Genomic DNA, 96,844 nt, shown 5'->3' with positions numbered 1-96,844 from the left:
CTACCGGGCCCAGCCAGCCGGCCACGATCGCTGGCGCCAATCAATTTGAATCGGGTTGCTATTCCGCAACCCGCAAGGATGCGCAATGGCAGGAATTCTCTTGACGGACAGGTGGCGATTAGACAACGTCACCTATGTCTCAGGTCGGGCATTCTGGACCGCCACCTAAGTGCGGATTAGCTACTACTAAACGAGGACTGTGCCACCATAAGTGCGGACTGGGGACGCCTACGTACTTCTATGGCAACTCCTGAGGTCCCGCCATAAAGAGCTCGCGCTTCTTTCCGGAACAGGACTCGAAGTCGTGCCGGGGGCTTGTTCACGCGCTCTGAAGACCGCCCTCAGTCATCGAAATCGCTCGATCTTCGCCGGAATCCGCAGACCCAAGGATTCGATGTCGATTATGGTTGGCGAACAGTTAATGCCTTCATTTTTGGCTACCCAAGGCTCACCGACAACAGAACAGCAGTCAAAATGATGCGCATGATGTACTTTAGCGTCTTCAAACGCCGAAGTATCTTCGCGTAGATCGACGCTTTTTACAGAATTGTTTGAAGTGCTCTTGGTTAATACTTCACAAGTCCTTCGTCATCCTTCTTCTCGCCTTCGACCCGCCAGGAACGTCGCTTGCTTGTCGTTGCGCGGGGGTCGTAAATCAAGGATTCAATCTTGTCGTGATGCCCAGGAGCTTCGGAAGGAAGTCCTTCTCGCCCGCGACGCGTCGAGAACATCGTAGTCAACCTGCACCGATCCCGACGGTATGTCATGCCGGATCAGCTTCATCGTTCGGGCAGCCAAGCGCGCACGAGCTTAGGGTTAATTCGGACTGCTCTTCAGCGCCTTAAAGATCCAGTCGAAATCGTTCGTGTGGATCGCTCGGATCCTGAACTCCCTGCCCTCACGGCGAAGATCGACTGGTCCGGCGGATGCTTCTCTGGGGCTGCGGAAGCAGCTCACCATCCGGCCCGGTGGTGACATCGCCGAACGTATCCAGGCCGAATTCAAGAAGTATGGTCATGATATATTTCGATCGAATGCATGGGGATGATATCAGCGCACATCAGGCAGCGAGGATGACGGCGAGCGGGAGTGTGCTGGCTGGGTCGAGTTCTTCGTCCACGGCCACTGGCCGTCGATCTCGGCTTCCAGGGAGAAGCTGAGAAACGTCCGGATAAGCACGATCAGGCCAAGAAGACCGACACTTCCCCACGTAAGGGGAGCGATTATCGTGGCGATGATGTCCGCACCGATCAGGATTTCGAGCCCCAGCAATATTCCGCGACCGAGATTGGCGCGATAGCGTTCGTAAGCCTCGCGTTGCTCGGTAGAGAAGACATCACGCACGTAGCCGACGGTTGCGATCAGAACACCGACCAAGATCACGCCAACGCCAAAGAATTCCAGCCCGGTCGCAAGCGGTTTCAGAATAGGGGCGATCAGGCTGGCGACACCGCCTGCTTCACTACCGATGTCCATAGTCGTGTCCTTTTAGATTCGACGGATCAATATCGAAGGGGCTATAGGGTTTCAGGACTCGGCACCTGCGCTGCTTGCAAAGAGCGCGACCGTGGCAAGTACCGCAGGCAAGCTGAACGCCGCTGCAGGAGCGTACATGTAACCGACAGCGCCGACACCGCAGCCGAGGGCGAAGGTCGCGACGGCTGCTGCCATCTTTTTAACCCGTGCTTTCGCTGTCACGACTTCGTCGGCTTTCGGATCGGCCAGAATGTCCGCGAGATCGAGCATGATCTGCGTGGTCGTGCCGGTCATCAGCGTGGAAGGCGGCGCTTTCGACAGATGCGCCTTGTGAAGCCCGTTCTGAATAGCCATCGCCGAAACCAGGGCCATGCCGACCGCCAGCGTGACGGCGCCTTCGTCAGCCCGAAACGGGCCATGATAGAGTGCGTAGGCAGCAACTCCCACAAACAGCAGCAGCTTGACGACCAGCATTGGCCGGATGGGTGAGCGATCCCGACTTTGAAGTGTCAGGCAGACCAGACGTGATACAAAAACGACCAGACAGAACATCGGTAGTGCCAGGAGTTTTGACAATGCTCCGTCCCGACCGTGCGCCAACGTGGCACCCAGTGTCACGAAGTTTCCAGTGACATGGGCGGTGAACAGCCCGGAAAGCGACAGGAAGCCGAGTGTGTCGACATAGCCGCCATTAAAGCTCAGGAGTGTGGGAAGGGAAGGAATTTTCATGATCGTGACCTTGATTGATGCTGTTGCCGCGACGTCGTGTTTCGCGAGGTAGGCAAGTTTTGCCACCGAGCGTCTGCTCTCACAATCGCATCAATTGTTTCGAATTCATTGCGCCAGGCGACATAATGGAAAGGGCGGCCGAAGCCGCCCTGCCCTTTACGTTTTCGTTATGCGGCACCAGGCCGATTGATCGTCAGGAAGTGACGGACAACAGGTTTCTCGGGACCGACATGGTAGGCCAGCACCTTGCCCTGCAGGTCGGCGTCGGCATTGGAGACCCGCTTGTGCTGGCGAAGATGTTCAGCCCAGGATTCCACCATGAACCATTCGACGATCTTCTCCGGGTCAGCCGAGTCCTCGGTGACACCCCATCCGTAGGCACCGTCGCGGCGACGCTCGTTGGAAAGATGATCGATGGCATGCAGGAACGCGCTGCGGTGCTGCTTCTCGACCTTGTACTCGATCAGGATCAGAACCGGACCACGATCATGGGCGACGGGTTCTGCCACCAGCGGCTCGGGCCAGTGGTTGGACGGCACCATGTCGGCATCGCCCGCCGGGAGCTTGACGCGGTGCATGATGAACCCAGCCACAAGCAGTCCGGCGGCTCCGATGAGGAGGGTCGATTGGATGCCGACAGCCTCGGCGACCGCGCCCCAACCAAGGCTCCCGGCAGTCATCGCACCATTGAAGACAGTGAGGTAGACGGCAAGACCACGACCACGCACCCAGTTCGGAAGAACAGCCTGGGCCGCGCCGTTGAGCGTGGTCAGAGCAGTGATCCATGCGCCCCCGAGGAACATAAGAACGATGATGGCGACGATCTTCGGCGGGGCAAGCGACAGGACACCCAAGACGACTGCGGTGATCAGTGCTGCGCCAAGAAGCAGACCGTCCGAGCTCAGGCGTTCGCGAAGCCTCGGCATGACCAAGGCTCCACCGATCGCACCAGCTCCGACGGCACCAAGCAGGATGCCGTAGAAGCTGGCATCACCGCCGAGCAGTTGCCGGGCGACGAGCGGGAGGAGCGCCCAGACGGCGCTGGCGAAGGCGAAGAAGATGGCGGCCCGCAGAAGGACGACATGCAGCGGAATGCTGGAGCGAGTGTAGCGAAGCCCGGCACGGAAGGCACCGAAGAAGTTCTCCTGAAGCGCGTCGTTTGCATTCTTCGCCCGTGGCCACCAGACCAGAGCTGCGATCACCACAGCGTAGCTTGCGACATCCGCGCCGTAGGTGATCCCGGCTCCAAAGGCCGCGAGAAGCAGGCCGCCCGCGGCAGGCCCGATGGAGCGGGCGATGTTGATGCCGAGCGAGTTGAGCGCCACGGCGCTCTTGACATCCTCGCGTTTGACCAGTTCGGGAACAATCGCCTGCCATGTCGGTCCCATCAGAGCAGCGCCAATGCCGCCGAGGAAGGTCAGACCGATCAGCGCGCTGACCGACAGCATGCCCGTCTGGGACAGGACCATAAGCGAGATGCTGACGGATGCCAGCAGGAGCTGGACGGCGATCAGGAACTTGCGGCGATCAAGGATGTCGGTGAGAACACCCGCCGGGATGGCAAGCAGGAAGATCGGCAGGGTTCCGGCCGCCTGGACCATGGCGACCGCGGCGGGCGATGCGGACAGATCCGTCATAAGCCAGGAGCTGGCGACGTCGCGCATGAAGCTTCCGGTATTGCCAAGGACGGTGGCGATCCAGAGAACCGCAAACACAGGCTGTGCGAGTGGCGCGAAGGTTCCGCCGGATGATTTTGCAGCGCTCATTTGCCTGCTCCCCTGGCGAGGTCGGATGCAGCGACGAAGAGGAATGCGCCAGCGAGGCCAACATGTTCAAAGAAGGCGTTGGTCGCCATCATGCGGTCCATGCCGGGAGCCATCTCCCAGAAACGGAGGGCGATGAACGTTGCCATGAGCGTGAAGCCAGCGAGCGCCAGCGCTCCGATCCAGCGAAACAAGCCCGAGACCACCATGGCAGAAGCCGTCAGCTCGAACACGATGACTGCGACCGCGAAGAACGCGGCAGGATGAAGACCGAAATGATCCATCTCAGCCACCGCGCCGTTGAAGTCGAAGATCTTGGTAAGCGGACCCTGTATGTAGGCGGCGCACAGCGCAAGCAGCGAAACGGTTCGCGTGACCGGAGAAGCGACGATGCGTGCCAGACTGCTCCGGACTGGATTCGACATATGGGATTGGTGGGTCATATCTGCTCCTGCATGTTCGCCGATCTGATCGAGCGGCTGCGTTTGATGGAGCGATATTGGCTGGTTACCGTCTTGCCAACAATTGCAGCAATCGTTTCGATTTCATTGCGGTTTTTGAAATTATCCGGCGTGTCGCTCGGGCGGTGGCGTAGCCGCCCGAGCGCAAAGCTGAATTTAGACCGCCCAGCAGGAGCAGCCGAGAGCGCCGAAGAATCCCTTGAGGTCGGCGATCGGAAGTTTGGATGACCAAGCTCCGGCATGGTCATGGCCATGCACGCCGCAATCGCTGGCACATCCGCATGTGGAGATCGCCGTACGGCGCAATGAACGAGCGCCCGCCCCTTCCGGTTCGCCCCAGGCGGCATAACCGCCGAACTTGCGGACAGGAGACCAGTCTGGCATCGCAGGCGGTATGTCGTTCTCGTCGAGCGTCTTGAAGTCGCCCGCGCCGTAGACGATCTTGCCACCGACCATGGTCAGTTCCGACACGAGGAAGGAGATCTCATCCTCGGCGCAGGAGAAGAAGTCCTTGTTGGGAACCACGAGGTCGGCGAACTGGCCTTTCTCGATACGGCCCTTCTTGCCCTCTTCGTTCGAGAACCATGTGACCTTTTCGGTCCACATGCGCAGCGCCGTCTCGCGATCGAGGCAGTTTGCACGCGGGTAGAGCTGCATTCCGCCGACTGTCTTGCCGGTCACCATCCAGGAGAGCGAGACCCACGGATTGTAGGAGGCGACGCGGGTGGCATCCGTACCTGCCGAGACATTCACGCCCTTGTCGAGCATGCGCTTGATCGGCGGCGTGGCTTCCGCCACTCCATGGCCGTAGCGCTCAACGAAATATTCGCCCTGATAGGCCATGCGGTGCTGAGTGGCGATGCCTCCACCGAGTGCGGCGATGCGGTCGATCGAGCGATCCGAGATGGTTTCGGCATGGTCGAAGAACCAGTTCAGTCCTTCGAGCGGAATGTCCTTGTTGACCTTCTCGAATACATCGAGGGCGCGGGAGATGGTCTCGTCATAGGTGGCGTGGAGACGCCAGGGCCAGCGGTTTTCTGCCAGTACGCGGACGACCTCTTCCAGCTCGCCTTCCATTTCCGGAGCCATTTCTGGACGGGGCTGGCGGAAATCCTCGAAGTCGGCAGCCGAGAAGACCAGCATCTCACCGGCACCGTTGTGACGGAAGTAGTCGTTGCCCTGCTTGTATTTGACCGACTGCGTCCAGTTCAGGAAGTCCTGCTTCTCTTCCTTGGGCTTCTGGGTGAAGAGGTTGTAGGCCAGACGCACCGTCATCTGGTTCTCATCGGAGAGCTTCTGGATGACCGCGTAGTCGTCCGGATAGTTCTGGAAGCCCCCGCCCGCATCGATCACGCCTGTCACGCCGAGGCGGTTCAGTTCGCGCATGAAGTGACGGGTCGAGTTGACCTGGTAGTCCAGAGGAAGCTTCGGCCCCTTGGCGAGCGTCGAGTACAGAATGCCCGCATTCGGCTTCGCGAGCAGCATGCCTGTCGGGTTGCCGTTGGCATCGCGCGTGATTTCGCCGCCGGGTGGGTTCGGCGTGTCCCGGGTGTAGCCGACTGCGCGGAGAGCCGCACCGTTGAGTAGCGCCCGATCATAGAGATGCAGAAGGAAGACGGGTGTGTCGGGCGCGACAGCATTGATCTCCTCGATCGTCGGGAGGCGCTTTTCCGCGAACTGGTGTTCGGTGAAGCCGCCGACGACGCGAACCCATTGCGGCGCGGGCGTGATCGCCACCTGGCGCTTCAGCATGTCCATCGCATCGGCGAGCGACCGAACGCCGTCCCAGCGCAGCTCCATGTTGTAGTTCAGGCCACCGCGAACGACGTGAGTGTGGTTGTCGATCAGACCCGGCAGGACGCGCTTGCCCCCGAGGTCGACGATCTTCGTGTTGGCACCAGCCAGCGCCATAATCTCGCTGTCGGATCCGACTTCGAGAAACAGCCCATCCTTGATGGCGATCGCCGTGGCGTTCGGATTGGTTCGGTCGAGGGTCGTCACGCGGCCGTTGCGGAGGATCAGGTCGGGATGCATGGTGTCTACTCCGGTCTGGTTGGGATCGGCGGCTTTCGCCGGGGAGAAGAGGTTCGAGAAAGCCAGGCTCGACGCGCCCCCAAGAAAGGATCGACGAGTCGTCATCAGCTCCGCTCCCCCGCTTTCGCCTCTGCCTGATGGGCGAGGTCGATAAGATCGCCGCCCTTCGGCAGGTGGCCGAACATGTGCGGCTTGATCTGATGAAGCCATGAAACGGCTGCTGGCTCCCTGCTCCACAAAGTCTTTGCGAAAGGGATGATCTGTTCACCGACGAGAATGCCGAGAAGGCCGACTAAGGCGATGACCGGCGGAGCCGGCGAGCGGACGTTCAGGAGGCTGTAGACGATGCCCACAAGCAGACCTGCACCGAGAGAAAGAAGATAGATTTTCATGGGATGTCCTCCACGGTTAGAGAAAGGCCGCTCCGGCGGGCTTATCGGAGCGGCCTGATCAGGCCGTTACTTGGCTTGGTTCGGGCCGATGCGCTTGCCGTGCTTGACGCGTTCCTCTGCGCCGTGAACCATCGTGTAGGCGTAGTCGATGCCCATGCCGTATGCGCCGGAATGCTCCTTCACGAGGGTGGTGACAGCATCGTAGGTTTCCCTGCGTGCCCAGTCGCGCTGCCACTCGAGCAGGACCTGCTGCCAGGTGACCGGGATCACGCCTGCCTGAACCATCCGGTCCATCGCGTATTTGTGCGCGTCTGACGACGTACCGCCGGAAGCGTCGGCAACCATGTAGATTTCGTAGTCCGGAACATCGTGGAGAGCCGAGAGCGCGAAGGTGGTGTTGCAGACTTCGGTCCACAGACCGGAGACGACGATCTTCTTGCGGCCGTTGGACGCATTCTTCGCCAGCGCGTCACGGACGTTCTGGTCGTCCCAGGAGTTCATCGAGGTGCGCTCGAGAATATCGTTCTCCGGGTAGACGGCAAGCAATTCCGGAAACGTGTTGCCCGAGAAGGATTGCGTCTCGACCGTGGTGATCGTGGTGGGGACGTTGAAGATCTTGGCGGCCTTCGCCAGGCCGACGACATTGTTCTTCAGTACCTGGCGGTCGATCGACTGGACGCCAAAGGCCATCTGCGGCTGCAGGTCGATGAATATCAACTGACTGTTGGCGGGAGTGAGAACTTCGAGCTTGGACATGAGATTTTCCTCTTCGGTTGTTTGGACCGCGAATGCGGCGGGTTATAAACTGGGCAGGGCCTGTCGGTCGGACACCATGTCCTGGAACACGGCTCGTAAGGCCCTGAGTAGGTCGAAATCAATGCTTCCATTCACTGGTTGCCTCGGCTGCTGAATGGAAACGTAGTGTGATTTGCGCTTGTGCGAAATTGGAATATTAATTCCGAATGAATTGCCTTTATCGCAATAATTACTCTGACGTTCGGTTGACCCGCGGACGTCGCACGAGGCTGCGCTACGCGACCATTCGGTCCAAAATTTGCTCAAGAAAATTTCATTCGGACAGGCGGCCCTGAGGTAGTTCGCAGTGTCACTGTTCACGCTATTCGGCGTGGAGCGATTTGGCTGAATTCGCTTGGGGCGAAACAGCCCGTGGACAACAGGGGAGCGGCATATGAGCCGCGAAATGCTTGGCAGTCTGCCATTGAGCATTGACGCGACTAGATGGTGACTACGCTGTACGCGCAGGGGTTCCATATCGCGATTACTTTGTCTTCTGCTTACTCTCAACAGCCGTTGCCCACTCCGCGCCGTCTGTCCGACGATGAATCAAATCAGCCGGGGGAAATATCTTCAAAGGAGAGATGGGAGAAGCCCGTGATTGTGGAGTAACCATCCATGGATATGGACAAAGCCACTAGGGTGTGCCGGTATCACGGTCGTAGGCAGAAAACACGCCCGCAACCCAGTCTGCAAAGACCTGATACTTAACGCTCGGAAACCGGCCCGCTGGCCTTACTATGTGAACAGGATAACGTGGTGGCGCCCAATCGGTCATGATTGGGACCAGGGCGCCACCTGTCACGGTGACTGAACGTGTCGTGCGTTCGAGCAGTTTGAGGCTCAAGCTTGCCTCGAGATCCTGAACAAGCTTACTCACGGTCGACCGCGGCGCACCCATCGTGTCTGCAGCCTTTGCAAAGGATCCGGCCTCGACGACGCGAACAAAGGCTCTGATCGCTCCCAATTGATCCATTGTCATCTCTCCATCGAGATTTATGTGTGCGGCGTCCGAAATTCGAAATGCCATCAGTTTTGAGGGGTATTGTCAGGCAGCCAATGGCTCGAGATTTGCCTGGATCTGATCGCGGAAAGCTTCATATCGGCCCGGTAGCTTGAGCGCTTCCCCAAGGTGAGCCGTGTCTTCGTCGCGATTGAAGCCCGGCTCGTTCGTGGCAACCTCGAACAGAACGCCACCCGGCGTGCGGAAGTAGATCGCCCAGAAATAGTCGCGGTCGATGACGGGTGTGACCTGATACCCGGTGTCCATCAGAGCTTTGCGCACCTCGAGCTGCTTCTCGCGGTCATCGACGGCGAAGGCGATGTGGTGAACCGATCCCGCCCCCTGACGCGCGAAGGGCGTTTTCGGCAGGGATGCGAGATCGATCGTATCCGCTCCGTTGCCATTGGGGATGATGAAGCGTGTCACGTCGCCCTCCTTCTCGGCGCGCTGGTACCCCATGAAGCCGAGAAGCTCTTCCGTCGCTGCGGTGTCATGCAGGCTGAAGCGAGCGCCGGCGAAACCGCGGATGGCCGCATCGTCGGGAATTCCATCCGCCCGCCATGGCGCGCGGTTGTCGTCGGTGAACTCGATCAGCGCAAGACCGTCGCCATCCGGGCCCATGAAGCGAAGACGGTTGGCGCCGAAGACAGTATCCGTTTCCAGACCGTCGACACCTTGAGCCGCGAAGCGATCCTGCCAGAACTTCAGCGAGCCCTTTGGAACCGAGAACTGCGTCTCACCGACCTCACCCACGCCCGGACGACCGAGCATCATGTTGGGGAATGGGAAGTAGGTCATCACCGTGCCTGCGGAACCATTCTCGTCACCGTAGTACAGGTGGTAGACGCTCGGATCGTCGAAGTTGACCGTCTGCTTGACGCGACGCAGGCCCAGCGTGTCGGTGAAGAAGCGATTGTTCTGCCGCGCGTCCGATGCCATCGAAGTCACGTGGTGAAGTCCCTTGATGTCTTTGATCATGTCAGTGCCTTTCAATCAGCGTTGGCGTTTAAGTGTTGATATGAATGTAGGCCCGTTGATCACCGCGCAGAATTGCAATATTCCTTGTGATTGAATTGCAAAATTTGAAACAATGAGATGAACGATTACAAAGCTCTTCGAACCTTCCTGCTTGCCGCCGAGAAGCGGAACTTCGCCCAGGTAGCCCGCGAACTGGACATGACACCCGCAGCCGTCACGCGTGCCATCGCCGCGCTCGAGGCAGAACTTGGCGTACAGCTCTTTGTGCGCACCACGAGGCAGGTTTCCCTGACGACCGATGGCGCGATCTTTGCCGCGCAGATCCAGCCCGCGGTGAAGACGCTCGAAGACGCGCGGCGCGAGGTGATGAACGCGCACAAGGCCGATGAGGGACGGCTCCGGATCAGTGCGCCAACATGGTTCGGCAAGGCCGTGCTCCCGCCGATCCTTTCAGGATTCAAGGAGCGCTATCCGAAGATGAGCTTCGAGATCTCGCTGTCGGATGGATTGGTGGACATCGTCGACGACGACTACGACCTGGCAATCCGAATCTCCTCGCAGCCCTCCGACAAGTTCACGATCTGGCGCAAGATCAGGGCGGTGCCGCGCATCCTGGTTGCCGCCCCCGGGAGCCGGTTCGTCGACATGCAGCACCCGAACGAACTCACACCTGATGACTGCCTCGCGTATAGCGGCGAAAGCCGGCGTGAGAACTGGGTCCTGTCGGACGGAGGATCGAGTATGACGATTTCGGCTGGCCGGGCCTTCAGTGCTAACAACGGTGAAGTATTGGCAGACATGGCCGCCGATGGCGCAGGCGTTGCCATGCTGCCGGGCTTCCATATCTCCGAGCACCTGCGAACCGGGCGACTGGTCCATGTCTTCAAGGGGTGGGCGCCACCTGACTTGTGGCTGACCCTCTACTATCCGCCATACCAGGCCCTGCCGCCGCGGATTGCATCCTTCTCGAAGTTCTTTGAGGAGCAGGTGCCCGCCCAGATGGTGATGCTGGACTAGGCTGCAAGCGCCTCAGGAGGGCTGAGGCGCTGTGATCTCGGCGGCGACCAATGCCTGTAGATGCCATAGGTTCCGATCCCGGATCCCCTCGGCTTCAAGATCAACGATCGTGTTGCGCAGGTACTGCGCGCAGGATCCACCCTGCCCGCAGGCTTTGGCGATCAGCGCAGCCGTTGTCTCTGTCGGCAATGGCTTCGTCAGGCCGGACCGTCTTGTGCTTGCCCAGAATGTCAGGGCCGTCATGGCCCCTTCAGGTGTGTGGATATGTATCCAGCGGACCATGTCGGCGACCTCGCGGTACTTGATTTCACGAGCGACGAGAGCGCGGAGGTCATTGCGGCGGTTCTCGTTTGACAAACGTAGAACCATGCCGTCACATGTCCCGCCGCGCTCCAGAGCCATCATTAGGCCCGGCTGCTCGCTGGTGGCTCGCCAGTGTTCGATCTTCAGCGAGAACGAGCGATGCCACCCATAGGCCGTTGCTCGCATCCGGCCAGTGACGTTGAACTCCGGATTCCAGATCAGGGACCCGTAGGCGAAGACCCAGATAGGCTCGACACCCGCCTCGCCTTGAATGCGATCAACCAGGCAGTCGAGTTCCGTCTTGGAGAGCGGTGTCCATCCCGGTTCCGGGCCATCGTCCTGAACGTCCCGGAGTGTCAACGCAACGAGTTCGGGGGTGAGCATCATCATCATCTATGTCCGGATCGAGCACGCATCACATGTTGGAGCCCCGGTAGCTTCATGCATCGCGGCTCCAACAACCTGGTCAGGCCTGAACGAAGGCCAGAAGATCGGCGTTCAGCACGTCGGCATTGACTGTCAGCATGCCGTGCGAGAAGCCTGGATAGGTCTTCAGCGAGCCGTTCTTCAGAAGCTTGGCCGACTTCAACGCCGAGTCCGCGATCGGAACGATCTGGTCGTCCTCGCCGTGCAGGACGAGCGCCGGAACCGTGATCGCCTTCAGGTCTTCCGTCTGGTCGGTTTCGGAGAAGGCCTTGATGCCGTCGTAATGGGCCTTGGCACCGCCCATCATGCCCTGACGCCACCAGTTCTGGATCACACCCTCCTGAACCGCCGCGCCGTCGCGGTTGAAGCCGTAGAAAGGACCGGCCGGAACCTCGCGGAAGAACTGCGCGCGGTTGGCGGCGAGCGCCGAACGGAAACCATCGAAGACTTCCATCGGCAGCCCTTCGGGATTCGCTTCGGTCTTGAGCATCAGCGGAGGAACGGCCGAAACGAGAACCGCCTTGGCAACGCGACCGCTCGGCTGGCCGTGCCTGGCGACATAGCGGGCGACCTCGCCACCACCCGTCGAGTGTCCGATGTGGACAGCATTCTTCAGGTCGAGCGCTTCGACGACGGCAAAGGCGTCCGCGGCGTAGTGATCCATGTCATGACCATGGGAGACCTGGGCGGAACGGCCATGTCCACGGCGGTCATGGGCAACGACGCGATATCCTTTCGACAGGAAGAACAGCATCTGTGCGTCCCAGTCGTCCGACGACAGCGGCCAGCCGTGGTGGAAGACGATCGGCTGCGCGTCCTTCGGACCCCAGTCCTTGTAGAAGATTTCGACGCCGTCCTTGGTGGTTACATATGCCATTGTCTTGGTTCCTTCGGTTGAGCTGGATGCTGATGCAGCCTCGGCTGCGAGATCGAGAGATGGTGAGATCGCCATGGCTGCGACGGCGGCGCCTGCGGAAAGAAGTGCGCTCCTGCGTGTCATGGAAGAAAAGGTCTGGGGCATTTTCGTCTGCCTGCGGCTTCCTTGTTGAGAACTTCAGGCGACACTGAGTTCGTCTGACGGACTGATAATGCCGCGAGCGCCTTACTCTCACAATTGCGTCAATAGTTTCGATTTTATTGCGAAATTTGAAACGGTCGCAGCAGATCGACGGTCCGATGGCCCCTCAACATTCGTCACGCTACGGCCCGATCAGCCCAGTCCCTGAGTGTCAAGCGGAGGCAAGCGCCCTCCCCTTCGGCACTCGGCAGGCATATGACAAGCTCGCTTGAGAATTTGACAACAGGTGCTCCTAGACCAATCTATCCCGACCATCGCGACAGCTCTCCTTTATCCTTGGGAATCCAGCGCATCCAGAACCACCTGTCCTGACAGCTCCAGTCGAGAGGCGAGTCCGTCGGCAAGCACCGTGCAAGCCTCCCTGTATCGCAAGAGGATGTTCTTCGCCCTGTCGAACTGCTCCTGCAGAATGCTGTCGACCCGCGCCAGCAGCGCCGGATCAACGTGACCGAGGCCCTCAATGTGTCGACGGCGGAGGTCGCCGTAAGAGGCAAGCTTCTCGCCCATACCGTAGGATCGTTCCAAGGCGATCGCCGTCTTCGTGGCCTCGAAGAGATCGGATCCATCGGCGCCTGCGACACCATCATCGTGACCACCCAGGAAGACCTCCTCCGCAGCCATGCCGGCCATGGTCATGGCAATCAGATCGAGATAGTGCTCCTTCGTTCTCCGAATCCAGGTGCCGCGCGCTATGGTCGCATTCCGAGGAATCTAGGATCGGCTTCTGGCCCCCGCCTTGCGGCCGCTAGCCCCCGGCGACCGCGTGTCGATGAAAGATAGCCAAGCGCAAGAGCCATAGCGGCCACCCTGTCATGACGGAGCGCCGCCCCGCTTCTTTTACTGATGGCGAATGAAATCGAAAGCGTATAGCCGGCGCGTTCCGAAATGGTCGCCAGGCTGCCAAGCAAGGGCAAGGAAATACAGGGTCGACTAAAGGCTTGACTTGCGACATTGTAGTATTGCTGCAGTTCCAGCGGGATGCATTTCATGTCGTACTCGCAAGCACTACCAGTCTACGCGTCCATCCTGGTGACGGGCATAGTTGCGCCGATCTTCGCTTTGTCAGCCGCCGAAACGGCGGCGGTCAAATCCGCGCGGAACCAATCGATATCAATCCTGGTCGCTGCAGACCTCGAACAGGGAAGACTAACGGCGCCCGCCACCTCAATCGACTGGTGGCTGCGGGAGGATATTGTGCATACGTCGCATCTCACCGACAGCACGAAGAGGGTCTTCAATCGAAACTGGTTACAGGACTATCAGCTCCGAGGCTCCCACTGATCCGGCTTGACTGTCGAAGCGGCACGATATCCCACGGATCGGCTATAGCCATCCGCCAGTAAAGCCGGCGCGCCGCAGTCCCCTGACAATCGGTTCGCAATTGCGCATCAGATTCCACAGGAAGCCGGTTCGATAATTCTCGATCATCAGCGCCACCGGCCCCTGATCGATCCCGAAATGGTAAGGGCTGATCCACCACCCGGTCTGGCTGGTTGCATCCTTGAAGGTCTGGTTGAACGACGGCTTGAAACCGTAAAGCCGCGTCATCCCCAGATTCATCTGAGCGAAATTCCGCACCGTTGGGATAACGATCTCCGGCGCAAAAGGCAGGGACGCCACAACAACCCAGGGCGATACGGTCCCGTCATCCGGCCCGAATGGCGCGCCGCGTGCGATGTAGTCGAAGAACTCGCGACTGACCCCGCCGACATCCGCCTTCACCCAGCCCGGGCCATCGCTCGCGGTAAATCCCCAGCAATGCTCGCCGTATCCCTCAAACTGCATCGGATTCCGGATCGCATACTCCTGCTGGACAAAGGTCGCTTGCCGGCTGTTCTCGAAATAGTCGCTGCCATGCTCGCGCATGAATTCATCGTTGATGCCGCGGAAATCGATCCACATATGCGACAGCTGATGCGTGAAGAGCGGACCGGAATAGAGCAGTTCGCGCCCGAAGATATTCCGCCAGTCGTAGCTTTCCGTATAGGCCGCGTAGCTCTCAGGCGGCAAAGGATGACTAGGCGAACCAAGCCCCAGTATGTAGAGAAGCAGGCCCTCGTCATAGCCGCGCCAACGATATGGGATGAAGCCGCTTTCCGGCCGCCAGCCATGTGTGAGCGTCGCCTCGTGGTTGCGCGCCCAGTTCCAGTCCGCTCGCTCATAGAGCGCTGCCGCAAGCTGCCTGACCCTGATCTCGTCGGCTGTGTCCCCATCGAAGAACGTGGCGACCGTCAAAGCCCCGGCAAACAGAAAGGCCGAGTCGATCGTCGACAGCTCGCAGTTCCAGACCCGCCGCCCGGTCTCGATGTCGAGGAAATGATAGAAGAACCCCTTGTAGCCGGACGCGTCGGGTTCCGGCCCCTGGTGACATTGCATCAGGAACTCGAGCCGCCGCCTGGTAATCTTGGCAGCGAACTTGCGAATAATGACGCCGCGCTGCACGACGATGGGAATGGTGGCGAGCGCCATGCCGATCGCCGCGATGCTGGCCGGTGCGCTCTCCTCCGTCTTGTCGCGAACCAACCCGTTGTCAGGGTTCGTACAATGCAGATAGTAGAGTAGCGTCGAGAATTGCAATCGTGCGAAGGCCTGGTCGCTCGGCGCGTCCTCCAGACCCGGGGCGATTGAGGGTACCTCGATCATGGCTTCCTCCCTCCCACACGACGCTATCCCGCCTCGAAATCGCGCCTCGTTGTCCACCGCGATGCGCAGTCATGGCCTGCGCACCGTATCTGCTCCCCTGCCTCAGTCGCGTCTGGACGGCTTAGATGTTGTCGCCTTCCGTCGACGTCTTTTGCGTCCTCGCTGGCCGCCCTTGGACGCCCCACTTCCAACCGGTTATTTCGGGCATGTCATCGCCATGCTTTTCAATATACTGCCGGTGTTCGATCAGCTTCTCGCGGATCGCCTGTTTGAAGTAGGCGGCACGGGCACCGAGCTGCGGCAGCCGATCGATGACGTCTTCGACAAGGTGGAAGCGATCGAGCTGGTTCAAAACGACCATATCGAAAGGCGTCGTCGTCGTGCCCTCCTCCTTGTATCCGCGCACATGCAGATTGCCGTGGTTGGTGCGCCGGTAGGTTAGCCGGTGAATCAGCCAGGGATATCCATGGAAAGCAAAGATAATCGGCTTGTCCTTGGTGAAGAGCGCATCGAAATCACGGTCCGAAAGCCCGTGCGGGTGTTCGCTTGCCGGCTGCAACTTCATGAGGTTGACGACGTTGATGACGCGCACCTTCAATTCCGGCAAATGTTCGCGGATCATTTGAACCGCCGCCAGCGTCTCGAGCGTCGGAACGTCGCCACAGCACGCCATCACGACGTCAGGCTCGCTGCCCTTATCATTGCTGGCCCATTCCCAAATGCCGAGACCCTCAGCGCAATGCTTGATCGCTTCATCCATCGTCAGCCACTGCGGCGCCGGTTGCTTGCCGGCAACGACAACGTTCACGTAGTTGCGGCTACGCAAGCAATGGTCGGTGACGGAAAGCAGGGTGTTGGCGTCCGCTGGCAGATAGACGCGGATCACCTCGGCCTTCTTGTTGACCACATGGTCGATAAACCCCGGATCCTGATGGCTGAAACCGTTATGATCCTGTCGCCAGACATGCGAACTCAGGAAATAGTTGAGCGATCCAATGGGCCGCCTCCAAGGTATGTGATTGCACACCTTCAGCCATTTGGCGTGCTGGTTGAACATCGAGTCGATGATGTGAATGAAGGCCTCGTAGCACGAAAAGAAGCCGTGCCGTCCGGTCAAAAGATAACCTTCTAGCCAGCCTTGGCACTGATGTTCGCTCAACACCTCCATCACCCGGCCATCGGGCGACAGGTGATCGTCCTCGGGGTAGATCTCTGCCATGTAGCAACGGTTGGTAACCTCAAGCACGTCCTGCCAGCGGTTCGAGTTGTTCTCATCAGGGCTGAACAGCCGGAAGTTCTTGCTGTTCATGTTCAGCTTCATGACGTCGCGCAGGAACTTGCCCATCACCCGGGCGGATTCGGTCGTCGTCGCGCCGGGGCTCGGCACCGAGACGGCGTAGTCACGAAAATCCGGCATCTTCAGGTCACGCAGCAGCAAACCACCGTTCGCGTGCGGGTTGTCGCTCATCCGGCGAGTCCCAGCCGGAGCGAGCGCCGCAAATTCGGCGCGCAGCTTGCCGTCGTTGTCGAAAAGCTCTTCAGGCTTGTACGTCTTCATCCACTGCTGAAGGATCGCGATGTGTTCCGGCTTGTCCATTTCGCCCATCGGAACCTGGTGCGATCGCCAATAATCCTCGCATTTCTTGCCGTCGATTTCGCTCGGGCAGGTCCAGCCCTTTGGCGTGCGGAAAACGATCATCGGCCAGGCCGGCCGTTTCAGATTGCCCTTCTCGCGTGCCTCCCCCCAGATCCGCTTGATCTCCGCAACGGCTGTATCCATTGCGGCAGCCAGTTGCTGCTGGACCTTGTCGGGCTCGTGCCCTTCCACGAAGATCGGCGCATAGCCCATCCCCTCGAAGAACTTCCGCAATTCGTCCTTTGGGATGCGGGCGAGGAAGCATGGATTGGCGATCTTGTAGCCGTTGAGATGCAGGATCGGCAGCACGCATCCGTCACGGGCGGGATTGAGAAATTTATTGCCATGCCATCCCGTCGCAAGCGGACCCGTTTCCGCCTCGCCGTCGCCAACGACACAGGCGACGATCAAATCCGGATTGTCGAACGCCGCGCCATAGGCATGGCTCAAGGCATAGCCCAGTTCGCCGCCCTCATGGATGCTTCCCGGCGTTTCGGGAGCGACGTGGCTCGGAATGCCGCCGGGAAAGCTGAACTGCTTGAACAGCGCCTGCATCCCTTCGGCGTCCTGGCCGATATTCGGGTAGACTTCGCTGTAGGTCCCTTCCAGATAGGCGTGCGCGACCAGCGACGGCCCGCCATGGCCCGGTCCGATCACGTAAATCATGTTGAGGTCGTCGCGCTTGATCACGCGGTTCAAATGCACATAAAGCATGTTCAAGCCGGGCGATGTCCCCCAGTGGCCGAGCAGCCTTGGCTTGATGTGCTCCCGCTTGAGCGGTTCCTTCAATAGCGGATTGTCGAGCAGATAAATCTGCCCGACGGAGAGATAGTTCGATGCGCGCCAGTAGGCGTCCATCAACCGGAGTTCCTCTGCTCCAAGTGGAGTGGCCGTTGCCTGATAGTCGTCGGTTGCAAGAGCGGTGTTCGTCATCATCAGCCTCCTATCGACTTTCTCGTCGTCTCTATCTCCGTGCTGCACGCCGCGAAGCGTCCGCACGGTTATCTGGGTTTCCTCCATTGCCATCCGCCACCATCGCCAAGGTCGAGAATGGCATCGTAGGCCGATATGTTAGCGGCGCTCCCGATGTGGACGCAGGCAATGCCGTCATTTGCAAAGCGTGTCATGATCCGGAAAAATGTATCCCAGCCGACCATAACCTCGGTCCTCTCAAGCAAGATGACATACGGCTTCGCAACGCATACGCTCGCCAGCATCAGCAAGTGCTGCTCTCTTTGCGTCAGAAACGTATGCCACTCCACTTCTTGTTGAAATCCCCCTGCCTTAGAAATGCGCTCGAGCTCGAATTCGGCAAGTAGCAACGAAATCCGTTCGTCCGAAATTTCTGAGTTCGCAGCGGGAGGAACAAGCAGCTGTCGAAGTGTACTCGGCGGAAGATAGGGCTGCTGCGGCAGGAAGCGTATCCGTTCTCCAGCCGGGCGAAAAATTCGGCCAGCGCCGGGATAAGCAATGCCTGCTGTGGCCCTGAAAAACGCACTCCCCTGGTCTTCTCGGGCGCACGTCACCAGAACGCGGGCACGAGCCGGAATAACTGCGGTCAGATCCTGCAACAACGGCGAGCCGCCCCGGTCGGACAATATCGTGAGCTTCTCGTAAGACAGCTCGTCCCGGGTGCTATCGATTTGAATCTCTGGTCGACAGCGCTGCGAGTTCTCAATCGCCTCTAGGAGCGTACTGAGCCGCGCCACCACTGCGGCAAAATTAGAGATCGAATTGAATTGGTTGATTATCAGCGAAAAAGCGCCCACCAGCATCGCAAATGCTGCTGCTGACTGCGTAATCACCCCAAATTCGATATCACCGCGGAAGAAGGCCGGTGCGACAATCAAGGCTGGGATGATCTGGATCAGCCAGTTGTAGCCCGTCGTGAAGAAGCCGACATTGCGGTTGACGGATGTTATGTTGCGAAAGTTGGTCACCAAGTCATCAATTCGACCCGCAAGAAAGGACTTCATGCGCGGCTCGCTGCCCGTCAGCATGATCCGCTCCGCGTTCTCCCTCGCTTGAATGAGGCCTGTACGGAAACTCGCCTCTTTATCGAGTTGATCGTAGTTCAGCTTGATGAGCGGGCGCCCCAGCCAGATCGTAAGAAGCGAGCCGCAGGCCGCATAAACGACCGCCACAGCGAACAAGACGGGGTTGATCGACAAGAGCACCCCTGAGAAAGAAAGGATCGTTAGTCCACTGCTGAAGATCATCAGCAGGAAAGACAATGTAGTCACGGTGAATGCGCGGATATCTTCCGAAATTCGCTGATCCGGATACGAGAGTTCTCCCGAAACACCGAGACGGTAAAAGGCTCCGTCAGTAAGATAGAGATTGACGGCGCGACGCGTCAGAAAGTCTCTCCAGGTGAGTGCTAGCCGCTCCTCGGTAAAGCGCGCAAAAACCGATGCGATCGTGGAGCCAGCAAACACGAGAAGATAGAATACGGCTTGCCGGACGAACTCCGCGATCTGCCTGTCGGCGATCGCCGTCATGAAGTTCCGGCCCACGAAGCTGTTCAGCACATTGAGCCCGTTGATCGCGAGGAAGAGCGCGACAAGGCATACGGTCAGAAGCTTTGCCGCGCCGCCGACCTCCGAGGACATGAAAATTCGCACCGAGCGCAGAAAGCGCCCCGCCGTTACCCTGAAAGGAGTTCGCAGTTCTTCCATGCCTTTTCCCCTCGCGTCGCGCCAATGCCTGAGCTTCACTTTATCGGTGAAGCCCGTCTCCGCGACGCCTCCTCGAAGGCTATTCGTGCGACATAAGTTGGGAGCTCAACTTCGAACGATATCTTGGCAACTCTCCACCGCCCACACGAATGCTGGCCCCTGTTCGAGGCCAATGGCCCAGAAATCGCAACGTTGCGGGGCTAAGATTTGAGGTCGTGCGCCTGCCCTGACGCCCGCAGTTCCTTGAGGGTTTTGCCCACGCAACTTCCCCCATCGGATCCGCCCACGGCCTTTGCCTTGCCGTCCAGCGTAATCGTGCCGGCAATCCGATCGGAGGCTGAAAAAGTCGCGGTGCCGTCCTGGGTCACCCTCGACAAATAGAATGCGTGATAAGTGCCCTTGTACTCACAGCTGATAACCAGCGGAAAATCCTTAAAGGGATCTTGTGCGTACGCAGACATGCCGGACAGAAGCGACGCCCCACAAGTGGCGAGCATTGCAATCGATGTTTTGAGAAAAGGCGACAGATATACCATTGATCGAACCCCAACTGCGTGAAGAGTCTCGAGGCATGCATACAAGTGGCTATCAACTGCGCTGAGTATGTCGCAGCAAGCCGCTACTAGGCAAGAAAATTGTGATCGACCACGACACAATTCTACCGGGAAAAGAAACCCTTAGATCGAACGCTCCCCCTCCCCCGAAGTACCGGTCTTCCGCGCCGGGCTAAGGCGAGATACTCCGCGGCGCCAAAGCACGTTGGCCAACGCGATTGGGCTCGCGTCGACCACCGCTTTTAGGACGTGTACGTTCTCTTCGCCCTCACTAGGCGGGCTGGCTCGCTCTGTCGGCGTTCGATGCCGAGCGACCGTCCAGAGCGCCGCTCCATAGCGTCAGAACCAGGGCTCCCGCGACGAGGATTGCTCCAACCCAGGGCGTCGCCCCGAGCCCCAGCGAGGATTCCACCACGAGGCCGCCGATCCATGCGCCCGCGGCAATACCGAGGTTGAATGCCGCGATATTCAGGGCCGATGCCACATCGGCAGCGGCGGGGCGTATCTGCTTTGCCAATTGCACGACATAGATCTGCAGGCCGGGCACGTTAGCGAAAGAGAGAAAGCCGAGCGCAGCCAGCGTCGGAACGGCCAGCCAGGGCGACGGCGCCGTGAAGCTGAAGAGCACCAGCACAATTGCCTGGGCAACGAACAATCCGGTCAAGGCATGTACCGGGCTGCGATTGGCAAACCGGCCGCCGGCGACGTTGCCGATGGCGATCGCGATGCCGTAGACCACGAGAACGAGGCTGACGGTGCCGGCTGCAAAGCCGGTGATCTCCTGCAGGATCGACGCAAGGAATGTGAAGGCAACGAATGTGCCACCGTAGCCGAGCGCGGTCATGGCGAAGACGATAAGCAGACGGCCGCTGCCGAGCACGCGAATCTGGTCGACGATGCTGGCGGCCGGCGCCTTCTTCAGGTTGGACGGCAGCAACACGGCAATCGCAATGAAAGCGATTGCGCCAAGGCCGGCAACGGCAGCGAAGGTCGCCCGCCAGCCGAAGACTTGTCCAATCAGTGTTCCGAGCGGAACGCCGGTGACGATGGCAACGGTCAGGCCCATGAACATCATGGCGATGGCTGAGGCGCGACGGTTTTCAGGAACGAGATCGGCTGCGATGGTCGAGCCGACAGAGAAGAAGACGCCGTGCGCAAAGGCCGAAAGCACGCGCGCGACCAGCAACGGCGCGTAGCTCGGGCTGATAGCCGCCATCCCGTTACCGATGACGAAGAGCGCCATCAGGCCCAGAAGCAGTGGCTTCCGTTCGATACGTCCGGTCAACGCCGTCAGCACCGGTGCGCCGAAGGTGACACCCAAGGCGTAAACGCTCACGATCAGTCCGGCCAACGGCAGGCTGATGTGAAGATCTGAAGCAACAGTCGGCAACAGGCCGACGATGACGAATTCCGTGGTTCCGATCGCATAGGCTGCGATCGTCAAAGCGAAGAGAGCAATTGGCATAATGTGCCTCGAATGATCTGCCGGCCAGCCGGCGTGGTTGACTGGCGAACATATGGAGGCACTGGATTTCAGTGATAAGCGGTCACTTGGTCCAAGGATATATGAACTGAATTCACAAAAGCAAAGGAAGTGCAGCAAGGAGTGTCCCAGGGAGCGGATTGATGGCAGCTAGCGACGGAACAGCGCGCAAGGCTCGTTGCGGTTCGGTAACACTTGCCCAAAACTCGTCGCGGCACGTAGGCATCTGACGCGAATTGCACATAACATCCGCTTGGTTACCGTAATGTACTTTCACTTTCGCCCGGCCACCGTAAGGTGCTTGCGTTTTCAATGAGGGAACCGGAGACGTGATCGCAGCCCGCACTGTTCGGACACTTGTACCGCTGCTCGTCGCCGCACTTCTTGCCGGTTGTGGTCACCCAAGCGGGGTCATGGCACCCGTTGCGGCGACGTCGAACACCTCCAAGGTCAGCATGCTGGTCGCGACCACGCGCGAACCCTCCGGCGACCCTGCAACGCTCTTCACCGGCGAACGCAGCCCGAAGCCCTATCTGACTGCCGTTGACGTCTCCATACCGCCGAAACGGGAGCCCGGCACCGTCCAATGGCCGAAGCGACTGCCGCCCAATCCGGCGACCGACTTTGCAGTGACCAGCGTGAAGGAAATCGACACGATTCCACAGGGGCGCGCCTGGTTCCACCAGAATATCCAGGATGGGCGAGCACTGGTCTTCGTTCACGGCTTCAATAACACATACGAAGATTCGGTTTTCCGGCTCGCCCAGATCGTCCACGATTCCGGCATGCAGGCGACCCCTCTCCTTTTCACGTGGCCTTCGCGCGCGCAGGTCACGGCCTACGAATACGACAAGGAAAGCACCAACTATTCGCGCACGGCGCTCGAACAGGCCTTGCGAACACTGGCCGCTGATCCTGATGTAAAGGACATCACGATCCTTGCACACTCGATGGGTACCTGGCTCACCATGGAGTCGCTGCGACAGATGGGTATCCGCGACGGCCACGTGAACAGCAAGATTCATAACGTCATTCTCGCTTCGCCCGATATCGACATCCAGGTCTTTGCCAAGCAATTCGCGGAGATGGGCACGCCGACGCCAAAGTTCACGATCTTCGTATCTCAGGATGACAAGGCGCTTGCGGTGTCGAGCTTCATCACGGGGAAGGTCTCGCGTTTGGGCGCGATCGACCCGACTGTCGAGCCCTATCGTTCGAAACTCGAAGCCGCCGGTATTACCGCAATCGATCTTACCAAGGTGAAGGGCGAAGGTCTGAACCATGGCAAGTTCGCCGAAAGCCCCGAGATCGTTCAACTGATCGGCCAGCGCATCATCACGGGACAGACGCTGACGGACTCGAACGTCTCGCTCGGTCAAGGTCTCACTGCCGTCGTCGGTGGCACCGTCACCACCATCGGCAATGTCGCCGCCACCGCGGTCGCGGCGCCTGTCACGGTGCTCGAACAGCCAACGCGGGCCAAGAAGCGTCCGGTCGATGAAACGCTTCAAGGCGACTTCAAGGTGCAGCCGCTCACGCAGTAAGCGTGCGCATTCCACTCGTTGTTACGTTTTGACGCTCGTTTGTTACCGTAACGTACTTACCGAGTGACGCTCTTCAGTGGGAACGTAGGCTCGTCGAAAAATGCGACGACCTGCCCACAACCAGGAGAGCGTAAATGTCGGATGACCTGAATAAACAAGGGGGATCGCAATGAGTGCGTCTCTCTCGAAACGGCTTCGGCATGCCGGTGCGGCGCTTGCCCTTTCGCTGGCCTCTACTTCGCTCAGCTACGGCGCTGCTCATGCACAGCAGGCGGCACCGGCTCAGAACACGGCAAAACCGAACATCCTGGTCATCTTCGGAGACGACATCGGCCAGACGAACATCAGCGCCTATACGATGGGGGTCATGGGCTACAAAACGCCCAACATTGACCGGATCGCCAAGGAAGGTATGCTGTTTACCGACTACTACGCCGAAAACAGCTGCACCGCCGGCCGCTCGACATTCATCACAGGCCAGGTTTGCCTCCGCACGGGCCTTTGCAAGGTTGGTATCCCCGGTGCGACCGTAGGCCTGCAGGCGCGTGACATTACCATTGCACAGGCGCTGAAGCCGCTCGGTTATGCGACGGGCCAGTTCGGCAAGAACCATCTTGGCGACCGCGACGAGTTCCTGCCCACGAAGCACGGCTTCGACGAGTTCTTCGGCAACCTCTATCACCTAAATGCAGAGGAGGAGCCCGAGCGTCCCTACTACCCAAAGAATGACCAGGCGTTCGTGAAGAGCAACTCGCCGCGCGGCGTCCTGCATTCGTTTGCCGATGGCAGGGTCGACGACACCGGAGCCCTGAACCGCAAGCGCATGGAAACGATCGACGACGAAACGACAGCAGCAGCGATAGACTTCATCCAGCGGCAGGCCAAGGAAGGAAAGCCCTTCTTCACCTGGATGAACACGACTCGCATGCACGCCTTTACACACGTGCGCGATTCCATGCAGGGCCAAAGCGGAATGCCCGGCAACGAATATGCGGACGGCATGCTCGAGCATGACGGCGATGTCGGCAAGCTCCTGAAAGCGCTGGACGATCTCAACATCGCCGACAACACGATCGTCGTTTACACGACGGACAACGGTCCCAACCAATGGTCATGGCCCGATGCGGCGACGACCTCCTTCCGAAGCGAGAAGGATACCAACTGGGAAGGCGCATTCCGTGTTCCCGCAATGGTTCGTTGGCCCGGCCACATCAAGGCCGGCGACGTGTCTAACGAAATAATGTCCGGGCTCGACTGGTTCCCGACCCTGCTTGCGGCCGCTGGCGATAACGACATCAAGGAGCGGCTTCTCAATGGCACCAGCATCAACGGCAACCAGTTCAAGGTCCATCTGGATGGCTACAACCAGCTTCCCTATCTGACGGGACAGCAGCCGAAGTCGGGACGCGACGAATTTTACTATTTCAACGATGATGGAGAAGTCGTCGCCTATCGCTATGGCAACTGGAAGATCGTGTTCTGCGAACAGAGGGAGCCGGGCGGCTTCGTCGTATGGGCAAACCCTTTCACCTGCCTGCGTGCACCGAAGGTCTTCAATCTGCGCATGGATCCTTACGAGCGCGCCGATGTCGTCTCCGACCAGTATTACGACTGGTTGGCGAAGAATGCCTATCTCATCCAGTACGGCGTCTGGCGGGTCGCTCCATTCCTGCAGACGTTCAAAGACTACCCTCCCAGCCAGCGTTCGGCGAGCTTCAGTATCGACCAGATGGTCGAGGCCCTGATGCGCTCCATGGACCAAGGCGCCGCGACTGGAAAGTAGCAACAGCCATGAGCGGGCCAGCTCGCGCGGCCCGCTCATCTGTTTAGGGGGAACCATGACTGCACGCGACGATATTCTCGACCTCGGCAAAAGGATCGGGCAGTCAATCATCGGCCAGGAGACGATGGTTGAGCGCTTGCTGCTCGGCCTCCTCGCCAACGGCCACCTCCTGGTCGAGGGCTTGCCGGGGCTTGCCAAGACGCGCGCTATCAAGAACCTGGCGAAAAACCTGGATGCAGAGCCTTCCCGCATCCAGTTCACCCCTGACCTGCTCCCCGCCGACATCACCGGCTCGGAGATCTACTTCAGCGAAGGCGGCAAGGGTGAGTTCAAATTCCAGCGGGGACCGATCTTTGCCAGCCTGATCCTTGCCGACGAAGTCAATCGCGCGCCGGCCAAAGTGCAGTCAGCGCTTCTCGAGGCGATGGAGGAACGGCAGGTGACGGTCGGCGGAAAGAGATACGCCTTGCCGCCTCTCTTCATGGTCATGGCAACGCAAAACCCGATCGAGCAGGAAGGTACCTACCCTCTTCCCGAAGCTCAGCTCGACCGCTTCCTCATGCATGTCGAGGTCGGTTATCCCGATGGAAAGTCCGAGGCGGCCATCATGCGTCTGAACCGGGACGAGGAAAACGCAGCACATAGTGGCACGAAGCCCGCCGAAGACCATAAGCTTAACCCCCAGTCCGTTTTCGACGCCCGCAAGGAGATTGGCGCGGTTACCGTTTCGAGTCCGATCGAGGACTACATCGTCGCACTGGTGCTCGCCACCCGCTATCCTGACAGATACGACAAGGATCTGGCGGAGCTTCTGCAGGTTGGCATCAGCCCGCGCGGCGTGATTGGCCTCGACAAGGTCTCCCGGTCCTATGCATGGTTCAAGGGGCGGGATTACGTGACGCCCGATGACGTCAAGGCAGTCGTGAACGATGTCTTCCGCCATCGTCTCATTCTGTCTTACGAAGCACATGCGTCGAATACGACGCCTGATCAGGTGATCAATCGCATCGTCGAGCTCGTGGCTGTCTCTTGAGGATCGCGCAATGCCGACAAATCCCGATGCAGAAGGCATTCACGTCTCAACCAGCCAGCTGGTAGCTCTGGAAGGTCGCGCCCGCGATCTGAGTTTCGTGCAGAAAGCCAAGAGCCATCGCCTGCTTGCCGGTCGCATGCAGTCTTCCATGCGTGGCCGCGGACTGACATTCGAGGAACTGCGGGACTACCTGCCTGGCGACGACATCCGCACGATCGATTGGCGCGTCACCGCGCGCACGACGAAGCCGGCGGTCCGTGTCTACTCCGAAGAAAAGGAAAGGCCGGCACTGGTCGTCGTCGACCAACGCATCAATATGTTCTTCGGCAGTCGCCGCTCGATGAAATCGGTCACGGCGGCGGAAGCGGCCATACTTTGCGCCTGGCGCATTCTCGGCTCCGGCGACCGTGTCGGGGGCTTTGTCTTTAATGACGAAAGGATCGACGAAATACGCCCACATCGCAGCCGCGAAGCGGTGATCGGCTTTGCCGACCGGATCGCGACTCAGAACGCCAAATTGAGCGCGAGCTATTCCGGCGCACCGTCTCTCGATGCACTCGACACCGTCGTCGAACGCGTCGCCAATATCGCGCATCACGATCATCTCGTGATTATCATCAGCGACTTCGACGGCCACACGACGGCGACCCGCGACCGTTTGCTGCGCCTTTCCGCCCATAACGACGTGATCTGCCTGTTGGTCTATGATCCCTTCATGCTGGAACTGCCGCAATCGGGAAACATCGTCGTCAGCGGCGGCAGCCTCCAGGCTGAGCTGGCGCTGAGGCAAGGCAACGTGCGCCAATCGATAGACCGCTTCGCCCGAGAACGCGGCCGGGAACTGCGCGCCTGGCAGCGTGAACTCGGCCTTCCCATGCTGCCCATCTCCACAGCGGAAGAAACGGCGCCACAGCTCCGCAAATTGCTGGAACAGCCCGCCTGGCGCCAGAGGCGGCGGTGACATGGAACCGGCCGGCACCTCGTTGGACCCGATGACTGAAACAGCGCTGCGTTCGCTGAAGGACATCGCCGTGCCGCCGCCGGTTTCGTGGATGCCTCAGACATGGGGCTGGGCCGTCCTAGCCGCGATCCTGACCCTGATCCTTGCTACAGCGTTTCTGCTCTGGCTTCGCCACTATCGCGCCAATGCCTACCGGCGCGAGGCGTTGACGCTGCTTGCTGGCGTGGAAGCGAAGATCCGCAATCCCGAGACACGGCAGTCCGGCGTTCGTGACCTCGCGATACTCCTAAAGCGTGTCGCTCTTGCCGGCTGGCCTCGCGACGATGTTGCTTCCCTCGCCGGCGCGGCCTGGGTGAAGTTTCTCGAGGTCCACGGTGATCGTGCGACCAGCCGTGCGCTACAAGCCGTGCTTGATGATCTCGAATATCACGCCAGCGAAGGGAGCGGCGCGAATACGGAAACCGAATTGATTGCTGGTGCGCGCAACTGGATCGAGCGTCATCGTGTATCAGCTTGATCATCCATGGCTGCTGGTGTTGCTGCCGCTACCCCTCATAGTCTGGTGGTTGTTGCCTGCCCATCATGAAACCTCGGCATCGGTGCGCTTGCCTTTCTTTGACCAGGTCGCAAGCGCGGTCGGCATCACGCCGACATCGGGCTCGGTGATCGCCCGGCGAAGTTGGCCGCAACTGGTTGCCGAAGCCCTTGCTTGGTGCCTCATCGTGGTCGCCCTCGCCCGCCCGCAATTCGTCGAGCCGCCGATCGAGAAAGTCGAACCCCAGCGTGATCTCATGCTGGCACTCGACCTTTCGCAATCAATGGACACTCGTGACTTTCGTGCTCCGGATGGGACCACACGCCCACGCGTCGACGCGGTTCGCACGGTCGTCGCCGATTTCGTTACCAAGAGACCGGGCGATCGCATTGGCTTGATCGCCTTTGGTGACGCTCCCTACCCACTCGTCCCCTTCACGATGGATCACCGTACTGTTCAGACAATGATTGCCGAAACACTGCCCGGAATGGCGGGGCCTCGGACCGCGCTTGGCGATGCGATTGGCCTTGCAATCAAGATGTTCGAGAAGACCACCGTTCCGGAAAAGGTGCTGATCGTGCTCACCGACGGCAACGACACCGCCAGCAAGATGCCGCCAGCTAAAGCGGCCGACATAGCCAAGCAGAAGGGCGTTGTTATCCATGCAGTCGGGATAGGCGACCCGGCGGCAACCGGTGAAGACAAGCTGGACACTGCGGCCTTGCAAAAGATCGCAAGCGACACAGGTGGCCGCTATTTCTTTGGTGGCGACCAGACGCAGCTTGCGGCGATCTATGACGAACTCGACAAGATCACGCCCGAAGATCAGAAAAACCTGTCCTGGCGGCCACGCATAGAGCTCTTTCACTGGCCGCTCGGTGCGGCGATTACGGTGCTCGCGCTATATTACTGCGCAGCCGCACTTGGCGGACTTCTCCGGAGGTCAGCCGCATGATCGAAGACTTCCACTTCCTTCGCCCCTGGTGGCTTCTGGCACTCCTCCTGCCGATCGGAATCGTGTTGCTTGCTTCGCGGTCGAGCAATCTCCGCAATCGCTGGAGGGATATGATCGCCCCTCATCTTTTGGAGAGGCTGATCGTCGAAGCGTCGGGGCGTACGCGCCTGCACCCTTCGCGGCTGCTTGGAGCAGTCCTCGTCCTGGCAGCCATCGGCGCGGCAGGCCCGACCTGGGAGCGCGAGGCTCCACCCTTCGTCGAAGACACGGCACCCTTGGTTCTTGCCGTCGACCTGTCATCGACTATGGACGCGATCGATCTCACGCCTTCGCGGCTCGAACGTGCCAAGCTGAAGATCAAGGACATCGTTGCTCAGCGGCAGGGTGCCAGAACCGCCGTCATCGCCTACGCCGGATCGGCCCACCTCGTCTTGCCACTGACCGACGATGCGGCGCTTGTCGAGACCTACACCGATGCGCTCGCCACGCGCATCATGCCGGTTTCCGGCAAGGACTCAGCGGCCGCGCTCACCGCAGCGGAACAGACCCTCACAGACGGCGACGCCGCCGGCACCATTGTCTTCATCACCGACGGCGTCGAACAGAACGCCTTCGATGCGTTCAAGCGGAAAACAGACAACGGCGTCCTGATCCTCGGCGTCGGAACTGCGGAAGGCGGTCCCGTGAAAACGCCTGACGGTAGCTTTCTGACTGGAGCCGGCGGCCACCGTGTCTTTGCCAAGCTCGATATCGACGCGCTGAAAGACTTGCACGCACTGACGGGCATTGACGTCGCCACGATCACCGACGACGACACGGACGTCCGTTGGATCACACAGCGGGTGGCCACCAACTTTGCCCAGAAGAAATCAGAGGAAGGCAACCGCTGGAAGGACGCCGGCTGGCTGCTGCTCATGCCGACCGCTGTACTCTTCGCGCTGACCTTTCGGAGAGGATGGGTCGTTCGGCTGGGAGCTGTACTTATTCTGGCGCGGCTTATACTTGCGCCGACATCGTCCCATGCGGCGAATTTCGCCGACATATGGCTGACGCCTGATCAGCAAGGCAGGCTCGCCTTCACGCGCGGGAACTATGACGATGCCGCGTCCCATTTTCGCGACCCGATGTGGCGTGGCGTGGCGCTCTACCGCGCCGGGAAACTTGCCGAGTCAATCGATGCATTCGCCACGGTCGACAGCGCCGAAAGCTGGTACAATCAGGGAAATGCGCTGCTTTTTCTCTCGAAGTTCGAAGAAGCTGTCGCCGCTTACCGGAGGGCGCTCGAGAAACGCAAAGACTGGCCGGAAGCGTCCGCCAATCTTGCGATCGCCGAAACCTTGGTGGCCAGCCAGAAGAAAGACGAACAGGATCAGCCACAAGACCCCAACCAAAAGCCGGACCAGGTCAAATTCGACGACAAGGGAAAGAAGGGCAAGGCCGGACAGGTCGATGTCACCGAACAGACGTCGGAGATGTGGATGAAGAACCTCCAGGTGAGCCCAACAGAGCTGATGGCGCGAAAATTCGCGATCGAGGCTGAGGAGAGGAAGCCGTGAGAGCCGCTTGGGCAGCACTGACTACGGCTTTGATGGCAAGCGCTGCCTTGGCCGCGGAACCCTTTGCCCGCGTGACCATCAACGACAGCGATAGCATCGTGCCGGGTCAACAGGTGCAGGTCACGGTCGACGTCTTTGCGCCGAATTTCTTCACATCGCCACCGCAGTTTCCTCTATTTGACCTTCCGAACGCACTCGTCACGCTTCCGGACGAGCGCGCCCAGAACATGACGGAAACGATCGACGGCGTGCAGTATTCCGGCATCCGCCGTAACTATGCGATTGTTCCCGAGACCGCAGGCACGTACACGCTGCCTCCTGCCACGATCGACTTCAAGTACTCCGATGACGGCAAGTTTGTTCAAGGCACCGCGCAGTTGCCACCGACGCAGTTCACGGCTGTTTCTCCAACCGGCAGCGACAAGACTGCTCTTCCTTTCGCGGTCCGCGACGTTAGCCTGACGCAATCGTTCGATCGCGATCCCGCCAAGCTCAAGGCAGGCGAAGCCCTGGTTAGAACCGTCACCATCTTCGCTGGCAATACGCAGGCAATGATGATCCCGCCGCTGGAGATCGGTCAGGCGCAGGGCCTGCAGACATATTCGCAGTCACCGCAGTTGGCCGATGGTGTCAATCGCGATCAGATAGACGGAAGCTCGCGAACGGAGACGATCACCTACGTTGCGGCGGCGCCCGGCACCTTCCAGCTCCCGTCGATCAGCCTCGAATGGTTTGACACCCTCACCAAGACCACGAAGACCGCATCGCTACCCGCAGTCGATCTGACTGTGGCCGAAGCACAGGCACCGACCGAACGCATTGCGCCGAATGTTCAGGCGAGCGAGGCGGCGGCACCTGCTGCGCGTCAGCGAACCATGCGTATGATCGCGGTCGCCACCCTCTTGATCGCCGTGCTGAGCGCAGTGTTTTTAGCGGGCCGCCGTTGGCTGTCGCCGATCCGGCAATGGTTGACGCAACGGCGGCAAATGCGCGCCGAATCCGAGCCGGAGCGCTTCCGCCGGATGCTGCACGCCGTCAAGCATGAGCCACCGCAGGGCATTTACGCTTCGCTCGACGACTGGTGCCATGCCGTTGGTTACCGGACGGCTTCGGCCTGGGCAGCCGCTAGTGGCGACACCGACCTTTGCTGTCACGTCGAGCAACTCGATCGATTGCTCTACGGTTCCGGCTCATCAGAGGCTACGCTCGATCGGGCAGCACTCGCGGCTGCGATCACGCGAAACAGGCATGCGCGGCAACACGCGCCACGCACGACGCGCGGAAATCTGTTGCCCGAGTTGAATCCATAGGGCTGAGCAGCAGATTTACGCCTAATGTAACGTTTTCTGGAAGGCATGTTACCGTAACGTACTTACGGCTGAAGCAACGCGTGGCGATACTCAGGGCAGGCTTTCGGAGGCGACGATGGCACTGGCATTTGACGCAGAACACCGGCCGCAACGTCAGGGCGACGACCATGACGACCTCGTGTGGATACCTGGCCGGACCTTCGTGATGGGTTCCAACGACCACTATCCCGAAGAGGCCCCGGCTCATCCCGTTACCGTCGACGGCTTCTGGATCGAGGCAACGTCGGTCACGAACCGTAAGTTCCAGGAATTCGTCAAGGCAACCGGCCATGTCACACTGGCCGAGAAAGCCCCAGACCCGAGAGATTACCCCGGCGCCTTGCCGAACATGCTACGGGCGGGATCTCTCGTTTTCACCCCACCGAAAACGGTAAGCGGCACCGACATTACCCAGTGGTGGAAATTCAAGTTCGGCGCCAACTGGCGGCGGCCCTATGGCGGCTTGAGCGATCTCCGCGGCAAGCTGGACCATCCGGTTGTCCATGTCGCCTATTCCGATGCGAAGGCGTATGCCGAATGGGCGGGAATGGACCTGCCGACGGAAGCTGAGTGGGAACTCGCAGCCCGCGGCGGGCTTGACGACACCGAGTTTGCCTGGGGCCACGAACTCATGCCCGAAGGCGTCGCGATGGCCAACACCTGGCAAGGCACGTTCCCGACCCACAGCACGAAAGCGGCCGGCAAGGATCGAACGACGCCCGTGCGTTCGTTTCCGCCGAACGGCTACGGCGCCTATGACATGATCGGCAACGTCTGGGAGTGGACATCGGACTACTGGTCGACCCGCCATCCGGAACCAGCTGCGAAAGCCTGCTGCATCCCAGAGAACCCTCGCGGCGGCGGCAAAGAGGCCAGCTATGATCCCAACCAAGCCAACATTCTTATCCCAAGGCGCGTGCTGAAGGGCGGCTCGCACCTTTGCGCCCCGAACTATTGCCGGCGTTATCGCCCGGCAGCCCGCCACGCTGAGCCGGAAGATACCTCGACCAGCCATGTCGGTTTTCGCTGCATCAAGCGCGTTGCAACCTGATCAGGAGTATCCCGATGTCCCGGTGTGTGCGCGTCTTCCTGCTTTTTCTGCTGCCCCCAGTGAGCGCGTTCGGACAGGAACTTCCCTTGTGGAATGAGGGCAAGTCGAAGCAGGCAATCGTCGACTTCGTCAAGAAGGTGACGACAGAGGGCGGTAGTGACTACGTGGCTCCTGAGGACCGTATCGCCGTCTTCGACAATGACGGAACGCTGTGGACGGAGCAGCCATTCTACTTTCAGCTTGGTTTCATGTTGGATCGGGTCAAGACACTCGCCCCGCAACACCCAGAGTGGAAAGAGAAGGAACCCTTCAAATCGATCCTCGCCGGCGACCTCAAAGGCGTCGCAAAGGGCGGCGAGCGGGGCATCGTTGAGCTTGGAATGGAGACCCACGCAGGAATGACGACCGACGATTTCCGCAAGATCGTCACCGACTGGTTCGCGACGGCGAAACACCCCAAGACCGGAAAGCCCTACAATGAGATGACATTCCTGCCGATGCGCGAACTCCTGGACTACCTGCGCGCAAATGGCTTCAAGACCTTCATTGTCTCCGGCGGCGGCGTCGAGTTCATGCGCCCCATCACGGAGAAGGCATACGGCATTCCGCCCGAACAGGTCGTCGGCAGCACGATCACGACGCAATATGCCCTGGTCGGCGATACGCCGGTTCTGAACCGGCTTCCGAAGATCGATTTCGTCGATGATGGTCCCGGCAAACCGGTAGGGATCAACAAGTTCATCGGCAGACGCCCGGTCTTTGCTGCCGGCAATTCGGATGGAGACTACGAAATGCTGCGCTGGGTGATGGCCGGTCAGGGGCCTCATTTCGCAATGATCGTTCATCATACCGATGCAGATCGGGAATACGCATACGATCGCAAATCCGACTTCGGAAGGCTCGACAAGGCACTTGATGAGGCCATTGCGCGCAACTGGCTGCTCGTCGACATGAAAGCTGACTGGAAGAAGATCTACGCGTTCGATCAATAGTCCCGGCTGGCACAGTTCTGCCCGCCGTCATGCTCCATATGCTCGCTGTCAAACGAAAGGAACAGACAATGTCGGAACTCGTTGTTATCGGCTTCGATGCCATGGATGAAGCAGACAAGGTGCTGCTGAAATTGAACAGCCTGAAGAAGGAATACCTCGTCGATCTCGAAGATGCAGTCGTGGTGGTCCGAGACGAGGCCGGCAAGGTCCACCTCAAGCAGAGCCTCAACCTGACAGCAATCGGTGCCACGTCAGGCCTGTTGTCCGGTTCCCTCTGGGGCGGTCTCGTCGGCCTGCTTTTCCTCAATCCGCTCGCGGGATTTGCGATCGGCGGCCTCGTCGGTGCAGGCACCGGCGCGATCTCCGGCTCGCTTGCCGACTACGGCATCGACGACGACTTCATCAAGTCTCTTGGTGGGACGATACCGAATTCCTCCTCCGCTCTCTTCGTCCTCGTGCGCAAGGCGCAACCGGAGAAGGTTCTGGCCGAGCTCCAGGGGCTGCGTGGCCGCGTCCTGAAAACGTCGCTGGCGCCTGATCAGGAAGAGCGGTTGCGCAAGGCGCTCTCGGACAATCCGAGCGAAGCCGCATCCGCATAATTCGACGGGCGGCCCCGCTCGCACCGCTGGTGTGATCCGGGGCCGCCGTTGAAGCGAACGTCCATGTTTCTGATGGTTTGCGGTTCCTGCGAGACCGCGCGGTATTGCCCCTTCCGATTGGCAGGCAGGCGCGTTCGCAAAGGGCGAAACAATGGCAACCATTTTCACTGCGGCGAAGCCTCGGAAGTGGCGAATTCTCGCACTTGTTGCTCGCTTCGTCTTCCGGCTAGCCGTTGTCGCCTTCGCGGGATGGTTTGCGCTCGCCGCATTCTATCAGGCCCCTTCTGCATGGAAATGGCCGACCATCGCTGCCGGCTTTCTCGTCGGACTCATGGCCATTCTGATTGTCAGACGGCGACCGCTGCTTGCCGGTGTACTTCTGTTGGCGGCAATGTTCCCCGTTTCCTACTGGTGGAGCAGCATCAAGCCGAGCAACGATCGGGAATGGGCGGTCGACGTTGCCCACGGTGTCACCGCAACAATAGCGGGCGACCAAATCACCCTCCACAACGTCCGCAACTTTCAATGGCGGACAACTGAGGACTTCGATCCAATTTGGCAAACCGGGCAATATGACCTCGCCTCACTCCAGTCGGTCGATCTGTTGAACTCCGTCTGGAGCAATCCCGCGATTGCCCATACCCTTGTCAGCTTCGGTTTTGCAGATGGTAGACACGTCGTATTCTCGGCCGAGATCCGAAAGGAGCAAGGCGAGGCATTCTCGGAGATCGGCGGCTTCTTCAAAGAGTTCGAACTGGTGCTAATTGCTGCCGAAGAAAGCGACATCGTCCGCCTGCGCACCAACACCCGCCGGGAAAGTGTGTCGCTCTATCCGCTCCGGGTCTCTCCTCAGATCGCACGCGCCCTCTTCCTGTCCTACCTAGAGAAGGCCAACGCGCTTGCGGCTCAGCCGGAATTTTACCAAACGATCACAGCAAACTGCACGACAATCGTCTTCAAGCTCGCTCGGCTGATCAATCCCGGCATCCCGCCAGATTGGCGCATCATCGTATCCGGTTACCTGCCGGACTATCTCTACGACCACGGACTGATCCGTACCGACCTCCCCCTCGACCAGGTCAGGAAACAAGCCGAGATCAGCAGCCGGGCACAAGCCGCCCCAACATCGAACGACTACTCGAAGATAATTCGAACTCCTTAGACGGTCGCTAGGGCGCGTTGCAGCGAAGCCGAAGGGGCTCCGCGCAAAACATCCGCGACGAAGACACCTAAAACGCAGTAGCCTCGCCCTCAACCTTGAAGCGGGCGCCCGCTTTCGCAAGCCCTTCCTCAATCGATGCGGAAAACACCGGCTGATACCGTCGCTGCGCCATTCTCTCGCGGAAGGTCGTCTCGAAATCTGGCGCGAGTTGCCGGAGTTCGGCTAGCCGCGGCGCGGCTCCATCCGACCCAAGCTGTGCCAGTGCTGCCACACGCAGGACGCCGATCAGGAAAGCGCTATCGCTCGTCTGCTCAGCAAGCAGCGAGGCCTCCGACCAATCTCTTCGCCGGTAAGCGTCGAGCGCGAGCACGAGAACCGCGTCGCGCGGGACGACATCAACCGACTTGCCGGCATCCCGAGCCAAAGAAACGCCCGCATCGAAATAGCCAGACGAGAACAGGACAAGGGCAAGCTTTGCTGCCACATCGGGGTTGTTGGGATTGAGCGCCAGCGCGCGGTTGCCTTCGGCGAGTGCCGCGTCAATCCGCCCACTGTAGAATTGTGCCAACATCAATGCGATATGAGCCCGATCGGAGAGCGGCGCTAAAGAAACGGCCCGGCCAGCAAGTTCAAGCGCACGCGCCATCTTGCTGTCGTCGGCAGCTTCCGCCTGTTCCGCCGCCAGCACCGTTGCGAGCGCTGCCGTTGCGTCGGCATCATAACTGTTAGCCGCGATCGTTCGCTCGAGGCAACTGATCGTCTGCCCGATGCCCGATGCCCCGCCGCCGTCGAGCTCGTACTCGGCCCGAAGGACGCATGCGTTGCCAAGCGAGCGCTCGGCCGCATTGTGGGTTTCGATATTGTTGATCACGCCGCGTATCGTAGCAAAGCGGCGTGCAAGCTGCGCAACCAGTTCACCGCGTACCGCCGCAGCCGTTTGCCCGGTGGCATCGACCCTTTCAAGGCCGGATTTCAGAAGGTCGCCCGTCTCGGTGTCGACGATCTGCCACCAAATGCTGCGATCGTGGCCATCACCATAGTACTTCATATCGATCGCATAGGTGTTCGATTTTGCCGGGCGAAGCACCGAGGCAAGCGGTCTTTCGCGCCGCGGAACCTGTGAAACCGTCAAAGTCTGGAATTGCGTCAGGGCGGTCAACAGCATGTCCCGCGTAACAGAGGCCTCACCGCGCAACGCCTCGTCCATGGCGGCCAGGGTGATGACAACGGTCGGCTTGGCGGTCATGATCGGGCGTGACGCGTAGACGGCGACACCGCCCGCCACCGCCGCAATCATCAGCAGCCCCAGGGTTGCCACCGCCAGCCACGACCAGCTTGGGGCAGTGGAAACAACGGTTGGGGAAACCTGAGCAGAAACGACATCTATAGGGTCTACGTCGACCACTGCGGAATGCTCTTCCGCATCGACGTGCGGGAAATTTCCCGGCGGCAGCGTGAAAACGGCGACATAGCGCCCCCTCGGCAGTTGAACCGTGACGCCACCCTCCGTGCCGAAGGCCTCGTAGTACTGGCTAAGCGAAGATCGCAGCCGGCTCAGTTCGATGCGGACGATAGGATCGAGCGAGGGATCGAAATTGCTTTGCCGCCCGAGCACATCGACGGCGATGGAATAGGCTTTCACGCCCTCCGCGCAACCGGCGAATTGCTGTTCCACGATATATCTGAGAATGCTCCGGCTTCGTTCGGTAGCTCTAAACCGCTCGTCGGCGAGCAGACGCTCCAGCTCTGCAAGGGCTTCTGGGCACGGGACTTCTTGACCCACGCCATACTGTTCTTCAGCTCTCATCACTGCCGCCCCGCCCCTGCTACGCAATGCTCAATGCCAAGTAGAACAGATGGGGCTGTTGCGCAGAAAACAAGAGGTTGCAATATGAAATGCTAACAAAACCGAAACGTGATAGGGGCTGGCCTATCCACTGGTCCTAATCCGGCACGCCGCCTCAGTGTTCAAGGCAGTACTTCGTCACATCTGCCTCGATCTCCGCGCAGACGATTTCGTACTCATGGAGCATCGCACGGTTCCCATCTCCGGCAGCACTTCTCAACCGGTCAAGAGTGGAACTCGCATCTTCATAGGCTTCGCAAAGACTGCGAAGGGATTCCGACTTCTCCCCGATCGAGTGAAGTCGTCCACGCACGGCGGGCAGCTTCAGCATTAGGCGACGCAGTCCTCGGCGCTCAGCGTCTGTGGACGTTCTTACCTCGTCGTTTTCCTTGCCCATGAAGACCACCCCGGGTTCGGTCGGCTTCGTCGGAGGCATGTTATCGACGAGGCTGTTCGATGGAAGTACGCAACGGTAACAAACGCGTATCAATCGACGCCGCCGGCTCTTGTTACGTCGGCATTAGCGCGTTGCGCATCCGCACAAATGAGCTGAGGTGCAGAAGGAGCCGCTTGTCCAGTCGAAACGCCAAAACTCGCCGGAAACGAAACACAGATGTTCGCGGCGCAACCGGGCGCGGCTAGATGGCCGGTGTGAAGAGTTCCTGCGCGCGATTGACACCGCGCAGTACGTGGAGACCGATCGAATGCAGGCTGTCCATCTGTGATGGCGGGATGATCGCCGCAAAACTCGCCGACATCAGCAAACGGCTCTGCAGCGACCGGCAGAGGGAGACGATGCGGCTAACCTCGTTGACGGCTGGCCCGATGACCGTGAAATCAAGGCGGTCTTCACTGCCTATGTTGCCGTAGAAGACGTCGCCGAGATGAAGCCCGAGATAGACGTCGGTCACCGGCCCGCCCTCGATGCGCCGTTGCGCATTGAGATCGAGCAGGCGCTTGTCGAGCAGCGACCGCGCCTTCAGCGCCGCAGAACAGGCCTCGCTGGGCCGCCTGCCCTTGAATATCGCCAGCGTGCCGTCGCCCATCAGCTTAAGTACCTCGCCTCCGGCCTGCTGGACCGACGAGATCACTGCATCGGCATAGTCGTTGAGCATCGGAATGATCTCTTCCGGATCGACCGTATCCGATATATGCGTGAAATTGGCGAGGTCGGAAAACCAGAGGGCCGCCGAGATACGGTCGCTTTGACCGCGGCCGATCTTGCCGTGCAATACCTGATTGGCAGCATCCTGCCCCAGGTAGACCTTGGCAATCGTGCCGGCCACACCGCTGATCGTCACGCATTTAACAGCCAGCGCCAGACAGGGAAGCAGATCGCGCAGTACGGCAATGTCACTTTCAGAGAAGCCTCCCGTCGACCGGGTGGCGAAGTGAGAGACGAAGCAGTCGATGTCTCCGATCGTTCCACGGTCTCCGAACCGGTGCGCCATGGCGATGAAGTCCGTGAAATCAGCGGCCTTCAGATCATCGAGCAGATAGAACTCGGTCGGATCGCCCTCGGTCAGATTTCTGCGGACCTCTCCAGACCCCGTTGTTTCCAAGTGATGGAAGGCGGAGCGAAGCCAGTTGTCAGCGATCACGCCAGGATCGGAGAAGCCGTATTCCGAGACCCGTTCGATCGGCTCCCTGCTGTCCCAGCGGAACGCTCGGCGTTCATAGATCGGGTGCAGAGTATCCATGACGGCAACGGAGCGCTCGATCGGAAGTCCGATCGCGCGACACCGTTCGCAAATCCCGGCGAGGAGGTCCGCTTCCGCCACGCCCTTCAGTCCGCTCTGCATCAGCCAGGCGGTGATTTCTATGACGTGGCGGTTGTCCACGGCGGTCTCCTAGAACCGGGGTGTCCATTTGTTTTTCTCGAGCCGAGCACCTTCGCCGTGCCACAGCTCCCTTCACCCGGTCATCGATGGACGCCCAGACCGGTGAACTTACAGTTTGCGAAAGCGGCTCTCGGAGGCGCGCCGATCACTTGACGATGGTGACGCTTGCCGTGCGACCGGCGACCAGCGCCGTATCGTCTGGCAGAGTATCGAGCGCCACCCGCACGGGAACGCGCTGAGCAAGCCGAACCCACGTGAATGTGGGCGTTACGTTGGCGAGCTGTGCGCTGGTATCGCTTCGCTCCCGGTCTTCGATGCCACCAGCAACGCCGTCGACATGCCCCTTCAGAGGTGTCTTGCTCCCCATCAGATAGACGAGCGCGGGATCACCGGCCTTGATGCGGTCCAGCTTGTTCTCTTCGAAATAGCCCGCGACATAATAGGAATCGCTGTCGATCAACGCGGTAACGGCGGTGCCCGCCGTCACATAGTTTCCCGGCTGCATCGAGAAGTTCGTCAGCACGCCGTTGACTGGCGCGCGCACCACTGAGCGGTCCAGATTAAGTTGCGCGGTGTCGCGGCTGATCAGTGCCTGGTTATAGGCGGCTTCGCCCTGTTGAACGGTCGTTTCGGCCTGCTGGATCTTCTGCCGCGTTACCGAGCTCTCGCCGAGTTTGCGATAGAGCTCGACATCACTTCTTGCCATGCCGAGCGCCGCCTTGCTGCTCTCCATTTGGGCTTCGGCTTGGCGCAGGGCAAGTGTGAAGCGCGCCTGATCGATGCGGAAGATCACGTCGCCCTTGTGGACAGCCTGATTGTCCTTGGCATCGACCGCACTGACGATCCCGGAGACATCGGCCGCAAGTCGCACCACGTCGGCGCGGACCTTGCCGTCCCGCGTCCAGGGCTCGTCCATGTAATAGTCCCACAGATGCCAGCCGAGCACTCCCGCCAAGGCAACCATGACGCCGGTGAGCAAGAAGCGACCGGAATGAGCGAGAAGCGATTTCATAATGACACCTTATTCAAAGACAGCGCGATTGCGCCAAGCAGGCAGAAGTACATGGCCGTATCGAAAAGCGGTCGATGCCAGACCAGCCGGTAGAAGCCGACAGACGCCAGCACGCGCCGCAGGATGGCGTTGAGGAGGTAAGCGACGAGCGCGATTGCGCCGAGCGTCGGGATGAAGATCCCGTAAATGTCGATATCAGGCCTCATGCGGCATATTCCTTTGCGGTTCGTCCTCTCGCGCCAGCGGCAGCGACTACAGGGAGGGAGGCTGCATCGGGGTAGAGGGTGTATCTGAGCGCGGTCATGGAGCGGCGCGCGCCTTCGATCGCCGAAGACTTGCCGGCCTCGACCAGTGCCGCGAGCGACTGGTCCAGCGTCTTGAGCAGGTTTTCGTCAGGCTGCGCGTCCCGGCTCCTCTGCTTCTGCTGATAGTGGGCCGCGATACCAGACAGCACGTTCTCGATCGGTTCGCGTTTGTCGCGTGACACCAACTGCTTGTGGCGCTGGAGATCCAGCGTGTTGAGGCCGTTGCGCAGGTCGCGCAGAATGTCGGTCTGTGCGACCGCGGATTCGGCCGGGATCATCGCCAGGCGCGGAGCGACCAAACCAAGCCGGTCGACCATGCGATATAGCAACTTCGTGAAGTCGACCTCCTCAGGTCGGCACGCCGCAGCGACGATATCCGTCCAGCCGGACCGGAGCAGGCGGTAGGCCGTCCACTCAGCCCCAACAGAGCGAACGAGAACTGTCGTTCCGCAGGCAATCACCATTCCGATGATCATGGCCGCATTCGAATTGACGAAAGAGGCGAGATCGAGATTCAGGCGGTCCTGCAGCGTCAGCATGTTCGGCAGGTTCACGCAGAAACCCATTCCATAGAGAGCAAGAGCCGGCCTGGTCATCAGCAACCCGGCCGGCACGAGCATCAACCCGAGTGCGGCGGCGAGTTCGACATAGTTGTGAATCAGCGGCATCAGACCGTATTCGAAGACGAAGGCTGCAATGACGGTCACGATCGCCACATTGACGAACCTGATCATCATCGGTGCGGGATCGTCCATCGACGAAAAGATGCAGCAGAGCACGCCAGCCATCATCGCAGCCGCGCTGCCCTGAGGCCAACCGGTATAGATCCAGAGAGCTGTCGCGATGAATGTCGCCAGCATTACGGACAGGCCGGAGTGAATGGCCATTCCGTAATCCTTGTGGATCGGAGCCCGGTCGAAGGACGTGCCGAAACGGCGCCAACGAAGATCATGATGAGACCCGGATTCTATGTCCTGGCGGAGGCTGAGACAGTCTCCCCAGATTTGCACGAGATCGCGGATGCGCGCTGTGAAGTTATGGGCCAGCAGACCGTTCCACTCCTGTTGCTCGCGCCCCTCCTCCTCGGCCTTCGCCATCAGGGCAAGGAGCTGTTGGCGCTTCTCCTCGGCAAGAGGCGCACCACTTTCGAGCAGCGTTGTGACTTCGCTTGCCAGCGCGGTGATCGCAGGTGTGAGTTTGCCAGCTGTCGCCTTGTCGAGCGCGTGCAGTACGTCGGCTAGGCCGGAAACGATCGGCAGCATCGCAACCATGCGCTGTTGCAATATTCTGGTGCGGCCGACGATGTCGCGCAGCGCCGAGGTATCGTAGGCGACGTGGGTGGTGAAGCTGTGGAGATCGACCGCATCGGCGGCGAGCCGGCGGGCCGCCGCCAGGAGCGAAGGATCGCGTCCCCTGCCCTTCAGCGTGCCAGTCGCAAGCTCGGCGCCATCACCTAGCCACGCATTGATGCGCGCCGCCAGAACCGGCCCGGCGTGTCGAGGAAAGAAGATACGATTGACAATCGCCGCGCAGATAATGCCAAGCGCGATTTCAACGACACGGGCCGTTGCATAGGTAAAAGCCGTATCCGGGTTTGCGACGATCGGGAACCCGGTCAGCGCAGTGGTATATCCGGCCAGCATGAAGCTGTAGCTGCGTGGCGTCCGGTCGAGCAGGCTGACACCAAGGCAAAAGGCCATCCACAGCGCGATCGCAAGCGTCAGCATTTCAGGCGAATTGACGAGGTTGGGGATCAGGATCACCGTAACCGTACCGCCGAGTGCGGTGCCAATTAGTCGGTAGAGCGCCTTCGACGTGCTCGCACCCGATAGCGGATGGGCCACGATGTAAACCGTGCCGACCGCCCAGTATGGGTTTGTCAGGTCGAAGCAAAGCGCAAGACCAAGCGCCAGCATTGCGGCGGCGAAGGTCTTGATGGAAAAAACGACGTCCCCCAGGCTGGGATCGGTCGCATTCTTGCTACTCGTCATTTTCCTGTATTCCGGATAGGGCCGCGGTTTTCGCCGCGATGGCGCGCAGGACCTCCAGGGCGGCCTCGACCTGTTCGGGATCAAGGTCGCCTAGGATCTGTGCTCGCAGCTCCGCCGCACAACTTTCGGCGCGCTCGGCGACCGCTGTGCCTCCTCCGGTGAGTTGCACCAACTTGATGCGCCGGTCCGTTTCATCGGGGACCCGGCAGATCAAGCCGTCATTTTCCAAACTGTCGAGAACCCGCACGAGCGTCGGCCCTTCAACACCGACCCTTTCAGCCAGAACACCCTGCGGTATCCTGTCGCCATGTCGAAGCAGCGCAATCAATGGCGCAGCGCTGGCGTCCGACAGGTTGTGCTCGGTCAGGACGGCATTCAACGCCCGACGCCACCCGCGCCCACAGACCATAAGCAGCGGTGCGAACTCAGCCCAAGTTTGTTTCAGATTCATTGGCATGAAATTAGATAATATCCTATCGATTAGAATGCAATGATGTTTTGCCGGAACGCGGGATTATGGTTTGCTGATCGCTTTCGTGACCGATCACCTCCCCTTCGTTGTCGTAGGCACTTTCCCTTTGGACCACCGTGGAAGCCCATTGAGGAAGCAAAAATTGCCGTAGGTCGTGATAGCTCAGAGAAACGCCGAGCATCCCGTTGAAGACCCCATGCGTCGACACGCACCGGAGCATCAGCAGCGCCCGGACCGCTTGCAAAATAGGGCTGCTCTAGCGGGAGCCACCTACCGAAAATATCTTCGTTGCGCTGGTTGCCGCCGGCCACCGATTTTGCGACGGTGCGAAATCAGCGGCTAAAGGGCTGCTTTAATTGCGGTATTTGCGACAGCATCGAATTGGAAGTTATAATGAGCCGTTTTTGGAGTCCGCTTGTTCATTGTTTGACGCCTTACGTTGCGGGCGAGCAACCGACAATCAGCGGATTGGTCAAACTAAACACCAACGAAAATCCCTACGGCACATCGCCACGCGCCATCGCAGCGATCTCAGAAGCGGCAAACGATACTCTCCGGCTCTATCCGGACCCGACAGGCTTACGGTTGCGCGAGGTGATCGCCGCCCGCTATGACCTCGATCCGAACGAGGTTTTCGTTGGAAACGGCTCCGACGAGGTTCTGGCGCATACTTTCCATGCTCTCCTCAATCATGAACAGCCGCTGCTTTTTCCCGACATAACCTACAGCTTCTATCCAACCTATTGCCGCTTGTACGGAATACGCTCTCGTCGAGTTCCCCTTGATGAGAACATGCAGGTTCGGATTGCGGACTACCAGCAATCCTGCGGAGCAATCATCCTGCCGAATCCCAACGCACCGACAGGCGTGGCGCGGCCGCTCGCTGAAATAGAGACCCTGATCGGAGAGCATCCTGATCAAGTGGTCGTTATCGATGAGGCATATGTGGATTTCGGCGGTGAAAGTGCGATCCCGCTCGTAAGGGAGTATCCGAATCTTCTTGTTGTCCAGACTTTCTCAAAATCGCGGGGTCTCGCCGGACTCCGCGTTGGCTTTGCGACCGGACAACGACCGCTGATCGAAGCACTGGAAAGGGTCAAGGATAGTTTCAACTCCTACCCACTGGACAGGCTCGCCTTGGCGGGAGCAATTGCGTCCTGGGAAGACGAAGACTGGTTTCAGCAGCACCGCGATTTGATTGTGGCGAGCCGGGAGCGTTTGACCATCGCTCTGCGAGCGCTTGGTTTTGACGTTCTCCGATCCTCCGCCAATTTTCTGTTTGCACGGCATCGCGAAAGATCCGGTGCGGAACTGGCGACAAGATTACGGGACAAAGCGATCCTGGTGCGGCATTTTCCGACGGAACGGATAGAAAACTATCTTCGTATAAGCATCGGGACCGATGCTGAGTGCGATAAGCTTTTGGCAGCTTTCCAACAGATACTGAGCTAAGGACAGCCGGGCGAAATTTTGCTCATTCGAGCGCAAAACTCCATTCAGCGTTCTTTAACGAAAACGGCACATATTAGCAGTGCTGGAAGTACCATATTAGTGCATGCGCGGCCGCCATTTCCTTTTTGATGCAACCGCGGCGGCCGCGTCTTAACCGACCTCATGCGCTTAACCATACCAGCTAACCACTAAATTAGCATCCAATTGAAAATACGGCGGATTGTGGCACCTTGCTGCCATGTCGAACATCAATTCTCCGAAATACAGCGCCGAAGACATGGGACGCTCGCGGGAATGCGAAGCCGTCTGCAAAACGGCAATCACCGATGTTGTCCGTCGCGCGGTAGCGGCGGGATGGCGGGAAGAGGAAATCGCTCTTCATCTCGCGGATGCTGCGGAAAACTATGTCATGTATCTGGCCACCAAAGCGAAACGCAAGGTGATGGCGGCCAACAACAACTGAGTAACCTTCGACCGCAGGCGCGATTCACTTCCATCGGCGTTGGCTCAGAACTTGACCATTTTGCGTTATCTGACGACAAAAGCCCCGCGCTAACGGAGCCTCTCTATTGGTTGCGCGATCGGGTGTTCAATTCTGCGGCCTGTTTCTGAAGGCCTCCGCTTCCGCGTAGAACTTCTTTTCCCATTCCTTGTGGTTATCCAACCCTTCACGAATGAATGGTGTAAACACCGCAAGGTTCATCAGCGCCCAGTTGACGATGCGAGCCGGGAACTTCAACGGCTTCACGAAATCGACGAAGAGCACCACGCGCGTCTTAGCGGTGTGGTTCCAGGCCTCGTGCTCGTAAGCATCGTCGAAAATCAGAACCTTACCTTCTTGCCAGTGGCAGATCTGATCCTTGACCCGGATGGCCAGCTTGTCCGCGGGCTCAGGCACGATCATGCCAAGATGGAGGCGAAGCACGCCGTTGTAAGGTCCACGATGAGCCGGCAGGTGCTTGCCGGGCTCGAAAATCGAGAACATGGCGGTTTTCAATCCAGGTATCTTTTGCACCGCCTCCCAGGTTTGCGGGCACGCTTTAATGTTCTGTTCCGATTTCACACCGAAACCGACAAGGAAGAAGGTCTTCCAGCCGCTATCGTTGGAAATTGTCTTCACGTCGGTCGAGATATCCTGGAATGTCGGCAGTTCGCTCTGCCGCACAAGCACACGGTCCAGTTCTGAACGGATCTGCGGCCACGCCTTCTCTATCTCAGAGGCCCATGGGAATGTTGCGTTATCATAAACCGGCGGATTGCCTAGCTTGGCGTACTTGAAATTCAGCCTTTCCGCCCACGCAACGACCCCCATGAAAAAGCGCGTGATCGCGCTCGCTCGATCCATCGGCGCGATGCCGGCGGTGTTGAAGGACTGGCCTCCCGTTGCGGATGGATTTTCAGAAAGGCCTACGTCGGCGGTACCGTCAGTCATGGGTTGTCCAATGCGTAGAATAAGCCGTGAAAAACTCAGGAGGATATGGATATGGCAGCATTTTTTCACAAGCCTGCGCGGAAGCGGTCAAATGTCGCGTCGACATCCGCGGGATCGCAGCGGCTCAAGGTGGTTAGCAAGATGCGCCCCAAATCAATGGGAAATGGATTTCGAGAAAACGTTAACCACCAGCACGCCGGCGATGATCAGCCCGAGCCCGATGATGGCAGGCGCATCAAGCCGCTGCTTGAAATAGACGAGGCCGACGGCAGAAATCAGCACGATCCCGAGCGCGCTCCAGATCGCATAGGCGATGCCCACAGGAATGATCTTTAGCGTCATCGACAGACAATAGAATGCGGCAGCGTAGCAGACAACCACAACAACCGCCGGCCCGACGCGGGTGAACTGCTGCGACAACTGCAGCGCCGTCGTGCCGATTACCTCAAGCGCGATCGCAGCAAAAAGCAGCGCGTAGACGGCGGCGGGAGCCATAGCGGGAGTCCTACTCTACTTGTTGGTCAGTTCGACGAGACGTGCAATCAGCGCAGACCGATCGCCGCCGTTATCATGGCTGCCGAGCATGTCGGCAAGCCAGAGGCCATCGGCCGCAAACCGAACGATCTGCGCATCGACGGACGAATCCGTACCGATATATTCCTCCGTCCGCTCCTGCACCCATGCGCGCCAGCGCTGACGAAGCCGTGGCTCCGCGAGCAGCGCCACGGTGATCTGCGCCCAATGGGCGGCTTCGTCGGGGCTTTCCCTGAGATCGGCGACGGCATGCAGATAGGCGCGGCTGAAGCGACCATGCGGCACGGCGTCTTCACGCATGCGCTCATCGATATCGGCGTCGAAGCGATCCAGGAGGCTTTCGAAAAGGGCATCCAAGAGCGCATTCTTCGTCGGGAAGTGGTGCAACAGTCCACCCTTACTAACCCCTGATGCGCCGGACACGGCATCCAGTGTCACAGCCGCGATACCTTGCTCCATCGTCAGCCGAGCGGCTACGTCCAGCAATTGCTGGCGTACGATGAGAGGCTGCTTACGGCGATGATGAGCGAGTGACATGGCGATAAAAGATACCGTCCAGACGGTTTTGTCAAGGGATTTGTGAGCGGCAGGCAGACGACGGGCGAATTGCCGCGGAGCGTTCCAGGCGGTTGCAGTCCCGTTCCTCGCGGTGCATTAAGAGTTCGATTTCGAGGAATGGAACCGTGACGGAAAAAGTCATTACGCTTTATGAGGCAATTGGCCGCGATGCGGTCGTGCGTGCGCTGACGCGCCGCTTCTATGAGCTGATGGAGACGCTGCCAGAGGCAAGGCACGTTCGCGCCGTCCACCCGCCGACGCTGGAAGACAGCGAGGAGAAATTTTACGAATACTTGACCGGCTATCTCGGCGGCCCGCCGCTTTACACCGACAAGCGCGGCCATCCGCGCCTCAGAAGCCGGCATTTCGTTGCCGAGATCGGCCCTGTGGAGCGCGAGGAGTGGCTGCTCTGTTTCCGTCGGGCACTTGAGGAAACCATCGCCAATCCGAAGCTGCGCGAGATCATTCTCCCGCCCATCGAGCGGCTCGCATATCACATGCAGAACAAGGAATAGAACCAACCATGACGCTGAACGCGCGTATTGCGCCGCTATTCTATCTGGTTGCCGGCCTGTTCGGTTTTGCCGGCGTGGCGCTGGCTGCAGCCGCGGCGCATGGTGGTGGCGACGCGCACCTGGTTGCTTCCGCCTCGGCAATGTGCCTGGCGCACGCCCCCGCCCTGCTTGCTCTTGCCATCGGCGCTGAAAAACTCCGGACCGCATGGCTCGCCGGCATTCTTATAGGCGTCGGCACAATTCTGTTTGCCGGTGATCTCGTCGCCTTGCGCTATGCGGGTTCCGGATTGTTTCCGACGGCCGCGCCCACCGGCGGATTTGCCATAATGTTCGGCTGGCTAGCGATTGCTGCGGGCGCTTTCGTCCGCCCACGCTGATCGACCAGTTGAAGAGTGTGCGTCCAGACCGCTGTAGATTGCCATGCGGGTCATGGACATAGAACTCTTTGCCCTACGGCCGGCCGTCGCTTCAGGGAGGTCAGACGCGCCCAACCGCTTCTCTTGATGTTCTGCGTGGAGCGCGGCAATCCGACCGCCACCAAGATCGAACTCGGCCCCTTCAGATGCCGGGCACGACGTTGAAACCTTCGAAAACTGGCGGCCCTTTGTACATGGCCTTGCGCTCGCCGGCACCGCGGTGCGCGGCGCGGAAGTTTTCAGACTTCGTCCAGTTCAGGAAGTCCTCTTCGCTCTGCCAGAGCGTATGCGAGGAAAACAGGGTGTAGTCCTCCTCCGTATTCGTCTTGCCCCGTAGTAGGCGGAACTCAACGAAGCCGGGAACCTGCGAGAGGCTGGAATCGCGATTGCGCCAGACATTCTCGAAGTCTGCCTCGGACCCGATCGCAACCCTGAAGCGGTTCATCGCGATATACATAAAATGACCCTCAAGCTTTGTTTTTCGCGCCCGCGCGCGCCGCCGCGAAGGCCACGACATTATTGCCGTTAGCAGCCTCCAGTCCAAGCGGCTTCTGCCCGGGCATCCGTGCCTCCCAGAGGGGAAACTCCGATACGTTGGGATAGTCTCTGCGTCGCTCGGCATTCCGGAGCAGCAGTTCGTAAAGTTCCGGCACAAGGCCGTCGCCTCTTTGAGCGGCAAGCTTGTGCAGGCCGATCATCATGACCCCGTCAGGGCGTTCTTCATTCATCGGGAATTGTCTCGCTCGTTCATTGTCTGCAGCGCACGTTCCAGACTCGACTTGCTGCCGTTTCGAAGCGGGATGAAGGCCTTGCCGAACTTCTTGCAGCCGGTCTTCACCCGCAGGCAGGCATCGTGGCTGATACAGTCGATCGGGCAGAAAACGCAGTCGACCGAGGGAAGCACGGTATCGATTCGGGAGACCGCCTCGCGCAAACCGCCGTCGTGATGGATCAATTCTGCCCCGAAGTTGCTGGCAATTTGGCGAAGATGCGCCACCTGGCAGTCTCGTCCGCCGACATACAGGAAACTGCGTCCGTCAAGTTTGGACTGCCCGGACGTTTCCTGAACGGACCCGACAGCGGCGTTGACGCGGATCTCGCGGTTGGAACCCTTCTTCGTCTTTCGAGCCATTTCCCACCCGTTCGCTCGTTGATCGTCACACGATTCCTGCGTGTGCGAGCGGACCTTATTAAACTTGATTTTTAGAGTAAAGTATAAAGTTGATTATAGAAATCATATTTATCAACGCCCCGTCACCTGAACGTCCTGACTGAACGACCAGACTGGTTTCCCCCACTCGGCAGGGAGTGGAGGGAACGGCGCGGCGCGGCGGATACCCTCGACAACAGCTTGATCCAGCTCGGGAATGCCTGAGCTACGCGCGATCGAAACACCGTTCAGATCGCCGCTGGCCCCGATTGTCAGGCGAACGCGAACACTCATGGATGTGCTCATGCGCTTGTATTCCGACGGCACCTTGACGGAACGACGGATCCGGGATTGCACTTTGCCGGGATAATTGGCGACAGCCGCACTTCCCGCACCGCCACTGCTACCAGCCCCACGCGAATTCTGGTTCGATGTTGCCGTCTCGGTCCCGTCGGCGGACCCTCTCTTGGAATCCTGCTTGTTTTCACCGCCGGATCCTGCGGATGGTTGAGCCTTCTTCGGCGGCTCCTTCTTCTCGATCGGCCTTTTGACGGGCTTTTCCACTTTCGGCTTGGGCTCAGGCGTCGGCTTATCCGGCTCGGGAGCAACCGTTGCCGTTTCCACCGGTTGAACCGGCCTGATCTCTTCCGGCGCCGCTTGAGCAACCGGAGGCGTTTCTGCAAGAACCGCGGGTGCTATCTGGGTCGCCATAGGCTGCACGACGGACGTCTCAGCCGATGACAACGAGGTCAGAACCTCCGGTTCAGCGGCAACGATATTCTCCGGTGAGACGCGAGTGACTTCTTGCGCGGGCGCAACGGCCACCGGCTCGGTAGGCGCCGTCTCCGTCGGGGTCGCCGCGGTCGGCTGCACCGTCTGCGTTTGCGCGGTCTCGGCCACGATCTGCTCGGGCTTTGGCTCCTCAGCCTTCTCACCCGCCGCCGCTTGGTCCGCCTCCGAATCGCCAAGGATGATGACACTCACCACTTCGCCGGCCTCTTCGACCGGATCCTGCGGTGTGACGACAAACCCGGCGACTAGGATTGCAATGACCGCCGCGTGACACGCGAAGGAGCTCAGACAAGCCATCACCACGTTGCGCTGACGTGGTCTTGCGCTCTCTTCCTTTTCGACGCTTGCATCCATCGACGGCGCGGCAGCGACGCTGCTGCTCGCGGTTTGCGGGTCCTGTGGGAAGGACTCGATTAAGGCAAGGCGTGCGTAGTGGAGCGTAACCTCGGCGGCTGGCTGGCGCGGCACATTGCGAAGGTCCGACAATTCATGCCCCGGATGCATGCCGGGATTGTTGTCGTTCATTTCGCCGTCAGCGACCGGTTCCTCAACGAGAATGATTCTCGATTCGGATTTTGCTGGAACTGCCATTTGTGCCTGCCTCGGCCCGTTGAAACAGAAAATCGCCGGCTGTCATGCCGCCGAGACAATCAACCCTCGAAGGGAACCGAAACCTGAGAACGGGTCACAAGACCCTTCATGCACTCGCCTGCAGCCGGCCCGTCACAGACCGGCGCATCGTTGATCAGCAGGCGCGTCACGCTCTCGCACTTGACATTCGGCATGTCGAACTGACGGACGCGCTTCTTGGCCTGCGGCAGATCGCGGAAGTCCAACACGGTGACCCGGTCGACCGCATTCTTGTCGTTGAAGAAAGCAAGCTCGAAGGAGATCTTGTTGATCGGCGCGGCGAGATTGTTGAGCGCAACGAAGGTCATCATGCAGCCCTTCTGTGAAGGCGCGAGACCGTTCAACTCAACTTCAAGGCCCTTGGCCGCCGACGCTGCTGCTACATCCTGAGCAAAGACTTGCGAGGCACCCGCAACCACGATCAGACCGCTCGTCAAAAGTGCCGCAACCTTGCTCACTGCCATTCCTCCATCAGTAGGATCTAAAACTTGACTTATAAACTCCGCTATTGCGTCATTAAAAAATGATGACTATGAAAGTCAAGATAATTATGGGTTTTCCCGGCGTTGGGCGCCGCGGATCGAGCGGAAATAACCGACCGAAATGATGGTTGAGAAGCCAGATAGCTTTAGTCACGCGTCGCTGCAGCGCGACCCAACGGCAGAAATGCGCGTTCTGGAAAGTGCAGACATTTTTCGCGGAGCGACCGAGATCATGATCCGTCACGACGGCGTGGTCTACCGCATGAAAATCACCCGTCAGGGCAAACTCATTCTCAATAAGTAGGGCTAGGACATGACTGAAACCACGAAACCGGCTCCCGCCGACATTCGCGCATTCCGTGCAGAGAATCCGAAGATGCGCGAGCGCGATATCGCCGCTCAGCTTCAGATTTCGGAAGCAGCGCTTGTTGCAGCCGAGGTCGGCATCAGCGCAACCCGGATCGACGGCAGCGCCTTGAAGCTCCTGGAACGGGTCGCCGAACTCGGCGAAGTCATGGCTCTTTCCCGCAACGAAAGCGCTGTTCACGAGAAGATCGGCGGTTACGAGAACATCACCGCCGGACCACACGCGTCGATCGTGCTTGGCGAAAACATCGACCTGCGCATTTTCCCAAATCGCTGGGCACATGCTTTCGCCGTCTCCAAGAAGGATGGCGACCAGGAGCGCCTGAGCCTCCAATACTTCGACAAGGCCGGAAACTCCGTTCACAAGATCCATCTCCGCCCGAACTCTGACGTCGAGGCCTATCACGCCATCGTCCGTGATCTGAAGCTTGAAGACCAGTCGCAGGAGTTCGTCGCGGATCTGACGCTCTCGTCCCTGGATGAAAGCGGCGAAGTCACCCGCGATGAACTGCGCGAGCACTGGAGCAAGCTCACCGACACGCATGAATTCTTCGGCATGCTGCGCAAGCTCAAAATTGGCCGCCAGGCTGCCGTTCGCACCGTCGGCGACGACTATGCATGGCAGCTCGGCAACACGGCGACGACAGAGATGATGCACGCTTCGGTGACCGCGGGCCTGCCGATCATGTGCTTTGTCGCTAACAACGGCGTCGTGCAGATCCACTCCGGCCCGATCTTCAACGTGCAGCCGATGGGCCCGTGGATCAACGTTCTCGATCCGACCTTCCACCTGCACCTTCGTCAGGATCACATTGCCGAGACCTGGGCCGTGCGCAAGCCGACGAAGGACGGCCATGTAACCTCGCTCGAGGCCTACAATGCCGAGGGTGAAATGATCATCCAGTTCTTCGGCAAGCGCAAAGAAGGCAACGACGAGCGCGACGATTGGCGCGCCATCATGGAAAACCTGCCGCGCGCAGAAACCAGCGTCGCGGCTTGAGCAAGGGGATGACGATGCGTAAGGAACCGCAGAGCAAGCGGCTTCAGGTGATGGCGTTTTCGGTGGCAGCTATTGTGCTGTCGCTGGCTCCCGTCTCGAATGGTACAGCAGCCGATAAACTGGATACGACGCGTCTCGTAGCCGTCGGCGGCGATGTCACCGAGATCATCTATGCGCTCGATGAGCAGGATCGGCTGATCGCTCGCGACTCGACCAGCATGTATCCGGAAGCGGCCATGAAGCTGCCCGATGTCGGCTACATGCGCGCCCTGTCGCCCGAAGGTATCCTTGCGATGAACCCGACAGCGATCATCGCGATCGAGGGATCAGGACCGCCGGAGGCGCTGAACGTGCTGAAGAACGCGAGCGTCCCATTCGAGACGGTGCCGAACGCCTACACGCGCGAAGGGATACTTGCGAAAATCGATCGGGTCGGCGAGCTGCTCGACCAGCCCGAAAAGGCAAAGGCATTGGAAGGAAAGGTCGGCGCGGACCTGGACGCCGCCATCGCCGACGCCGCCAAACGTCCCGAAGGCGAGCGCAAGCGTATCCTCTTCATCCTCAACATGCAGGGCGGCAAGGTCATGGCCTCCGGAACAGGCACTGCGGCCGACGGCATCATCACGCTGTCGGGCTCCGTCAATGCTGTCGGCAATTTCCCCGGCTACAAGCCGCTGACCGACGAAGCGATCATCGAGGCCAAGCCTGACGTCATTTTGATGATGAACCGTGGCGACGGGTCGGCCATAAAGAATGAAGATCTTCTCAAGCAGCCGGCGCTGGCCCTGACGCCTGCCGCGCAGAACAAGGCGATCATCCGCATGGACGGCCTGTACTTACTCGGTTTCGGCCCCCGCACCGCAAGCGCCGTCCGTCAATTGAACGTGGCGATCTTCGGGGGCGAATAATGGCCCTGCAGGATGCTATGCGACGGAAGCGCGCGATGTTTTCGCTGACAGGTCTCCGGGAGCTTCACCGGGCTGGCGATCGCAGCCGCCTCGCCCTGCTGACAATCCTTCTGCTTGCAGTCGGCTCCGTCCTGTCCTTGCTGTTTTCGGTGACAACGGGTGCTTCCAACGCCTCGTTCCTCGACGTCATCGCCAACGTGGCCGGCTCAGATGATGCGCTGAACGCCAGAGACCGGATCATCATCTTCGATATCCGCATGCCCCGAGCGATCCTGGGTTTGCTGGTCGGTGGCTCGCTTGCCGTCTCGGGTGCGATCATGCAGGGTCTTTTTCGAAATCCGCTTGCGGATCCCGGCCTTGTCGGCGTTTCCTCTGGGGCGAGCCTGGGCGCGGTCGTGATCATCGTGCTCGCCAGCACCTTTGCCGCGCCACTTTACACGCTGCTGGGCATCTATGCGCTTCCGATCGCCGCGTTCGGCGGTGGCCTAGCCAGTACGTGGCTGCTCTACCGGATTGCAACGGGGAACGGCCAGACCTCGGTCGCCACGATGCTGCTTGCCGGTATCGCGCTTGGCTCGCTTGCTGGTGCGCTCACCGGACTGCTGATCTACATGGCCAACGATCAGCAACTCAGAGACCTCACTTTCTGGGGCATGGGATCACTTGCCGGGGCGACATGGGCGAAGATTACGGCCGCCGGGCCGATCATTCTTCTCTCCTTTGCCGCCATACCGTTCATCGCCAGTGGTCTGAATGCCATCACGCTTGGCGAAGCGACGGCCTTTCACATGGGTGTCCCCGTTCAACGGCTGAAGAATATCGCCATCGTCAGCGTCGCCGCAGCGACGGGTGCTTCGGTCGCGGTCAGTGGAGGCATCGGTTTCGTCGGCATCGTGGTTCCGCATGTGCTGCGCATGTCAATCGGCCCTGATCATCGCTTCCTGCTGCCTGCCTCGGCGCTTCTTGGCGGCTCTCTGCTGATTTTCGCCGATGTCCTTGCCAGGACCATCGTCGCGCCGGCCGAATTGCCGATCGGTATCATAACGGCGGCTGTCGGCGGCCCGTTCTTCCTTTGGATTCTGTTGCGCCATCGCGCACGCCTTGCCATTTGAGTATTAAGCAATGATCGAAGTATCCGGTGTTTCCGTGCGCCTTTTCGGCAAGACCATTGTTAGCCAGGTCGGCTTTGCCGCGCAGGCTGGTCAGCTGACGGCGATTGCCGGCCCAAACGGATCAGGCAAGACGACCACGATGAAGGCGGTCTCCGGCGAACTCCCCTACTCCGGCTCCATTCGGCTCAATGAGCAGGAAGTGACCGCGCTGCAGCCATGGCAACTGGCAACGATGCGTGGCGTGCTGCCGCAGGCAAGCACCATCTCTTTCCCGTTCACGGTGCGCGAAGTGGTCCGCATGGGCCTCACGACTGGCGTCAACCGCAATCCCGAGAAAGCGGAGCAGACCGCCGCGGAAGCGCTGAGCGCCGTCGACCTCGGCGGCTTCGAAGGACGCTTCTATCAGGAGCTTTCGGGCGGCGAGCAGCAGCGCGTGCAACTCGCCCGCGTCCTCTGCCAAATTGCCGAGCCGATTGTCGACGGAAAGCCGTGCTGGCTTCTGCTTGACGAGCCGGTATCCAGCCTCGACATCAGCCACCAGCTGACAATCATGACCTTGGCGCGCAAATTCTGCGAGGCTGGCGGCGGCGTCATCGCCGTCATGCACGACCTCAACCTGACCACGCTTTTTGCCGACCAGATCATTCTTATGAAATCCGGCCAAGTGGCTGCCAGCGGCAGCATCCGCGAGGTACTGACGGACGAGACTATGGAGTCCGTCTTTGGCTGTGCTCTGCGGATCAATCAGGTTCCGGAAGATGGCACGCCTTTCGTGCTTGCTCATAGTGCGGTCCAAACGTGATGCAATCCAGCGTAGCGGAACTTTTGACCGGCGCCCGCGTTAAGCAATTGACGATGTAGGTCATTGCCGGGCGACAATCTTCATGCAAACTTCGGCGACGGCCTTGTGTTGAACCAGGCCGCGTCCGAGCGTGCCTTACCGATGGAGAAAATCGTGGCCTCTTCGCTCCTCCACCCCATCCGCAGCCGACGCAATGGCGGCGGCACGCTGCACAACATTGAATCCACCATCGAAGAGCAGATCGAGTCTCTTCGCGAGGAGATCGCAGCACTGACGAAGATTGCTGGGAAGCAGTCGCGGAAATCGAGTGATCGCATCCGCTATCAGGCAGCGGCCAGCTACGACGACCTGCTCGCCCGCAGCGAGGACCTAATCCACGAATTGCAGGAAGGCTACCTTCGCGGCGCGAGCGAAGTGCGCAACACCGTGCGCAGGCACCCGGTCGCAACCGTCGGCGCGGCGGCAGCCTTCGGGCTTGTCCTTGCTCTCCTTGCCCGCCGTTAAGGAGGCTAGATGCTCTTCCCGCTCCTCAGCCTGCTGGTAGGCACGAGTGTTCACCGGACCGTTGCGCGGACCAAGCGCAACGGTATTTTCGTTGCAATTGCCGTCGTACTGTTGTTGACCGCCTACGCGCTCGCCGTCGTGGCTGGCGCGATATGGCTCTCGGGCATTTACGGTCCGATCGGCGCAGCACTCTTCCTTGCTGCCGCGGCGCTGCTGATTGCTGTCGTTGTTCTCATCGCCATGATGGTGATCAATGCGCAGGAGGCGCGTCGCGCCAAGGAACGCAAGCAGGCGCTGGAATCACTTGCCGCAGTCGGCATCGGCCTCGTACGGGCCCAGCCCCTGCTGACGGCCGGGGTCCTCGCGGCGATCGTCATGGCCAATCTCATGGGCTCGAAGCGAGACGACTGACGCTTAGACAGCTCTACCGTGATACACGACACGAGAAAGGCCGGCGCTCGCGGGCGACCGGCCTTTCTCGTGTCGTCTATACAGGTATCAGAAGGCAAAGGCTTTGGAGGTAAGCGGCGATGATGTCGCGTCTGGTCCGAAATCCGCCTCGCCCGAAATCTGAAGGAGCTCCTGCAGACGCTGACGAGCGCGGTTCACGCGGCTCTTGATCGTACCGACTGCGCAACCGCAGATCTCGGCGGCCTCCTCATAGGAGAACCCGGAGGCGCCGACCAGAATGATCGCTTCACGCTGGTCCGGCGGCAATTGATCGAGCGCCTTCTTGAAATCCTGCAGATCGAGCGCCCCATACTGGGCCGGGTGCGTCGCCATGGACTCGGTGAACAGGCCATCGCTGTCCTGAATCTCGCGTCCACTCTTGCGCATCTGGCTATACAGCTCATTGCGCAGGATCGTGAAGAGCCAGGCCTTCATGTTGGTGCCCATCTCGAAATGATCCTGCTTCGCCCAGGCCTTCATGATGGTATCCTGAACGAGATCATCAGCGCGGTCGTGCCGGCCAATCAACGAAATCGCAAAGGCTCGGAGGCTGGGTAGCGACGCGAGAAGCTCGCGCTTGAAGCTTGGTTGCTGCTTTTCCATGGAGCCACCTTACTTCACAGCCTTGGCCGACGCCACGAGTTCGGCCTGGTCAAGCTTCTCGAGCAAATCGAGAAAGCGGTCCGGAATCGCCTCGTCCTGCACGGCAGCATAAAGCGATCGCAACTTCACGCCGATCTGGCTGTTCGGGTCCAGGATATCGCTCGCGCGCATTTCCAGCCGCTGCCGATCCTTTTCATTTTTCCGTGCCGTCATCAATCGTCGTCACTTTACTTTGTTATCCACTCGTTCTGCCACGTCGCCTTAAGTTTGTCATAACTAACTCAGCCGCTTAGACCGGCTGATCAGTGAACATCCCGTCGCGTGTCATGAAACAAATGCGATGAGCCCTCTGTTTGTAGGCACGATAATGCCGCTGAGAAAAAAAAGTTCCTATATGCCAGGAACATTTTTACAGTCCGTCGCGTTTTAACCGCCATTGAGGCCGTTCACCGGCCGCTAGTGGGAGCTTTAAATGACACTTTCGACTCGAATTGCGCCGCACCTTCCTTACTTGCGTCGTTATTCCCGCGCGCTTACTGGAACGCAGACGTCGGGCGACGCCTATGTGGCCGCCGTGCTCGAGGCGATCATTACCGACATATCCATTTTCCCGGATACCGCGGATGACCGCGTCGCATTGTACAAACTTTTCACCACGCTGTTTGGTTCCGTCACGATCCAGATTCCAGAACCTGCCTCACCATACGTGTGGGAACAGCGCGCGACGCTGAACCTTGCCAAGGTTTCGCCCCGTGCCCGTCAGGCTTTTATCCTCGCCTCCGTCGAGAACTTTCGGGTTGCCGAGATCGCCGAAATCCTGGGCGAGGAAGACGACGAAGTCGTCAGCTTGCTCGACAACGCGTCACGCGAGATCTCTCGCCAGGTTGCCACGGACGTCATGATCATCGAGGACGAACCGTTGATCGCAATGGACATCGAACAGATGGTGGAAAGCCTCGGTCACCGCGTCACCGGGATCGCGCGCACGCACGCAGAAGCGGTTGCCCTCTACAACAAGACCCGTCCAGGCATGGTTTTGGCAGATATTCAGCTTGCCGACGGCAGCTCCGGTATCGATGCGGTCAACGACATTCTCAAGACAGCGAGCGTGCCGGTGATCTTCATCACCGCCTTCCCGGAACGATTGCTGACCGGCGAACGCCCGGAGCCGACGTTCCTGGTCACGAAGCCGTTCAACCCCGATATGGTCAAGGCATTGATCAGCCAGGCGCTTTTCTTCAACGAATCCACCAAGGCGGCGGCCTGAAGGAGTTCGCGCCTTGAGGAACAATAGGAACGGAAGGGCGTTTCGGTGAGACTGGGACGCTTTTCCGGCCTTAGGCTTTTTTTCAGCGCCCTCCTCTAGGATGAGCTTCCCGATCAATGGGCATCTCTCTCAGCGGCACCGAGAGAGGATCAATATGGGAAAGGCGACTAGGTGAATAGGAGTGAACCTGTGCCCGGCATGCCCTTCGCGCTGGAGAATAGAGCGGCGCTATTGCAGCGCGCCCTCGGAAGTGCCGGAATATCAGTGATCTACCAGGATCCTGGCCTGTCGATAATCTACGCTGACAACCTTCCTCCGCATTTTCAGCCGGCTGCGATACCAGGTGGTACAGACGCCGATCTATTCGGTGAGGCACATGGGCGCAATCTGGAGAAGATGAAGCGGCAGGTCTTCGAGACCGGCAAATCGGCTACCACCGAGGTCGAAATTTCGGTCGACGGAGAGATGCGCACCTACGAGCTGAAGATCGAGTGTGTTGGCACCGACCGGACCCTCGGGCTGCTTTCCGTCATTTCCGAGGTGACGGACGCGCGGCACCGCGAAAAGGTGCTGAAGTCCCTTCTTCGCGAGCTATCGCACCGCTCGAAGAACCTTCTCGCCATCATTCAGGGCATTGCCACACAAACGGCCCGCAACACCATCTCGCTGGAGGGCTTCCTGGTGAAGTTTCGCGGGCGACTGCAGTCCCTGTCGAATTCACAGGACTTGATTACCGACTCCAGTTGGCGTGGCGCATTCCTGTTCGAACTCGCTGAAAAGCAGTTCGCCCCCTACTGGCCCGAAACGGCCGGACCGGTGCCGATCACAGGGCTCAACGTCCACCTGACGCCCAACGCCGCTGTCCACGTCGGCTTGGCGTTGCACGAATTGATCGTTAACTCCGCCACTTACGGCGCAATCGCCGGCAGCACGCCCGCCGTTACCCTCAGCTGCCACGAAATCGCCTCCGCCGGGCGAAGGGCAATCGAGGTTTCGTGGGCGGAAACGCTCTGCGATGCAACCGAAGTTCACGAGTTCAGCGAAAACAGCTTCGGCAAAACAGTGCTGGAGCGCGTCGTGCCCTCCTCAGTCAACGGCAAGGCCGAGCTGACGCTGGTACCTGGACGCATCGAATATCACCTGACAATCCCCGACGCCGAATTCGAAATTCTTAGGCGCCCCCCTCAAAAAGCGGCAATGCGCTAAACGAAGAACAGCCAGTGCGAGGGCGGCGCACCGGCTGTTCTTTCACTCACCGGGAGGGGACCGTGAGTACGTCCAAACGATGGGTTGGGGGCGCGCATGTTGGGTCGATGCGGTCATCGTTTGGATACCGCAGTAACGGTCAAGTATCCAAATGGTTCCCGGCACAGATCAGAAAAATTTCGATTTCTTTGTTTTTTTATTTGCAGGCGGCAAGCACGAGCAAACAGCCCTCTCCAACGGTAAAAATAGCGGTATTAAAACAATAAGATAGATATTAGTTTCTTTAAAAAATTTACCGTTTGATAAATTTTTGAAGCTGAGTTACGCTTCCCTCACTGGCCGTTTACCAATAATGAGGGAACTTCAATGGAACGACTGGGAACTGGGATTCGTGCTGGCCGGCTTTCGCCCGCCGAGTACGAGTCGAATTTCTCCGATCTTCATCCGCGCCTCGACAAGCACGAGGCGCTGGTCGCAGCTGACCGCTGTTATTTCTGCTACGACGCGCCGTGCATGACGGCCTGTCCCACCTCCATCGACATTCCGCTCTTCATCCGTCAGATCGCCACCGGCAATCCGCTCGGATCGGCAAAGACGATCTTCGACCAGAATATTCTGGGCGGCATGTGCGCCCGCGTCTGTCCCACCGAAGATCTGTGCGAGCAGGCCTGCGTGCGCAACACGGCAGAGGAACGCCCTGTCGAAATCGGTCGTCTTCAGCGCTACGCCACCGATACGGCGATGCAGGCGGACAAGCAGTTCTACAGCCGCGCCGCCTCGACCGGAAAGAAGATCGCCGTGGTCGGCGCCGGGCCTGCCGGCCTTGCCGCTGCCCATCGCCTTGCGGTGAACGGCCATGACGTCGTCATCTATGATGGCAAGGCAAAGTCCGGCGGCCTCAACGAATACGGCATCGCTACCTACAAGGCGGTCGACGACTTCGCCCAGAAGGAAGTCGACTACGTCCTCGCGATCGGCGGCATCGAGGTGCGCCACGATCAGCAACTGGGTCGTGATTTCTCGCTTGCCGATCTCCAGTCGCAGTATGACGCCGTCTTCCTCGGCATCGGCCTTGCCGGCGTCAATGCGCTGCGCGTCGAAGGCGAAAGCCTGCCCGGCGTTGATGACGCTGTCGATTTCATCGCCGGCCTGCGTCAGGCCACCGATAAGGGCGAGGTAGCGATTGGCCGCCGTGTCGTCGTTCTCGGCGGCGGCATGACCGCCATCGACGCCGCCGTGCAGGCAAAGCTCCTCGGCGCCGAGGAGGTAACGATCTGCTATCGCCGCGGCAAGGAGCACATGAACGCCTCCGAATTCGAGCAGGATCTCGCCACCTCCAAGGGCGTCATCATCCGCCATTGGCTGGCGCCGAAATCCATTCTTGCGCAGGACGGCAAAGTCGCCGCGATCGAGGTGGAGTACACCAAGCTGGTCGATGGCCGCCTGTCGACGACGGGCGAAACCGGCGTCATCGCCGCTGATCAAATATTCAAGGCGATCGGTCAGACCTTTGAGGCGTCAGGCCTCGGTGAGCTGCGCATGGAATCCGGCCGCATCGCCATCGATGCGGATGGCAAGACTTCGCTCGACGGCGTCTGGGCCGGCGGCGACTGCGTCGTCGGCGGTGACGACCTGACCGTTTCGGCAGTCGCACAGGGGCGCGACGCCGCTGAATCCATCAACCGTATGCTTGCTGCGGGCGCGCAGCCGGCCGTTGCCGTCGCGTGAAGGGGAGAATGAACAATGGCTGATCTCCGCAATAATTTCGTCGGCATCAAGTCGCCCAACCCGTTCTGGCTCGCCTCCGCGCCGCCGACCGACAAGGCCTACAACGTCGAACGCGCCTTCAAGGCCGGATGGGGCGGTGTCGTCTGGAAGACGCTTGGCGAGGAAGGCCCCCCGGTCGTCAACGTCAACGGCCCGCGCTACGGCGCGATCTGGGGCGCCGACCGCCGCCTGCTCGGTCTCAACAACATCGAGCTCATCACCGACCGCGACCTCTACACCAATCTGCGCGAAATGAAGCAGGTGAAGATGAACTGGCCGGACCGGGCGCTGATCGCCTCGATCATGGTTCCCTGCGAGGAGAACGCCTGGAAGGCGATCCTGCCACTGGTCGAAGAGACCGGCGCCGATGGCATCGAACTCAACTTCGGCTGTCCGCACGGTATGTCGGAACGCGGCATGGGCTCCGCGGTCGGACAGGTGCCTGAGTATATCGAAATGGTCGTGCGCTGGTGCAAGCAATACACGCGCATGCCTGTCATCACCAAGCTGACGCCCAACATCACCGACATCCGCAAGCCGGCCCGTGCCGCGAAAGCCGGTGGCACCGATGCCGTATCGCTGATCAACACGATCAACTCGATCACCTCGGTCAATCTCGACACCTTCTCGCCGGAACCGTCGATCGACGGGCGCGGCAGCCACGGCGGCTATTGCGGCCCGGCGGTCAAGCCGATCGCACTCAACATGGTCGCCGAGATCGCCCGCGACCCGGAAACCTACGGCCTGCCGATATCAGGCATCGGCGGCGTCACGACATGGCGCGATGCGGCCGAGTTCCTGGCGCTCGGCGCCGGCAACGTGCAGGTCTGCACAGCGGCGATGACCTACGGCTTCAAAATCGTCCAGGAGATGATCACGGGTCTCTCCGACTGGATGGACGCCAAAGGCCACCGCAACCTCGACGACATCACTGGCCGCGCAGTGCCGAATGTTTCCGACTGGCAGTATCTCAACCTCAACTACATCGCCAAGGCGAAGATCGACCAGGACGCCTGCATCAAGTGCGGCCGCTGTCACATCGCCTGCGAGGATACCTCGCACCAGGCGATTACCCAGTTCGTCAATGGCGTCAGGCACTTCGAGGTGATGGAAGAGGAATGCGTCGGCTGCAACCTCTGCGTCAACGTCTGTCCGGTCGAGAACTGCATCACCATGGAGCAACTCCCCGTCGGCGACCTCGACAAGCGCACCGGCAAGATCGTCGATCCGAACTATGCAAACTGGACGACACATCCGAACAACCCGATGGCTCGCCAGGCCGCGGAGTAACTGCTTTGCAACGCCGCGGAAGAGTTTCTTTCGCGGCGTTGCCTATGGAAGGCCTTATGCTATCGATGCCTCGCTGCATTGTCGCAGCTCTCTTTCCAGAGGAGGCAGCCATGGCTCGCAAACACCTCACCGACTTCAGCTTTTGAGGTCACGTCCAAGCGGCGTAAATCCTATCCATCCGAAACGCGTGTCAAAACCGGCCGACAGTTTGTCCACGGCGATGTCGAACTGGTCGAGAAGCTGGGCCGAAATGACCCCTGCCCCTGTGGTTCACGGAGGCGCTTTCAAGAACTGTTGCCTGAAATCCGGCAGCTATGACGGCATCCATCGCCACCACTACTTTTAGGGAACGCGACTAAATCCAGGACGGCAAGCGCATGAAAAACCGTGCGCTTGCCTGCGGTCTAGCCGTCCACACCCGCAAACGTCTTCCGATATGCCCCAGGGCTCGTGCCCAGCCGTTTGCGAAAATGGTGCCGCATCGTCGCCAGCGTTCCGAAGCCGCTGGCTTCTGCGATATCGTCGAGGGATGCGCTGCTTGCTCGTTCCAGAAGTTCACGCGCATGGCGAAGCCGCTCTTTGAGCAGCCATTCGCCCACGGTTTGCCCCGTTGTGCTTTCGAACCGGCGTTGAAAGGTTCGCTGGCTCATCCTGGCCTTCGCCGCGAGCAGGCTAATCGGCTGCTCCTCGTCCAGCCGCTGCCGCATCCAGTCGATCAGCGGACCAAGCCGGATGCCTTCGCGCTCCTGCGGCACGGGCGCCTGGATGAACTGAGCCTGTCCGCCTTCGCGGTGCGGCGGCAGAACCAGACGCCGCGCGACGCTGTTGACCGCCTCGGCGCCGAAGTCGCGACGGACCACATGCAAGCAGAGATCGATGCCAGCAGCGCTGCCGGCGGCCGTCAGCAGACTACCTTCGTCCATGTAAAGCACATCGGCATCGAAGTTGATGTCGGGATAACGCTTCGAGATCGAGGCGACATACCGCCAATGCGTCGTGGCACGGCGATGGCGAAGAAGCCCGGTCGCTGCAAGCACTGCAACGCCGGAGCATAGCGACATGATCCGGGCGCCACGCTGATGGGCCGCGCACAACGCATCGATCAGTGCATGCGGAACCTCGGCATCTATGGAGCGCCACCCCGGCACCACGATCAGGTCCGCATCCTCAAGCACCTCCAACCCATGGTCAACGGAAACCGCAAGGCCGCCGCCCGCTCTCAGAGGCCCGGGTTCAACTCCGCATACCGAGTAGCGATACCACTCTTCCCCCATTTCCGGCCGACGCAGGCCGAAGACCTCGTAGGCGATGCCGAATTCGAAGGTGCAGAGCCCGTCGTAGGCAAGCACCACAACATACGGGCCTTTCAGTGCGTTTGGCATGATCTTTACGCTAACCGTCATTATGGCCAATTTCGCAAAGCCATAACATCAGCGATGGTCGACGGCAACTTGAACCGAAAGGAAACGCCATGCCGAGCTTCGTCACCGAAATCCCCGCCGCCTCTCCTGAAGCCACCGCCGCCTATTATGCCCGGAAGCTCGCCTTCGAAACCGACTGCTGGGATGTTCACGCATCGCTCGCCGCAGGCCACCGAGACTTCGTCTTGCTCGATGTTCGCTCCCCGACGCACTACTCCGCTTTGCACATTCCGGGCGCGATCAACCTGCCGCATGGGAAGATGACGGCCCACCGAATGTCGGAATGGCCCGCCGACACGCTTTTCGTCGTCTATTGTGCCGGCCCTCATTGCAACGGCACCGACAAGGCAGCCCTGCGCCTTGCTAGGCTCGGACTTCAGGTGAAGGTCATGATTGGCGGAATGACGGGTTGGGCCGACGAGGGCTTTGCCTTCGATAGCGGCTCGGAAACCGCTGCAGCCTAGCGTCGGGTGTGCTGCGGGCGAGGACCTGCAGCACACAAGCGGGAGATTGAATTTTCGTGCATCGATGCGATAGTCGGGAGGCGCAAAGGGTAGCCTCCTGCATGGCACGTCATATTGTTGCGATCGGTCAATTGCCTCCGCCGTTCAACGGCTTCTCGCTCGCGACCAGAAGCATGATCGCGCTTCTCGAGGAAGGAAACAGCGTCACCAGCCGCAACGTTTCCCCGCCATTCGGCAAACTGTCGTTGCTCAAGCATCCAATCAAGCTCAGTCGTGTCCTCCGCGCCTGCCGCCAGCTCTTCCGTGATCGCAAGCATGACAACCAGATTTGCTATCTTGCCTGTGAAGGTGGCCGTGGCTTGCTCTACACGGCGCTGATCGTATTGGTCGCGAGACTGCTGGCCTATCCCATCTATCTGCATCATCACAGTTTCAGCTATATCGGCAGGGCCAGCTTACTGATGCGATGTGTCCTGGCTTTCGGCGGTAGCCGATTGCGGCACATCTTCCTGTGCGATGTCATGCGAGACAGTTTCACGGATACCTACGAGCGCCGCATGCGCAGCAATATCGTCTCCAATGCTGCTTTCGTGGTACCAACGGAGCAGAACGGCGCACCGCAATACCGCACGACTCTTGTGATCGGAATGCTGAGCAATCTCACCACCGAGAAAGGTCTCGACACCTTCCTTGACCTCACGAGGCAAGCACGGCATGAAAGCTTGCCGGTCAGGGCGATCCTGGCGGGTCCGGCCGGCCCTGGCGAGCGCGCCGCGATTGACGCCGCCGTCATGGAAGTGGGCGATGCACTGGATTACCGGGGTGCGTTGTATGACGACGCGAAAGCCGCCTTCTATCGTGAGATCGACGTGTTCGTCCTCCCCACGGCCTATGGCAACGAGGCGCAGCCACTGGTGATTTTCGAGGCGAAGGCGGCCGGAAGCGCGGTGATTTCCACCGACCGTGGCTGTATCAGGAAGCAACTGGACGAAAACGATCTGCTTGCCCCCGCCGACGATGAATTCGTGCCAACGGCATTGGCGTGGCTGTCCGTCATGGCGCCGGGGCTGGAATTGGATGCAAGACGCGGGGTGATCCGCCAGGCTTACCGCGCCCGCCACGCCAAGGCTCGTGCGGCAGTCAACGCGCTCTTCGATTTAGAGGAATGATAAGACCATACCGGACGCTTGCGCGCCCATGACATCAGGACGCGTTTGGCACGGACTTGACCTTCAGCCCATCGATGAACAACTGTTCGAGGAAGCGCGCCGCATCCTCGAAGCGACCGGGGCCCGCATGCTCCTGCCCAAGCACCGCCCTCACCTGAACGTCGAAGTCGGCATAATGCTGCGTCGTTGACCAGATCGAAAAGATCAGGTGATAGGGGTCACACTTGGCAATCTTCCCCGCCTTCGCCCAGCTGCGGATGACATCCGCCTTTTCGTCCACGAGTTCCTTCAGCGGCCCCTTCAGCTCATCCTCGACGTGCGGCGCCCCTTGAAGCATCTCGTTGGCAAAAAGCCGGCTCTCGCGCGGGAAATCGCGGGCCATTTCAAGCTTACGGCGGATATAGCTGCGGATCTCGCTTTCGGGATTGCCGTCGGCATCGAACGCTCTCAGTGGCTCGAGCCAGGTATCGAGCACCCGGTCGATCAACGCCCGATGCATCGCTTCCTTGGTGCGGAAATAATAGAGCAAATTGGGCTTCGACATGCCGGCGACTTCAGCAATCTGGTCGATCGTGGAACCACGAAAACCGCTGACCGAGAACACATCGAGCGCGGCTTCAAGAATCTGCTCCTCCTTCTCTTCCTGAATGCGCGTGCGCCGCTGGGTCTTGGCTGCTCTCGGGATTGCCATATCGATCTTGTTTTCCCTTCAAATTCAACCGTTTCACTCAAGATTGGACGGGTGCGGCACCTTGCCGCAAAAATGAGCAGATGCCGGTAATTTTGTCTGTATTTTTCCTGATTTTCGTCTTGAGCCCAGCGCCGGAAGTTGTAATGTTTACCAATCGGTCAAATTATCGATCAGATGCAAAACAAAGGCAACTGGCGATTTTCCGGCGCTAACAAAACAAACAAGAGCGCTCGGATACTGACCACGGGAACAGGCGGACATGTGAATTGCATGGCCGCAGAAAACAGGTGAGGACTTTAGACATGGTGGCAGCACCAGGCGAGAACATGCGCGTCAACGGGGACCGTCTTTGGGACAGCCTCATGGACATGGCAAAGATCGGCCCGGGCATTGCTGGCGGCAACAATCGCCAGACGTTGACGGATTCCGATGCCGAAGGGCGCAACCTCTTCAAGACATGGTGCGAAGGCGCCGGCCTGACGCTCGGCGTCGACAAGATGGGCACGATGTTCGCGACCCGTCCCGGCACCGATCCGGACGCTCTACCTGTTTATGTCGGCTCGCACCTCGACACCCAGCCAACCGGCGGCAAATACGACGGCGTGCTCGGTGTCCTCAGCGCACTGGAAGTCGTCCGCAGCATGAACGACCTCGGCGTCAAGACCAAGCACCCGATCGTCGTCACCAACTGGACCAACGAGGAAGGTGCGCGCTTTGCGCCGGCCATGCTCGCCTCCGGCGTTTTCGCCGGTGTCCATACACTGGAATATGCCTATGATCGCAAGGATCCCGAAGGCAAGACCTTTGGCGACGAACTGAAGCGCATCGGCTGGGTTGGCGACGAAGAGGTCGGCGCGCGCAAGATGCACGCCTATTTCGAGTATCACATCGAGCAAGGTCCGATCCTTGAGGTCGAGAACAAGCAGATCGGCGTGGTCACACACTGTCAGGGCCTGTGGTGGCTCGAATTCACCTTGACCGGCAGGGAGGCTCACACTGGCTCCACGCCGATGAACATGCGCGTCAACGCGGGGCTTGCCATGTCGCGCATCATGGAAATGGTGCAGACCGTGGCAATGGAGAACCAGCCGGGTGCCGTCGGCGGCGTCGGTCAGGTGTTCTTCACCCCGAATTCGCGCAACGTCCTGCCGGGCAGGGTCGTCTTCACTGTCGATATCCGCTCGCCGGATCAGGCCAAGCTCGACGGCATGCGCGCCAGGATCGAAGCGGAAGCGCCAAAGATTTGCGAAGCACTCGGCGTCGGCTGCACGATCGAGGCGATCGGCCACTTCGCGCCAGTGACTTTCGACCCGACGCTTGTTTCCCGCGTGCGCGGCGCTGCCGAACGGCTCGGCTACAGCCACATGAACCTGATCTCGGGTGCCGGCCACGACGCCTGCTGGGCAGCAAAGGTCGCTCCAACCACGATGGTCATGTGCCCCTGCGTCGGAGGTCTCTCGCACAACGAGGCGGAGGACATCTCGAAGGAATGGGCAACAGCCGGCGCGGACGTCCTATTTCATGCCGTGGTCGAGACGGCGGAGATCGTGGCGTGACCGCCCAGTCGGCAACGGACGACATTCTTAAAGAAGACCTGCGGCTGACATAGGAAAAGCACCCATGGATCTGACAACTATCCTTGCCTTCGTCGCAGTGACGACCTTGCTCGTTATCTCCCCCGGCCCAAACGGTGTCCTGATCGCCAAGACCGTCCCCGCCTCGGGCCGATTGGCCGGCTTTGCCAATGTCGCCGGCTTCGTCTCCGCCTTTTATCTGCATGGGGCGTTTGTCGTCTTCGGCGTCTCGGTCATTCTGGCGCGCTCGGCGGAGTTGTTTTTCGCGGTCAAGATGCTTGGTGCCGCCTATCTGTGCTGGGTTGGTGTCAAGGCGCTGATGCTGGCTTGGCGTAATCCGCTTTCATCGCAGCCGATCGCCGCCCCTTCAAAACGCCGACGGACCCTGTTGGCGGCCTATATCGAAGGCTTTCTGACCAACGCACTCAATCCCAAGGTTGCGATGTTCTATCTCGCGGCCTTCCCCCAATTCGTGCCGATGGAAAAAGCGACCGCAGCCAATATCTTCCTTCTGGTTTTCATTCATTCCATGATCAACCTGGTCTGGTTTAGCGCCATGGTCGTCGTGTTTTCCCGCCTAGCCACATTGACCCGTGGAGGCAGAGTTCAGCGCTGGATCAAGGCGGCAACAGGCGTCGTCTTCGTCGGCTTCGGTCTAAAACTCGCAACCATGCGCGCCTGAAAAGCGGAGGTTCATCATGACATCAAAGATCATTAAAAACGGTACCATCGTCACTGCGGACCTGACCTACAAGGCGGACGTGAAGATTGAAGGCGGCAAGATCGTCGAGATCGGTCCGAACCTCTCCGGCTCCGAAACGCTCGATGCGACGGGCTGCTATGTCATGCCTGGCGGTATCGACCCGCACGTCCACCTCGAGATGCCGTTCATGGGCACCTATTCCTCCGACGACTTCGAAAGCGGCACGCGCGCGGGCCTCGCCGGTGGTACGACCATGGTCGTCGATTTCTGCCTGCCGGGGCCGGAACAGTCGCTCCTCGAAGCGCTGCAGATGTGGGACAACAAGACGAGCCGCGCCAACGCCGACTACTCGTTCCACATGGCAATCACCGGCTGGAACGAGCGCGTCTTCAACGAGATGGAGACGGTGGTCAAGGACAAGGGCATCAACACCTTCAAGCACTTCATGGCCTACAAGGGCGCGCTGATGGTGAACGATGACGAGATGTTCGCCTCCTTCCAACGTTGCGCCGAGCTCGGCGCGCTGCCGCTCGTCCATGCCGAGAATGGCGACGTCGTTGCCTCGATGACTGCAAAGCTGCTCGCCGAAGGCAACACCGGCCCTGAGGCCCACGCCTACTCCCGCCCGCCAGAAGTCGAAGGCGAAGCAACCAATCGCGCCATCATGCTCGCCGACATGGCCGGCGTGCCGCTCTATGTCGTGCATACCTCCTGCGAACAGGCGCACGAAGCAATCCGCCGCGCCCGCCAGAAGGGCATGCGCGTCTACGGCGAGCCGCTGATCCAGCATCTGACGCTCGATGAAAGCGAATATTTCGACAAGGACTGGGACCATGCCGCCCGCCGCGTCATGTCCCCGCCCTTCCGCAACAAGCAGCACCAGGACAGCCTCTGGGCCGGCCTGCAGTCCGGCTCGCTGTCCGTGGTGGCGACCGACCATTGCGCCTTCACCACCGAGCAGAAGCGTTTCGGCGTAAAAGACTTCTCCAAGATCCCCAACGGCACCGGCGGCCTGGAGGACAGGTTGCCGATGCTGTGGACCCATGGGGTCAACACCGGCCGTCTGACGATGAACGAGTTCGTTGCCGTCACCTCGACCAATATCGCCAAGATCCTCAACGTCTATCCGAAGAAGGGCGCCATCCTCGTCGGCGCCGACGCCGATATTGTCGTCTGGGATCCGAAGCGCTCGAAGACGATCTCGGCCAAGACGCAGCAATCGTCGATCGACTACAACGTCTTCGAAGGCAAGCAGGTCACCGGCCTGCCGCGCTACACGCTGACGCGCGGCGAAGTCGCGATTGAGGAAAGCACCGTCAAGACGAAGGAAGGGCACGGCCAGTTCGTCAAGCGCGAGCCGTTCCAGGCGGTCAACAAGGCGCTATCGACATGGAAGGAACTCGTGGCGCCCCGCAAGGTCGAACGTTCAGGCATTCCGGCGACGGGGGTCTGATCCTTGGCATCACTCCTGCACCAGCCGATCAAGCTCCGGAAGCAGAACGACGCTTTCCTGCTCGTTCGGATCGGTGCGGGCGATGATCGCGGTGCACGGGGTACTGCTGAGATTGGCAGGCAGATGCGGCACCCCGGCGGGGATGTAGAACAGCTCGCCGGCATGCACGACGACATGATGCTCCAGCTCGTCGCCGTACCAAGTGTGGGCCTCGCCGGAGAGCATGTAGATCGCCGTTTCATGGGACTCGTGCAGATGCGCCTTGGCCCGAACGCCGGGCGGAATCGTCAGCAAATGCATGCAGATACCCTTGGCGCCGACTGTCTCGGCCGCGATGCCTTCGAAGTAACTGAGCCCCTGCTTGCCGTCATAGGCATGACTGGGGCGGACAATGTGACAGGTGGGCTTTGATGTCGCGTCCATCGTCATCCTCCATGGACCTTGCCGGAACAATGAAAACCGCTACTCATACTATCACGCAAACCGCAGAAGCGCGGGCAAAACAGGATACACAAGCATTGACGCAAGCTGCCTCCGTCGTATCCGCCAAGGACCTCTGTCTGACCTACCCGGCAGACGATGCTCCGGTGCAGGCGCTGACGAACGTCAACCTCGACGTTCGCAAGGGCGACTTCGTCTCCTTCATCGGCCCGTCAGGCTGCGGGAAGACGACTTTCCTGCGCGTGATCGCCGATCTGGAGAGGAAAACATCGGGCGAGATCACCGTCAATGGCATGACGCCAGAAGAGGCACGCAAGGCTCGCGCCTACGGCTATGTCTTCCAGGCGCCGGCCCTCTACCCGTGGCGCACCATTGAGAAGAACATCGCCCTGCCGCTTGAGATCATGGGCTACGCGTCAGCTGACCAGAAGAAGCGCATCGGCGACGCGCTCGACCTCGTGAACCTCTCCGGCTTCGAGAAGAAGTTTCCCTGGCAGCTGTCCGGCGGCATGCAGCAGCGCGCCTCGATCGCCCGCGCGCTCGCCTTCGACGCCGACCTGCTGTTGATGGACGAACCCTTCGGCGCCCTCGACGAAATCGTTCGCGACCACCTGAACGAGGAGCTTCTGAAGCTCTGGGCGCGTACCAACAAGACGATCTGCTTCGTCACCCACTCGATCCCCGAGGCGGTCTATCTCTCCACCAAGATCGTGGTGATGTCCCCTCGCCCCGGCCGCGTGACCGATATCATCGATTCAACGCTTCCGCGTGAACGCCCGCTCGACATTCGCGAGACGCCGGAGTTCCTCGAAATCGCCCATCGTGTACGTGATGGTTTGAGAGCGGGGCATAGCTATGAGCACTAAGGCGTTAAGCGTCAGAACCGGTGCGCGGGGGCGCCCATGAAGTCGGATACGCTGAAAGACAGGCTCGTCCCCGTCCTGACAATCCTCGTGGTTCTGGTCGCGGTCTGGTACGTCGCGGCGGTCCTGATGAACGCCGCCTTCCAGCGCGACATGGATCAGCGGGCCAACCAGACGCCTGATACCATCGAATTCATCGAAAAGACGCTTTCGCAACCGAAGCCGTTGCTGCCGGCGCCGCATCAGGTGGCGCAGAACGTCTTCGAAAACACGTTCCTGCGGAAGCTTTCGAGCAACCGCAGCCTCGTCTACCACAGCTGGGTCACGCTCTCGTCGACGCTGCTCGGCTTCGGCTTTGGCACGCTGCTCGGCATCGTGATCGCGGTTGGCATCGTTCATATCAAGGCGCTTGACCGCAGCCTGATGCCTTGGGTCATCGCCTCGCAGACCATCCCGATCCTGGCGATCGCGCCGATGGTGATCGTCGTCCTCGGCGCCATCAACATCACTGGCCTGATCCCGAAAGCGCTGATCTCGACCTATCTCTCCTTCTTCCCGGTCACGGTCGGCATGGTGAAGGGGCTGCGTTCGCCAGAGGTCATGTTTCTCGATCTGATGCGGACCTATAACGCGACGCCCGCGCAAACCTTCTGGAAGCTGCGCGTTCCGGCCTCCGTGCCTTTCCTTTTCACCTCGATGAAGGTTGCGATCGCCGCAAGCCTAGTCGGCGCCATCGTCGGCGAGCTTCCGACCGGCGCCGTCGCCGGCATCGGCTCGAAGCTGCTCGCAGGCTCCTATTATAGCCAGACGATCGACATCTGGGCTGCACTGGTCGCGGGCTCGGTGCTGGCCGCAAGCCTGGTTGCCATCGTCGGTCTGGTTGCGAAGATCGTTGACCGCTCGATGGGCGGGAGGCCGGCATGAAGCAGATGTCCTTCTCCTGGCAGGGCGTTCTTGCCCTGGTGCTGACAGCGATTGCGATCATCACCTTGCCGATCATGGCCGAAGGCGCACCGGACCCCGTGTCCCCGCTGACGGTGGGCCTGACGATTGCGCTGATCGTCGCCGTCGCCTTCGTTTCCTTCGCACCGTTGCCAAAGTCATACGTCGCCGCCGTTCTGCTTGTCGGCGCGCACTGGGCGGCGTGGGCGCTGCTCGCGGATGTCACTGGAAACGAAGGCCTGGCAACCAAGTCCTTCTTCCTGCTGATGGCCGCCTGCTGGCTGCTCGCCTGGCGCTGCGTCACTGAGCTTTCGGCCATGACGCCGGCTTCGAGCGTCGTCCGCTCCGGCCTGCGGCTGCTGATCCCGGCGATCTTCGGCGCCTGGATCCTGATAATTTGGGAAGCGCTGACACGCGGCGCCGGCATTCCCTTCGTACTGCTGCCGCCGCCGAGCGCCATCGGCGCAAGAATCGCTGGCTCGTTGCCAATCCTGGCAGACGACGTGCGTCAGACGATCTTCAAGGCAGTGTTTGCCGGTTACATCATCGGCTGTGGTGCAGGCTTTGTCGTCGCGATCCTCGCCGATCGCGTTGCTTTCCTGCGTCGCGGCCTCTTGCCGATCGGCAACATGGTGTCGGCGCTGCCGATCATCGGTGTGGCTCCGATCATGGTGATGTGGTTCGGCTTCGATTGGCAGTCGAAGGCAGCCGTCGTTATCATCATGACTTTCTTCCCGATGCTGGTGAACACGGTCGCCGGCCTCGCCACATCCGGTCCGATGGAACGCGACCTGATGCAGACTTACGCCTCCAACTATTGGCAGACACTGCTGAAGCTTCGGCTTCCGGCGGCGATGCCCTTCATTTTCAATGCATTGAAGATCAACTCGACGCTGGCGCTCATCGGTGCCATCGTCGCGGAGTTCTTTGGTACGCCGATCGTCGGCATGGGCTTCCGTATCTCCACCGAGATCGGGCGCATGAATGTCGACATGGTCTGGGCCGAAATCGCCGTTGCGGCGCTGGTCGGCTCGATCTTCTATGGCGTCGTCGCCCTCGCCGAAAGGGCGGTGACTTTCTGGCATCCGTCTATCCGTGGTGGCTAGGCGTCGCTTTATTCCCGCGAATGGGATTGGGGCATAACTTCAGAGGGAAAAGAAAATGAAAAAACTGATTATTGCGATGATGGCGAGCGCGATGTCGCTTGCAGCGGCCCATGCGATGGCTGCCGACAAGGTGACACTGCAGCTCAAGTGGGTGACGCAGTCGCAGTTCGCCGGCTATTACGTCGCCAAGGAAAAGGGCTATTACGAGGAAGAAGGCCTCGATGTCACGATCAAGCCGGGCGGCCCTGACATCGCGCCGGAACAGGTGATCGCCGGCGGTGGCGCCGACGTCATCGTCGACTGGATGGGCGGCGCGCTGGTTGCCCGCGAAAAAGGCGTTCCGCTCGTCAACATCGCCCAGCCCTACCAGAAGTCGGGCATGGAAATGATCTGCCGCAAGGACGGCCCGATTAAGACCGAGGCCGATTTCAAGGGCCATACGCTGGGCGTCTGGTTCTTCGGTAACGAATATCCGTTCTTCGCCTGGATGAACAAGCTCGGTCTGAAGACCGACGGCGGCAAGGATGGCGTAACGGTGCTGAAGCAAAGCTTCGACGTGCAGCCGCTGCTGCAGAAGCAGGCCGACTGCATCTCCGTCATGACCTACAATGAATACTGGCAGGCAATCGACGCTGGCTTCAAGCCTGGAGACCTCATTGTCTTCAACTATACCGCCATGGGCAACGACCTTCTCGAAGACGGTCTCTACGCCATGGAAGACAAGCTGAAAGACCCGGCCTTCAAGGAGAAGATGGTCAAGTTCGTCAAGGCTTCGATGAAGGGCTGGAAATACGCAACCGAGAACCCTGATGAAGCTGCCGGAATCGTCGTCGACGCCGGCGGTCAGGACGAACACCACCAGAAGGTCATGATGGGCGAAGTCGCCAAGCTGATCGGTGACGGCACCGGCAAGCTCGACACCACCCTTTACGATCGCACGGCCAAGGCACTCCTCGACCAGAAGATCATCAACAAGGAGCCAGCAGGCGCCTGGACGCACGACATCACGGACGCTGCATCCAAGTAATTTGCAACGACAAGACACGAAACGCGCGGAACTTCCGCGCGTTTTTCATTTTTTTGCTATTTTTTACTAGGAAGTTTCGCGATTGATGTCGCATCGAGCGTGGCTCGCACGTCATAGCGACGATGCACGATCAACTAACGGAATGCTTGCATAACCGTGCAGTGATTGATCTGCATCACAATGGTAATTATTGTGTTCGAATGAGGAATTATTTTCCGCCGGGCTTGCGCGATGGGCAAATAGCTACCACGTAAAAGCCGAATTTGCCGGATGAGGGACTTCTAAGTAGGTGTCGGCAAAAGAGCGGATATACTTCTGAGAACACCAATACGGGAACTGGCCATTCGCGACGTGGACGACGCGCGAGCCTGGCCGAGCAAACTGGATAACGACGCATGGCACGTACGCCTGTTAAGATACTTCGCGCCTCCACCCTACTGATCGCGGCAGCTGTTGCCTCTGCGGCATTTGCCCAGGAACAGTCGGTTACAAAGCCGCAGCAGAACCTGCCGGCCATCGTAGTGACCACGGCGTCAACCCGCACGCTCGTAGACCGCGTCGTTGCGACCGGTACGGTCAAGCCTGTCGAGGAAGTCTACATTCAGCCACAGGTCGAAGGATTGTCGATCCGCACCCTGAATGCCGATGTTGGTGACAAGGTTCAGGCCGAGAGCAAGCTCGCGACGCTGAACGACGACGCACTCATCCTGCAGAAGAGCCAGATGCAGGCCACAAAGGCCAAAAACGAGGCAAGCCTTGCGCAGCTTCGCGCGCAGCTCATCGAAGCGCAGGCCAATGCAGAGCAGGCGCGCCAACAGCAGGCGCGTGCCCAGGAAATGGGCAAGAAGGGCACGGTTTCCACGGCAACTGTCGAGCAGGCGGATGCCGCAGCGGCGTCTGCCAACGCGCGCGTCGATTCCGCACAGCAGGCGATCCAAGTGGCGATTGCCGACATCAAGGTCACCGAAAGCCAGATCGCCGATGCGGATCTGAAGCTGGCGCGCACCGACGTCAAGACACCAGTCGGCGGCACGGTAGCCGCTAAGAATGCCAAGGTTGGCGCGATTGCGCTCGGTACCGGCGATCCGCTCTTCACGATCATTCGTGACGACAAGATCGAACTGGTTGCCGAAGTCGGCGAAAGTGACATCGTCAAGATCGAGCCCGGCCAGAAGGCAACACTTTCGCTCTCGGGCAGCCGCGAGAAGATCACTGGCTCCGTGCGCCTGGTCTCGCCTACGGTCGATCCGCTCACTCGCCTCGGTCTTGTCCACATCCTGATCGATGACAGCAGCAAGGCCCGTTCCGGGATGTACGGCAGCGCTGACATTGTCATACGCACGGCACAGAACGTGGCATTGCCAGTGTCGGCCGTGTTGAGCGGCAACGAGGGATCCTCCGCCCGTAAGGTCGAGAACGGCGTCGTCAAGTTCGCCGAGGTGGAGACCGGCATCCAGGACGGTGCCTATGTTGAGATCGTAAAGGGATTGAAAGCCGGCGACGAAGTCGTAGCCAAAGCGGGCGCCTATGTCCGCGATGGCGACCGCATCACGCCGGTACACGAACAGCCACCGGCTTCCAACTGAGAGACGACCGATGAACTTTTCAGCCTGGTCTATCCGAAATCCAGTCGCGCCGCTTCTGGCGTTTGCACTTCTGCTTTTCGTCGGCATTCAGTCCTTTAACAAGCTGCCGATCACGCGCTTTCCGAACATCGACGTTCCGCTTGTTTCCATCGTCGTCACCCAAAGCGGCGCTTCGCCCGCCGAGCTCGAGACACAGGTGACGAAGGAGATCGAGGACGCCGTTGCCAGCATAACCGGCATCGATGAGATCCAGTCGACGGTGACAGATGGCCAGTCGCAGACGGTCGTCATGTTCCGCATGGAAGTGCCGACCGAGCAGGCTGTTCAGGACACCAAGGATGCGATCGACCGCATCCGCAGCGACCTGCCGGCAAACGTCGAGGAGCCGATTGTCTCCAAGGTCGACGTCGAGGGCCAGGCGATCCAGACCTTCGCGGTCTCCTCGCCCGATATGACGCTCGAAGAGCTTTCCTGGTTCGTCGATGACACGATCAAGCGAGCCCTTCAGGGGCAGGCCGGTATCGGCCGCGTGGATCGTTACGGCGGTGCCGAGCGCGAGGTACGCATCGAGCTCAACCCCGATAAGCTTAATGCTCACGGCATCACCGCCGCGAGCGTGAACCAACAGCTGCGGGGCACCAACGTCGACCTCGGCTCCGGCCGCGGCCAAGTGGCGGGCAGCGAGCAGGCGATCCGCGTGCTCGGCGATGCCCGCAATGTCGCGGAACTCGCCAACACCACGATCGCGCTGCCGAACGGTCGTTTCGTCAAGCTGTCCGACCTTGGCGCCATCAAGGACACTTATCAGGAGCCGAAGTCCTTCTCGCGCTTCGATGATACACCAGTCGTCACGTTCGGCGTGTTCCGCTCGAAGGGCGCCAGCGAAGTCAGCGTGGCGGAGACTGTTGCCAAGAGCCTCGACAAAGTTCGGGCCGAGAACCAGAACGTCGGCATCGAGCTGATCAGTGACTCCGTCTACTTCACCTACGGAAACTATGAAGCCGCCATCGATACACTGATCGAAGGCGCGCTGCTCGCCATCGTCGTGGTCTTCCTGTTTCTCCGGAACTGGCGCGCAACGCTGATTTCGGCTATCGCGCTGCCGCTGTCTGCGATCCCGACGTTCTGGATCATGGACCTGATGGGCTTCTCGCTGAACCTCGTCAGCTTCCTAGCCCTGACGCTCGCGACCGGTATCCTCGTCGACGATGCGATTGTCGAGATCGAGAACATTGCCCGCCACATCAAGATGGGCAAGACGCCCTATCGCGCGGCAATCGAGGCGGCAGACGAAATCGGCCTCGCCGTTATCGCAACGACCTTCACGATCATTGCAGTGTTCGTGCCAGTGTCGTTCATGCCCGGCATTCCCGGCCAGTACTTCATTCAGTTCGGCCTGACGGTTGCTTTCTCGGTCTTCTTCTCACTCATGGTAGCCCGTCTCATCACACCGATGATGGCCGCATATCTCATGCGCGCGGAAGACGGCATCGAAGATCATCACGACAATGATGGCCGCTTCTTCCGCGGCTATACGCGGCTTGTGCGCGCCACGACCCGGCGTTGGTGGACGCGCTACCTGACGTTGATCGCGGCGATCGGCTTCCTTATCGGCTCCGTCATGCTGCTTGCGCAGGTGCCCGGCAGCTTCCTTCCGCCGGAAGACGCGTCGCGCATCGTCCTGTCCGTCGAGCTGCCCCCGAACGCGACCCTCGAGGATACTGAAGCGACGACGGATGCGATCTACAAGGACGTAAAGGATATCGATGGCGTTGAAAGCGTCTTCGTCCTTGGCGGCGCGTCGCCGAAGGGCGACCTCGAACTGCGTCGCGCGACCGTAACGCTCACGCTCGATAAGCTTGACCAGAGGCTTTCGAAGAAACTGGTCGATAACTTCCTCGGCGGTCTCCCGATCATCGGACCGCATCTGCCCAAGGTGGAGCCAAAGGGCCGCGTTCGGCCACAGTGGGATATCGAGAAGGAGGTCTTCGCCAAACTTCATCGTATCCCTGATGTGCGCATTCTGAAACTCAACGACCGCGGAGAGCGCGACCTGTCGTTCAACTTCCTTTCGAAGAACGAGAAGGACCTGAACGACGCTGTCGGTATCCTGGAGTCAAAGCTGCGTGCCGATCCGCTGCTGGCAAACGTCAGCGCCGAGGGCGCCCTGCCCCGTCCTGAACTTCAGGTCCGTCCTCGCAAGGACCAGGCTGCCCGTCTTGGCATCACTCCGCAACAGATCTCCGAGACCATCCGCGTCGCCACCATCGGTGACATCGATGCGGCCCTCGCCAAGATCAACCTGGATGATCGCCAGATTCCGATCCGGGTACAGGCGTCGCTCAACATGCGCCGCGATCTTGCCGCTCTCCGGGCACTGAAGATCCAGACCGCGAGCGGCGGCACCGTGCCGCTCTCCACCGTCGCCGATATCGACTATTCGGAAGGCGTCAGCTCGATCAAGCGCAACAACCGCTACCGCGTCGTCGCGATCGGCTCCGACCTGCCGCAGGGCGTCGCACTCGATACGGCATCCGCCCGGTTCCGCCAGATCGTCAAGGAAGCAAATCTTCCTCCGACGGTCCGGCTCGCCGAGAGCGGCGACACGAAGGTGCAGGCCGAAATGCAGCAGAGCTTCGTCAATGCCATGTTGATGGGCCTGATGCTGGTGTTGACCGTGCTGATCCTCCTCTTCAAGGACGTGATCCAGCCCTTCACCATCCTGTTCTCGCTGCCGCTTGCGATCGGCGGCGTGGCAGTCGGACTGCTGGTCACCCAGAACCCGCTCTCGATGCCTGTGATGATCGGTATCCTGATGCTGATGGGCATCGTCACGAAGAATGCGATCCTGCTCGTCGATTTCGCAATCGAGATGCGCCATCGCGGCATGGAACGCGTGGAAGCCATGGTCGAGGCGGGCCGCAAACGCGCCCGTCCGATCATCATGACGTCCATCGCGATGTCGGCAGGCATGCTGCCGTCGGCGCTCGGCGTCGGCGAAGGCGGCTCCTTCCGCGCACCGATGGCGATCGCGGTGATCGGCGGCATTATCGTGTCGACCGTGCTTTCGTTGGTCGTCGTGCCCTCCTTCTTCCTGATCATGGACGATCTGTCACGACTGCTCGGCTGGATCTTCGGTCGCCTCGTGGGCAAGAAGGACAAGGAAGATCTGGCAATGTCCCGTGAAGAGCTCACGCAGGCTGTCGGCGCCCTCGAAGGTCGGGTAACCGCTATCGAGACGCCGGAAGGCAAGCGCTCTAAATCCGGCAATGTCGTGCGTCTGCCGCCTTTCGCGGCAGAGTAGCCGCTCAAACTTAAAGCCGGGGCAACACCCCGGCTTTTTTATTGGCCGACATTTGATCGAGATCAAGTCCTGAACCGCGTCTCCCGGTTACCCTGGCCAATATCAGCTAGGGGTGGCATCCGCTGCCCCACAGGAGAACAGATGACCGAAGTTTTGAAACTGAGCAGCGCGCAGCAGGCGATGCTTGGTGGTGCATTGATCGCGTCCAGCCTCGACCCGCATGAGCGAGGCGCTCTGCTGTCTTGCGCGGCGGCGGTGCGCTATGAGCCGCAGGATGTTCTGTTTCGTCAGCACGAGAAGGCACGGTACTTCTACTGCGTGCTGAGCGGCTATGTTCGTCTCTATCGCGGCTCTGAAGGCCGCGAAGCGGATATCAGCATCTGCGAGCCGGGCCAGAGCTTCGGAGAAGGCCTCGTGCTCGCGGGCGAAGCATACAATTACGGTGCCCAAGCGATGGAACACGCGATCCTCGCTCGCTTCGACATCGCGCAGGTCAAGGCGCTGCTGGACGAATTGCCGCGCATTGGCGGCGCCATCGCGCGCAGCCTCTCGCAGCATCTGCTTTCGACCATGGATTGCCTGGCGCAGGACCGCATGCAGACGAGCCCCCAGCGCGTCGCGCATTATCTGCTAGCGCACTGCACCAGTGAAGGCACGCGGGCCTCCTTGCGTCTTCCATTCCAGAAGAGCCTCCTGGCGCGAAAGCTGGGTCTGGCACCGGAAGCGCTGTCGCGCGCTTTCTCCACGTTGCGCGCATCAGGCGTAAGCGTTTGCGGCCGTGCTATCGCGATCGAGGATGTGGATCTGCTCAGGCAGGTCTGACCTCTAGAGACCGCCATGCTCTTTCAGGAAGCTGACGATGGAATTGACACCATCGCCGCGCTTCATGTCGGAAAAAACGAAGGGGCGTGCCTGGCGCATCCGTGTCGCGTCGCGGTCCATGACTTCCAGATCCGCACCGACATAGGGGGCCAGATCCTTCTTGTTGATGACGAGAAGGTCGGATTTGGTAATGCCAGGGCCACCCTTGCGCGGGATTTCCTCACCCTGGCAAACCGAGATGACGTAGATGGTGATATCAGCCAGATCAGGAGAGAAGGTGGCGGCCAGGTTGTCGCCACCTGACTCAATGAAAACGACATCCAGATCGGGAATCCGCTCGTTGAGACCGGCGATAGCCTGCAAATTGATTGTCGCGTCCTCGCGGATTGCCGTATGCGGGCAACCGCCGGTTTCCACACCCACGATCCGATCCGATGGCAAAGCCTGCATGCGCATCAGTGCCTCGGCATCCTCGGTCGTATAGATGTCGTTCGTGACGACGGCGACGGAGTATTCGTCACGCATGGCCTTGCAGAGTTTCTCGGTGAGCGCCGTCTTGCCCGAGCCAACCGGCCCACCGATGCCTACGCGCAAGGGTCCGTTTCCTGATTTCATATTCTGAACTCCAATAATAGCCGATGATAGCGCCCCGCTCGAAGAGCGACCACCGGCAAATGACGCAGGTCGTGACCGAACCTTCCCGGACAAGCTATGACCGAAAAAGCCGCGTCGACTGCGTCTCGTGGCGCAGCGACATGATATCGGCCTGGATGGTTGCCGATCCGAGATCGTCCAATGTTGAAACGGTTGCCCGCTTCGCAACCGAGGTTATGTCGTCCTCGAGCCGCGACAGGATGGCAACGCCGTCCTTCTGCCCGGCGACGCCGAGACGGATGCCTGCGGAAACCGCCTGCGACAGATAGGCGTGCAGGAATGCCGCAACCGCCTTCTCCGACCCAACCCCATGCGCACCCGCAACGGCGCCGATGGCCACCGGATACGCTACGTGTCTCGGCAATCGATCGAAGACCTCGTCCGGCCATGCACTGGCCGCAGACAGGAACGCGTCACCCAGCAACATCGTTTCCTGATGACGCTCGCGCGAGCCGGCAAGCGCTTCAGCCAGCTCGGCGAGTTCACCGAGCCGCTCCGGTTGTCCGTGACAGCGGTGGCTCTCGGTGAGAAGAACGGCGTCATTCCACACAGCGCCACGCTCCATCAGGTTCGTTGCCCACGTCGCAAGCGAATGAGCATCGGTGACCAATCCATCGTGGACGGCGCGTTCCAGACCGCCTGAATACGCGAAGGACCCAACGGGGAAGGCTGGCGAAAGCCACGCCATCAACCGCAGCAACGCCTGCAGCTCGGCATCTTCAGTCATATCAGTTCAGTCGTGCGAGTGATGATGATGCGCGTGGTCATGACCATGCGCATGATAGGCGCCGCGAGCAGGCTGGAACGGCTCGGCGACTTCCCGAACCGTCGCGCCAAGCCCTTCGAGCATGGCACGGATCACATGATCACGCAGGATGAGAATGCGGTCTTCCTCGATCTGTGCACCGAGATGCCGATTGCCGAGATGCCATGCGAGTTCGATCAGGTGCAGGCGATCCCTGCCCTTCACCTCGAAGAGCTTCTCGTCGGCGGCCACGATTTCGATGAGCTCGCCGTCCTCGAGAACCAGCATATCACCACTTGCAAAGAGCACCGGCTCCTTGAGATCGAGCATGACCATCTCGCCGTTTTCGAGATGGAGCAGCTTCCGCCGCAAATGCCTCAAGTCGTGCGGCAGAACGACCTTTCCGATCGGGTTCGAGGAAGGCGTTCCGGCGGGCAGATAGGAAGTGACGCGTTGCATGACATGTCCAATTCGCTTGAGATTGCGACCATGCAAAATAGCCCCTTGCGATGCAAGAAGGAATGAGGCGTTGACGGCAGCGCCGCGCGATTTTCCTCAGGCCAGCCGCGCCTCGTCACAATCCACATTCATCGCGCGAGCAGCAGCAGCCTCCGCCGGCAGATGCCTGCGCCAACCCGGATGGAGCCCTTCGTTCTCATGTACCACACGGTTTCGACCGAGCGCCTTCGCCAGATAGAGTGCCTTATCTGCCGAGGAGTAGGCGCCCTCCTTGCTCCGCCCCGGTTCGAGCTCCGCGATACCGGCCGACACGGTAAGTGCGACCACGCAATCGTCGGCAACGATGGGATGCGCCGCCAAGCGGTCGCAGACCGACCGCACTTTCTCGACCCGCTGCTCCTGCGAGCCGCCGACAACGATCACGCCGAATTCCTCACCGCCCAGCCTCGCCGCGACGGAGTGCCCGTCGAAGGCGGCGGCCAGGATGGCCGACACGGTCACGATCACGGCATCACCACTGGCATGGCCGAAGCGATCATTGATAGCCTTGAAACGGTCCACGTCGAAGATTGCGAGGCAGGCGTCTCCGTCGACCTGCTCCAATGCCTCGGTAAAGGCACGCCGGTTGAGAAGACCTGACAGCACATCGGTCCGGCTCAGTTGCTCGAACTCCGCACGCGAGACGCTGAGCTGATGCATCGCGTGACCCGCCACGAGGGACAATACACTCGAAACCGCGCCGCCTATAAGCCACGACAGTAAGACGCCGTAGACAACGCCATGAGCGAGCGGCACTGGCAACATTCCTATCCAGTCGAGCAGAGGCAATACGAGCGTAGTCACCACCGACGACAGCGTCACCGCAAGGAAGCTCATCTTGAGAGCGAACACGTAAATTGTGTGGCGATCCTGGAAATCGCCAAGCTCCGCCTGGAGTGAAATTCTCATGCGAATCGACCTTCTTGCCCACCGCTAGGCACATTGCTTAGAGGCCAACTGCTGCCGAGTTGTTAAGTGAATTGTTAAGATTCGAACGAGTTTGGTGAATTGATCGCCGGTTGAAAACTGCTCAAAAACGTGACGTTCTCAGAGATGAATCGCTCAATAAGTCAGAGGAAATAAGCTACTGTTTTCATGAGAATTTTCTGACTTCGCAGCTGGGAATGTCCTATTACGGGCAGACCGCCTCAAGGTGGAACAGGCAAAAACAGAAAACAACTCTGGGAAGATTCTGATTTAACGTATGGCTTTAAGAGCGACCGGCACCTCGCGCCGGCCTCACCTCATCGACTAGAACAGGAAATAACGCTGTGCCATCGGCAGAACCGTCGCGGGCTCGCAGGTCAGCAACTCGCCGTCGGCGCGGACTTCGTACGTCTCGGGATCAACCTCGATTTCAGGCGTCAGGCTGTTGTGGATCATCGACGCCTTGGAAATACCGCCGCGGGTGTTCCTCACCGCGACGAGATCCTTGGCCACACCCAACCTGCCCTTCAGGCCGGCGTCAAGCGACGCCTGCGAGACGAAGGTAACGGATGAACTTGTCCGCAGCTTGCCGTGGGCGGCAAACATCGGCCGGTAATGCATCGGCTGCGGCGTTGGGATCGACGCATTCGGATCGCCCATGGGTGCCGCCGCGATGGAGCCGCCGAGCAGCACCATCTCAGGCTTGACGCCGAAGAAGGCCGGGTTCCACAGCACGAGATCCGCGCGCTTGCCGACTTCGATCGAGCCGATCTCATGGCTGAGACCCTGTGCGATCGCCGGATTGATCGTGTATTTGGCAATGTAGCGGCGGACGCGGAAGTTGTCGTTCTCGCCCTTCTCTTCCTTCAGTCGACCGCGCTGACGCTTCATCTTATCGGCCGTCTGCCAGGTGCGGATCGCCACTTCGCCGACGCGGCCCATGGCCTGGCTGTCGGACGAGATGATCGAGAAGGCACCGATATCATGGAGAATATCTTCAGCGGCGATCGTCTCCTTGCGGATGCGGCTTTCGGCGAAGGCGATATCCTCGGGGATCGACGGTGACAGGTGATGGCAGACCATCAGCATGTCGAGATGCTCGGCGATCGTGTTGACCGTGTAGGGACGCGTCGGGTTGGTGGACGACGGGATGACGTTCGGCTGGCCGCAGATCTTGATGATATCGGGGGCGTGCCCACCACCGGCGCCTTCCGTATGGAAGGCGTGGATCGTGCGGCCCTTGATGGCACCGATGGTGTCTTCGACAAAGCCGCTTTCGTTCAGCGTATCGGTATGGATCATCACCTGGATGTCGTATTCGTCGGCGACCGAAAGGCAGCAGTCAATCGCCGCCGGCGTCGTGCCCCAATCTTCGTGCAGCTTCAGCGACGACGCGCCGGCCAGCACCATTTCCTCGAGCGCCGCCGGCAGCGAGGCGTTGCCCTTACCGGCAAGCGCGAGGTTCATCGGGAAGCCGTCGAAGCTCTCGATCATCCGCTCAATATGCCAGGCGCCGGTGCAGGTGGTAGCGAGCGTGCCATGTGCGGGGCCTGTGCCGCCGCCCAGCATGCAGGTAACGCCGGACATCAGCGCTTCCTCGATCTGCTGCGGGCAGATGTAGTGGATATGCGCGTCCATGCCGCCGGCCGTGATGATCTTGCCTTCGCCGGCAATCGCCTCGGTCGAGGGGCCGACAATGATATTGACGCCCGGCTGGGTATCGGGATTGCCCGCCTTGCCAATCGCCGCGATACGGCCGTTCTTGAGCCCGATGTCGGCCTTCACGATGCCTGTGTGGTCGATGATCACCACATTGGTGACGACGGTGTCGACGGCACCTTGCGCCCGCGTCGCCTGGCTCTGCCCCATGCCGTCACGGATCACCTTGCCGCCGCCAAACTTCACTTCTTCGCCATAGGTAGTGAAGTCCTTCTCGATCTCGATGAAGAGCTCCGTATCGGCGAGCCGCACCTTGTCACCGGTGGTCGGGCCGAACATACCGGCATAGGCGGCGCGGGAAATCTTGTAGGGCATATGTCAGGCTCCTTGGGAGGAAGAAAGGGATGCGCTCGCCGGCAGCCGCGTGACGCGACCGGCGGCGACATAACTATCGACAAGCTGCCGCTCGGCAGCGAAGGGATGCCATTCCCAGCCCGCATGGCCGAAGCCCGCGAGATCGATGGCCGCCTCGGGAAATCTGTTCATCACCTCGGCGATCACGATCACGCCGCTGCTCGGCACGACGTAAGGCGCCGGGTGGTAGGCCGCGAGCGCCTCGTCCACCGATTCATGAATCACTTTGTCAATGACCACATGCGCCTTGCCAACTTCCGCACAGAACGCTTTGAATTGACTCGTGTAGTCGTCGCAGAAATCGTCCAGCTCGGGATGCGTCACCGCAAGCGGCGCACGCAGTTCCGCAAATTTCCGCGGATCGCGCACGCTCCAGATCGCCGCAGCTTCACACACCGCGGGATGCTCCCGCCACGCCTGCGAAGCAAGCATCGCTTTGCCCGGGCGCCCGGTATTGCAGACCGCGACGACATCGGTACGGCCCGGGCTCGCCTCGTAAGACCGGCATTCGTTAAAGCGGATCACGAACGCGGCATCCGCTACCGCAGCCGCCGCCTGCGCTCCGATCTCTCCGTTGCCGATGATCATGATTCTGCCAACCACCTCAGTTGCCCATCGTCTCTGCGAGTTCCTTGAGCTGTTTGGTGCGCTGGTCCGTCAGCTCGGCGATGCAGCCGGCGACAAGCATCGGTTCCATCGTGCCGCCGCGCGCCTGGAAGCCTGTCGCCTCGCATTCCGCATCGCGAAAATCCACCCACGCGCGCTGGGCTTTCACGAGCGCCTTCTCGGCACCGCCATCAGCGCCGAGATCCTTATCGAGCGCAGCAAGCGCGGCACGGGTGACCTTGTATTGCGCGTTCAGTGCCTTATCGGCGGTTTCCTGACGCGCCTGTTCACAAGCCGTCATGTCGGCCTGTGTGACAGGTTTTTTGCAATCCAGATCTTCCGCATTGGCGCCAAAGGCGATGAACGCGGCAACGCCGGACGCCAGAAGATACAAGCTCGCGCGCATCGTCTCCTCCCCGATCACTTAGAGCTTGCCCATGACGAGTTGGCGGAAGCCATAGACCTCGCGCTTGCCGGAAAGCGGAATGAGGGTTACCGCACGCGTCTGCCCGGGCTCGAAACGGACGGCCGTGCCTGCCGGGATATCGAGCCGCATGCCCTGCGCCTTCTCCCGATCGAAGGAGAGGCCGGCATTCGTTTCAGCAAAATGATAGTGGCTGCCGACCTGGACCGGACGATCGCCGGTGTTCGAGACTTCGAGTGTTGTTGTCGGCGCACCGACGTTCAGCTCGATGTCGCCACTTGCGGCAATGATTTCTCCTGGGATCATGATTTTCTCCTCACGCGGCCTTGATGGGCCGGCAGCCCTCGGCCTTCAGAACGCGCTTTGTCGACGCGGGGTATTTGGCAAGCTTGGCAGCCGGACGCACGGGGCGGCGCACGAGCTCGCCGCCGCAATTCGGGCAGACGCCGCCGAGGACGTCGACAGCACAATCGGCGCAGAATGTGCACTCGAAGGTGCAGATAGCAGCCTCGGAACTGTCAGGCGGCAGGTCCTTGTCGCAGCATTCGCAATTGGGGCGTAGCTCCAGCATCAGGACCTCAGCGGATCGGCTCGTGGACGGTCACAAGCTTGGTGCCGTCGGGAAAGGTCGCCTCGACCTGCACGTCATGGATCATCTCCGCGATACCTTCCATGACCTGGTGACGACCGATGACATGAGCGCCGGCTTCCATCAGTTCCGCAACCGGGCGACCATCACGCGCGCCCTCGACGACGAAATCGGTAATCAGCGCGATCGCTTCGGGATGATTGAGCTTGACGCCCCGCTCCAGCCGCCGCCGCGCGACCATCGCCGCCATCGAAATCAACAGCTTGTCTTTTTCTCTCGGTGTGAGGTTCATCGTGCATCCATCTGCTTGAACTAGAGATTCCAGACTTTCGGTACCGGCGCTCCATTGCGCAAGGTCGAAATGATCGGGATGAGAATTTTTCTGAGCGCAAAGCCATCAGGCGCCGAAAGGCGCACGATAAGCTTGCCGGCCCAGCTGCTGGCGCCGCCCATATGGCCGTCGAGCAACGGACGTACTGCGCCAAGGTAGGCTTCCGCCCGCGGCCCGACATAAAGCACCGTCGCAAACGCGACTTTGCCGCCGAGCACGGCATCGGCGCCAGCAAGCGATGCGACATTGCCCTGCATCTGCAGGCCCTCGGCGTGGCAGAGCCTGCCTGCCTTGCGAATGCGCCAGCGGTCGCGAAAGAGGCCGGTGTCCACCGCCTCCCCCATCGCCTTGCGGCCAAGCAGGATGGCCTCGACCGCCAGGAATTCGGCATCATCCTCGATATCGACTTCGAGCCGACGAAACAGCGACGAGCGATCGAACAGAATGGTTTCCTGCGGAAGCCAGTCCACCCGGGCGCTCGCGCCGACGGTAATGCTGGTGTTGACCTCGGCTGTTCCGGCTGACGCCTTGTAGATCTTCTCGCAGGCCTGTGTGGTGACGTCGATACGGGCGCCGGGGCCAGCCACAACGCTCCAGTTCATCCGGTCGCCGCCGGTGAGGCCACCCGCGGTATTGATGATGACGGCTTCCATGGAGGAATCGAACGTATCCGGAAGGCGGATCTTGGCCGCTCCTTCCTGATAGAGCTCCTGCAGGCGCGTACGCCCGTCAAGCGTCTTCGCAGCCAGATGCGCGCGCCCCTCGGCTCTCTGCGGTCTCGTGGCTGCCGCCGCGTTCGTCATTCCATCCCTTTCCAATGCACCGCCGGTTGACCCGGCCGTTTTTCATTGAAGTCACTAACCTGCAGAAATCAAGCAATTCCCGTGCCGTGCCGAGACGCTCTCCACGATCGGACCGGCGGCAGCGAGATCCCTCAGAGACTGCCGAGGAAAACAGCATCTGCCCAACAGATAACCATGGGATCAGACAGTCAGATGACGACGTGCTTCCGGCGTATCGAGCGTTTCCGCAAGACCCTCGTGAACGATCTCGCCGCGATCCATGATGTAGACATAGTCGGCAAGTTCGCGGCAGAAATCGAGATATTGCTCGACCAGCAGGATCGCCATGCCGGTACTGTCACGCAGATAGCGGATCGCCCGGCCGATATCCTTGATGATCGACGGCTGGATGCCTTCAGTCGGCTCGTCGAGCACCAGGATCTTCGGCCGCGTCACCATCGCCCGGCCAATCGCCAGCTGCTGTTGCTGCCCGCCGGACAAATCCCCGCCGCGCCGCCCCAGCATCGACTGCAGCACCGGAAACAGGCTGTAAATATCATCCGGAATGGAGCGGTCACGACGTCCGAGCGGGGCAAATCCGGTCTCGAGGTTTTCCTTGACCGTCAGCAAGGGAAAGATCTCACGGCCCTGCGGCACGTAGCCAATGCCCTGCTTGGCCCGCGCAAACGGTGGTAGTCCGTTGAGCTTCACGTCATTGAAGCTGACGCTGCCGGCAGACAAGGGATGCTGGCCGGTAACGGCGCGGAGAAGAGAACTCTTGCCCACGCCGTTACGCCCCAGCACGCAAGTGATCTTGCCCATTTCAGCCTTGATGGAGACGCCGCGCAGCGCCTGTGCCGCACCGTAATGAAGATTTGCATTCTCGACTGTCAGCATCTCACCGCCCCAGATAATTCTCGATCACCTTCGGATCGGAGCTCACGAAATCGATCGATCCCTCGGCCAACACCGAGCCTTCGGCGAGGCAAGTCACCTTGACGCCAAGGTCGCGGATGAAGCCCATGTCATGCTCGACGACGACAACCGAGCGGGTCTTGGCGATCTCTTTGAGGAGGATCGCGGTTTCGGCTGTTTCGGCGTCGGTCATGCCGGCGACCGGCTCGTCGACCAGAAGCAGCTTCGGCTCCTGCGCCAGAAGCATGCCGATTTCCAGCCATTGTTTCTGGCCGTGCGAGAGATTGGCCGCAAGTTCGTCGCGCCGATGCGTCAGCCGGACCGTCTCAAGGATCTCATCGATACGCGCCTTATCTTCGCTGGCGAGCCGATAGAACAGCGTCGCAAAGACCCCACGCTTGCGGTTCAGCGCCAGTTCCAGATTGTCCCAGACGGTGTGGCTTTCGAAGACCGTCGGCTTCTGGAACTTGCGGCCGATCCCGAGTTGGGCGATGTCGGCCTCGTCTCTCTTCGTCAGGTCGACGTCGCCGCTGAAGAAGACCTCGCCCTCGTCCGGTCGCGTCTTGCCAGTGATGATATCCATCATCGTCGTCTTGCCGGCACCGTTCGGGCCGATGATGGCGCGCAGCTCACCGGGCTCGATGACGATCGACAGCGAATTCAGCGCCTTGAAGCCGTCGAAGGAAACCGAGACGTTATTGAGATAGAGAACGCTATTTGGTTTGACGTCAGGGATCATGATCGCTCACTCCGCCGGCTGAATTTTTGCGTCGACGCCCTCTTCCTGAAGCGCGGGCGGCGTGGCCTCGGTCTTCGGCTTGCGGCTGCTTAGATACTGGCCAATCGTGCCGACGATACCCTTCGGCAGGAACAGCGTGACGAGCACGAAGAGACCGCCAAGCGCGAACAGCCAGAACTCGGGGAAGAGACCGGTAAAGATCGTCTTGCCGCCGTTGACGAGAATGGCGCCGATGATCGGACCGATCAGCGTCGAGCGACCGCCGACGGCCGTCCAGATGACGACTTCGATCGAGTTGGCCGGCGCAAATTCGCCGGGGTTGATGATCCCGACTTGCGGCACGTACAGCGCACCGGCAATGCCCGCCATCATCGCCGAAACGACGAAGGTGAAGAGCTTGAAGTGTTCCACGCGGTAGCCGAGGAAGCGCGTGCGGCTTTCCGCATCGCGCACGCCGACCAGCACCTTGCCGAATTTCGAGCGGACGATGGCCGAGGCGATCATGAGAGACAGCGCCAGGAAGATGGCGGTCGCGGCAAAGAGCGCGGCGCGCGTTCCGTCCGCCTGGACGTTGAAACCGAGGATCTCCTTGAAATCGGTCATCCCGTTGTTGCCGCCGAAACCCATGTCGTTTCGGAAGAAGGCGAGCAGCAGTGCATAGGTCATGGCCTGGGTGATGATCGACAGGTAGACGCCGTTGACGCGCGAGCGGAAGGCGAACCAGCCAAAGACGAAGGCCAAGAGCCCTGGCACCAGCAGAACCATCAGCGCCGCGAACCAGAACTTGTCGAAGCCGTACCAGAACCAGGGCAGTTCCTTCCAGTTCAGGAAGACCATGAAGTCGGGCAGGATGGGGTCACCATAGACGCCGCGAGAGCCGATCTGGCGCATGAGGTACATGCCCATCGCATAGCCGCCGAGCGCGAAGAAAGCGCCGTGACCAAGCGACAGGATGCCGCAGAAGCCCCAGACGAGATCGAGCGCCAGTGCCAGCAGCGCATAGGTGAGGTACTTGCCGAACAGCGCCATGATGTAGGTAGGGATGTGCAGCGGATTGGTCGGCGCGGTCAACAGATTGAGCACCGGCACCAAGACCGCGACCGCAAACAGAATGACGATTGCAGCAATGATCTTGCGATCGAGAGACCGGAGAAGGAAGGCGGTAATCATGCTTCCACCGCCCTTCCTTTGAGTGCGAAGAGCCCACGCGGACGCTTCTGGATGAAGAGAATGATGAGCACGAGCACCAGGATCTTGCCGAGAACGGCGCCGGCGAAGGGTTCGAGGAACTTGTTGAGGACCCCGAGCGACAAGGCACCAACCAGCGTGCCCCAGAGATTGCCAACGCCGCCGAAGACCACGACCATGAAGCTGTCGATGATGTAGCTCTGGCCGAGGTTCGGCGAGACGTTGTCGATCTGCGAGAGCGCGACGCCCGCGATACCGGCAATGCCGGAGCCGAGCGCGAAGGTGAAGGCATCGACCCAGCCGGTGCGGATGCCCATCGAGGACGCCATGCGGCGGTTCTGCGTGACGGCGCGCATCTGCAGGCCGAAGGCCGAGCGCTTCAGGAGTACGAGCAACGCAAAGAACACGACCATCGAGAAGACGATGATCCAGAGGCGGTTCCAGGTGATCGAGAGACCGCCTAGTTCGAATGCACCGGACATCCAGCTCGGATTGCGGACCTCGCGGTTCGTCGGTCCGAAGATCGTGCGGACCGCCTGCTGCAGGATCAGCGACACACCCCAGGTGGCAAGCAGGGTTTCAAGTGGACGACCATAGAGATAGCGGATGACGACGCGCTCGATGACAAGGCCGACAAAGCCGGTAAAGAGGAAGGCCGCCGGCACGGAGAACGCTAGCGAGTAGTTTCCGAGTTCCGGAAAGGCGGAGCTGATGTACTCCTGCACAACGTACGTCGTGTAGGCGCCGATCATCACCATTTCGCCATGCGCCATGTTGATGACGCCCATGACGCCGAAGGTGATGGCAAGGCCGATCGCTGCCAGCAGCAGCACAGATCCGAGCGACAACCCGTACCAGACATTCTGCCCGATATCCCAGAGCGCCAGGCTGCGGTTGATCGCGTTGATATGTGCCTGGATGGCGCCCTTGAGCTCGTCTGGAGCGGTCGTGATCGCGGAATTCAGGATGGTCAGCGCATCGCGCCCACCGCGCGCCGCAACTGTATCGATGGCGGCCTTCTTCTCTTCAGCGCTGACGTCGCTCTTCAGCACCATGACAGCGCGCGCCGCTTCCATCGCATTCTTAACCTCTGCATCCTTCTCTTCGGCGAGCGCAGAGGTAAGGAGATCAAGATTTGCCGGATCGGCGTCCTTGAGTAGTCCTTGGGCCGCCGCAAGCCGGGCGCCGCGATCCGGGCTCAATAGGGTTAGCTGGCTGGTGACGGTGGCAATTACCGTGCGTAGCGAATTGTTGATCTTGACCTTGGACATATAGTCAGGATCGACGTCCGAGACGACATCGCCGGAAATCGGGTCGGCGTAGGTCGGCTCATCTTCAGTGCCGCCCTGCACCAGCACGGGGCCGCCGGTCTCGGAACTCACATAAAGCTGGCCGTCGCTCAAAAGCTGCAGGATCTCGCCGACACGCGGGTCCTTGGAGGCGACCAGTGCCTTGATCGCGGCTTCGCGCTCAGGGAAATCGCCGACACCAAGCGCATCGATCAGAGGGTGGATATCTTCCTGCGCTTTCAAGGCGGTCGCAAAGGCCGGCATTGCCAGGCAGAGCGTGAGGAGCAGGATTTTGATGGCGCGATACATCGGCTTTCTTGCCTCGGTCATCATTGGCCTTCCGGCGCAATCGGGGAAATCTGCCTTCTCCAGGTGCGATTCGTACGATCGCTTGGCACGACATGGGAAGGCTGCACTTCTGTGAGATGGACCTTCCGCCCGGACAGGAGAGACCGGGCGGAAGTCTTCAGGCGTCAGAGTGACGGGGTGGAACGCACTCAGGAGCCCTTGCCGCCGCATTTGCCCGAGGCAACATTGAAGTTGCCGCAGTTCATCGGCTTGCGCCAATCGGAGATCAGGTCTTTTGAGTCAGGCAGATAGTCGGACCATTCGTCGCCAACGACTGCCGGGGTCTGCTGAACGATTTCGAACTGGCCGTTCGCCTGGATTTCACCGATCAGCACCGGCTTGGTGATGTGGTGGTTCGGCATGACGGTCGCATAGCCGCCCGAAAGATTCGGAACCGTGGTGCCGATGATCGTATCGAGAACCTTATCCGTGTCGGTCGTGCCGGCGGCCTGAACCGCCTTAACCCAGGCATTGAAGCCGATATAGGCGGCTTCCATCGGGTCGTTGGTCACGCGCTTGTCGTTCTTGGTGAAATCGTGCCACTGCTTGATGAACTTTTTGTTCGCAGGGCCTTCGACCGACTCGAAGTAGTTCCAGGCAGCGAGGTGGCCGACGAGCGGCTTGGTGTCGAGACCGGCAAGCTCTTCTTCGCCGACCGAGAAGGCAACAACCGGGATGTCGGTTGCCTTGATGCCCTGGTTGCCGAGTTCCTTGTAGAACGGAACGTTCGCGTCGCCGTTGATGGTCGAGACGACGGCGGTCTTCTTCCCGGCCGCGCCGAATTCCTTGATCTTTTTGACTTCCGTCTGCCAGTCGGAGAAGCCGAACGGCGTGTAGTTGATGACGATGTCTTCCTTCGGAATGCCCTTGGACTCGAGATAGGCTTCCAGGATCTTGTTCGTCGTACGCGGGTAGACGTAGTCGGTGCCTTCGAGAACGAAGCGCTTAACGCCTTCCTTCTCCATCAGGTAGTCGACTGCCGGGATAGCCTGCTGGTTCGGAGCAGCACCCGTGTAGAAGATGTTGCGCGAGGACTCTTCGCCTTCATACTGAACCGGGTAGAACAGAATGGAGTTGAGTTCTTCGAAAACCGGCAGCACCGACTTGCGCGACGAGGACGTCCAGCAACCGAAGACGGCCGCGACCTTGTCCTTTTCGATCAGCTCGCGTGCCTTTTCGGCAAACAGCGGCCAGTCGGAAGCCGGGTCGACGACGACCGCTTCGAGCTTCTTGCCGAGGAGACCGCCCTTCTTGTTCTGCTCGTCGATGAGCATCAGCATGGCGTCTTTCAGCGTCGTTTCGGAAATTGCCATCGTGCCGGACAGCGAATGCAGAACGCCGACCTTGATGGTGTCGTCAGCCGCAACGGCTCCATGGAACGCGGCCGTGGCCGACATGATGGCGCCGAGTGCGGCGCCCGTGATATAGGACTTGAGATTCATCTGGTTGATCCCCTCTTCTTGTTCGACAACAGGCCGAAACCGGCAGTTAACTGTTGCTTAAGGGACTATCCGGTGCTGCAGCGCGAAAGCGTATACGCAATATGACGTAGTGGACGGGGCGAAATGTGCAGTTTTGCGCTGCGCCGCACTCTTAAGCCTCGTGTCGTTCCGTGTTACGAACGCATGACAAGGGGAACAAAAGGGGCTGGCACCAAGGCATGGCAGCGCGGCAACGCATCATTCCGGTCCGGCGCGAATACAATCGCTGGGTGGCGAACCAGACGCTGGAAGACTACGCGCTGCGCTTTACCGCAAAGAGCGCCCGGCAGTTCTCGTCGCAACGCATCTCGCAAACCGCGATCGGCGCCATTTCCTTCCTCGCGCTCGAAGCGATCGGCGGCGCGATCACGCTCTCCTACGGCACAACCAACGCCTTTTTCGCCATTGTCGTCGCCAGCATCGCCATGCTTGCCATCGGCCTGCCGATCAGCCGCTATGCGATCCGCCACGGCGTCGATATCGATCTGCTGACGCGAGGCGCGAGCTTCGGCTATATCGGCTCGACGGTCACGTCCCTGATCTATGCCAGCTTCACCTTCATGCTGTTTGCGATCGAGGCCTCGATCATGTCCGGCGCTCTGGAGCTGACGCTCGGTATCCCTCTGTGGATCGGCTACATCATCAGCGCCGTCATGGTCATTCCGCTGGTCACGCACGGCGTCCGGCTGATCAGCCGGTTTCAATTGCTGACCCAGCCTTTCTGGATCGTCCTCAACGTCCTGCCCTTCCTCTTCATCGCCGTCATGGATTGGGAGAAGTTCGATCTCTGGCGGGCTTTTGCCGGTATCCGCCATGCGTCCGGCCCGCCCGGTACCGTCGCCCCCTTCGATCTCGTCGAGTTCGGCGCCGCCTCCGCCGTCATTCTGGCGCTGATGTCGCAGATCGGCGAACAGGCCGACTTCCTGCGCTTTCTGCCGCCGGAGAAGCAACGCAACTGGCGCCACCGCCTCGCCGTCTTCCTCGCCGGCCCCGGTTGGGTGATCATCGGCGCGCCGAAGCTGCTCGCCGGCTCCTTCCTCGTCGTGCTCACCTTCGCGTCGGGCGTGCCGGTCGATCGTGCCGCCGATCCGGCCCAGATGTACCTGACAGCCTTCGGCTACATGATCCCCTGGCACAACGCCGCGCTGTTGCTGATGGCTGCCTTCGTGGTGGTCTCGCAGCTGAAGATCAACGTGATGAATGCCTATGCCGGCTCGCTCGCCTGGTCGAACTTCTTCTCCCGCCTCACCCACAGCCATCCCGGCCGCGTCATCTGGCTCGTCTTCAATGTGGCAATCGCGCTTCTGCTGATGGAGCTCGGCATCTACAAGCTGCTGGAAGAAACACTCGGCATCTTCTCGATCATCGCCATGGCCTGGCTCTGCACGATCTCGGCCGATCTCTTCATCAACAAGCCGCTCGGGCTCGCCCCTCCCGGCATCGAGTTCAAGCGCGCCCACCTCTACGACATCAACCCGGTCGGCCTCGGCGCCATGACGCTGTCGGCCGGCATTGCGCTCATCGCGCATTTCGGCGTTTTCGGTTCCATCGCCGCCTCGCTCGCGCCCTACATCACACTCGTCGTCGCACTGATCGCGTCGCCGCTCATCGCCTGGGGCACGAAGGGCAAATTCTACCTCGCGCGCAAGCCGCGCCACAGCTGGAAGAACCTGACAAACATCACCTGCTCTGTCTGCGAGCATCCCTTCGAACCGGAGGACATGGCCTGGTGCCCGGCCTATGCGGCGCCGATCTGCTCCCTCTGCTGTTCGCTCGACAGCCGCTGTCACGACATGTGCAAGCCGAAGGCGCGCTTCAACGCACAGGTCGGTGCGGTCGCCAAGGCAGTCCTACCGGACACGGTCGTTGAGAAGCTGACCACCCGCCTCGGCCGCTACGGCATCGCCGTTGTGCTGGCACTGACGGCCGTCGGCACGATCCTTGCCATGATCGCCCATCAGGTCTCCGCAGCCTCGCCGGAAACCGCCGAGGTGGTGAACCGCACCATCTTGATCGTCTTCTTCGTCTTCGCCGTCATCGGCGGCGTCGTTTGCTGGTTTTACGTGCTCGCGCATGACAGCCGGGTCGTTGCCGAGGAAGAGTCCTCGCGCCAGAATACGCTGCTGCTGAAGGAAATCGCCGCCCACAAGAAGACCGACGCGGCACTCCAGACCGCCAAGGAAACCGCCGAAGCCGCCAACCGCGCCAAGAGCCGCTATGTCGTCGGCCTCAGTCACGAATTGCGCACGCCGCTGAATGCCGTGCTCGGCTACGCGCAGATTCTCGAGCGCGACGAAACCATTCCCACTCCGCGGCAGTCGTCGATCAAGGTCATCCGCCGTAGCGCCGAGCATCTCTCCGGCCTCATCGATGGTCTCCTCGATATCTCCAAGATCGAAGCCGGGCGCCTCCAAGTCTATTCCAACGAGATCAACATTCAGGACTTCCTGGATCAGATCGTCGACATGTTCCGTCCGCAGGCCCAGGCTAAAGGATTGACCTTCCATCACGACCGTTCACCCGCCCTGCCCCAGTTCGTACGCACCGACGAAAAGCGGCTGCGCCAGATTCTCGTCAACCTGCTCTCCAATGCCATAAAGTTCACCGACGAAGGCAGCGTCACCTTCGACGTCGGGTACCGCAGTCAGGTCGCGACCTTCGCCGTTACCGACACCGGGCGTGGCATTGCCGAGAAGGACTTGAGCCGCATCTACGAGCCTTTCCAGCGTGGCGAGGCCGAGAGCATTCGCCCAATGCCGGGCCTTGGCCTCGGCCTGACGATCACGCAGCTGCTGACTAACACCCTCGGGGGCGAAATCTCGGTAAGCAGCGAGAAGGATCGCGGAACAGTCTTCCGCGTTCGCCTCATGCTTTCCGCTGTGCTTCGCGAAATGACGGTTCCGCCGCAGGAAAAGAAGATCGTCAGCTACGACGGTCCGCGACGCACGATCGTCGTCGTGGACGACAATGAGGACCATCGCGAAATGATGCGCGAGGTGCTTGCTCCTCTCGACTTCGTCGTTCTGACCGCGGCAAGCGGGGCAGACTGCCTGACCTTGATTGAAGGCATCCAGCCCGATCTGTTTCTCGTCGATATCTCGATGCCGGGCATGAATGGCTGGCAACTCGTCTCGCGCCTGCGCGCAAGTGGCCAGACCGCTCCGATCGTTATGCTGTCCGCCAATATCGGCGACGCCGCCGCTCACCGCGATAGCGACGACAGCCACAGCGATGCCATCGGCAAGCCGGTCGACATCAAGCAGCTGCGCGACAAGCTTGCGCTGCATCTGGGCTTGAAGTGGATCTATGCGGAGGCGATCCAGCCTGCCCCCACGAAACACGATCGGCCGATGGTCAGCCCGGGACCCGCTCACATCCAGGAATTGTTGCGGCTCGCCGAGATCGGCTACATCAGAGGCATCGAGGCAAAGCTCGCCGACCTTGCCAAGGTGGAAGCAAATCAGCCATTTACAGAGGAACTTCGTTCCTATGCGGCCTCATTCGATCTGAACGGCCTCATGAATTTCCTGCACCGCTTCCATGAGAAGGTAGAGACCCTTGGCTGAGCTCCCGCGCGATATCGTTCTGTTGGTGGATGACTCGCCCGAGGCGTTGGGGTTCCTGACCGATGCTCTGGAGCAGTCCGGTTTCTCCGTACTGATAGCGACATCGGGCTCCGCCGCGCTGAACATCGTGGAACGGATTACCCCCGACATCATTCTGCTGGATGCGATCATGCCATCTATGGATGGCTTCGAGACCTGTAGGAAACTCAAATCCAATCCGGCGATCAGCCAGATACCAGTCATCTTCATGACCGGTCTGACGGAGACCGAACATGTCGTTCGCGCTCTTGAATCCGGAGGCGTCGACTACCTGACGAAGCCGATCAATATCGATGAACTGCGAGCGCGGATCGGTGTCCACTTGCGCAACGCACGCTCGACACAAAGCGCGCGCGTTGCGCTGGACGCCGCCGGTCGGCATTTGCTTGCCGTCAAGGGCGACGGCGACATT

The 96,844-nt window shown here is 60.1% G+C and carries 96 protein-coding genes and 1 pseudogene (1 of these 97 only partly in view); 44 read left to right on the top strand and 53 right to left on the bottom strand.

Features of this window, described 5'->3' with window-relative positions:
* Window positions 1-1,050 precede the first annotated feature (1,050 nt).
* From ATY79_RS30310 to ATY79_RS30270, 9 genes are all read right to left on the bottom strand, one after another.
* Window positions 1,051-1,476, bottom strand: coding sequence for a DUF1622 domain-containing protein (locus ATY79_RS30310; RefSeq protein ID WP_088705781.1), 426 nt, complete (start codon window positions 1,474-1,476; stop codon window positions 1,051-1,053).
* A gap of 51 nt (window positions 1,477-1,527) precedes the next feature.
* Entirely contained in the window at window positions 1,528-2,205 is a 678-nt protein-coding gene (locus ATY79_RS30305; RefSeq protein ID WP_088705788.1) for a YoaK family protein, read from the bottom strand.
* Window positions 2,206-2,372: 167 nt separating this feature from the next.
* The gene (locus ATY79_RS30300) at window positions 2,373-3,971 is read right to left on the bottom strand and encodes an MFS transporter (RefSeq protein WP_088705780.1); all 1,599 of its coding nucleotides are present in this window, start codon (window positions 3,969-3,971) and stop codon (window positions 2,373-2,375) included.
* Complete coding sequence (locus tag ATY79_RS30295; RefSeq protein ID WP_088694976.1) at window positions 3,968-4,411, bottom strand: DoxX family protein; 444 nt, start codon at window positions 4,409-4,411, stop codon at window positions 3,968-3,970. The genes ATY79_RS30300 and ATY79_RS30295 overlap by 4 nt, the downstream gene beginning before the upstream one ends.
* 174 nt (window positions 4,412-4,585) lie before the next feature.
* On the bottom strand, window positions 4,586-6,568 hold the full coding sequence (locus tag ATY79_RS30290; RefSeq protein ID WP_088705779.1) for an amidohydrolase: 1,983 nt from the start codon (window positions 6,566-6,568) through the stop codon (window positions 4,586-4,588).
* Window positions 6,568-6,855, bottom strand: coding sequence for a XapX domain-containing protein (locus ATY79_RS30285; protein WP_088694978.1), 288 nt, complete (start codon window positions 6,853-6,855; stop codon window positions 6,568-6,570). Before ATY79_RS30285 ends, ATY79_RS30290 begins: the two co-directional genes overlap by 1 nt.
* Before the next feature lie 66 nt (window positions 6,856-6,921).
* On the bottom strand, window positions 6,922-7,611 hold the full coding sequence (locus tag ATY79_RS30280; RefSeq protein WP_088694979.1) for a hydrolase: 690 nt from the start codon (window positions 7,609-7,611) through the stop codon (window positions 6,922-6,924).
* Between the two features lie 676 nt (window positions 7,612-8,287).
* Window positions 8,288-8,626, bottom strand: coding sequence for a LysR family transcriptional regulator (locus ATY79_RS30275; protein ID WP_088705778.1), 339 nt, complete (start codon window positions 8,624-8,626; stop codon window positions 8,288-8,290).
* 72 nt (window positions 8,627-8,698) lie between these two features.
* Complete coding sequence (locus tag ATY79_RS30270) at window positions 8,699-9,631, bottom strand: VOC family protein (RefSeq protein WP_088694980.1); 933 nt, start codon at window positions 9,629-9,631, stop codon at window positions 8,699-8,701.
* Window positions 9,632-9,748: 117 nt separating this feature from the next.
* Between ATY79_RS30270 and ATY79_RS30265 the strand changes: the two genes are divergently transcribed.
* Window positions 9,749-10,648 carry a LysR family transcriptional regulator gene (locus ATY79_RS30265; RefSeq protein WP_088705777.1) on the top strand — a complete coding sequence of 300 codons (900 nt, stop codon included), beginning with the start codon at window positions 9,749-9,751 and terminating at the stop codon, window positions 10,646-10,648.
* Between the two features lie 12 nt (window positions 10,649-10,660).
* Here ATY79_RS30265 and ATY79_RS30260 read toward each other — a convergent pair whose 3' ends face one another.
* The 3 genes from ATY79_RS30260 to ATY79_RS30250 all read right to left on the bottom strand — a co-directional run bounded on the left by ATY79_RS30260 (window position 10,661) and on the right by ATY79_RS30250 (window position 13,130).
* Window positions 10,661-11,338: a gamma-glutamylcyclotransferase gene (locus ATY79_RS30260; RefSeq protein WP_088705787.1), complete on the bottom strand. Its 678-nt coding sequence runs from the start codon at window positions 11,336-11,338 to the stop codon at window positions 10,661-10,663.
* Window positions 11,339-11,417: 79 nt separating this feature from the next.
* Complete coding sequence (locus tag ATY79_RS30255) at window positions 11,418-12,254, bottom strand: alpha/beta hydrolase (RefSeq protein ID WP_088695187.1); 837 nt, start codon at window positions 12,252-12,254, stop codon at window positions 11,418-11,420.
* 471 nt (window positions 12,255-12,725) lie between these two features.
* Entirely contained in the window at window positions 12,726-13,130 is a 405-nt protein-coding gene (locus ATY79_RS30250) for a hypothetical protein (protein WP_280950704.1), read from the bottom strand.
* A gap of 312 nt (window positions 13,131-13,442) precedes the next feature.
* Between ATY79_RS30250 and ATY79_RS30245 the strand changes: the two genes are divergently transcribed.
* Window positions 13,443-13,736 (top strand): hypothetical protein, encoded by a 294-nt coding sequence (locus ATY79_RS30245; protein WP_088695188.1) that lies wholly within the window; start codon window positions 13,443-13,445, stop codon window positions 13,734-13,736.
* Between the two features lie 42 nt (window positions 13,737-13,778).
* On the opposite strand, the gene ATY79_RS30240 is transcribed toward ATY79_RS30245, so the two are convergent.
* The 5 genes from ATY79_RS30240 to ATY79_RS30220 form a co-directional block, all read right to left on the bottom strand.
* Window positions 13,779-15,098, bottom strand: a complete 1,320-nt coding sequence (locus tag ATY79_RS30240; protein ID WP_088705776.1) for a glucoamylase family protein — start codon at window positions 15,096-15,098, stop codon at window positions 13,779-13,781.
* A 121-nt stretch (window positions 15,099-15,219) separates the two neighbouring features.
* On the bottom strand, window positions 15,220-17,667 hold the full coding sequence (locus ATY79_RS30235; protein ID WP_088695189.1) for a phosphoketolase family protein: 2,448 nt from the start codon (window positions 17,665-17,667) through the stop codon (window positions 15,220-15,222).
* Between the two features lie 68 nt (window positions 17,668-17,735).
* Window positions 17,736-19,412, bottom strand: coding sequence for an SbmA/BacA-like family transporter (locus ATY79_RS30230; protein WP_088694984.1), 1,677 nt, complete (start codon window positions 19,410-19,412; stop codon window positions 17,736-17,738).
* Window positions 19,413-19,612: 200 nt separating this feature from the next.
* The gene (locus ATY79_RS30225) at window positions 19,613-19,948 is read right to left on the bottom strand and encodes a hypothetical protein (RefSeq protein WP_189637263.1); all 336 of its coding nucleotides are present in this window, start codon (window positions 19,946-19,948) and stop codon (window positions 19,613-19,615) included.
* A 289-nt stretch (window positions 19,949-20,237) separates the two neighbouring features.
* Complete coding sequence (locus ATY79_RS30220; protein ID WP_088705775.1) at window positions 20,238-21,431, bottom strand: MFS transporter; 1,194 nt, start codon at window positions 21,429-21,431, stop codon at window positions 20,238-20,240.
* A gap of 431 nt (window positions 21,432-21,862) precedes the next feature.
* On the opposite strand from ATY79_RS30220, the gene ATY79_RS30215 reads away from it, so the two are divergent.
* The 12 genes from ATY79_RS30215 (at window position 21,863) to ATY79_RS30160 (ending at window position 34,969) form a co-directional block, all read left to right on the top strand.
* Window positions 21,863-22,993 (top strand): alpha/beta hydrolase, encoded by a 1,131-nt coding sequence (locus tag ATY79_RS30215; RefSeq protein ID WP_088695190.1) that lies wholly within the window; start codon window positions 21,863-21,865, stop codon window positions 22,991-22,993.
* Between the two features lie 169 nt (window positions 22,994-23,162).
* Window positions 23,163-24,776, top strand: coding sequence for an arylsulfatase (locus ATY79_RS30210; protein WP_088694987.1), 1,614 nt, complete (start codon window positions 23,163-23,165; stop codon window positions 24,774-24,776).
* 55 nt (window positions 24,777-24,831) lie between these two features.
* Window positions 24,832-25,809, top strand: a complete 978-nt coding sequence (locus tag ATY79_RS30205; RefSeq protein WP_088694988.1) for a MoxR family ATPase — start codon at window positions 24,832-24,834, stop codon at window positions 25,807-25,809.
* A gap of 10 nt (window positions 25,810-25,819) precedes the next feature.
* Window positions 25,820-26,770: a DUF58 domain-containing protein gene (locus ATY79_RS30200; protein ID WP_088694989.1), complete on the top strand. Its 951-nt coding sequence runs from the start codon at window positions 25,820-25,822 to the stop codon at window positions 26,768-26,770.
* A 1-nt stretch (window position 26,771) separates the two neighbouring features.
* Window positions 26,772-27,287 carry a DUF4381 domain-containing protein gene (locus tag ATY79_RS30195; RefSeq protein ID WP_088694990.1) on the top strand — a complete coding sequence of 172 codons (516 nt, stop codon included), beginning with the start codon at window positions 26,772-26,774 and terminating at the stop codon, window positions 27,285-27,287.
* The gene (locus ATY79_RS30190; protein ID WP_088694991.1) at window positions 27,274-28,260 is read left to right on the top strand and encodes a VWA domain-containing protein; all 987 of its coding nucleotides are present in this window, start codon (window positions 27,274-27,276) and stop codon (window positions 28,258-28,260) included. Before ATY79_RS30195 ends, ATY79_RS30190 begins: the two co-directional genes overlap by 14 nt.
* Window positions 28,257-29,816, top strand: coding sequence for a VWA domain-containing protein (locus tag ATY79_RS30185; RefSeq protein ID WP_088694992.1), 1,560 nt, complete (start codon window positions 28,257-28,259; stop codon window positions 29,814-29,816). Before ATY79_RS30190 ends, ATY79_RS30185 begins: the two co-directional genes overlap by 4 nt.
* On the top strand, window positions 29,813-31,126 hold the full coding sequence (locus ATY79_RS30180; RefSeq protein WP_141105593.1) for a BatD family protein: 1,314 nt from the start codon (window positions 29,813-29,815) through the stop codon (window positions 31,124-31,126). The genes ATY79_RS30185 and ATY79_RS30180 overlap by 4 nt, the downstream gene beginning before the upstream one ends.
* A 115-nt stretch (window positions 31,127-31,241) precedes the next feature.
* The gene (locus ATY79_RS30175) at window positions 31,242-32,216 is read left to right on the top strand and encodes a formylglycine-generating enzyme family protein (protein ID WP_088694994.1); all 975 of its coding nucleotides are present in this window, start codon (window positions 31,242-31,244) and stop codon (window positions 32,214-32,216) included.
* 14 nt (window positions 32,217-32,230) lie between these two features.
* A complete protein-coding gene (locus ATY79_RS30170) occupies window positions 32,231-33,208 on the top strand; it encodes an HAD family hydrolase (RefSeq protein ID WP_088705774.1) in 978 nt (325 codons plus the stop codon).
* Window positions 33,209-33,276: 68 nt separating this feature from the next.
* Window positions 33,277-33,807 (top strand): DUF1269 domain-containing protein, encoded by a 531-nt coding sequence (locus ATY79_RS30165; RefSeq protein ID WP_088694996.1) that lies wholly within the window; start codon window positions 33,277-33,279, stop codon window positions 33,805-33,807.
* A 151-nt stretch (window positions 33,808-33,958) separates the two neighbouring features.
* Window positions 33,959-34,969, top strand: coding sequence for a DUF4105 domain-containing protein (locus tag ATY79_RS30160; RefSeq protein ID WP_088705773.1), 1,011 nt, complete (start codon window positions 33,959-33,961; stop codon window positions 34,967-34,969).
* 67 nt (window positions 34,970-35,036) lie between these two features.
* On the opposite strand, the gene ATY79_RS30155 is transcribed toward ATY79_RS30160, so the two are convergent.
* From ATY79_RS30155 to ATY79_RS30125, 7 genes are all read right to left on the bottom strand, one after another.
* On the bottom strand, window positions 35,037-36,776 hold the full coding sequence (locus ATY79_RS30155) for a hypothetical protein (protein ID WP_088705772.1): 1,740 nt from the start codon (window positions 36,774-36,776) through the stop codon (window positions 35,037-35,039).
* Between the two features lie 154 nt (window positions 36,777-36,930).
* Window positions 36,931-37,212: a hypothetical protein gene (locus ATY79_RS30150; RefSeq protein WP_189637265.1), complete on the bottom strand. Its 282-nt coding sequence runs from the start codon at window positions 37,210-37,212 to the stop codon at window positions 36,931-36,933.
* Between the two features lie 241 nt (window positions 37,213-37,453).
* Entirely contained in the window at window positions 37,454-38,656 is a 1,203-nt protein-coding gene (locus ATY79_RS30145; protein WP_088705771.1) for an adenylate/guanylate cyclase domain-containing protein, read from the bottom strand.
* Between the two features lie 145 nt (window positions 38,657-38,801).
* Window positions 38,802-39,668: an HlyD family secretion protein gene (locus ATY79_RS30140; protein ID WP_088695000.1), complete on the bottom strand. Its 867-nt coding sequence runs from the start codon at window positions 39,666-39,668 to the stop codon at window positions 38,802-38,804.
* Window positions 39,665-39,874 carry a DUF1656 domain-containing protein gene (locus tag ATY79_RS30135; protein ID WP_088695001.1) on the bottom strand — a complete coding sequence of 70 codons (210 nt, stop codon included), beginning with the start codon at window positions 39,872-39,874 and terminating at the stop codon, window positions 39,665-39,667. The genes ATY79_RS30140 and ATY79_RS30135 overlap by 4 nt, the downstream gene beginning before the upstream one ends.
* On the bottom strand, window positions 39,871-41,964 hold the full coding sequence (locus ATY79_RS30130) for an FUSC family protein (RefSeq protein WP_088695002.1): 2,094 nt from the start codon (window positions 41,962-41,964) through the stop codon (window positions 39,871-39,873). Before ATY79_RS30130 ends, ATY79_RS30135 begins: the two co-directional genes overlap by 4 nt.
* The gene (locus ATY79_RS30125) at window positions 41,954-42,421 is read right to left on the bottom strand and encodes a MarR family transcriptional regulator (protein ID WP_088695003.1); all 468 of its coding nucleotides are present in this window, start codon (window positions 42,419-42,421) and stop codon (window positions 41,954-41,956) included. The genes ATY79_RS30130 and ATY79_RS30125 overlap by 11 nt, the downstream gene beginning before the upstream one ends.
* A 408-nt stretch (window positions 42,422-42,829) precedes the next feature.
* Between ATY79_RS30125 and hisC the strand changes: the two genes are divergently transcribed.
* Together hisC and ATY79_RS30115 are read left to right on the top strand one after the other, a co-directional pair.
* Window positions 42,830-43,888 carry a histidinol-phosphate transaminase gene (gene hisC, locus ATY79_RS30120; protein ID WP_088705770.1) on the top strand — a complete coding sequence of 353 codons (1,059 nt, stop codon included), beginning with the start codon at window positions 42,830-42,832 and terminating at the stop codon, window positions 43,886-43,888.
* Window positions 43,889-44,126: 238 nt separating this feature from the next.
* Complete coding sequence (locus ATY79_RS30115) at window positions 44,127-44,351, top strand: hypothetical protein (protein WP_088695005.1); 225 nt, start codon at window positions 44,127-44,129, stop codon at window positions 44,349-44,351.
* Between the two features lie 126 nt (window positions 44,352-44,477).
* Here ATY79_RS30115 and ATY79_RS30110 read toward each other — a convergent pair whose 3' ends face one another.
* The 3 genes from ATY79_RS30110 to ATY79_RS30100 all read right to left on the bottom strand — a co-directional run bounded on the left by ATY79_RS30110 (window position 44,478) and on the right by ATY79_RS30100 (window position 46,391).
* Complete coding sequence (locus tag ATY79_RS30110; RefSeq protein ID WP_088695006.1) at window positions 44,478-45,320, bottom strand: aspartyl/asparaginyl beta-hydroxylase domain-containing protein; 843 nt, start codon at window positions 45,318-45,320, stop codon at window positions 44,478-44,480.
* A 153-nt stretch (window positions 45,321-45,473) separates the two neighbouring features.
* A complete protein-coding gene (locus ATY79_RS30105; protein WP_088695007.1) occupies window positions 45,474-45,815 on the bottom strand; it encodes an SMR family transporter in 342 nt (113 codons plus the stop codon).
* Window positions 45,816-45,830: 15 nt separating this feature from the next.
* The gene (locus tag ATY79_RS30100) at window positions 45,831-46,391 is read right to left on the bottom strand and encodes a TetR/AcrR family transcriptional regulator (RefSeq protein WP_088695008.1); all 561 of its coding nucleotides are present in this window, start codon (window positions 46,389-46,391) and stop codon (window positions 45,831-45,833) included.
* A gap of 146 nt (window positions 46,392-46,537) precedes the next feature.
* Here ATY79_RS30100 and ATY79_RS30095 point away from each other — a divergent pair, with 146 nt between their 5' ends.
* Together ATY79_RS30095 and ATY79_RS30090 are read left to right on the top strand one after the other, a co-directional pair.
* On the top strand, window positions 46,538-46,927 hold the full coding sequence (locus ATY79_RS30095) for a group II truncated hemoglobin (protein ID WP_088695009.1): 390 nt from the start codon (window positions 46,538-46,540) through the stop codon (window positions 46,925-46,927).
* Window positions 46,928-46,935: 8 nt separating this feature from the next.
* On the top strand, window positions 46,936-47,304 hold the full coding sequence (locus tag ATY79_RS30090; RefSeq protein ID WP_088695010.1) for a DUF423 domain-containing protein: 369 nt from the start codon (window positions 46,936-46,938) through the stop codon (window positions 47,302-47,304).
* Window positions 47,305-47,485: 181 nt separating this feature from the next.
* Here the strand turns inward: ATY79_RS30090 and ATY79_RS30085 are convergent, their stop codons facing one another.
* The 5 genes from ATY79_RS30085 to ATY79_RS30065 all read right to left on the bottom strand — a co-directional run bounded on the left by ATY79_RS30085 (window position 47,486) and on the right by ATY79_RS30065 (window position 50,379).
* Complete coding sequence (locus ATY79_RS30085; protein ID WP_088695011.1) at window positions 47,486-47,800, bottom strand: antibiotic biosynthesis monooxygenase; 315 nt, start codon at window positions 47,798-47,800, stop codon at window positions 47,486-47,488.
* Window positions 47,801-47,810: 10 nt separating this feature from the next.
* Complete coding sequence (locus ATY79_RS30080; RefSeq protein ID WP_088695012.1) at window positions 47,811-48,071, bottom strand: hypothetical protein; 261 nt, start codon at window positions 48,069-48,071, stop codon at window positions 47,811-47,813.
* Window positions 48,068-48,475, bottom strand: coding sequence for a DUF2325 domain-containing protein (locus ATY79_RS30075; protein ID WP_088695013.1), 408 nt, complete (start codon window positions 48,473-48,475; stop codon window positions 48,068-48,070). Before ATY79_RS30075 ends, ATY79_RS30080 begins: the two co-directional genes overlap by 4 nt.
* A gap of 111 nt (window positions 48,476-48,586) precedes the next feature.
* Window positions 48,587-49,876: an energy transducer TonB gene (locus ATY79_RS30070; protein ID WP_088695014.1), complete on the bottom strand. Its 1,290-nt coding sequence runs from the start codon at window positions 49,874-49,876 to the stop codon at window positions 48,587-48,589.
* A gap of 59 nt (window positions 49,877-49,935) precedes the next feature.
* Entirely contained in the window at window positions 49,936-50,379 is a 444-nt protein-coding gene (locus tag ATY79_RS30065) for a hypothetical protein (protein ID WP_088695015.1), read from the bottom strand.
* A gap of 139 nt (window positions 50,380-50,518) precedes the next feature.
* On the opposite strand from ATY79_RS30065, the gene ATY79_RS30060 reads away from it, so the two are divergent.
* The 7 genes from ATY79_RS30060 to ATY79_RS30030 all read left to right on the top strand — a co-directional run bounded on the left by ATY79_RS30060 (window position 50,519) and on the right by ATY79_RS30030 (window position 55,500).
* On the top strand, window positions 50,519-50,701 hold the full coding sequence (locus ATY79_RS30060; protein WP_088695016.1) for a hemin uptake protein HemP: 183 nt from the start codon (window positions 50,519-50,521) through the stop codon (window positions 50,699-50,701).
* A gap of 9 nt (window positions 50,702-50,710) precedes the next feature.
* Window positions 50,711-51,763 (top strand): ChuX/HutX family heme-like substrate-binding protein, encoded by a 1,053-nt coding sequence (locus ATY79_RS30055; RefSeq protein ID WP_088695017.1) that lies wholly within the window; start codon window positions 50,711-50,713, stop codon window positions 51,761-51,763.
* A gap of 8 nt (window positions 51,764-51,771) precedes the next feature.
* Entirely contained in the window at window positions 51,772-52,671 is a 900-nt protein-coding gene (locus ATY79_RS30050; protein ID WP_088695018.1) for an ABC transporter substrate-binding protein, read from the top strand.
* Window positions 52,671-53,783, top strand: coding sequence for an iron ABC transporter permease (locus tag ATY79_RS30045; RefSeq protein ID WP_088695019.1), 1,113 nt, complete (start codon window positions 52,671-52,673; stop codon window positions 53,781-53,783). The genes ATY79_RS30050 and ATY79_RS30045 overlap by 1 nt, the downstream gene beginning before the upstream one ends.
* Window positions 53,784-53,793: 10 nt before the next feature.
* Window positions 53,794-54,585 (top strand): heme ABC transporter ATP-binding protein, encoded by a 792-nt coding sequence (locus tag ATY79_RS30040; RefSeq protein ID WP_088705769.1) that lies wholly within the window; start codon window positions 53,794-53,796, stop codon window positions 54,583-54,585.
* 141 nt (window positions 54,586-54,726) lie between these two features.
* Complete coding sequence (locus ATY79_RS30035) at window positions 54,727-55,089, top strand: DUF883 family protein (RefSeq protein WP_189638102.1); 363 nt, start codon at window positions 54,727-54,729, stop codon at window positions 55,087-55,089.
* Window positions 55,090-55,098: 9 nt separating this feature from the next.
* Complete coding sequence (locus ATY79_RS30030; protein ID WP_088695021.1) at window positions 55,099-55,500, top strand: hypothetical protein; 402 nt, start codon at window positions 55,099-55,101, stop codon at window positions 55,498-55,500.
* Window positions 55,501-55,587: 87 nt separating this feature from the next.
* Here the strand turns inward: ATY79_RS30030 and ATY79_RS30025 are convergent, their stop codons facing one another.
* Window positions 55,588-56,142 carry an RNA polymerase sigma factor gene (locus ATY79_RS30025; RefSeq protein WP_088695022.1) on the bottom strand — a complete coding sequence of 185 codons (555 nt, stop codon included), beginning with the start codon at window positions 56,140-56,142 and terminating at the stop codon, window positions 55,588-55,590.
* A gap of 9 nt (window positions 56,143-56,151) precedes the next feature.
* The gene (locus tag ATY79_RS30020; protein ID WP_245312480.1) at window positions 56,152-56,313 is read right to left on the bottom strand and encodes a NepR family anti-sigma factor; all 162 of its coding nucleotides are present in this window, start codon (window positions 56,311-56,313) and stop codon (window positions 56,152-56,154) included.
* A gap of 301 nt (window positions 56,314-56,614) precedes the next feature.
* Between ATY79_RS30020 and ATY79_RS30015 the strand changes: the two genes are divergently transcribed.
* From ATY79_RS30015 to ATY79_RS29995, 5 genes are all read left to right on the top strand, one after another.
* Entirely contained in the window at window positions 56,615-57,409 is a 795-nt protein-coding gene (locus tag ATY79_RS30015; RefSeq protein ID WP_088695024.1) for a response regulator, read from the top strand.
* 171 nt (window positions 57,410-57,580) lie between these two features.
* Entirely contained in the window at window positions 57,581-58,615 is a 1,035-nt protein-coding gene (locus ATY79_RS30010; protein WP_088705767.1) for a sensor histidine kinase, read from the top strand.
* A 366-nt stretch (window positions 58,616-58,981) separates the two neighbouring features.
* Entirely contained in the window at window positions 58,982-60,343 is a 1,362-nt protein-coding gene (locus ATY79_RS30005) for an NAD(P)-dependent oxidoreductase (protein WP_088705766.1), read from the top strand.
* A 15-nt stretch (window positions 60,344-60,358) separates the two neighbouring features.
* Window positions 60,359-61,672, top strand: a complete 1,314-nt coding sequence (preA, locus tag ATY79_RS30000) for an NAD-dependent dihydropyrimidine dehydrogenase subunit PreA (protein ID WP_088695027.1) — start codon at window positions 60,359-60,361, stop codon at window positions 61,670-61,672.
* Window positions 61,673-61,750: 78 nt separating this feature from the next.
* Window positions 61,751-61,990, top strand: coding sequence for an SEC-C metal-binding domain-containing protein (locus tag ATY79_RS29995; RefSeq protein ID WP_088695028.1), 240 nt, complete (start codon window positions 61,751-61,753; stop codon window positions 61,988-61,990).
* 86 nt (window positions 61,991-62,076) lie between these two features.
* On the opposite strand, the gene ftrA is transcribed toward ATY79_RS29995, so the two are convergent.
* Window positions 62,077-63,075: a transcriptional regulator FtrA gene (gene ftrA / locus ATY79_RS29990; protein WP_088695029.1), complete on the bottom strand. Its 999-nt coding sequence runs from the start codon at window positions 63,073-63,075 to the stop codon at window positions 62,077-62,079.
* 68 nt (window positions 63,076-63,143) lie between these two features.
* Between ftrA and ATY79_RS29985 the strand changes: the two genes are divergently transcribed.
* Together ATY79_RS29985 and ATY79_RS29980 are read left to right on the top strand one after the other, a co-directional pair.
* The gene (locus ATY79_RS29985) at window positions 63,144-63,557 is read left to right on the top strand and encodes a rhodanese-like domain-containing protein (protein ID WP_088695030.1); all 414 of its coding nucleotides are present in this window, start codon (window positions 63,144-63,146) and stop codon (window positions 63,555-63,557) included.
* Between the two features lie 173 nt (window positions 63,558-63,730).
* Complete coding sequence (locus ATY79_RS29980) at window positions 63,731-64,726, top strand: glycosyltransferase family 4 protein (RefSeq protein WP_245312477.1); 996 nt, start codon at window positions 63,731-63,733, stop codon at window positions 64,724-64,726.
* A 34-nt stretch (window positions 64,727-64,760) separates the two neighbouring features.
* Here ATY79_RS29980 and ATY79_RS29975 read toward each other — a convergent pair whose 3' ends face one another.
* A complete protein-coding gene (locus tag ATY79_RS29975) occupies window positions 64,761-65,417 on the bottom strand; it encodes a TetR family transcriptional regulator C-terminal domain-containing protein (protein WP_088695032.1) in 657 nt (218 codons plus the stop codon).
* A 302-nt stretch (window positions 65,418-65,719) separates the two neighbouring features.
* Here ATY79_RS29975 and ATY79_RS29970 point away from each other — a divergent pair, with 302 nt between their 5' ends.
* The 3 genes from ATY79_RS29970 to hydA all read left to right on the top strand — a co-directional run bounded on the left by ATY79_RS29970 (window position 65,720) and on the right by hydA (window position 69,147).
* Window positions 65,720-66,973 (top strand): Zn-dependent hydrolase, encoded by a 1,254-nt coding sequence (locus tag ATY79_RS29970; RefSeq protein WP_088695033.1) that lies wholly within the window; start codon window positions 65,720-65,722, stop codon window positions 66,971-66,973.
* A 64-nt stretch (window positions 66,974-67,037) separates the two neighbouring features.
* Window positions 67,038-67,673 (top strand): LysE family translocator, encoded by a 636-nt coding sequence (locus tag ATY79_RS29965; RefSeq protein WP_088695034.1) that lies wholly within the window; start codon window positions 67,038-67,040, stop codon window positions 67,671-67,673.
* 16 nt (window positions 67,674-67,689) lie between these two features.
* The gene (gene hydA / locus ATY79_RS29960; RefSeq protein ID WP_088695035.1) at window positions 67,690-69,147 is read left to right on the top strand and encodes a dihydropyrimidinase; all 1,458 of its coding nucleotides are present in this window, start codon (window positions 67,690-67,692) and stop codon (window positions 69,145-69,147) included.
* Between the two features lie 9 nt (window positions 69,148-69,156).
* On the opposite strand, the gene ATY79_RS29955 is transcribed toward hydA, so the two are convergent.
* A complete protein-coding gene (locus tag ATY79_RS29955) occupies window positions 69,157-69,570 on the bottom strand; it encodes a cupin domain-containing protein (protein ID WP_088695036.1) in 414 nt (137 codons plus the stop codon).
* A gap of 95 nt (window positions 69,571-69,665) precedes the next feature.
* On the opposite strand from ATY79_RS29955, the gene ATY79_RS29950 reads away from it, so the two are divergent.
* The 7 genes from ATY79_RS29950 (at window position 69,666) to ATY79_RS29920 (ending at window position 79,238) form a co-directional block, all read left to right on the top strand.
* Entirely contained in the window at window positions 69,666-70,454 is a 789-nt protein-coding gene (locus tag ATY79_RS29950) for an ABC transporter ATP-binding protein (RefSeq protein ID WP_088695037.1), read from the top strand.
* 36 nt (window positions 70,455-70,490) lie between these two features.
* On the top strand, window positions 70,491-71,375 hold the full coding sequence (locus ATY79_RS29945; protein ID WP_088695038.1) for an ABC transporter permease: 885 nt from the start codon (window positions 70,491-70,493) through the stop codon (window positions 71,373-71,375).
* Entirely contained in the window at window positions 71,372-72,499 is a 1,128-nt protein-coding gene (locus tag ATY79_RS29940; RefSeq protein WP_088695039.1) for an ABC transporter permease, read from the top strand. The genes ATY79_RS29945 and ATY79_RS29940 overlap by 4 nt, the downstream gene beginning before the upstream one ends.
* A 55-nt stretch (window positions 72,500-72,554) precedes the next feature.
* The gene (locus ATY79_RS29935) at window positions 72,555-73,526 is read left to right on the top strand and encodes an ABC transporter substrate-binding protein (protein WP_088695040.1); all 972 of its coding nucleotides are present in this window, start codon (window positions 72,555-72,557) and stop codon (window positions 73,524-73,526) included.
* A 395-nt stretch (window positions 73,527-73,921) separates the two neighbouring features.
* Window positions 73,922-75,112 (top strand): efflux RND transporter periplasmic adaptor subunit, encoded by a 1,191-nt coding sequence (locus tag ATY79_RS29930; protein WP_088705764.1) that lies wholly within the window; start codon window positions 73,922-73,924, stop codon window positions 75,110-75,112.
* Between the two features lie 10 nt (window positions 75,113-75,122).
* The gene (locus ATY79_RS29925) at window positions 75,123-78,416 is read left to right on the top strand and encodes an efflux RND transporter permease subunit (RefSeq protein WP_088705763.1); all 3,294 of its coding nucleotides are present in this window, start codon (window positions 75,123-75,125) and stop codon (window positions 78,414-78,416) included.
* 141 nt (window positions 78,417-78,557) lie between these two features.
* Window positions 78,558-79,238, top strand: a complete 681-nt coding sequence (locus tag ATY79_RS29920) for a Crp/Fnr family transcriptional regulator (RefSeq protein ID WP_088695043.1) — start codon at window positions 78,558-78,560, stop codon at window positions 79,236-79,238.
* 3 nt (window positions 79,239-79,241) lie between these two features.
* Here ATY79_RS29920 and ureG read toward each other — a convergent pair whose 3' ends face one another.
* The 16 genes and pseudogenes from ureG to urtA all read right to left on the bottom strand — a co-directional run bounded on the left by ureG (window position 79,242) and on the right by urtA (window position 92,788).
* Window positions 79,242-79,853: an urease accessory protein UreG gene (gene ureG, locus ATY79_RS29915; protein WP_007790259.1), complete on the bottom strand. Its 612-nt coding sequence runs from the start codon at window positions 79,851-79,853 to the stop codon at window positions 79,242-79,244.
* A 94-nt stretch (window positions 79,854-79,947) separates the two neighbouring features.
* Window positions 79,948-80,619, bottom strand: coding sequence for an urease accessory protein UreF (locus tag ATY79_RS29910; protein ID WP_088695044.1), 672 nt, complete (start codon window positions 80,617-80,619; stop codon window positions 79,948-79,950).
* A gap of 6 nt (window positions 80,620-80,625) precedes the next feature.
* Complete coding sequence (ureE, locus tag ATY79_RS29905) at window positions 80,626-81,096, bottom strand: urease accessory protein UreE (RefSeq protein ID WP_088695193.1); 471 nt, start codon at window positions 81,094-81,096, stop codon at window positions 80,626-80,628.
* A 96-nt stretch (window positions 81,097-81,192) separates the two neighbouring features.
* Window positions 81,193-82,044 (bottom strand): GGDEF domain-containing protein, encoded by an 852-nt coding sequence (locus ATY79_RS29900; RefSeq protein WP_088695045.1) that lies wholly within the window; start codon window positions 82,042-82,044, stop codon window positions 81,193-81,195.
* 342 nt (window positions 82,045-82,386) lie between these two features.
* Entirely contained in the window at window positions 82,387-84,096 is a 1,710-nt protein-coding gene (gene ureC / locus ATY79_RS29895) for an urease subunit alpha (protein ID WP_088705762.1), read from the bottom strand.
* A gap of 3 nt (window positions 84,097-84,099) precedes the next feature.
* A complete protein-coding gene (locus tag ATY79_RS29890; protein WP_088695194.1) occupies window positions 84,100-84,723 on the bottom strand; it encodes a Urease operon accessory protein in 624 nt (207 codons plus the stop codon).
* A gap of 16 nt (window positions 84,724-84,739) precedes the next feature.
* Entirely contained in the window at window positions 84,740-85,147 is a 408-nt protein-coding gene (locus ATY79_RS29885; RefSeq protein ID WP_088695047.1) for a lysozyme inhibitor LprI family protein, read from the bottom strand.
* Window positions 85,148-85,165: 18 nt separating this feature from the next.
* Window positions 85,166-85,471, bottom strand: a complete 306-nt coding sequence (locus ATY79_RS29880; protein ID WP_088695048.1) for an urease subunit beta — start codon at window positions 85,469-85,471, stop codon at window positions 85,166-85,168.
* A gap of 10 nt (window positions 85,472-85,481) precedes the next feature.
* A complete protein-coding gene (locus ATY79_RS29875) occupies window positions 85,482-85,736 on the bottom strand; it encodes a DUF1272 domain-containing protein (protein ID WP_088705761.1) in 255 nt (84 codons plus the stop codon).
* Between the two features lie 7 nt (window positions 85,737-85,743).
* A complete protein-coding gene (locus tag ATY79_RS29870; protein ID WP_007533656.1) occupies window positions 85,744-86,046 on the bottom strand; it encodes an urease subunit gamma in 303 nt (100 codons plus the stop codon).
* Window positions 86,047-86,066: 20 nt separating this feature from the next.
* On the bottom strand, window positions 86,067-86,888 hold the full coding sequence (locus ATY79_RS29865) for an urease accessory protein UreD (RefSeq protein WP_088705760.1): 822 nt from the start codon (window positions 86,886-86,888) through the stop codon (window positions 86,067-86,069).
* Between the two features lie 180 nt (window positions 86,889-87,068).
* Window positions 87,069-87,764, bottom strand: coding sequence for an urea ABC transporter ATP-binding subunit UrtE (gene urtE, locus ATY79_RS29860; protein ID WP_088705759.1), 696 nt, complete (start codon window positions 87,762-87,764; stop codon window positions 87,069-87,071).
* Window position 87,765: 1 nt separating this feature from the next.
* Entirely contained in the window at window positions 87,766-88,521 is a 756-nt protein-coding gene (gene urtD / locus ATY79_RS29855; protein WP_088695052.1) for an urea ABC transporter ATP-binding protein UrtD, read from the bottom strand.
* A 78-nt stretch (window positions 88,522-88,599) separates the two neighbouring features.
* A pseudogene (gene urtC, locus ATY79_RS29850) lies at window positions 88,600-89,691 on the bottom strand (urea ABC transporter permease subunit UrtC); the annotation flags it as partial.
* Window positions 89,688-91,307, bottom strand: coding sequence for an urea ABC transporter permease subunit UrtB (gene urtB / locus ATY79_RS29845; protein ID WP_088695195.1), 1,620 nt, complete (start codon window positions 91,305-91,307; stop codon window positions 89,688-89,690). The gene urtB and the pseudogene urtC, both read right to left, overlap by 4 nt.
* A 188-nt stretch (window positions 91,308-91,495) precedes the next feature.
* Window positions 91,496-92,788, bottom strand: a complete 1,293-nt coding sequence (gene urtA / locus ATY79_RS29840) for an urea ABC transporter substrate-binding protein (protein WP_088695054.1) — start codon at window positions 92,786-92,788, stop codon at window positions 91,496-91,498.
* A 218-nt stretch (window positions 92,789-93,006) separates the two neighbouring features.
* Between urtA and ATY79_RS29835 the strand changes: the two genes are divergently transcribed.
* Together ATY79_RS29835 and ATY79_RS29830 are read left to right on the top strand one after the other, a co-directional pair.
* Window positions 93,007-96,393, top strand: coding sequence for an ATP-binding protein (locus tag ATY79_RS29835; RefSeq protein ID WP_088695055.1), 3,387 nt, complete (start codon window positions 93,007-93,009; stop codon window positions 96,391-96,393).
* Window positions 96,386-96,844 carry the 5' portion of a response regulator transcription factor gene (locus ATY79_RS29830; RefSeq protein ID WP_088705757.1) on the top strand. The gene runs 453 nt beyond the window's last position, so the window shows 459 of its 912 coding nt (coding positions 1-459); its start codon is at window positions 96,386-96,388; its stop codon lies beyond the right edge, outside the window. The genes ATY79_RS29835 and ATY79_RS29830 overlap by 8 nt, the downstream gene beginning before the upstream one ends.

This window comes from Rhizobium sp. R693, assembly GCF_002211315.1.
Classification (GTDB): Bacteria; Pseudomonadota; Alphaproteobacteria; order Rhizobiales; family Rhizobiaceae; genus Rhizobium.
This window is presented reverse-complemented; position numbering and strand designations above follow the sequence as displayed.

What these genes read in the sequence shown, in the direction of transcription:
- ATY79_RS30065 (WP_088695015.1), bottom strand. Translation starts at nt 50,379, where the DNA reads ATGGCAGTGAGCAAGGTTGCGGCACTTTTGACGAGCGGTCTGATCGTG.
- ATY79_RS30135 (WP_088695001.1), bottom strand. Translation starts at nt 39,874, where the DNA reads ATGAGGCCTGATATCGACATTTACGGGATCTTCATCCCGACGCTCGGC.
- ATY79_RS29880 (WP_088695048.1), bottom strand. Translation starts at nt 85,471, where the DNA reads ATGATCCCAGGAGAAATCATTGCCGCAAGTGGCGACATCGAGCTGAAC.
- ATY79_RS29970 (WP_088695033.1), top strand. Translation starts at nt 65,720, where the DNA reads ATGGTGGCAGCACCAGGCGAGAACATGCGCGTCAACGGGGACCGTCTT.
- ATY79_RS30260 (WP_088705787.1), bottom strand. Translation starts at nt 11,338, where the DNA reads ATGATGCTCACCCCCGAACTCGTTGCGTTGACACTCCGGGACGTTCAG.
- ATY79_RS30215 (WP_088695190.1), top strand. Translation starts at nt 21,863, where the DNA reads ATGGCACCCGTTGCGGCGACGTCGAACACCTCCAAGGTCAGCATGCTG.
- ATY79_RS30295 (WP_088694976.1), bottom strand. Translation starts at nt 4,411, where the DNA reads ATGACCCACCAATCCCATATGTCGAATCCAGTCCGGAGCAGTCTGGCA.
- ATY79_RS30100 (WP_088695008.1), bottom strand. Translation starts at nt 46,391, where the DNA reads ATGTCACTCGCTCATCATCGCCGTAAGCAGCCTCTCATCGTACGCCAG.
- ATY79_RS29935 (WP_088695040.1), top strand. Translation starts at nt 72,555, where the DNA reads ATGAAAAAACTGATTATTGCGATGATGGCGAGCGCGATGTCGCTTGCA.
- preA (WP_088695027.1), top strand. Translation starts at nt 60,359, where the DNA reads ATGGCTGATCTCCGCAATAATTTCGTCGGCATCAAGTCGCCCAACCCG.
- ATY79_RS29865 (WP_088705760.1), bottom strand. Translation starts at nt 86,888, where the DNA reads ATGACGAACGCGGCGGCAGCCACGAGACCGCAGAGAGCCGAGGGGCGC.
- ATY79_RS30300 (WP_088705780.1), bottom strand. Translation starts at nt 3,971, where the DNA reads ATGAGCGCTGCAAAATCATCCGGCGGAACCTTCGCGCCACTCGCACAG.
- ATY79_RS29925 (WP_088705763.1), top strand. Translation starts at nt 75,123, where the DNA reads ATGAACTTTTCAGCCTGGTCTATCCGAAATCCAGTCGCGCCGCTTCTG.
- ATY79_RS30245 (WP_088695188.1), top strand. Translation starts at nt 13,443, where the DNA reads ATGTCGTACTCGCAAGCACTACCAGTCTACGCGTCCATCCTGGTGACG.
- ATY79_RS30075 (WP_088695013.1), bottom strand. Translation starts at nt 48,475, where the DNA reads ATGGCTCGAAAGACGAAGAAGGGTTCCAACCGCGAGATCCGCGTCAAC.
- ATY79_RS29980 (WP_245312477.1), top strand. Translation starts at nt 63,731, where the DNA reads ATGATCGCGCTTCTCGAGGAAGGAAACAGCGTCACCAGCCGCAACGTT.
- ATY79_RS29875 (WP_088705761.1), bottom strand. Translation starts at nt 85,736, where the DNA reads ATGCTGGAGCTACGCCCCAATTGCGAATGCTGCGACAAGGACCTGCCG.
- ATY79_RS30235 (WP_088695189.1), bottom strand. Translation starts at nt 17,667, where the DNA reads ATGACGAACACCGCTCTTGCAACCGACGACTATCAGGCAACGGCCACT.
- ATY79_RS29965 (WP_088695034.1), top strand. Translation starts at nt 67,038, where the DNA reads ATGGATCTGACAACTATCCTTGCCTTCGTCGCAGTGACGACCTTGCTC.
- urtD (WP_088695052.1), bottom strand. Translation starts at nt 88,521, where the DNA reads ATGATCCCTGACGTCAAACCAAATAGCGTTCTCTATCTCAATAACGTC.
- ATY79_RS30195 (WP_088694990.1), top strand. Translation starts at nt 26,772, where the DNA reads ATGGAACCGGCCGGCACCTCGTTGGACCCGATGACTGAAACAGCGCTG.
- ATY79_RS29945 (WP_088695038.1), top strand. Translation starts at nt 70,491, where the DNA reads ATGAAGTCGGATACGCTGAAAGACAGGCTCGTCCCCGTCCTGACAATC.
- ATY79_RS30255 (WP_088695187.1), bottom strand. Translation starts at nt 12,254, where the DNA reads ATGGCATATGTAACCACCAAGGACGGCGTCGAAATCTTCTACAAGGAC.
- ATY79_RS30045 (WP_088695019.1), top strand. Translation starts at nt 52,671, where the DNA reads ATGGCCCTGCAGGATGCTATGCGACGGAAGCGCGCGATGTTTTCGCTG.
- urtE (WP_088705759.1), bottom strand. Translation starts at nt 87,764, where the DNA reads ATGCTGACAGTCGAGAATGCAAATCTTCATTACGGTGCGGCACAGGCG.
- hisC (WP_088705770.1), top strand. Translation starts at nt 42,830, where the DNA reads ATGAGCCGTTTTTGGAGTCCGCTTGTTCATTGTTTGACGCCTTACGTT.
- ureC (WP_088705762.1), bottom strand. Translation starts at nt 84,096, where the DNA reads ATGCCCTACAAGATTTCCCGCGCCGCCTATGCCGGTATGTTCGGCCCG.
- ATY79_RS30220 (WP_088705775.1), bottom strand. Translation starts at nt 21,431, where the DNA reads ATGCCAATTGCTCTCTTCGCTTTGACGATCGCAGCCTATGCGATCGGA.
- ATY79_RS30265 (WP_088705777.1), top strand. Translation starts at nt 9,749, where the DNA reads ATGAACGATTACAAAGCTCTTCGAACCTTCCTGCTTGCCGCCGAGAAG.
- ATY79_RS30160 (WP_088705773.1), top strand. Translation starts at nt 33,959, where the DNA reads ATGGCAACCATTTTCACTGCGGCGAAGCCTCGGAAGTGGCGAATTCTC.
- ATY79_RS30175 (WP_088694994.1), top strand. Translation starts at nt 31,242, where the DNA reads ATGGCACTGGCATTTGACGCAGAACACCGGCCGCAACGTCAGGGCGAC.
- ATY79_RS30240 (WP_088705776.1), bottom strand. Translation starts at nt 15,098, where the DNA reads ATGATCGAGGTACCCTCAATCGCCCCGGGTCTGGAGGACGCGCCGAGC.
- ATY79_RS30155 (WP_088705772.1), bottom strand. Translation starts at nt 36,776, where the DNA reads ATGAGAGCTGAAGAACAGTATGGCGTGGGTCAAGAAGTCCCGTGCCCA.
- ATY79_RS30225 (WP_189637263.1), bottom strand. Translation starts at nt 19,948, where the DNA reads ATGGTATATCTGTCGCCTTTTCTCAAAACATCGATTGCAATGCTCGCC.
- ATY79_RS30060 (WP_088695016.1), top strand. Translation starts at nt 50,519, where the DNA reads ATGATGGTTGAGAAGCCAGATAGCTTTAGTCACGCGTCGCTGCAGCGC.
- ATY79_RS30230 (WP_088694984.1), bottom strand. Translation starts at nt 19,412, where the DNA reads ATGGAAGAACTGCGAACTCCTTTCAGGGTAACGGCGGGGCGCTTTCTG.
- ATY79_RS30305 (WP_088705788.1), bottom strand. Translation starts at nt 2,205, where the DNA reads ATGAAAATTCCTTCCCTTCCCACACTCCTGAGCTTTAATGGCGGCTAT.
- ATY79_RS29900 (WP_088695045.1), bottom strand. Translation starts at nt 82,044, where the DNA reads ATGAGAATTTCACTCCAGGCGGAGCTTGGCGATTTCCAGGATCGCCAC.
- ATY79_RS29835 (WP_088695055.1), top strand. Translation starts at nt 93,007, where the DNA reads ATGGCAGCGCGGCAACGCATCATTCCGGTCCGGCGCGAATACAATCGC.
- ATY79_RS30030 (WP_088695021.1), top strand. Translation starts at nt 55,099, where the DNA reads ATGCTCTTCCCGCTCCTCAGCCTGCTGGTAGGCACGAGTGTTCACCGG.
- ATY79_RS29920 (WP_088695043.1), top strand. Translation starts at nt 78,558, where the DNA reads ATGACCGAAGTTTTGAAACTGAGCAGCGCGCAGCAGGCGATGCTTGGT.
- ATY79_RS29940 (WP_088695039.1), top strand. Translation starts at nt 71,372, where the DNA reads ATGAAGCAGATGTCCTTCTCCTGGCAGGGCGTTCTTGCCCTGGTGCTG.
- ATY79_RS30185 (WP_088694992.1), top strand. Translation starts at nt 28,257, where the DNA reads ATGATCGAAGACTTCCACTTCCTTCGCCCCTGGTGGCTTCTGGCACTC.
- ATY79_RS30035 (WP_189638102.1), top strand. Translation starts at nt 54,727, where the DNA reads ATGGAGAAAATCGTGGCCTCTTCGCTCCTCCACCCCATCCGCAGCCGA.
- ATY79_RS30170 (WP_088705774.1), top strand. Translation starts at nt 32,231, where the DNA reads ATGTCCCGGTGTGTGCGCGTCTTCCTGCTTTTTCTGCTGCCCCCAGTG.
- ATY79_RS30290 (WP_088705779.1), bottom strand. Translation starts at nt 6,568, where the DNA reads ATGACGACTCGTCGATCCTTTCTTGGGGGCGCGTCGAGCCTGGCTTTC.
- ATY79_RS30090 (WP_088695010.1), top strand. Translation starts at nt 46,936, where the DNA reads ATGACGCTGAACGCGCGTATTGCGCCGCTATTCTATCTGGTTGCCGGC.
- ureE (WP_088695193.1), bottom strand. Translation starts at nt 81,096, where the DNA reads ATGCAACGCGTCACTTCCTATCTGCCCGCCGGAACGCCTTCCTCGAAC.
- ATY79_RS30205 (WP_088694988.1), top strand. Translation starts at nt 24,832, where the DNA reads ATGACTGCACGCGACGATATTCTCGACCTCGGCAAAAGGATCGGGCAG.
- ATY79_RS29955 (WP_088695036.1), bottom strand. Translation starts at nt 69,570, where the DNA reads ATGGACGCGACATCAAAGCCCACCTGTCACATTGTCCGCCCCAGTCAT.
- ATY79_RS30150 (WP_189637265.1), bottom strand. Translation starts at nt 37,212, where the DNA reads ATGGGCAAGGAAAACGACGAGGTAAGAACGTCCACAGACGCTGAGCGC.
- ATY79_RS30110 (WP_088695006.1), bottom strand. Translation starts at nt 45,320, where the DNA reads ATGACTGACGGTACCGCCGACGTAGGCCTTTCTGAAAATCCATCCGCA.
- ATY79_RS30080 (WP_088695012.1), bottom strand. Translation starts at nt 48,071, where the DNA reads ATGAATGAAGAACGCCCTGACGGGGTCATGATGATCGGCCTGCACAAG.
- urtB (WP_088695195.1), bottom strand. Translation starts at nt 91,307, where the DNA reads ATGTATCGCGCCATCAAAATCCTGCTCCTCACGCTCTGCCTGGCAATG.
- ATY79_RS30125 (WP_088695003.1), bottom strand. Translation starts at nt 42,421, where the DNA reads ATGCCAATGAATCTGAAACAAACTTGGGCTGAGTTCGCACCGCTGCTT.
- ATY79_RS29890 (WP_088695194.1), bottom strand. Translation starts at nt 84,723, where the DNA reads ATGATCATCGGCAACGGAGAGATCGGAGCGCAGGCGGCGGCTGCGGTA.
- ATY79_RS30140 (WP_088695000.1), bottom strand. Translation starts at nt 39,668, where the DNA reads ATGAAATCGCTTCTCGCTCATTCCGGTCGCTTCTTGCTCACCGGCGTC.
- ATY79_RS30270 (WP_088694980.1), bottom strand. Translation starts at nt 9,631, where the DNA reads ATGATCAAAGACATCAAGGGACTTCACCACGTGACTTCGATGGCATCG.
- ATY79_RS30005 (WP_088705766.1), top strand. Translation starts at nt 58,982, where the DNA reads ATGGAACGACTGGGAACTGGGATTCGTGCTGGCCGGCTTTCGCCCGCC.
- ATY79_RS30285 (WP_088694978.1), bottom strand. Translation starts at nt 6,855, where the DNA reads ATGAAAATCTATCTTCTTTCTCTCGGTGCAGGTCTGCTTGTGGGCATC.
- ATY79_RS29870 (WP_007533656.1), bottom strand. Translation starts at nt 86,046, where the DNA reads ATGAACCTCACACCGAGAGAAAAAGACAAGCTGTTGATTTCGATGGCG.
- ATY79_RS30015 (WP_088695024.1), top strand. Translation starts at nt 56,615, where the DNA reads ATGACACTTTCGACTCGAATTGCGCCGCACCTTCCTTACTTGCGTCGT.
- ATY79_RS29910 (WP_088695044.1), bottom strand. Translation starts at nt 80,619, where the DNA reads ATGACTGAAGATGCCGAGCTGCAGGCGTTGCTGCGGTTGATGGCGTGG.
- ATY79_RS30085 (WP_088695011.1), bottom strand. Translation starts at nt 47,800, where the DNA reads ATGTATATCGCGATGAACCGCTTCAGGGTTGCGATCGGGTCCGAGGCA.
- ATY79_RS29930 (WP_088705764.1), top strand. Translation starts at nt 73,922, where the DNA reads ATGGCACGTACGCCTGTTAAGATACTTCGCGCCTCCACCCTACTGATC.
- hydA (WP_088695035.1), top strand. Translation starts at nt 67,690, where the DNA reads ATGACATCAAAGATCATTAAAAACGGTACCATCGTCACTGCGGACCTG.
- ATY79_RS30310 (WP_088705781.1), bottom strand. Translation starts at nt 1,476, where the DNA reads ATGGACATCGGTAGTGAAGCAGGCGGTGTCGCCAGCCTGATCGCCCCT.
- ureG (WP_007790259.1), bottom strand. Translation starts at nt 79,853, where the DNA reads ATGAAATCAGGAAACGGACCCTTGCGCGTAGGCATCGGTGGGCCGGTT.
- ATY79_RS30040 (WP_088705769.1), top strand. Translation starts at nt 53,794, where the DNA reads ATGATCGAAGTATCCGGTGTTTCCGTGCGCCTTTTCGGCAAGACCATT.
- ATY79_RS30050 (WP_088695018.1), top strand. Translation starts at nt 51,772, where the DNA reads ATGACGATGCGTAAGGAACCGCAGAGCAAGCGGCTTCAGGTGATGGCG.
- ATY79_RS30280 (WP_088694979.1), bottom strand. Translation starts at nt 7,611, where the DNA reads ATGTCCAAGCTCGAAGTTCTCACTCCCGCCAACAGTCAGTTGATATTC.
- ATY79_RS30275 (WP_088705778.1), bottom strand. Translation starts at nt 8,626, where the DNA reads ATGGATCAATTGGGAGCGATCAGAGCCTTTGTTCGCGTCGTCGAGGCC.
- ATY79_RS30115 (WP_088695005.1), top strand. Translation starts at nt 44,127, where the DNA reads ATGTCGAACATCAATTCTCCGAAATACAGCGCCGAAGACATGGGACGC.
- ATY79_RS30130 (WP_088695002.1), bottom strand. Translation starts at nt 41,964, where the DNA reads ATGACGAGTAGCAAGAATGCGACCGATCCCAGCCTGGGGGACGTCGTT.
- ATY79_RS30025 (WP_088695022.1), bottom strand. Translation starts at nt 56,142, where the DNA reads ATGGAAAAGCAGCAACCAAGCTTCAAGCGCGAGCTTCTCGCGTCGCTA.
- ATY79_RS29975 (WP_088695032.1), bottom strand. Translation starts at nt 65,417, where the DNA reads ATGGCAATCCCGAGAGCAGCCAAGACCCAGCGGCGCACGCGCATTCAG.
- ATY79_RS30210 (WP_088694987.1), top strand. Translation starts at nt 23,163, where the DNA reads ATGAGTGCGTCTCTCTCGAAACGGCTTCGGCATGCCGGTGCGGCGCTT.
- ATY79_RS30105 (WP_088695007.1), bottom strand. Translation starts at nt 45,815, where the DNA reads ATGGCTCCCGCCGCCGTCTACGCGCTGCTTTTTGCTGCGATCGCGCTT.
- ftrA (WP_088695029.1), bottom strand. Translation starts at nt 63,075, where the DNA reads ATGACGGTTAGCGTAAAGATCATGCCAAACGCACTGAAAGGCCCGTAT.
- ATY79_RS30055 (WP_088695017.1), top strand. Translation starts at nt 50,711, where the DNA reads ATGACTGAAACCACGAAACCGGCTCCCGCCGACATTCGCGCATTCCGT.
- ATY79_RS29985 (WP_088695030.1), top strand. Translation starts at nt 63,144, where the DNA reads ATGCCGAGCTTCGTCACCGAAATCCCCGCCGCCTCTCCTGAAGCCACC.
- ATY79_RS30165 (WP_088694996.1), top strand. Translation starts at nt 33,277, where the DNA reads ATGTCGGAACTCGTTGTTATCGGCTTCGATGCCATGGATGAAGCAGAC.
- ATY79_RS30020 (WP_245312480.1), bottom strand. Translation starts at nt 56,313, where the DNA reads ATGCGCGCGAGCGATATCCTGGACCCGAACAGCCAGATCGGCGTGAAG.
- ATY79_RS29885 (WP_088695047.1), bottom strand. Translation starts at nt 85,147, where the DNA reads ATGCGCGCGAGCTTGTATCTTCTGGCGTCCGGCGTTGCCGCGTTCATC.
- ATY79_RS30200 (WP_088694989.1), top strand. Translation starts at nt 25,820, where the DNA reads ATGCCGACAAATCCCGATGCAGAAGGCATTCACGTCTCAACCAGCCAG.
- ATY79_RS30070 (WP_088695014.1), bottom strand. Translation starts at nt 49,876, where the DNA reads ATGGCAGTTCCAGCAAAATCCGAATCGAGAATCATTCTCGTTGAGGAA.
- urtA (WP_088695054.1), bottom strand. Translation starts at nt 92,788, where the DNA reads ATGAATCTCAAGTCCTATATCACGGGCGCCGCACTCGGCGCCATCATG.